Annotated in this window: 84 protein-coding genes and 1 rRNA gene (1 of these 85 only partly in view); 60 read left to right on the top strand and 25 right to left on the bottom strand. The window is 52.0% G+C overall.

Annotated features, from left to right (window positions below; genetic code table 11):
- The first annotated feature begins 253 nt into the window (after positions 1-253).
- Positions 254-369: ribosomal RNA gene (gene rrf, locus BGE37_RS15575) — 5S ribosomal RNA — on the top strand.
- A gap of 332 nt (positions 370-701) precedes the next feature.
- Positions 702-2,000, top strand: coding sequence for an alpha-ketoglutarate permease (kgtP, locus tag BGE37_RS15565; RefSeq protein WP_000841107.1), 1,299 nt, complete (start codon positions 702-704; stop codon positions 1,998-2,000).
- Here kgtP and BGE37_RS15560 read toward each other — a convergent pair.
- The 5 genes from BGE37_RS15560 to trxC form a co-directional block, all read right to left on the bottom strand.
- Positions 1,997-2,320 (bottom strand): YfiM family lipoprotein, encoded by a 324-nt coding sequence (locus tag BGE37_RS15560; RefSeq protein WP_072004035.1) that lies wholly within the window; start codon positions 2,318-2,320, stop codon positions 1,997-1,999. The genes kgtP and BGE37_RS15560 overlap by 4 nt on opposite strands.
- Before the next feature lie 44 nt (positions 2,321-2,364).
- Complete coding sequence (gene pssA, locus BGE37_RS15555; RefSeq protein WP_032184926.1) at positions 2,365-3,720, bottom strand: CDP-diacylglycerol--serine O-phosphatidyltransferase; 1,356 nt, start codon at positions 3,718-3,720, stop codon at positions 2,365-2,367.
- Positions 3,721-3,833: 113 nt separating this feature from the next.
- Positions 3,834-6,494 (bottom strand): peptidyl-lysine N-acetyltransferase PatZ, encoded by a 2,661-nt coding sequence (patZ, locus tag BGE37_RS15550; protein WP_105277567.1) that lies wholly within the window; start codon positions 6,492-6,494, stop codon positions 3,834-3,836.
- A 31-nt stretch (positions 6,495-6,525) separates the two neighbouring features.
- Positions 6,526-7,224, bottom strand: coding sequence for a tRNA-uridine aminocarboxypropyltransferase (tapT, locus tag BGE37_RS15545; RefSeq protein ID WP_032184923.1), 699 nt, complete (start codon positions 7,222-7,224; stop codon positions 6,526-6,528).
- Between the two features lie 68 nt (positions 7,225-7,292).
- Positions 7,293-7,712, bottom strand: coding sequence for a thioredoxin TrxC (trxC, locus tag BGE37_RS15540; protein ID WP_001098726.1), 420 nt, complete (start codon positions 7,710-7,712; stop codon positions 7,293-7,295).
- A 206-nt stretch (positions 7,713-7,918) separates the two neighbouring features.
- Here trxC and BGE37_RS15530 point away from each other — a divergent pair, with 206 nt between their 5' ends.
- Positions 7,919-8,956, top strand: a complete 1,038-nt coding sequence (locus tag BGE37_RS15530) for a tRNA/rRNA methyltransferase (protein WP_000997419.1) — start codon at positions 7,919-7,921, stop codon at positions 8,954-8,956.
- A gap of 47 nt (positions 8,957-9,003) precedes the next feature.
- Here BGE37_RS15530 and ung read toward each other — a convergent pair whose 3' ends face one another.
- Positions 9,004-9,693 carry a uracil-DNA glycosylase gene (gene ung / locus BGE37_RS15525; RefSeq protein WP_032184921.1) on the bottom strand — a complete coding sequence of 230 codons (690 nt, stop codon included), beginning with the start codon at positions 9,691-9,693 and terminating at the stop codon, positions 9,004-9,006.
- Between the two features lie 304 nt (positions 9,694-9,997).
- On the opposite strand from ung, the gene grcA reads away from it, so the two are divergent.
- Positions 9,998-10,381, top strand: coding sequence for an autonomous glycyl radical cofactor GrcA (gene grcA, locus BGE37_RS15520; RefSeq protein WP_000627804.1), 384 nt, complete (start codon positions 9,998-10,000; stop codon positions 10,379-10,381).
- A 55-nt stretch (positions 10,382-10,436) separates the two neighbouring features.
- On the opposite strand, the gene eamB is transcribed toward grcA, so the two are convergent.
- Complete coding sequence (gene eamB, locus BGE37_RS15515; RefSeq protein ID WP_032184919.1) at positions 10,437-11,024, bottom strand: cysteine/O-acetylserine transporter; 588 nt, start codon at positions 11,022-11,024, stop codon at positions 10,437-10,439.
- Between the two features lie 102 nt (positions 11,025-11,126).
- On the opposite strand from eamB, the gene BGE37_RS15510 reads away from it, so the two are divergent.
- Complete coding sequence (locus tag BGE37_RS15510) at positions 11,127-12,008, top strand: LysR family transcriptional regulator (RefSeq protein WP_088541190.1); 882 nt, start codon at positions 11,127-11,129, stop codon at positions 12,006-12,008.
- Positions 12,009-12,216: 208 nt separating this feature from the next.
- Here the strand turns inward: BGE37_RS15510 and srmB are convergent, their stop codons facing one another.
- Entirely contained in the window at positions 12,217-13,551 is a 1,335-nt protein-coding gene (gene srmB, locus BGE37_RS15505; protein ID WP_000219193.1) for an ATP-dependent RNA helicase SrmB, read from the bottom strand.
- A 131-nt stretch (positions 13,552-13,682) separates the two neighbouring features.
- Here srmB and trmN point away from each other — a divergent pair, with 131 nt between their 5' ends.
- Entirely contained in the window at positions 13,683-14,420 is a 738-nt protein-coding gene (gene trmN, locus BGE37_RS15500) for a tRNA(1)(Val) (adenine(37)-N(6))-methyltransferase TrmN (protein WP_105288188.1), read from the top strand.
- On the opposite strand, the gene nadB is transcribed toward trmN, so the two are convergent.
- A complete protein-coding gene (gene nadB / locus BGE37_RS15495) occupies positions 14,405-16,027 on the bottom strand; it encodes an L-aspartate oxidase (protein WP_105288187.1) in 1,623 nt (540 codons plus the stop codon). The genes trmN and nadB overlap by 16 nt on opposite strands.
- A gap of 255 nt (positions 16,028-16,282) precedes the next feature.
- On the opposite strand from nadB, the gene rseD reads away from it, so the two are divergent.
- From rseD to shoB, 13 genes are all read left to right on the top strand, one after another.
- The gene (rseD, locus tag BGE37_RS25185) at positions 16,283-16,438 is read left to right on the top strand and encodes a rpoE leader peptide RseD (RefSeq protein ID WP_001303621.1); all 156 of its coding nucleotides are present in this window, start codon (positions 16,283-16,285) and stop codon (positions 16,436-16,438) included.
- Positions 16,435-17,010, top strand: coding sequence for an RNA polymerase sigma factor RpoE (gene rpoE, locus BGE37_RS15490; protein ID WP_105288186.1), 576 nt, complete (start codon positions 16,435-16,437; stop codon positions 17,008-17,010). Before rseD ends, rpoE begins: the two co-directional genes overlap by 4 nt.
- A 32-nt stretch (positions 17,011-17,042) precedes the next feature.
- Complete coding sequence (gene rseA / locus BGE37_RS15485; protein WP_105288185.1) at positions 17,043-17,693, top strand: anti-sigma-E factor RseA; 651 nt, start codon at positions 17,043-17,045, stop codon at positions 17,691-17,693.
- Entirely contained in the window at positions 17,693-18,649 is a 957-nt protein-coding gene (gene rseB, locus BGE37_RS15480) for a sigma-E factor regulatory protein RseB (RefSeq protein ID WP_000812053.1), read from the top strand. Before rseA ends, rseB begins: the two co-directional genes overlap by 1 nt.
- Entirely contained in the window at positions 18,646-19,125 is a 480-nt protein-coding gene (gene rseC / locus BGE37_RS15475) for a SoxR-reducing system protein RseC (protein ID WP_000589077.1), read from the top strand. The genes rseB and rseC overlap by 4 nt, the downstream gene beginning before the upstream one ends.
- Positions 19,126-19,322: 197 nt before the next feature.
- The gene (gene lepA, locus BGE37_RS15470; protein ID WP_000790168.1) at positions 19,323-21,122 is read left to right on the top strand and encodes a translation elongation factor 4; all 1,800 of its coding nucleotides are present in this window, start codon (positions 19,323-19,325) and stop codon (positions 21,120-21,122) included.
- Between the two features lie 15 nt (positions 21,123-21,137).
- The gene (lepB, locus tag BGE37_RS15465) at positions 21,138-22,112 is read left to right on the top strand and encodes a signal peptidase I (RefSeq protein WP_000002542.1); all 975 of its coding nucleotides are present in this window, start codon (positions 21,138-21,140) and stop codon (positions 22,110-22,112) included.
- Positions 22,113-22,384: 272 nt separating this feature from the next.
- Positions 22,385-23,065, top strand: coding sequence for a ribonuclease III (gene rnc, locus BGE37_RS15455; protein WP_001068343.1), 681 nt, complete (start codon positions 22,385-22,387; stop codon positions 23,063-23,065).
- Positions 23,062-23,967, top strand: a complete 906-nt coding sequence (era, locus tag BGE37_RS15450) for a GTPase Era (protein WP_000063883.1) — start codon at positions 23,062-23,064, stop codon at positions 23,965-23,967. Before rnc ends, era begins: the two co-directional genes overlap by 4 nt.
- Positions 23,968-24,098: 131 nt before the next feature.
- Positions 24,099-24,827 (top strand): DNA repair protein RecO, encoded by a 729-nt coding sequence (gene recO, locus BGE37_RS15445; RefSeq protein ID WP_000399393.1) that lies wholly within the window; start codon positions 24,099-24,101, stop codon positions 24,825-24,827.
- Positions 24,828-24,838: 11 nt separating this feature from the next.
- Positions 24,839-25,570: a pyridoxine 5'-phosphate synthase gene (gene pdxJ, locus BGE37_RS15440; RefSeq protein WP_001354824.1), complete on the top strand. Its 732-nt coding sequence runs from the start codon at positions 24,839-24,841 to the stop codon at positions 25,568-25,570.
- Positions 25,570-25,950: a holo-ACP synthase gene (acpS, locus tag BGE37_RS15435; RefSeq protein WP_000986038.1), complete on the top strand. Its 381-nt coding sequence runs from the start codon at positions 25,570-25,572 to the stop codon at positions 25,948-25,950. Before pdxJ ends, acpS begins: the two co-directional genes overlap by 1 nt.
- A 419-nt stretch (positions 25,951-26,369) precedes the next feature.
- Positions 26,370-26,450: a type I toxin-antitoxin system toxin ShoB gene (gene shoB / locus BGE37_RS15425; RefSeq protein ID WP_000128779.1), complete on the top strand. Its 81-nt coding sequence runs from the start codon at positions 26,370-26,372 to the stop codon at positions 26,448-26,450.
- Between the two features lie 193 nt (positions 26,451-26,643).
- Here shoB and yfhL read toward each other — a convergent pair whose 3' ends face one another.
- Together yfhL and BGE37_RS15415 are read right to left on the bottom strand one after the other, a co-directional pair.
- The gene (gene yfhL, locus BGE37_RS15420; RefSeq protein WP_001196297.1) at positions 26,644-26,904 is read right to left on the bottom strand and encodes a 4Fe-4S dicluster ferredoxin YfhL; all 261 of its coding nucleotides are present in this window, start codon (positions 26,902-26,904) and stop codon (positions 26,644-26,646) included.
- 55 nt (positions 26,905-26,959) lie between these two features.
- Positions 26,960-27,808, bottom strand: coding sequence for a MurR/RpiR family transcriptional regulator (locus BGE37_RS15415; RefSeq protein ID WP_032184911.1), 849 nt, complete (start codon positions 27,806-27,808; stop codon positions 26,960-26,962).
- A gap of 208 nt (positions 27,809-28,016) precedes the next feature.
- Between BGE37_RS15415 and yfhb the strand changes: the two genes are divergently transcribed.
- Positions 28,017-28,652, top strand: a complete 636-nt coding sequence (gene yfhb, locus BGE37_RS15410) for a phosphatidylglycerophosphatase C (RefSeq protein ID WP_032184909.1) — start codon at positions 28,017-28,019, stop codon at positions 28,650-28,652.
- A 57-nt stretch (positions 28,653-28,709) separates the two neighbouring features.
- Entirely contained in the window at positions 28,710-29,213 is a 504-nt protein-coding gene (tadA, locus tag BGE37_RS15405; protein ID WP_001301544.1) for a tRNA adenosine(34) deaminase TadA, read from the top strand.
- On the opposite strand, the gene mltF is transcribed toward tadA, so the two are convergent.
- Complete coding sequence (gene mltF / locus BGE37_RS15400; RefSeq protein ID WP_000734229.1) at positions 29,210-30,766, bottom strand: membrane-bound lytic murein transglycosylase MltF; 1,557 nt, start codon at positions 30,764-30,766, stop codon at positions 29,210-29,212. The genes tadA and mltF overlap by 4 nt on opposite strands.
- Before the next feature lie 257 nt (positions 30,767-31,023).
- Here mltF and purL point away from each other — a divergent pair, with 257 nt between their 5' ends.
- The 5 genes from purL (at position 31,024) to glnB (ending at position 39,516) form a co-directional block, all read left to right on the top strand.
- Entirely contained in the window at positions 31,024-34,911 is a 3,888-nt protein-coding gene (gene purL, locus BGE37_RS15390; protein ID WP_032184908.1) for a phosphoribosylformylglycinamidine synthase, read from the top strand.
- A 576-nt stretch (positions 34,912-35,487) separates the two neighbouring features.
- Positions 35,488-36,915: a two component system sensor histidine kinase QseE/GlrK gene (gene qseE, locus BGE37_RS15385; protein ID WP_105288184.1), complete on the top strand. Its 1,428-nt coding sequence runs from the start codon at positions 35,488-35,490 to the stop codon at positions 36,913-36,915.
- 164 nt (positions 36,916-37,079) lie between these two features.
- Positions 37,080-37,793 carry a two-component system QseEF-associated lipoprotein QseG gene (gene qseG, locus BGE37_RS15380; RefSeq protein WP_032184906.1) on the top strand — a complete coding sequence of 238 codons (714 nt, stop codon included), beginning with the start codon at positions 37,080-37,082 and terminating at the stop codon, positions 37,791-37,793.
- A complete protein-coding gene (gene glrR, locus BGE37_RS15375) occupies positions 37,783-39,117 on the top strand; it encodes a two-component system response regulator GlrR (RefSeq protein WP_001353028.1) in 1,335 nt (444 codons plus the stop codon). The genes qseG and glrR overlap by 11 nt, the downstream gene beginning before the upstream one ends.
- 60 nt (positions 39,118-39,177) lie before the next feature.
- The gene (gene glnB / locus BGE37_RS15370; RefSeq protein WP_000717691.1) at positions 39,178-39,516 is read left to right on the top strand and encodes a nitrogen regulatory protein P-II; all 339 of its coding nucleotides are present in this window, start codon (positions 39,178-39,180) and stop codon (positions 39,514-39,516) included.
- A gap of 43 nt (positions 39,517-39,559) precedes the next feature.
- On the opposite strand, the gene hmpA is transcribed toward glnB, so the two are convergent.
- Positions 39,560-40,750 (bottom strand): NO-inducible flavohemoprotein, encoded by a 1,191-nt coding sequence (hmpA, locus tag BGE37_RS15365; RefSeq protein WP_000883135.1) that lies wholly within the window; start codon positions 40,748-40,750, stop codon positions 39,560-39,562.
- A gap of 327 nt (positions 40,751-41,077) precedes the next feature.
- On the opposite strand from hmpA, the gene glyA reads away from it, so the two are divergent.
- The gene (gene glyA, locus BGE37_RS15360) at positions 41,078-42,331 is read left to right on the top strand and encodes a serine hydroxymethyltransferase (RefSeq protein WP_000919159.1); all 1,254 of its coding nucleotides are present in this window, start codon (positions 41,078-41,080) and stop codon (positions 42,329-42,331) included.
- Positions 42,332-42,528: 197 nt separating this feature from the next.
- On the opposite strand, the gene BGE37_RS15355 is transcribed toward glyA, so the two are convergent.
- Positions 42,529-43,722: an ROK family protein gene (locus BGE37_RS15355; RefSeq protein WP_105288183.1), complete on the bottom strand. Its 1,194-nt coding sequence runs from the start codon at positions 43,720-43,722 to the stop codon at positions 42,529-42,531.
- 117 nt (positions 43,723-43,839) lie between these two features.
- On the opposite strand from BGE37_RS15355, the gene BGE37_RS15350 reads away from it, so the two are divergent.
- The 6 genes from BGE37_RS15350 to BGE37_RS15325 all read left to right on the top strand — a co-directional run bounded on the left by BGE37_RS15350 (position 43,840) and on the right by BGE37_RS15325 (position 52,769).
- The gene (locus tag BGE37_RS15350; protein WP_105288182.1) at positions 43,840-47,121 is read left to right on the top strand and encodes a DUF5107 domain-containing protein; all 3,282 of its coding nucleotides are present in this window, start codon (positions 43,840-43,842) and stop codon (positions 47,119-47,121) included.
- A gap of 96 nt (positions 47,122-47,217) precedes the next feature.
- On the top strand, positions 47,218-48,201 hold the full coding sequence (locus tag BGE37_RS15345) for a substrate-binding domain-containing protein (RefSeq protein ID WP_001124916.1): 984 nt from the start codon (positions 47,218-47,220) through the stop codon (positions 48,199-48,201).
- A gap of 22 nt (positions 48,202-48,223) precedes the next feature.
- The gene (locus tag BGE37_RS15340) at positions 48,224-49,735 is read left to right on the top strand and encodes a sugar ABC transporter ATP-binding protein (protein ID WP_032184900.1); all 1,512 of its coding nucleotides are present in this window, start codon (positions 48,224-48,226) and stop codon (positions 49,733-49,735) included.
- Positions 49,736-49,759: 24 nt separating this feature from the next.
- Positions 49,760-50,758, top strand: coding sequence for an ABC transporter permease (locus BGE37_RS15335; RefSeq protein WP_025238570.1), 999 nt, complete (start codon positions 49,760-49,762; stop codon positions 50,756-50,758).
- Between the two features lie 32 nt (positions 50,759-50,790).
- On the top strand, positions 50,791-51,885 hold the full coding sequence (locus BGE37_RS15330; protein ID WP_000700837.1) for a zinc-dependent alcohol dehydrogenase family protein: 1,095 nt from the start codon (positions 50,791-50,793) through the stop codon (positions 51,883-51,885).
- Between the two features lie 11 nt (positions 51,886-51,896).
- Positions 51,897-52,769 carry an aldose 1-epimerase gene (locus BGE37_RS15325; RefSeq protein WP_032184899.1) on the top strand — a complete coding sequence of 291 codons (873 nt, stop codon included), beginning with the start codon at positions 51,897-51,899 and terminating at the stop codon, positions 52,767-52,769.
- Positions 52,770-52,816: 47 nt separating this feature from the next.
- On the opposite strand, the gene BGE37_RS15320 is transcribed toward BGE37_RS15325, so the two are convergent.
- The 6 genes from BGE37_RS15320 to hcaE all read right to left on the bottom strand — a co-directional run bounded on the left by BGE37_RS15320 (position 52,817) and on the right by hcaE (position 57,553).
- Positions 52,817-53,239 (bottom strand): DoxX family protein, encoded by a 423-nt coding sequence (locus BGE37_RS15320; protein ID WP_032184898.1) that lies wholly within the window; start codon positions 53,237-53,239, stop codon positions 52,817-52,819.
- Positions 53,240-53,335: 96 nt separating this feature from the next.
- Entirely contained in the window at positions 53,336-54,538 is a 1,203-nt protein-coding gene (gene hcaD, locus BGE37_RS15315) for a phenylpropionate dioxygenase ferredoxin reductase subunit (RefSeq protein ID WP_032184896.1), read from the bottom strand.
- Positions 54,539-54,547: 9 nt separating this feature from the next.
- Entirely contained in the window at positions 54,548-55,360 is an 813-nt protein-coding gene (gene hcaB, locus BGE37_RS15310) for a 3-phenylpropionate-dihydrodiol/cinnamic acid-dihydrodiol dehydrogenase (protein WP_105288181.1), read from the bottom strand.
- Positions 55,357-55,677 carry a bifunctional 3-phenylpropionate/cinnamic acid dioxygenase ferredoxin subunit gene (locus BGE37_RS15305; protein WP_001080102.1) on the bottom strand — a complete coding sequence of 107 codons (321 nt, stop codon included), beginning with the start codon at positions 55,675-55,677 and terminating at the stop codon, positions 55,357-55,359. Before BGE37_RS15305 ends, hcaB begins: the two co-directional genes overlap by 4 nt.
- On the bottom strand, positions 55,677-56,195 hold the full coding sequence (hcaF, locus tag BGE37_RS15300) for a 3-phenylpropionate/cinnamic acid dioxygenase subunit beta (protein ID WP_105288180.1): 519 nt from the start codon (positions 56,193-56,195) through the stop codon (positions 55,677-55,679). Before hcaF ends, BGE37_RS15305 begins: the two co-directional genes overlap by 1 nt.
- Positions 56,192-57,553 carry a 3-phenylpropionate/cinnamic acid dioxygenase subunit alpha gene (hcaE, locus tag BGE37_RS15295; RefSeq protein WP_000211172.1) on the bottom strand — a complete coding sequence of 454 codons (1,362 nt, stop codon included), beginning with the start codon at positions 57,551-57,553 and terminating at the stop codon, positions 56,192-56,194. The genes hcaF and hcaE overlap by 4 nt, the downstream gene beginning before the upstream one ends.
- A gap of 135 nt (positions 57,554-57,688) precedes the next feature.
- On the opposite strand from hcaE, the gene hcaR reads away from it, so the two are divergent.
- Both hcaR and BGE37_RS15280 read left to right on the top strand, forming a co-directional pair.
- Positions 57,689-58,579: a DNA-binding transcriptional regulator HcaR gene (hcaR, locus tag BGE37_RS15290; protein WP_000423269.1), complete on the top strand. Its 891-nt coding sequence runs from the start codon at positions 57,689-57,691 to the stop codon at positions 58,577-58,579.
- A 161-nt stretch (positions 58,580-58,740) separates the two neighbouring features.
- Entirely contained in the window at positions 58,741-59,880 is a 1,140-nt protein-coding gene (locus BGE37_RS15280; RefSeq protein WP_105288179.1) for a 3-phenylpropionate MFS transporter, read from the top strand.
- On the opposite strand, the gene csiE is transcribed toward BGE37_RS15280, so the two are convergent.
- The 3 genes from csiE to suhB all read right to left on the bottom strand — a co-directional run bounded on the left by csiE (position 59,872) and on the right by suhB (position 63,145).
- Entirely contained in the window at positions 59,872-61,152 is a 1,281-nt protein-coding gene (csiE, locus tag BGE37_RS15275) for a stationary phase inducible protein CsiE (protein WP_105288178.1), read from the bottom strand. The genes BGE37_RS15280 and csiE overlap by 9 nt on opposite strands.
- Before the next feature lie 190 nt (positions 61,153-61,342).
- On the bottom strand, positions 61,343-62,197 hold the full coding sequence (locus BGE37_RS15270; protein ID WP_105288177.1) for an alpha/beta hydrolase: 855 nt from the start codon (positions 62,195-62,197) through the stop codon (positions 61,343-61,345).
- A gap of 144 nt (positions 62,198-62,341) precedes the next feature.
- Complete coding sequence (gene suhB, locus BGE37_RS15265) at positions 62,342-63,145, bottom strand: inositol-1-monophosphatase (RefSeq protein ID WP_000553451.1); 804 nt, start codon at positions 63,143-63,145, stop codon at positions 62,342-62,344.
- Positions 63,146-63,263: 118 nt separating this feature from the next.
- Here suhB and trmJ point away from each other — a divergent pair, with 118 nt between their 5' ends.
- The 11 genes from trmJ to sseB all read left to right on the top strand — a co-directional run bounded on the left by trmJ (position 63,264) and on the right by sseB (position 72,406).
- On the top strand, positions 63,264-64,001 hold the full coding sequence (gene trmJ / locus BGE37_RS15260) for a tRNA (cytosine(32)/uridine(32)-2'-O)-methyltransferase TrmJ (protein WP_105288176.1): 738 nt from the start codon (positions 63,264-63,266) through the stop codon (positions 63,999-64,001).
- A gap of 300 nt (positions 64,002-64,301) precedes the next feature.
- Complete coding sequence (gene iscR / locus BGE37_RS15255) at positions 64,302-64,790, top strand: Fe-S cluster assembly transcriptional regulator IscR (RefSeq protein WP_001241357.1); 489 nt, start codon at positions 64,302-64,304, stop codon at positions 64,788-64,790.
- A 240-nt stretch (positions 64,791-65,030) separates the two neighbouring features.
- A complete protein-coding gene (iscS, locus tag BGE37_RS15250; RefSeq protein WP_001295373.1) occupies positions 65,031-66,245 on the top strand; it encodes a cysteine desulfurase in 1,215 nt (404 codons plus the stop codon).
- A 27-nt stretch (positions 66,246-66,272) separates the two neighbouring features.
- Positions 66,273-66,659: a Fe-S cluster assembly scaffold IscU gene (gene iscU / locus BGE37_RS15245; RefSeq protein ID WP_000331707.1), complete on the top strand. Its 387-nt coding sequence runs from the start codon at positions 66,273-66,275 to the stop codon at positions 66,657-66,659.
- Positions 66,660-66,675: 16 nt separating this feature from the next.
- Positions 66,676-66,999 (top strand): iron-sulfur cluster assembly protein IscA, encoded by a 324-nt coding sequence (gene iscA, locus BGE37_RS15240; RefSeq protein WP_000028953.1) that lies wholly within the window; start codon positions 66,676-66,678, stop codon positions 66,997-66,999.
- A 95-nt stretch (positions 67,000-67,094) separates the two neighbouring features.
- The gene (hscB, locus tag BGE37_RS15235; protein ID WP_000384413.1) at positions 67,095-67,610 is read left to right on the top strand and encodes a co-chaperone HscB; all 516 of its coding nucleotides are present in this window, start codon (positions 67,095-67,097) and stop codon (positions 67,608-67,610) included.
- Between the two features lie 16 nt (positions 67,611-67,626).
- Positions 67,627-69,477 carry a Fe-S protein assembly chaperone HscA gene (gene hscA / locus BGE37_RS15230; RefSeq protein ID WP_032184890.1) on the top strand — a complete coding sequence of 617 codons (1,851 nt, stop codon included), beginning with the start codon at positions 67,627-67,629 and terminating at the stop codon, positions 69,475-69,477.
- A 1-nt stretch (position 69,478) separates the two neighbouring features.
- Positions 69,479-69,814, top strand: a complete 336-nt coding sequence (gene fdx, locus BGE37_RS15225) for an ISC system 2Fe-2S type ferredoxin (RefSeq protein ID WP_001124471.1) — start codon at positions 69,479-69,481, stop codon at positions 69,812-69,814.
- Positions 69,815-69,825: 11 nt separating this feature from the next.
- Positions 69,826-70,026 (top strand): Fe-S cluster assembly protein IscX, encoded by a 201-nt coding sequence (gene iscX, locus BGE37_RS15220; RefSeq protein ID WP_000523616.1) that lies wholly within the window; start codon positions 69,826-69,828, stop codon positions 70,024-70,026.
- Positions 70,027-70,203: 177 nt separating this feature from the next.
- A complete protein-coding gene (gene pepB, locus BGE37_RS15215) occupies positions 70,204-71,487 on the top strand; it encodes an aminopeptidase PepB (RefSeq protein WP_105288175.1) in 1,284 nt (427 codons plus the stop codon).
- Positions 71,488-71,629: 142 nt separating this feature from the next.
- On the top strand, positions 71,630-72,406 hold the full coding sequence (gene sseB / locus BGE37_RS15210; protein WP_032184888.1) for an enhanced serine sensitivity protein SseB: 777 nt from the start codon (positions 71,630-71,632) through the stop codon (positions 72,404-72,406).
- 30 nt (positions 72,407-72,436) lie between these two features.
- On the opposite strand, the gene timP is transcribed toward sseB, so the two are convergent.
- Entirely contained in the window at positions 72,437-72,562 is a 126-nt protein-coding gene (gene timP, locus BGE37_RS25845; RefSeq protein ID WP_244591678.1) for a small toxic inner membrane protein TimP, read from the bottom strand.
- Positions 72,563-72,904: 342 nt separating this feature from the next.
- Positions 72,905-73,750 carry a 3-mercaptopyruvate sulfurtransferase gene (gene sseA, locus BGE37_RS15205; RefSeq protein WP_032184887.1) on the bottom strand — a complete coding sequence of 282 codons (846 nt, stop codon included), beginning with the start codon at positions 73,748-73,750 and terminating at the stop codon, positions 72,905-72,907.
- A gap of 205 nt (positions 73,751-73,955) precedes the next feature.
- Between sseA and yfhM the strand changes: the two genes are divergently transcribed.
- The 14 genes from yfhM to BGE37_RS15130 all read left to right on the top strand — a co-directional run.
- Entirely contained in the window at positions 73,956-78,923 is a 4,968-nt protein-coding gene (yfhM, locus tag BGE37_RS15200; RefSeq protein ID WP_032184886.1) for an alpha2-macroglobulin, read from the top strand.
- Positions 78,924-81,236, top strand: coding sequence for a peptidoglycan glycosyltransferase PbpC (gene pbpC, locus BGE37_RS15195; RefSeq protein WP_032184884.1), 2,313 nt, complete (start codon positions 78,924-78,926; stop codon positions 81,234-81,236). It abuts the gene before it with no gap.
- Between the two features lie 148 nt (positions 81,237-81,384).
- The gene (gene ndk, locus BGE37_RS15190) at positions 81,385-81,816 is read left to right on the top strand and encodes a nucleoside-diphosphate kinase (RefSeq protein WP_000963837.1); all 432 of its coding nucleotides are present in this window, start codon (positions 81,385-81,387) and stop codon (positions 81,814-81,816) included.
- Between the two features lie 149 nt (positions 81,817-81,965).
- The gene (locus BGE37_RS15185; protein ID WP_000003317.1) at positions 81,966-83,120 is read left to right on the top strand and encodes a bifunctional tRNA (adenosine(37)-C2)-methyltransferase TrmG/ribosomal RNA large subunit methyltransferase RlmN; all 1,155 of its coding nucleotides are present in this window, start codon (positions 81,966-81,968) and stop codon (positions 83,118-83,120) included.
- A 284-nt stretch (positions 83,121-83,404) separates the two neighbouring features.
- Positions 83,405-84,418: a cytoskeleton protein RodZ gene (gene rodZ / locus BGE37_RS15175; protein WP_032184883.1), complete on the top strand. Its 1,014-nt coding sequence runs from the start codon at positions 83,405-83,407 to the stop codon at positions 84,416-84,418.
- A gap of 26 nt (positions 84,419-84,444) precedes the next feature.
- Positions 84,445-85,563 carry a flavodoxin-dependent (E)-4-hydroxy-3-methylbut-2-enyl-diphosphate synthase gene (gene ispG, locus BGE37_RS15170; protein WP_000551807.1) on the top strand — a complete coding sequence of 373 codons (1,119 nt, stop codon included), beginning with the start codon at positions 84,445-84,447 and terminating at the stop codon, positions 85,561-85,563.
- 110 nt (positions 85,564-85,673) lie between these two features.
- Positions 85,674-86,963, top strand: a complete 1,290-nt coding sequence (gene hisS, locus BGE37_RS15165) for a histidine--tRNA ligase (protein ID WP_032184882.1) — start codon at positions 85,674-85,676, stop codon at positions 86,961-86,963.
- A gap of 17 nt (positions 86,964-86,980) precedes the next feature.
- Positions 86,981-87,601 carry an ancillary SecYEG translocon subunit YfgM gene (gene yfgM / locus BGE37_RS15160; protein ID WP_000409211.1) on the top strand — a complete coding sequence of 207 codons (621 nt, stop codon included), beginning with the start codon at positions 86,981-86,983 and terminating at the stop codon, positions 87,599-87,601.
- 10 nt (positions 87,602-87,611) lie between these two features.
- Complete coding sequence (bamB, locus tag BGE37_RS15155) at positions 87,612-88,790, top strand: outer membrane protein assembly factor BamB (RefSeq protein WP_001177040.1); 1,179 nt, start codon at positions 87,612-87,614, stop codon at positions 88,788-88,790.
- A 117-nt stretch (positions 88,791-88,907) separates the two neighbouring features.
- Positions 88,908-90,380, top strand: a complete 1,473-nt coding sequence (gene der / locus BGE37_RS15150) for a ribosome biogenesis GTPase Der (protein ID WP_001353036.1) — start codon at positions 88,908-88,910, stop codon at positions 90,378-90,380.
- Between the two features lie 62 nt (positions 90,381-90,442).
- Positions 90,443-90,658 carry a zinc ribbon domain-containing protein gene (locus tag BGE37_RS15145; RefSeq protein WP_000422357.1) on the top strand — a complete coding sequence of 72 codons (216 nt, stop codon included), beginning with the start codon at positions 90,443-90,445 and terminating at the stop codon, positions 90,656-90,658.
- 209 nt (positions 90,659-90,867) lie between these two features.
- Positions 90,868-93,042, top strand: a complete 2,175-nt coding sequence (gene sinH / locus BGE37_RS15140) for an intimin-like inverse autotransporter SinH (protein WP_032184880.1) — start codon at positions 90,868-90,870, stop codon at positions 93,040-93,042.
- 55 nt (positions 93,043-93,097) lie between these two features.
- Entirely contained in the window at positions 93,098-94,090 is a 993-nt protein-coding gene (locus BGE37_RS15135; protein ID WP_032184879.1) for a SinI family autotransporter-associated protein, read from the top strand.
- Between the two features lie 109 nt (positions 94,091-94,199).
- A protein-coding gene (locus BGE37_RS15130; RefSeq protein ID WP_105288174.1) for an adhesion domain-containing protein crosses the window boundary here: on the top strand, positions 94,200-100,706 show its 5' portion. Its footprint extends 1,578 nt past the window's final position; 6,507 of the gene's 8,085 nt are visible here — the first part of the coding sequence; the start codon lies at positions 94,200-94,202; the stop codon falls past the right edge of the window.

Raw genomic sequence — 100,706 nt, 5'->3', positions numbered from 1 at the left:
CCGGGTGTGTAAGCGCAGCGATGCGTTGAGCTAACCGGTACTAATGAACCGTGAGGCTTAACCTTACAACGCCGAAGGTGTTTTGGCGGATTGAGAGAATTTCAGCTTGGATCCAGAGTCCGAAGGATTTTGCGCTGAGACAAGGCGGCAAATGAAGCGAAGGAAGGAGCATACTGAAGTATGTGACTGATTTTCGCGAATGCAGCCAACGCAGTATTAGCACAAAAGACACAGGACAGAGCACAGGAATTTGCCTGGCGGCCTTAGCGCGGTGGTCCCACCTGACCCCATGCCGAACTCAGAAGTGAAACGCCGTAGCGCCGATGGTAGTGTGGGGTCTCCCCATGCGAGAGTAGGGAACTGCCAGGCATCAAATTAAGCAGAAGGCCATCCGTCAGGATGGCCTTTTTGCGCTGGTGCGGAAAAAATGCCGGATGCGACGCTGGCTGCATCTTATCCGTCCTACGCTCCCACATAAGCCAGATTCAACAGCGAATACGGCTTCCCCAAATTGCCCACTTAAATACTTCCTCCTTACCAGAAATCTATCCTTAAGCTCCTTAATAACCATTTTCCTGCTAACTAAATTCATGGTTAAGGTTGCATAATGATGCGCAACAAATGTATAACATTTTCTTTACCAAAAAAATAAACAACAGCGACCGACAAAAGCATCGGATTACGGCAGGAGACATAATGGCATGGCTGAAAGTACTGTAACGGCAGACAGCAAACTGACAAGTAGTGATACTCGTCGCCGCATCTGGGCAATTGTGGGGGCCTCTTCAGGTAATTTGGTCGAGTGGTTCGATTTCTATGTCTACTCGTTCTGTTCACTCTACTTCGCCCACATCTTCTTCCCTTCCGGGAACACGACGACTCAACTACTGCAAACAGCAGGTGTTTTTGCTGCGGGATTTCTGATGCGCCCAATAGGCGGTTGGCTATTTGGCCGGATAGCCGATAAACATGGTCGCAAAAAATCGATGCTGTTATCGGTGTGTATGATGTGTTTCGGCTCACTGGTTATCGCCTGTTTGCCAGGCTACGAAACAATCGGTACCTGGGCTCCGGCATTATTGCTTCTTGCTCGTTTATTCCAGGGATTATCCGTTGGCGGAGAATATGGCACCAGCGCCACCTATATGAGTGAAGTTGCCGTTGAAGGGCGCAAAGGTTTTTACGCATCATTTCAGTATGTGACGTTGATCGGCGGGCAACTGCTAGCTCTACTGGTTGTCGTGGTTTTACAACACACCATGGAAGACGCTGCACTCAGAGAGTGGGGATGGCGTATTCCTTTCGCGTTAGGAGCTGTGTTAGCTGTTGTGGCGTTGTGGTTACGTCGTCAGTTAGATGAAACTTCACAACAAGAAACACGCGCTTTAAAAGAAGCTGGTTCTCTAAAAGGATTATGGCGCAATCGCCGTGCATTCATCATGGTTCTCGGTTTTACCGCTGCAGGCTCCCTTTGTTTCTATACCTTCACCACTTATATGCAGAAGTATCTGGTAAATACTGCGGGAATGCATGCCAACGTGGCGAGTGGCATTATGACTGCCGCATTGTTTGTATTCATGCTTATTCAACCACTTATTGGCGCGCTGTCGGATAAGATTGGTCGTCGTACCTCAATGTTATGTTTCGGTTCTCTGGCAACCATTTTTACCGTTCCTATTCTCTCAGCATTGCAGAACGTTTCTTCGCCTTATGCCGCTTTTGGTCTAGTGATGTGCGCCCTGCTGATAGTGAGTTTTTATACTTCAATCAGTGGAATACTGAAGGCTGAGATGTTCCCGGCACAGGTTCGCGCATTAGGCGTTGGTCTGTCATATGCGGTCGCCAATGCTATATTTGGTGGTTCGGCGGAGTACGTAGCGTTGTCACTGAAATCAATAGGAATGGAAACAGCCTTCTTCTGGTATGTGACCTTGATGGCCGTGGTGGCGTTTCTGGTTTCACTAACATTGCACCGTAAAGGAAAAGGGATGCGTCTTTAGTGATGCGCCAGTTGCCAGACGGTATAGCCAGTAGTTGCACCGGCGACATCCCAGGTAAAATCTTTCCAGCTCCAGCCGCTCCCCTCGGGGCGGCTATCCCAAAGTTCTTTTGACGCGCCCAGCCCAACAGAGAACATCAGCCCGAAAGTGGCACTGCGATCGCGACTCATCCCCTGATGCTGTGAATATTCATTTCCGGCAGCGGAAAGCATCGCCGAGGCGATAAAGTGTTGAGCTTTATCCTGCCCGCTCCAGCTATCGTTAGCCATATGGCTGCATCCAGAAAGTAACAATAGCGAACAGACAAAAAGAATACGCAAAACGTGGCCTCCAAAAACAAACCCCGTACAGGACGGGGTTGTGATTACAGGATGCGGCTAATTAATCGGTCGATGCGGATACGGCGCAAACGGCGAATGAGTTTACGAACCTTCACCGGATAATCGGCAATACTTTGCAGATCGCGATAGTGCTTAACGATGGTGGTATGCTCGCGGATCAGCTCCAGTTCTTTCTCTCGCTGTGGCGCAAGCTCCAGTTGCGGATCGTGAATCAAAATGGCGTTTTCCAGATCCAGACGCCAGGCGCGTGGGTTCAGGTTATTGCCGGTGAGCAACATCCACTTATCATCAACCCACATCCCTTTCAGGTGATAGGTGTTGTCGTCATCTTTCCATAACCGAACCACTAACTGGTCAGTGTTGACGTAATACTGCAAACGGCTCAGGAAACGACGCAGATTGATCTCATAGAGATAAGGCAGTGCGCCAATTATCTTGAAAGGCTCATCTTCCGGAATGTAGAAGTCATTCGCAGTTTTATCGCCAACAATAATTTCGACCTTTTTCCCTTCGCGCAGTAACTGGATGATATTACGCACAAGGATTGCTGGCAGGTTGAAATATGGTGTGCAAATGGTTAGTTTCTGCTCGGCACAAGGCATAAGATGGAAAATGGTCTTGTTCAACAGACTCGATTTCCCCAGGCCCACCAATGGCGTAACAGAAAGCTGATCGTTATCAGCATCACCCTGGAAATGATAAGCGGCATCACGCAGCTCCTGGCGGAACAGACGAATGTCATTCTTGATTTCCGGGCTTTTTGGGCGATTAACATCATCCAAACGATTAACGCCGCGACCATTCATTATATTCTGTGTAACCCATTCGAACATAATGTCTGACATCTTGCGGTTACGAATCAGATGATAACGGTCGTAGCGGTATTTATCGTGCTGATGCAGATAAACATCGTTCAAGCTGGCACCGCTATAAAGAACGCTATCGTCGATGATAAAGCCTTTAAAGTGCAGAACACCAAGGGCCTCACGGGTATTGATTGGAACGCCATAAACTGGAACATCTACGCCCGGATTTTCCTGCGCCATGCGGCAGTACCAGTCAGCGTTAGTGTTAGATGCCGCAGCGCCAATGCGTCCACGTTGTGCACGATGCCAGTCGACCAGCACCCGCACATCCAGTTCCGGACGCTGCCGTTTAGCCTCATACAACGCGTTCAGAATGCCTTTGCCACCGTCATCCTGTTCGAGATACAGGGCGACAATGCAAATGCGCTGCTTCGCGCTGGCTATTTTTTCCAGCAGCGTCTCCCGGAAGTCGGCGGGAGCGTAAAAGAAATCGACATCATCAACTGATTGAGAAATCTTGGGTAGTTGGGCAAGGTGTTGTTGATGTTTATTACGCTTAAATTTTGACAACATCACAGTGCATTTCTTCTCTGTTCATTGAAGGGTCCTCTGTGCAATGCAGACGACATAAGCGGGCAATAATAACACCAGTCCCGATTAAGTGGTCAACATTTCCAGTACCTTACTCATGATTCCTCGCGCTGGGCAAGATTTAGCGTAAGCCCAACGATCCCCTCTTCGAGCTGGATATCAACGTTAAACCCGAGCTTGCGGGCCAGCGCCACCATGCCACGATTGTTTGGCATCGTAATACCATTCAGACGTTGCAGTCCGTGATCTCGCGTATAGGTAATCAACTTTTCCATTAAGCGTCGACCTAAGCCTAACCCTTTGAGATCCGAGCGAACCAGCACGGCAAATTCGGCATCGATGTTATCAGGGTCGGAGATCGCACGCGTGACGCCGAGGATCTCTTCCGTTTGATCAATACGTCGTACCGCTACAAATGCCATTTCCCGATCGTAGTCGATCTGCGTCATGTTGGCTAAATCTTCATGGGTAAATTCGTTGATCTCGCTAAAGTAGCGGTAATAAAGATCTTCTTTGGTGACTCGCGAAATGAACTGCTGAAGTTGTGGCTCATCTTCTGGCAAAATCGGGCGGAACAAGCAGCGTTCACCGTTTTTCAATTCTACCCATTCTTCCAGCTGATGAGGATAAGGGCGGACTGCCAGGCGACTCTCGTTATCGCCTTCAAACGGAGCGATATCCAGCGTGACATCAAGCGCGGTAAATTCATTGCCGGAAGCCAGCAAAGGATGAATATCCAGCCTCTGAATCTCCGGACAATCGACAATCAAGTTAGAAACCTGCACCAGTAACTGGCTTAATCCCGCCACATCCAGCGGGCGTAGCGCACTACGTGCACGAATCTTTTTACTTTTGATCCCCTGAATGACCAGATAACGTGCCAGGTTCATGTTCAGCGGCGGTAGTGCGACGACGGCTTGATCTTCAGGACGCCACTCCACACCGCCTTCGCCCAGCATGATCAACGGTCCGAAAACCGGATCGTGCTCAACCACTACTCGCAACTCCTGAGCGCCAGCACGGTTAGCCATACTTTGTACCAACAGGCCGTGGATACACGCCTGCGGCCAGGCCATTTTTACGCGATCGAAAATAGCATTTGCGGCTTGCTGGACTTCATTGGCTGTACGCAAGTAGAGCATGACGCCCTGAACTTCTGATTTATGTGGAATATCCGGCGAGCGTAATTTTAGTGCCACCGGATAACCAATCTGTTCGGCAATATGCACAGCCTCGGTGCTGTCAGTGGCAATCCAGGTGGGAAGTGTGTTCATGCCGTACGCTTGCAGGATAGGCTGAACTTCATGGGTATCGAGCGACGTTGCCCCTTCGACAATGGCCTGTTGCAACAGAAGATGCGCTTCTGCGGTATTAGAGGTCAGATTGCTGGGCAACGCCGGCGTTTCGCGTAGTTGCTTCTGATTACGCCGGTACTCCACCATATGCATAAAAGCGGTGATGGTTCCTTCCGGGGTGCGGTAGGTCGGCAGCCCGGCTTCGCTGAATAAACGTCGTGCCTCTTGCGAGGAGTGCTCGCCGCACCAGTTCGTCAGCAGAGAAACATACTTGCTGCGGGGATGATGCTTTACCGCTTCAATTAATGCATGCGCGCTTTCTGTTGCGGGAGCTGCGGCGCTGGGCGAATGAATAACCATCAGCGCATCAAAATCCTGACTGTGGAGCAGAATATCCAGCGTTTTAATATAATGCTCACTGCTGGCGTCATCGCGAAGATCGAGTGGGTTAGAGATTGCCACATGTTCTGGCAGTGCATCGCGCAATTTCTGGCAGGTTTCTTCACTGAGCGTAGCCAGCTTGCCATTGCGTGACCATAAGGCATCCAGCGCCAGTGCGGCAGGTGCTGCACCGTTGCTGATAATCATCAGCCGCTCTCCACGTAGCGGGCGCATATGGCTAAGGGTTTCGACTGCCGAAAACAGCTCGTGGGTATCCTGCACTCGCAACAAACCGGCGCGCTGAATAGCTGCATCCCAAGCAGGATCCATTCCTGCCGTGGTGTTCAGTAGTCGTTGCGCCGCCGGGCTACGTCCGCTTTTAATCACCAGAATCGGTTTATTACGTGAGGCGCTACGTGCAGCCGAAACAAAACGTCGCGCATCACTTAATTGTTCGAGGTAGAGCAGGATTGCACTAGTTTTGCTGTCGCGCGCCAGATAATCGAGCAATTCATCAACGTCGATATCCAGACTGTCGCCGAGAGCAATAAAGTAGGAAAAGCCCATTTCCCGCTGTTGTGCCCAGTCGAGGATGGTATTGGAGACGGCGGCAGACTGCGAAATAAACGCCAGTTTGCCGCGTTTAATCGGTACAGGCGAAAAGCTGGCATTCAGGCCTTGCCAGGGGGCCAGTAATCCCAGACTGTTTGGCCCCAGCAGACGCATGTTATGGCGCAGGGCGCAGGCGCGGAGATCTTCGTGTTGCGATGCCGGGGCGGAAAGAATAATGCAGGTTTTACAGCCTTTCTCGCCGAGCTCTTCCAGAAGAGTAAGATTGCGGCTGGCATTGGTACATAAAACCGCAAGATCGGGTGTAAAGGGCAGGCTGGCAATATCCGGCCAGGCCAACACACCCAACACCGCTTTCCAGGCAGGCGTCACCGGGAGTACCGGCCCGTTAAATCCCCCCGCCAGCAGGTTACGCATCATCAGGTAACCTGCGCGATTGGGTTTCATCGATGCGCCAATTACCGCAATCGATTTTGGTCGCAGTAGTGCTTCCAGTCCTCGCTGACTCATATCGGTCTCCCGCAGAAGTGACCGAATGATTTTAAACGCTTTCTAACTGTTCTGCTGTGATGCTACCCAGATGTTGCGTTTTTCCTGCCAGATAGCGTGTTTTAAAGCGGGTGAAATACTCGCCTAGACCTGCCGCCGCTCCGGTATCGCCGGCCATATCTAACAGTGCGATGGCAACTTCGGCAGTGCAGTATTGGCCTTCAGCCTGGGCTTCACGCAGGCGATAGGCAGAAAGCCGGGAAAGATCGACGGAAATGACGGGAAGATTATCCAGATACGGACTTTTACGAAACATCTTGCGAGCTTCCGGCCAGGTACCATCGAGCATGATAAACAGCGGTGGCTTACCAGCAGGTGGTGTAAAAATCACTTCCCGTTGCTCATCAGCATACGAGGCGGGAAAGACCACCATTGGCTGATAATCCGGGTTTTGTACCAGAGCCAGCAAATCCTGCGAGGGTTCGGTACGGGACCATTGAAACGCGACGGTATTTGGCAAGATATCGGCAATCAGACGCCCGGTGTTACTGGGCTTCATTGGCTCGGTGTCGAACATCAGCAAACAAAAGCGACTTTTAGCTTCCGCTGGAGTAATTGTCGAACAGAGACATAATTTCTCTGGCAAAAGACAGCGTTGGCAGCGACGAACGCGATTACCGCGGGCAAGAAAAGGACGTGTTGCGCGCGCAATACGCTCGGCGCGTAACTGGAGAACAGCGTTTTCGGTCATAAGAGAGCGTCGAAAAAACGCCATTGTCGCAGAGGAGAAAACGGGGCACAAGATGCACCCCGACAAGATTAAAGCGATTCGTTCAGCCAGCTATCGAAAGGTGCTTTTGGTACTGCGCCATTAAGCATGTCGACAACCTGACCGTTTTTGAAAATCATGATTGTCGGAATGCTACGAATACCAAAGCGGCTGCTTAATTCACGTTCAGCTTCGGTATTCACTTTCACAAAGCGCACTTTACCGCTACGTTCTTGCGCAACATCTTCAAAAATTGGTGCGAAATTACGGCAGGGGCCGCACCACGGCGCCCAGAAGTCGATCACCACAGGCAGATCATCTTTCAGCAATTTATCGAGCGTTTCACCGGTCGCATTAATCACCTCTCCGTCAAATAAGTCGTGACCGCAGCGTCCGCATTTTGCCGCATCTTCGATCCGATCGTCGGGAATGCGATTGATGGCCTGACAATGGGTACAAACGGTATTCATAACTAACCTCGGGATGAGTAAGGAGACTTATCGGCAACGACGCCGGTATGTTTCTAATATGTTACATATTATCGGGGACATTGTTCCAGACAACAATCTGTTTTATTCAATAGGTATGATAGTCGCAGGCTTTGGTACGAAATCATGGCGAACCGCGCGCACTTCGGGTAATCTGCGCGCTTCGCGCAGCGCTGGTGGAGAAAAGCATGAACGATGAGATGAAAGGTAAAAGCGGCAAGGTCAAAGTGATGTATGTCCGCAGTGATGATGATTCTGATAAACGTACCCATAACCCGCGTACCGGGAAAGGGGGCGGGCGTCCAGGAAAATCTCGTGCCGACGGTGGCCGTCGCCCCGCCCGCGATGACAAACAAAGTCAGCCCCGTGACCGCAAGTGGGAAGAGTCTCCGTGGCGCACGGTTTCCCGCGCGCCGGGTGATGAGACGCCGGAAAAGGCCGATCACGGTGGCATCAGTGGTAAAAGTTTTATTGATCCGGAAGTGTTGCGTCGTCAGCGTGCGGAAGAAACCCGCGTCTACGGCGAAAACGCCTGTCAGGCACTGTTCCAGAGCCGCCCCGAAGCGATTGTTCGCGCCTGGTTTATTCAGAGCGTAACGCCACGTTTTAAAGAAGCATTGCGCTGGATGGCGGCAAACCGCAAAGCGTATCATGTGGTGGATGAAGCGGAACTGACCAAAGCGTCAGGCACGGAACATCACGGCGGCGTTTGCTTCCTGATCAAAAAGCGTAACGGTACAACCGTGCAGCAGTGGGTAAGTCAGGCAGGTGCGCAGGATTGTGTACTGGCACTGGAAAACGAATCTAACCCGCATAACCTGGGTGGCATGATGCGCAGTTGCGCGCACTTCGGCGTGAAAGGCGTCGTGGTGCAGGATGCGGCGTTGCTGGAATCCGGTGCGGCTATCCGTACCGCAGAAGGCGGTGCAGAGCATGTTCAGCCGATTACTGGCGACAACATTGTTAACGTGCTGGATGACTTCCGCCAGGCGGGTTACACCGTAGTGACCACCTCCAGCGAGCAGGGTAAACCGCTGTTCAAAACCAGTCTGCCAGAGAAAATGGTGCTAGTGCTGGGTCAGGAATATGAAGGGTTACCGGATGCCGCACGCGATCCGAACGATTTGCGCGTGAAGATTGATGGTACGGGCAACGTTGCCGGGCTAAATATCTCTGTTGCAACCGGCGTTTTGCTTGGTGAATGGTGGCGTCAGAATAAAGCCTGATAAATCAGCCGGGTGGCAACGCTGCCATCCGGCGTTTTCCTGCAAATTTACTCACTTTCTGCCGGTAATACTGGCATCCAGTCAATCGGTTTCTCGCCACGTTGTTCCAGCCACTGATTTGCCAGCACAAAATGGTTGCAGCCAAAGAACCCACGATGCGCCGAAAGCGGTGATGGATGCGGCGCTTTCAGTATGTGATGGCGTTGTTTATCAATAATCGCCCCTTTCTTCTGTGCATGTGATCCCCACAACAAAAACACCACGCCTTCGCGATGCTGGTTGATCAGGCTGATGACTTTATCGGTGAAGGTCTCCCAGCCGAGGCTAGCGTGGGAATGCGCCTGACCTGCGCGAACCGTCAACACAGTATTGAGTAGCAGAACGCCCTGACGCGCCCAGCTTTCAAGATAACCATGATTAGGGCGGGTGAAACCGGGAATAGTATTTTCCAGCTCTTTATACATATTCAGCAGTGACGGCGGTGTCGCAATGCCGGGGCGAACGGAAAATGCCAGACCATGCGCCTGTCCCGGTCCGTGATAAGGATCCTGGCCGAGAATCACCACTTTAACGTCACCCAACTCTGTAAAGCGGAACGCGTTAAAGACATCCTTTTGTGGCGGATAGATAGTGACGCCGGCCTGCCGCTCGCTGGCGACGGTCTGTAGGGTATTAAGAAAATAGGGTTGCTGCTTCTCTTCAGCCAGCACGTCATGCCAGGTTAATTCGTTTGCCATCTCGCTCTCCCGCGAATCTTCAATCCGCCTAGCTTAACTGCTTCTTTCTACAGAACAAAATCATGCTCATTTTTTAGACTTAAACGAGTGCAAAAAAATGTAAATTGGTAAAATTTCACACCTGCATAAGTTGATGTAAAACAATAAAATCCATTTGCGACCACACTTGATGTGTGGTTTTTATTGATTTAAATCAAAGAATCAAGGGTGTTTGAGGAGTATATATACACTCAAGCAACAATGGTTTTACCAATTGGCCGCGACAGGCTAATCAAATCAAATAATTTTGCCGGGGAGGCATCACATGATTACAGGTATCCAGATTACTAAAGCTGCTAATGACGATCTGCTGAACTCTTTCTGGCTGCTGGACAGCGAAAAAGGCGAAGCGCGTTGCATCGTTGCGAAAGCAGGTTTTGCAGAAGACGAAGTGGTTGCAGTAAGCAAACTGGGTGACATTGAATACCGTGAAGTTCCAGTAGAAGTTAAACCAGAAGTTCGCGTTGAAGGTGGTCAGCACCTGAACGTAAACGTTCTGCGTCGTGAAACTCTGGAAGATGCAGTTAAGCATCCGGAAAAATATCCGCAGCTGACCATCCGTGTATCCGGTTATGCAGTTCGCTTTAACTCTCTGACTCCGGAACAGCAGCGCGATGTTATCGCTCGTACCTTTACTGAAAGCCTGTAAGGTTTAAGTAGCAAGTTACTAAGCGGAAGAGGGCGACCTCTTCCGCTTTTTTTCATTAACAGAAAATGCGCACCGCGCAATAGACCAGCAACAACGCCAGCACGATATTTAACTGGCGACCATACTGGCGAAACAATCGCTGAAACAGATGCCCCGCCAGCGCCCAGCACACATTGCCAAAGGTCCCAATCATTGCCAGCAAAACGCTGACGCCAATCACCCAGCTTAACGCCTGCGTTTGTGGCAGGATAAATGTCGACAGTGCTGTAATGCCGTACAAAATAATTTTGACGTTCACAAACTGCAAAGCAAAGCTGGCCCAGAAGCTGATCGGTTTGGCCTGAAGTCCGTCTTCCTTGGTTGGACTGGTAGCGATTTTCCACGCCAGCCAGACAATATATGCCGCTCCTGCCCAACTCAAAAGGTGCACCGCTGCTGGGTCAATAACAGCCAGTGAAAATGAAATTCCTGCACACAGTAACATCACAATCAAAAATCCCAGACTCATCCCTGCCAGCACGTGGGTACTCCGACGAAATCCATGCGACGTGGCAGAGCTAAGAGCGAGTATATTGTTTGGTCCTGGCGTCAGGGCGGTAATCAGGGTGTAGGTCCAAAAAGCACTTAAAAGGGTCGGTGTCACTTGTTATCTCCTCTGTTTTGGTAGACAGTACCCGACACAAAACATTTAAAAAAATGAATGTTTTCACATTCTAAATTCGATATTTTCGATAGGTTTGGAGTTATGGATCTGCGCCGTTTTATTACGCTTAAAACCGTGGTGGAAGAGGGTTCCTTTTTGCGAGCTTCGCAAAAATTGTGTTGCACACAATCGACGGTGACTTTTCATATTCAGCAGCTTGAACAGGAGTTCTCAGTACAATTGTTTGAGAAAATTGGCCGACGGATGTGCCTCACTCGCGAAGGCAAAAAGTTGCTGCCGCACATCTATGAACTCACCAGAGTGATGGATACGCTTCGTGAGGCTGCCAAAAAAGAGTCTGATCCGGACGGAGAACTGCGCGTTGTTTCAGGCGAAACGCTGCTCTCTTACCGAATGCCGCAGGTGTTGCAGCGTTTTCGGCAACGTGCACCAAAAGTGCGTTTATCACTGCAGTCGCTGAACTGTTACGTGATCCGTGATGCTCTACTGAATGATGAGGCCGACGTCGGTGTTTTTTATCGCGTAGGAAATGATGATGCTCTGAATCGACGAGAATTGGGTGAACAATCGCTGGTGCTGGTGGCTTCACCGCAAATTGCAGATATCGATTTTACCCAGCCGGGAAGACATAACGCCTGTAGTTTTATTATCAACGAACCGCAATGTGTCTTCCGGCAGATATTTGAGAGCACGCTGCGCCAGCGGCGGATCACGGTGGAAAATACCATTGAGCTTATAAGTATCGAAAGCATAAAGCGTTGTGTCGCGGCGAATATCGGAGTTAGCTATCTGCCGCGTTTTGCGGTGGCAAAAGAGTTGGAGTGCGGAGAATTAATCGAATTGCCTTTTGGCGAACAGTCGCAGACCATTACGGCAATGTGCGCACACCATGCCGGGAAAGCGGTTAGCCCGGCGATGCACACTTTTATTCAGTGTGTTGAAGAGTGTTTTTTGCCGGGATAAAAATAATGCCGGGCTTAAACCCGGCACCCAACTTGTCGACGAAGTGCGTTTTGTTCATGCCGGATGCGGCGTGAACGCCTTATCCGGCCTACAAGATCGTGCAAATTCAATATATTGCATGAGCCATGTAGGCCTGATAAGCGTAGCGCATCAGGCAGTTTTGCGTTTGCCAGCACTTTTAATTCCGGGCTTAAACCCGGAATTAAGATCACTCTTCTGTCGTTTGCGGTGGTACGCCTGTTCCGCTTGGTTTGCGTCGCTTACCAATATTTTTGGTATCGCGATGGCGTTTTTTCACCCGTGGCTTCTCTTTCTCTTTAGCCTTTTTCTTCTCGGCGCGTTTTGCCAGTACTTTCTTCGATGGCTTGCCGGTCTGCTTTTCGCTTGGCGCACGCGTTTTCGGGCGTAACTCATCAATAACGCGAGCTTTAATTGGCTCTTCAATATAGCGGCCTACTTTGCCCAGCAGCAGATGGTCATGAGCTTCAACCAGTGAAATCGCGGTTCCCTTACGACCAGCGCGAGCAGTACGTCCGATACGGTGTAAATAAGTATCGCCACTGCGTGGCATATCGAAGTTAAAGACATGGCTGACATCCGGAATGTCGATACCGCGCGCGGCAACATCGGTGGCAACCAGTACGTTTACGCGACCTTCGGTCAGACGCTTGATCGCTTCGTTACGCTTGCCTTGTACCATCTCACCTTCGAGATAGCAGTTGTTGATGCCCGCTTCGCGCAACCAGTTTGCCAGTTCATGCACACGCTCACGCTTACGCACAAATACAATTGAGCGGGTCGCTTCCGGTTGTTTTAACAGATGCACCAGTAATGCGGTTTTATGTTCCAGGTCATCGGCGCGGTAATACCACTGATGAATTTTTTTGCGCTCACGGGTGGATGGATTCGCAGAAACTTCCACCGGATCTTCAAGCAGACGCTCGGCAAAATCCTGAATGGCATCGCCTTCAAGCGTTGCCGAGAAGAGCAGGGTCTGTTTACGCCAGCGCGTTTCGCCCGCAATATGTTCGATATCCTGAGCAAAACCCATATCCAGCATTCGGTCTGCTTCGTCGAGGATCAGCGTTTCAACCGCGCGGCAATCGAAGTTCTCTTCTTTTATGTATTGCAGCAGACGTCCGGTCGTGGCAACCACGATATCCTGGTTTTCGCTGAATACTTCCGCGTGGTTCATATAGGCTACGCCGCCGGTGATGGTGGCGATATCCAGATGCGTATGTTTCGCCAGTTCGCGGGCATGATCGGCCACCTGCATTGCCAGTTCTCGAGTCGGGGTGAGGATCAAAATACGCGGCGGACCGGATTTCTTTCGGGGGAAATCGAGCAGGTGCTGCAACGCTGGCAGCAGATACGCCGCCGTTTTACCGGTGCCTGTCGGCGCAGAACCGAGTACATCACGGCCATCGAGCGCAGGCGGAATGGCGGCAGCCTGAATGGCGGTCGGGCGAGTGAAACCTTTATCCTGGAGGGCTTCCAGCAGGCTTTCGTCGAGTTCAAGTTCGGAAAAAGTCGTTACAGTCATGTTCTACCTCTGTGTGGGGCGCTGATTATAGACGTTACGGCTGCAATCTTCATCTGTTTGTATGGATATCGCTTCTCGGGTATTGTTCTCACCCGGTGCTATCGCCGTTTTTCCTGCAAGGTTTTATTTTCATGTCACAGTCTACATCCGTGCTTCGTCGTAATGGATTTACTTTTAAACAGTTTTTTGTTGCTCACGATCGCTGTGCAATGAAAGTGGGAACGGATGGCATTTTGCTGGGCGCATGGGCACCGGTGGCTGGGGTAAAACGTTGCCTTGATATCGGCGCGGGTAGCGGGTTGCTGGCATTAATGCTGGCGCAGCGAACCGATGACAGCGTGATGATTGATGCCGTTGAACTGGAAAGTGAAGCTGCGACTCAGGCGCAGGAAAATATCAACCAGTCCCCGTGGGCAGAGCGGATTAATGTCTATCCGGCGGATATTCAGCAGTGGATCACACAGCAGACAGCACGCTTTGATTTAATCATCAGTAACCCGCCTTATTATCAGCAGGGCGTTGAGTGCGCTACGCCGCAGAGGGAACAGGCACGCTATACCACTACGCTTGATCATCAATCGTTGCTAACCTGCGCGGCGGAGTGCATTACTGAAGAGGGATTTTTTTGCGTGGTGTTGCCAGAGCAGATTGGTAATGGTTTTACTGAACTGGCATTAAGAATGGGCTGGCATTTACGTTTGCGGACGGATGTGGCGGAAAACGAAACGCGACAGCCGCATCGGGTGCTGCTGGCATTCTCCCCACAGGCGGGAGAATGCTATAGCGATCGCTTAGTGATTCGTGGGCCAGACCAGAGCTATTCCGAAGCGTACACTGCGCTGACCCAGGCTTTTTATTTGTTTATGTAAAGGTTGTCGGGGGAAAGGATCGATGGGCCAGAGTGAGTGAGCAACTCCGGGTAATCCAGCGTGAAATGCAGCCCCCGGCTCTCCTTGCGCACCATCGCACAGCGAACAATCAACTCGGCAACCTGTACCAGATTACGCAGCTCCAGCAAATTATTTGAGACGCGGAAATGGGCGTAATATTCGTCTATTTCTTGTTGGAGCATGGTTATCCGCCGCAGGGCGCGTTCCAGGCGCTTCGTTGTGCGCACAATGCCAACGTAATCCCACATAAACAGACGTAACTCGTGCCAGTTATGTTGAATCACCACCAGCTCGTCTGGGTTCTCAACGCGGCTTTCATCCCATGGCGGTAACGTACTGACGCCGTGGGCATAAGGCATACGCCTGGTAATATCCTCCGCCGCCGACCAGCCGTAAACCAGACACTCCAGTAATGAATTTGAGGCCATGCGGTTAGCGCCGTGTAAGCCGGTATAACTCACTTCGCCAATGGCGTACAAACCTTCGACGTCCGTACGCCCATGATCATCAACCATTACACCACCGCAGGTATAATGTGCAGCAGGCACAATCGGCACCGGTTCTTTCGTGAGATCTATCCCCAGCCCGAGCAACTTTTCATAGATCATCGGGAAATGCTGGCGAATAAAATCGGCAGGCTTATGGCTGATGTCGAGATACATACAATCCGCACCGAGGCGTTTCATTTCATGATCAATAGCGCGGGCGACAATATCGCGCGGGGCCAGTTCGCCGCGCTCATCGAAATCGGGCATAAAACGCGTGCCATCCGGTCGCTTGAGATAAGCGCCTTCGCCGCGCAGTGCTTCCGTTAACAGAAAATTGCGTGCCTGCGGATGATACAGCGCGGTAGGATGGAACTGATTAAATTCGAGATTGGCGACCCGGCAGCCCGCGCGCCACGCCATAGCAATACCATCGCCAGAAGAAATATCCGGATTGGTAGTGTACTGGTAAACTTTTGACGCACCGCCGGTTGCCAGCACCACTGCTTTTGCGTGGCAGGTTTCCACCGTTTCTTTATTTCGGTTCCATACCCACGCGCCAACAACACGTCGCGTGCCCGGCAGGCCAATTTTGTCAGAAATAATCAGATCAACCGCGTTGCTGCGCTCCAGCACGCGAATATTCGGATGGTTCTGCGCCTTGCTCACTAGTGTGGTTTCTACTTCTTTACCGGTGGCGTCCGCAGCATGAAGAATTCGTCGGTGACTATGTCCACCTTCACGGGTCAAATGGTAACTTTCTTCGCCATTCGATTGAACGTGGGTATCAAACAACACCCCCTGGTCGATTAACCATTGCACACAGGAACGCGCATTGCTGGCGACAAATTCAACTGCATGGCGATCACAAATACCAGCACCGGCTATCATTGTGTCTTCCACATGCGAATCAATGCTGTCAGTTTCATCAAACACGGCGGCAATTCCGCCCTGGGCATAAAATGTTGAACCTTCCGTGACTGGGCCTTTACTTAGAACGATGACATGATGCCGATCAGCCAGACGTAGCGCCAGTGAAAGCCCGGCAGCGCCGCTACCGATAATCAACACGTCACATGAATGTTCAGGGAGAGTATTCATTTTCTTTGTTTAATTTACTAAACATGGTTTGGTCAGCATAGCATCATGTTGTGCAATTAAACACCTGCTATTTTAATTTTTGTTACAGAGGCTAAACAGACCGAATCACGGCGACGAGAAAACGAGAAGTTACTGGCTGGCGAAGGATTAGGTGGTGAAATAAAAAGGCCGTTGGGTTACTCTTCAGGCAGTTAAATGGGCATTTCTACACAGATAATGCGATGTTCAGATTCTGTAGACTTATAATGATAGATAATAATCCGTCTACAGCATGACAAACAAAAACAGATGCGTTACGGAACTTTACAAAAACGAGACACTCTAACCCTTTGCTTGCTCAAATTGCAGCTAATGGAGTGGCGTTTCGATAGCGCGTGGAAATTTGGTTTGGGGAGACTTTACCTCGGATGAGCGAGCAGTTAACGGACCAGGTCCTGGTTGAACGGGTCCAGAAGGGAGATCAGAAATCCTTTAACTTACTGGTAGTGCGCTATCAGCATAAAGTGGCGAGTCTGGTTTCCCGCTATGTGCCGTCGGGTGATGTTCCCGATGTGGTACAAGAAGCTTTTATTAAAGCCTATCGTGCGCTGGATTCGTTCCGGGGAGATAGCGCTTTTTATACATGGCTGTATCGGATTGCTGTAAATACAGCGAAAAATTACCTGGTTGCTCAGGGACGCCGTCCACCTTCCAGTGATGTGGATGCCATTGAAGCTGAAAACTTCGAAAGTGGCGGCGCGTTGAAAGAAATTTCGAACCCTGAGAACTTAATGTTGTCAGAAGAACTGAGACAGATAGTTTTCCGAACTATTGAGTCCCTCCCGGAAGATTTACGCATGGCAATAACCTTGCGGGAGCTGGATGGCCTGAGCTATGAAGAGATAGCCGCTATCATGGATTGTCCGGTAGGTACGGTGCGTTCACGTATCTTCCGAGCGAGGGAAGCTATTGATAACAAAGTTCAACCGCTTATCAGGCGTTGACGATAGCGGGATACTGGATAAGGGTATTAGGCATGCAGAAAGAACAACTTTCCGCTTTAATGGATGGCGAAACGCTGGATAGTGAGCTGCTTAACGAACTGGCTCATAACCCAGAAATGCAGAAAACCTGGGAAAGCTATCACTTAATCCGTGACTCAATGCGGGGTGATACTCCCGAGGTGCTCCATTTCGATATCTCTTCACGCATAATGGCCGCCATTGAAGAAGAGCCAGTACGTCAACCGGCGACACTGATCCCAGAGGCCCAGCCTGCGCCGCATCAATGGCAGAAAATGCCATTCTGGCAGAAAGTACGTCCATGGGCGGCACAGCTTACCCAAATGGGCGTAGCAGCATGCGTATCGCTTGCAGTTATCGTTGGCGTCCAGCACTATAATGGGCAATCTGAAACGTCCCAGCAGCCCGAAACGCCAGTATTTAATACACTGCCGATGATGGGTAAAGCCAGCCCGGTTAGCCTGGGAGTACCTTCTGAAGCGACTGCAAACAATGGTCAACAGCAGCAGGTACAGGAGCAGCGTCGTCGCATTAATGCAATGTTGCAGGATTACGAACTGCAACGTCGACTCCACTCTGAACAGCTTCAGTTTGAGCAGGCCCAAACACAGCAAGCCGCTGTACAGGTGCCAGGAATTCAAACTTTAGGAACGCAATCGCAGTAATGAAGCAACTTTGGTTTGCCATGTCATTAGTGACAGGTAGCCTGTTATTCTCTGCTAACGCCTCGGCCACTCCCGCGTCCGGGGCGTTATTACAGCAGATGAACCTGGCCAGTCAGTCACTGAATTACGAGCTGTCATTCATCAGCATCAATAAACAGGGTGTTGAGTCTCTGCGTTATCGACATGCACGCCTCGATAACCGTCCTCTTGCACAATTGTTGCAAATGGATGGCCCGCGCCGGGAAGTGGTACAGCGCGGCAATGAAATCAGCTACTTTGAACCGGGCCTTGAACCGTTCACGCTTAATGGCGATTACATTGTTGATTCTCTGCCATCGCTCATCTATACCGATTTCAAACGCCTTTCTCCTTACTACGACTTTATCTCCGTGGGACGCACGCGTATTGCTGATCGTCTTTGCGAAGTCATTCGCGTGGTGGCCCGTGATGGCACACGCTACAGCTACATCGTGTGGATGGACACCGAATCGAAATTACCGATGCGGGTTGATCTCCTTGATCGCGATGGTGAAACGCTGGAACAATTTCGCGTGATTGCTTTTAACGTTAATCAGGATATCAGCAGCAGTATGCAGACGCTGGCGAAAGCAAATCTGCCGCCGCTGCTTTCTGTTCCTGTAGGTGAAAAAGCTAAATTCAGCTGGACGCCAACCTGGTTGCCACAGGGGTTTAGTGAGGTTTCCAGCAGCCGACGTCCGTTACCGACGATGGACAACATGCCTATCGAATCACGTCTCTATTCCGACGGATTATTCAGCTTCTCGGTAAACGTTAACCGCGCTACGCCATCGAGCACCGATCAGATGTTGCGTACCGGACGCAGAACCGTCAGTACAAGCGTACGTGATAACGCCGAAATCACCATTGTCGGCGAACTGCCGCCGCAAACGGCGAAACGCATTGCCGAGAATATTAAGTTCGGGGCAGCGCAATGATCAAAGAGTGGGCTACGGTCGTCTCCTGGCAAAACGGGCAGGCGCTGGTCAGTTGTGATGTTAAAGCCTCATGCAGCAGCTGTGCTTCCCGTGTCGGTTGCGGTAGCCGCGTGCTGAATAAACTTGGCCCACAAACCACGCATACCATTGTCGTACCCTGTGATGAACCGTTAGTGCCGGGGCAAAAAGTGGAATTAGGAATCACCGAAGGCAGCCTGCTTAGCTCCGCATTACTGGTTTATATGTCGCCGTTGGTGGGATTATTCCTCATCGCTTCGTTATTTCAGCTACTCTTTGCTTCAGATCTTGCAGCATTATGCGGTGCGATTCTCGGCGGCGTTGGTGGATTCCTGATTGCACGCGGCTACTCGCGAAAGTTTGCTGCCCGGGCGGAATGGCAACCGATCATCTTAAGCGTGGCATTGCCGCCAGGCCTTGTGCGATTTGAAACATCTTCGGAAGACGCGAGCCAGTGATTTCACTGGCTTTGTTGCATTTTGCATAACAAATGCGAGGACGTTTCCAGATACCACAATCCATACGGTATGAACATTTCCTCGCCTCAATGTTGTAGTGTAGAATGCGGCGTTTCTATTAATACAGACGTTAAGCTCAGAACAGCGACTTCTAAAAGCCTGGTTAACCGGGCATTAAGGCACAATAATCATACTTTATGAAGAATATACGTAACTTTTCGATCATAGCTCACATTGACCACGGTAAATCGACGCTGTCTGACCGTATTATCCAGATCTGCGGTGGCCTGTCTGACCGTGAAATGGAGGCGCAGGTTCTCGATTCCATGGATCTTGAGCGTGAGCGTGGCATTACCATCAAAGCGCAAAGCGTGACGCTGGATTACAAAGCGTCTGACGGCGAAACCTATCAGCTTAACTTTATCGACACCCCGGGCCACGTAGACTTCTCCTATGAAGTTTCCCGTTCGCTGGCTGCCTGTGAGGGTGCATTGCTGGTGGTCGACGCCGGGCAGGGCGTAGAAGCGCAAACCCTGGCAAACTGCTACACCGCGATGGAAATGGATCTCGAAGTAGTGCCGGTACTGAACAAGATTGACCTGCCGGCAGCTGATCCTGAACGCGTAGCAGAAGAAATTGAAGATATCGTTGGTATCGACGCCACCGACGCAGTGCGCTGCTCAGCGAAAACCGGCGTTGGTGTGCAGGACGTTCTCGAACGTCTGGTGCGCGATATTCCGCCGCCGGAAGGCGATCCGGAAGGCCCGTTACAGGCGCTAATTATCGACTCCTGGTTCGACAACTACCTGGGCGTTGTTTCACTTATCCGTATTAAAAACGGCACCCTGCGTAAGGGCGACAAAGTGAAAGTCATGAGTACCGGGCAGACCTATAACGCCGACCGTCTGGGTATTTTCACGCCGAAGCAGGTTGACCGCACTGAACTGAAATGCGGTGAAGTTGGCTGGTTGGTATGTGCGATCAAAGACATCCACGGTGCACCGGTAGGTGATACCTTAACATTGGCGCGTAATCCGGCAGAAAAGGCGCTGCCTGGCTTTAAGAAAGTCAAACCGCAGGTTTACGCAGGCTTGTTCCCGGTAAGCTCTGACGACTATGAAGCCTTCCGTGACGCGCTGGGCAAACTCAGCCTGAATGATGCCTCACTGTTCTATGAGCCGGAAAGCTCCAGCGCGCTGGGCTTTGGTTTCCGCTGCGGCTTCCTCGGCCTGCTGCACATGGAGATCATTCAGGAACGTCTGGAACGTGAATACGATCTGGATCTGATCACCACGGCGCCGACCGTAGTGTATGAAGTTGAAACTACGTCAAGAGAAGTTATTTACGTCGACAGCCCATCGAAGCTGCCAGCGGTAAATAACATCTACGAACTGCGCGAGCCGATTGCAGAGTGTCACATGCTATTGCCGCAGGCATATCTCGGTAACGTTATTACGCTGTGCGTAGAAAAACGTGGCGTACAAACCAACATGGTTTACCACGGTAACCAGGTGGCGTTGACCTACGAGATCCCGATGGCTGAAGTGGTGCTCGACTTCTTCGATCGCCTGAAATCTACCTCTCGTGGTTATGCGTCTCTGGATTACAACTTCAAACGCTTCCAGGCGTCCGACATGGTACGTGTAGACGTATTAATCAACGGTGAACGTGTTGATGCGCTGGCGCTGATCACCCACCGTGATAATTCGCAAAACCGTGGTCGCGAGCTGGTGGAAAAGATGAAAGATCTGATCCCACGCCAGCAGTTTGATATCGCCATTCAGGCAGCGATTGGTACGCACATCATTGCGCGCTCCACCGTGAAACAGCTGCGTAAAAACGTACTGGCTAAATGTTATGGTGGCGATATCAGCCGTAAGAAAAAGCTGCTGCAGAAGCAGAAAGAAGGTAAGAAACGCATGAAGCAGATCGGTAACGTCGAGCTGCCGCAGGAAGCGTTCCTCGCCATTCTGCACGTCGGCAAAGACAACAAATAACCCTTAGGAGTTGGCATGGCGAATATGTTTGCCCTCATTCTGGTGATTGCCACACTGGTGACGGGCATTTTATGGTGCGTGGATAAATTCTTTTTCGCACCTAAGCGACGGGAACGTCAGGCAGCGGCTCAAGCGGCTGCTGGTGACTCACTGGATAAAGCAACGCTGAAAAAAGTTGCGCCGAAGCCTGGCTGGCTGGAAACCGGGGCTTCTGTTTTTCCGGTACTGGCTATTGTATTGATTGTGCGTTCGTTTATTTATGAACCGTTCCAGATCCCGTCAGGTTCGATGATGCCGACTCTGTTAATCGGTGACTTTATTCTGGTAGAAAAGTTTGCTTACGGCATTAAAGATCCTATCTACCAGAAAACGCTGATCGAAACCGGTCATCCGAAACGTGGCGATATCGTGGTCTTTAAATACCCGGAAGATCCAAAGCTTGATTACATCAAGCGTGCGGTGGGTTTACCGGGCGATAAAGTCACTTACGATCCGGTTTCAAAAGAGCTGACGATTCAGCCGGGATGCAGTTCCGGTCAGGCGTGTGAAAACGCGCTGCCGGTCACCTACTCAAACGTGGAACCGAGCGATTTCGTTCAGACCTTCTCGCGCCGTAATGGTGGGGAAGCAACCAGCGGATTCTTTGAAGTGCCGAAAAACGAAACCAAAGAAAATGGAATTCGTCTTTCCGAGCGTAAAGAGACTCTGGGTGATGTGACGCACCGTATTCTGACAGTGCCGATTGCGCAGGATCAGGTGGGGATGTATTACCAGCAGCCAGGGCAACAACTGGCAACCTGGATTGTTCCACCGGGCCAATACTTCATGATGGGTGACAACCGTGACAACAGCGCGGACAGCCGTTACTGGGGCTTTGTGCCGGAAGCGAATTTGGTAGGTCGGGCAACGGCTATCTGGATGAGTTTCGATAAGCAAGAAGGCGAATGGCCGACTGGTGTGCGCTTAAGTCGTATTGGCGGCATCCATTAATAGCTTATCTTCGTTCACGTTGTCGCCGTTATGGCGACAACGTGAATTATTTATGAGATAAATCCCCCGTGGCTAACGACATCCCCCGTCGTTGTGTATAGAATATTCCCCCGAAGTTTAAGGTTGGCACCTCCAGGTTGCCACGGCACACGAAACAGCGTTGGTCCCCATATACCGGTAAACTGAAACTGCAGCGAAGCAGTTAGCAGAGCCATGTATATCAGGTCTGTTTCGTGTGCTGAATTGTTGACGCATTTATTTATTGGTATCGCATGAACCCCATCGTAATTAATCGGCTTCAAAGGAAGCTGGGCTACACTTTTAATCATCAGGAACTGTTGCAGCAGGCATTAACTCATCGTAGTGCCAGCAGCAAACATAACGAGCGTTTAGAATTTTTAGGCGACTCTATTCTGAGCTACGTTATCGCCAATGCGCTTTATCACCGTTTCCCTCGCGTGGATGAAGGCGATATGAGCCGGATGCGCGCCACACTGGTCCGTGGCAATACGCTGGCTGAACTGGCGCGCGAATTTGAGTTAGGCGAGTGCTTACGTTTAGGGCCAGGTGAACTTAAAAGCGGTGGATTTCGTCGTGAGTCAATTCTCGCCGACACCGTCGAAGCATTAATTGGTGGCGTATTCCTCGACAGTGATATTCAAACCGTCGAGAAATTAATCCTCAACTGGTATCAAACCCGTCTGGACGAAATTAGCCCGGGCGACAAACAAAAAGATCCGAAAACGCGTCTGCAGGAATATTTGCAGGGTCGCCATCTGCCGCTGCCGACTTATCTGGTAGTTCAGGTACGTGGCGAAGCGCACGATCAGGAATTTACTATCCACTGCCAGGTCAGCGGCCTGAGTGAACCGGTGGTTGGCACAGGTTCAAGCCGTCGTAAGGCTGAGCAGGCTGCCGCCGAACAGGCGTTGAAAAAACTGGAGCTGGAATGAGCAACGATAAAAGTTACTGCGGATTTATTGCTATCGTCGGACGTCCGAACGTTGGCAAATCCACATTGTTGAATAAATTGTTGGGGCAGAAAATCTCCATCACCTCCCGCAAGGCGCAGACAACTCGTCACCGCATTGTGGGGATCCATACTGAAGGCGCGTATCAGGCGATCTACGTCGATACCCCAGGCCTGCATATGGAAGAAAAACGCGCCATTAACCGCCTGATGAACAAAGCGGCGAGCAGTTCCATTGGCGACGTTGAGCTGGTGATTTTTGTCGTTGAAGGCACCCGCTGGACGCCGGACGATGAAATGGTGCTCAACAAACTGCGCGATGGCAAAGCGCCGGTAATCCTCGCGGTGAACAAAGTGGATAACGTGCAGGAAAAAGCCGATCTGCTGCCGCATTTACAGTTCCTGGCAAGCCAGATGAACTTCCTCGATATCGTGCCGATCTCTGCCGAAACCGGGCTGAATGTCGACACTATCGCGGCAATCGTGCGTAAGCATCTGCCTGAAGCGACCCATCACTTCCCGGAAGATTACATCACCGATCGCTCACAGCGTTTTATGGCGTCTGAAATCATCCGCGAAAAACTGATGCGTTTCCTCGGTGCTGAACTGCCATATTCCGTGACCGTGGAGATCGAACGTTTCGTCTCTAACGAACGCGGTGGTTATGATATCAACGGTTTGATTCTCGTTGAGCGTGAAGGGCAGAAGAAGATGGTTATTGGCAACAAAGGGGCCAAGATTAAAACCATCGGAATTGAAGCGCGTAAAGACATGCAGGAAATGTTCGAAGCGCCTGTTCACCTTGAGCTGTGGGTAAAAGTGAAATCCGGTTGGGCCGACGACGAACGCGCACTGCGCAGTCTCGGTTACGTTGACGATCTTTAATTAGCATACTCTATGACTTTCGAGGTGCAGGAAGGCGGCAAGACCGTGAATCCCTGGGAGCTTACTAAAGTAAGTGACCAGGGTGAACGGGTGCAGCCAAGGCACCTGCAACTTGAAAGGCGACGAGTATGATGGAAGGCTGGCAGCGCGCATTCGTATTGCATAGTCGCCCGTGGAGCGAAACCAGCCTGATGCTGGACGTCTTCACGGAGGAATCGGGTCGCGTGCGTCTGGTTGCCAAAGGCGCACGCTCTAAACGCTCTACTCTGAAAGGTGCATTACAGCCCTTCACTCCTCTCTTGCTACGTTTTGGCGGGCGTGGCGAAGTCAAAACGCTGCGCAGTGCTGAAGCTGTCTCGCTGGCGCTGCCATTAAGCGGTATCACCCTTTACAGTGGTTTGTACATTAACGAACTTCTCTCCCGCGTGCTGGAATACGAGACGCGCTTCTCTGAACTCTTTTTCGATTACTTGCACTGCATTCAGTCTCTTGCAGGTGCCACTGGTACGCCAGAACCCGCGCTGCGCCGCTTTGAACTGGCACTGCTCGGGCATCTGGGCTATGGCGTCAATTTTACCCATTGTGCGGGTAGCGGCGAGCCGGTAGATGACACCATGACGTATCGTTATCGCGAAGAAAAAGGGTTTATCGCAAGTGTCGTTATCGATAATAAAACGTTCACCGGAAGGCAGTTAAAAGCGTTAAACGCGCGGGAATTTCCTGACGCAGACACACTGCGCGCCGCGAAACGCTTTACCCGCATGGCGCTAAAGCCGTATCTTGGCGGTAAACCATTAAAGAGCAGGGAACTGTTCCGGCAGTTTATGCCTAAGCGAACGGTGAAAACACATTATGAATGATGAGGATTGTCATGGCTGAATTACTGTTAGGCGTCAACATTGACCATATTGCAACGCTGCGTAACGCACGTGGTACTGCTTACCCGGATCCGGTGCAGGCGGCGTTTATTGCTGAGCAGGCGGGGGCGGATGGCATTACCGTGCATCTACGTGAAGATCGTCGCCACATTACCGACCGCGACGTGCGCATCCTGCGTCAGACGCTGGATACCCGCATGAATCTGGAGATGGCGGTGACCGAAGAGATGCTGGCGATCGCCGTTGAAATAAAGCCGCATTTTTGCTGCCTGGTACCTGAAAAGCGCCAGGAAGTCACAACCGAAGGTGGCCTGGACGTCGCAGGGCAGCGTGACAAAATGCGCGATGCCTGTAAACGTCTGGCGGATGCCGGGATTCAGGTTTCTCTGTTTATCGACGCCGATGAAGAGCAGATCAAAGCCGCGGCAGAGGTTGGCGCACCGTTTATTGAGATCCACACCGGTTGCTATGCCGATGCCAAAACTGACGCCGAACAGGCGCAAGAGCTGGCGCGCATTACGAAAGCCGCGACCTTTGCGGCAAGCCTCGGTCTGAAAGTTAACGCCGGACACGGTCTGACCTATCACAACGTGAAAGCCATTGCCGCCATTCCTGAGATGCACGAACTGAATATCGGTCATGCCATTATTGGTCGTGCAGTGATGACCGGACTGAAAGATGCGGTGGCAGAAATGAAGCGTTTGATGCTGGAAGCGCGTGGCTAATGGCAATATTAGGTTTAGGCACGGATATCGTGGAGATCGCTCGCATAGAAGCGGTGATCGCCCGATCCGGTGAGCGCCTGGCACGTCGCGTATTAAGCGATAACGAATGGGAAATCTGGAAAACGCACCACCAGCCGGTGCGTTTTCTGGCGAAACGCTTTGCCGTAAAAGAAGCCGCAGCAAAAGCGTTTGGCACCGGGATCCGCAATGGTCTGGCGTTTAATCAGTTTGAAGTATTTAACGATGAGCTTGGTAAGCCACGGCTGCGACTGTGGGGCGAGGCATTAAAACTGGCGGAAAAGCTCGGCGTTGTAAATATGCATGTAACGCTGGCAGATGAGCGCCACTATGCTTGTGCCACGGTAATTATCGAAAGTTAAAATAATATCGTTCTCTTTAAAAAGTAAAACCCCCGAACTGGTAAGGAACGGGGGTTTTACTTTACAACTTTAATTTTGTGCAGCACACGATTCCAACAAAAATGATTATGGATCAATTTAGTTATCCTGTACAAGCAACTTGCAATCTTTAGCATAAAAACTCGAGCCTTTACGAAGAAATCGATATTGATGAAAAGATTAACGTGACCGCTTTTTGATAAGTACATTAGAATCGGCGTCGTTATTGGATATTTTGCTGTGTTCTACGCCATGCCACTGAATTCCCCCATTGAAACGAGTGGTGTCGTCAAAGCTCTGGTGTGGAGTGCGGCACTCGATTCCAATAACTCGCACGTTCAGTTTTGGGGAGATGTAAGGGCTAATCTGAACGGCTGCATTCCTTGTTTAAGGAAAAACGAATGACTGATTGCCGATACCTGATTAAACGGGTCATTAAAGTCGTCATTGCTGTTTTACAGCTGATCCTTCTGTTCTTGTAACACCAGGAAACGTACTTAAGGCGCGTCAGGTTAACCAGCCAGGCGCGCCTTTAATAATTAGACGTAAGTGTCGGCGTATATATTATCGGAATTCATTTAATGAATATATTCATTAATGACATCATGGAAATGAATATGTAACTTTCGCTTTTATACGAGCAAATAAGCAATATCCTGCTCATAGAGCAAAATATTAAATCTTATCCGCGTGGTGCATTAGCACAAATTTATCCCACAACTGTTCTTCCGTCTCGACATGTTGTGGATCCTTCACAATGGTATTGGGGATCGGGCACACCTTCTGGCAGGTGGGCGTCTCGTAGTGGCCTACGCATTCGGTACACTTATCGCTGTTAATCTCGTAGATATGTTCACCCATCGAAATCGCCTCATTCGGGCATTCGGGTTCACACATATCACAATTGATGCATTTTTTAGTGATTAACAGCGCCATAAGGAAACTCTCAAAACAACACAAACCGGGCGGGCATTATACGCGCATTCTTTACTCAAACCAGTTTTTTCACCAGCGCTTCACTATGACGAATACGTTCTGGTGCCAGTTCCAGATCCTGCTGAATCAGCGCAATGAACAGTAAATCCGTTAACATTCCCTGAGCGTGACAAGCAGAGATTGCAGCACTGTTTGTCGCTTGTTCTTCGGCAATGGTATACAGGCAGTGAGAAGCGCGTTGTTGCAGGGCATTGGGAGTAAAGCCGGTAATTGCCATCACTTTTCCGCCCACTCGCAGCATCTCATCTGCCGCCAGGTTTAACTCGCGTCGTACACCAGTGTAGGAAATGGCTAATAACAGATCGTCAGGGGACGACGCCTGGACTGTGGCGAGTAGCGCATGCATATCGCGCACTGCGGCGGCATTGAAGCCAATCTTCATCAGCTTCCAGGCAAAGTTTTGCGCCACCAGACCCGAAGCGCCAATACCGGTCAGAATTATCCGCCGCGCAGAGCGCAACATTGCCACGCCTTCATGCAGTTTCTCTTCACTATTAACGTTTAGCGTTGCGTACATGGCGGCAGTATTTTCTTTAATCAGTTTTTCGCCGACCAGCCGTAACGGATCATCACCACGGATTTGGTTATGAATGGGCACAGAAGGGGATTCCGGCTGGCTTGCCAGCGCTTCACTCAACGCCAACTTCAATGCCGGAAAACCTTTATAGCCGAGTTTTTGCGCGAACTTCACGACGCTGGACTGACTGACTCCGGCTTCGTTGGCCAGTTGCTGAGAGCTTAAATGGCGCGCCGTATCAGGTTGTAGTAGCAAATAGTCCGCCAGTTTTTTATCACTCTGGGCAAGCCCCTGGTAACGCTGACGGATACGAAGTAAGCCGTTCATATCTTTCCTCGCGATGAAATTATGGCGACAACAGGCAATATGAAACACACGCGAGTGAATTTTATATTCCATTGCTGCTAATTGCCATGAATTAAAAATTCCAGATAGCCATGATGCAGTCGATTGTTGCCGGAAAAGTGATGATCTATCTGTTAGGCTATGTAGTAGCGAAGATTAATCAGGATGTTTCAGTCCAGAGGAGTATGGTTTGGCAACTCACGAGCGTCGTGTGGTGTTTTTTGACTTAGATGGAACATTGCATCAGCAGGATATGTTCGGCAGTTTTATGCGTTATTTACTGCGTCGCCAACCGCTGAATGCATTACTTGTCCTGCCGTTGTTGCCGGTCATTGCCATCGCGTTATTGATAAAAGGTCGTGCAGCACGCTGGCCGATGAGTCTGCTTCTTTGGGGATGCACTTTTGGTCACAGTGAAGCGCGTTTACAGGCGTTGCAGGCCGATTTTGTGCACTGGTTTCGCGACAATGTTACAGCTTTTCCGCTTGTCCAGGAGCGTTTGACTACCTACCTGTTAAGTTCCGATGCGGATATTTGGTTGATCACAGGCTCTCCGCAGCCGCTGGTTGAAGCGGTTTATTATGATACGCCCTGGTTGCCGCGGGTTAATCTTATTGCCAGTAAGATCCAGCGGGGTTATGGCGGTTGGATATTGACGATGCGTTGTCTGGGACATGAAAAGGTCGCACAACTGGAGCGCAAAATTGGCACGCCGCTGCGGCTGTACAGTGGCTATAGCGACAGTAATCAGGACAACCCGCTGCTTTATTTCTGCCAGCATCGCTGGCGGGTAACCCCGCGTGGTGAACTCCAGCAACTGGAATAGAGTAAAGCATAGCGTACGTGTATAATGCGCCGCGCTTTTATAACCGGAGTTTTCTTTTTGTCTGAAGTCGAATTTAGCCACGAATACTGGATGCGTCATGCAATGACGCTGGCGAAGCGTGCCTGGGATGAGCGGGAAGTACCGGTCGGCGCGGTATTAGTGCATAACAATCGGGTAATCGGCGAAGGCTGGAACCGTCCGATTGGTCGACATGATCCCACCGCACATGCAGAAATCATGGCCCTGCGGCAGGGCGGTCTGGTGATGCAAAATTATCGTCTGATCGACGCCACGTTGTATGTCACGCTTGAGCCATGTGTGATGTGTGCCGGAGCAATGATCCACAGTCGAATTGGTCGCGTGGTCTTTGGTGCGCGTGATGCGAAAACGGGCGCTGCGGGATCTTTAATGGATGTGCTGCACCATCCGGGTATGAATCACCGAGTGGAAATTACAGAAGGAATACTGGCGGATGAGTGCGCGGCGTTGCTCAGTGACTTCTTTCGCATGCGCCGACAGGAAATTAAAGCGCAGAAAAAAGCGCAATCCTCGACGGATTAATTTTGTTTCTCTTCACTCCCTTTCCTGGAAAACAGCAGAGAGGGAGAGTGGGTCAAATAGTTTGATGACGACTGGGAAAGAAACGAGAGAAAAGGAAATTTCTCTTTGCCCAGCTCCGTTGGCGATACTGCCGGATAATCCTGCGCCAGTTGTATCGCCGCTTCTGTAGCCTGCTTCTCTTTCTCTTGCAGATACCCCACCAGGCTAATCTGATACTTACGAATATTTTCGACATAAGCGTAGGCTTCATGCCCACGTGCGTAGCCGTAAGTCAGCTTGCTGTAATAGGGTTTCTGGCTAAGTAAAGGCAGGCGCTGTTTCACGTCAGCCCAACTGTCAGGATTACCTTTAGTTTTTGCCGTCAGGGCGCGGGCATCCAGCATATGCGCATAGCCCATATTGTACGCGGCGAGGGCAAACCAGATCCGTTCGTTCTCCGGCACACTTTCCGGCACTTTACTCATCATATCCTGCAAATAACGCACACCGCCGCTGATGCTCTGTTCGGCATCGGTACGATCCGTAATGCCGAGGCTTTGCGCGGTATTTTTGGTTAACATCATCATGCCACGCACACCCGTCGGGGAAGTGGCCTGTGCATCCCAGTGCGATTCCTGATAAGCAATAGCGGCCAGCAAACGCCAGTCAATTTCTTCGGCGTACTTCTCAAACAGCGGTTTCAACTGCGGCAGTACGGTATCGACGGCGCGTAAAAACGTGCGCGTATCGACGTAATCAAAATCATCGCCATGCCCCAGGTATTTCTCTTCAATGCGTGCCAGCGTACCGTCTTCATTCATTTCGTTGAAGAAGTCGAGCAGAGCGGCAGAAAGGGTATTATCGCCATCTAATCGGCTAAACCAGGTCACCGGCTGTTCGTCGGTGATATCAAGCGCTACAGCGAGTTCCGGGTGAACGCGCTGAAACAGGCTGATGGCGACAGAATCAGCAATGGTGTAATCGAGTTTTCCTTCGATGACATCTTCCATTAATTCTGCTGAGCCTTTTTTGTCGTCTACCTTCCAGCTTAATTCCGGGAATTTTGTTTCTTTCAGGGTCTGGAGATCGTTAACCACCACATGGCCTGGTGCGATGGTAAGTTGCTCCGCTGTCAGATTGCCCAGCGTACGCGGGCGATACTGACCCACTTTATAAACCAGTTGTTGTGACACGGAATAGTAGGTAGGGCCAGGCTGATAATTTTTTACCCGCTCACTGTTATAAACCAGTCCTGCAGCCAGCAGATCGGCGTTGCCGTTATCGAGGTCGTCAAACAGCTGGCTGATATTCTGCCGCACGGTCACTTTCAGTTTTACGCCGAGGTACTCGGCAAACTGTTTCGCCAGTTCGTAATCCAGGCCAAAAGGTTTCCCGTTGATTTCGTTATAAGTCAGTGGGGTATGAATAGTGCTCACACGCAACTCTCCCCGCGCTTGAATGGCGGCGATACGGTTGTCGGCTTTACCAAACCAGGGAATGGATGGCCAGAGAGCGACCGCGAGCAGCAGTGCCAGAATGCCGATGAACAGATAATTAATCTTTAATTTTTTCAATTAGTTAATTCTCTGTGTCGTGCGCATCCTAGCTTGAAAAAACGTAATAATAGTGAAAGGTTTACTCATAAATGAGCGGCATTTTGCGTAAACCAGCGCCAGTTGGCAACTTATTACAGCCATTGGCGGCACGCGTTGCTAATTCACGATGGTGATTTTATTTCCACGCAAACGGTTTCGTCAGCGCATCAGATTCTTTATAATGACGCCCGTTTCCCCCCCTTGGGTACACCGAAAGCTTAGAAGACGAGAGACTTATGATGGAAATTCTGCGTGGTTCGCCTGCATTGTCGGCATTCCGAATCAACAAACTGCTGGCACGTTTTCAGGCTGCCAGGCTCCCGGTTCACAATATTTACGCCGAGTATGTCCATTTTGCTGACCTCAATGCGCCGTTAAACGATGATGAGCACGCACAACTTGAACGCCTGCTGAAATATGGCCCGGCACTCGCCAGCCACGCCCCGCAAGGCAAACTCCTGCTGGTGACTCCGCGTCCTGGTACCATCTCTCCCTGGTCTTCGAAAGCGACCGATATCGCCCATAACTGCGGGCTGCAACAGGTAAACCGCCTTGAGCGCGGCGTTGCTTACTATATAGAAGCCGGTACGCTGACCCATCAACAATGGCAGCAGGTGACCGCTGAACTGCACGACCGCATGATGGAAACAGTCTTTTCTGCTTTAGATGATGCAGAGCAGCTGTTTGCACACCATCAACCGACTCCGGTCACCAGCGTTGATTTGCTGGGGCAGGGCCGTCAGGCGCTAATCGACGCTAACCTGCGTCTTGGCCTGGCACTGGCGGAAGATGAAATTGACTATCTGCAGGATGCGTTCACAAAGCTGGGTCGTAACCCGAACGACATCGAGCTGTATATGTTCGCCCAGGCGAATTCTGAGCACTGCCGCCACAAAATTTTTAACGCCGACTGGATTATCGACGGAGAACAACAGCCGAAATCGCTGTTCAAGATGATCAAAAACACCTTCGAAACCACGCCGGATCACGTTCTTTCTGCTTATAAAGATAACGCCGCCGTAATGGAAGGTTCTGAAGTGGGCCGCTACTTTGCTGACCACGAAACGGGCCGCTACGATTTCCATCAGGAACCGGCGCACATTCTGATGAAAGTCGAAACCCACAACCACCCAACGGCGATTTCTCCGTGGCCGGGCGCAGCTACCGGTTCCGGCGGTGAAATCCGCGATGAAGGTGCCACCGGCCGCGGCGCGAAGCCGAAAGCTGGCCTGGTCGGTTTCTCCGTATCCAACCTGCGTATTCCTGGCTTTGAACAACCGTGGGAAGAAGATTTCGGTAAGCCTGAGCGCATTGTCACCGCGCTGGACATCATGACAGAAGGTCCGCTGGGCGGCGCGGCATTTAACAACGAATTTGGTCGTCCGGCACTGAACGGCTACTTCCGTACCTATGAAGAAAAAGTGAACAGCCACAACGGCGAAGAGCTGCGCGGGTATCACAAACCGATCATGCTGGCGGGTGGGATCGGCAACATTCGCGCCGATCACGTACAAAAAGGTGAGATCAACGTCGGTGCGAAACTGGTCGTTCTCGGCGGCCCGGCAATGAACATCGGTCTTGGCGGCGGCGCGGCGTCTTCCATGGCGTCTGGTCAGTCTGATGCCGACCTCGACTTTGCTTCCGTACAGCGCGATAACCCGGAGATGGAGCGTCGCTGTCAGGAAGTGATCGACCGTTGCTGGCAGCTTGGTGATGCTAACCCAATTCTGTTTATCCACGACGTCGGCGCAGGCGGTCTTTCTAATGCCATGCCGGAGCTGGTGAGCGACGGCGGACGCGGCGGTAAATTCGAACTGCGCGATATTCTGAGCGACGAACCGGGCATGAGCCCGCTGGAAATCTGGTGTAACGAATCCCAGGAACGCTACGTGCTGGCGGTTGCTGCCGATCAGTTACCGCTGTTTGACGAACTGTGTAAGCGTGAACGCGCGCCCTACGCGGTGATTGGTGAAGCGACCGAAGAACTGCATCTTTCTCTGCACGATCGTCATTTTGATAATCAGCCGATCGATCTGCCGCTGGACGTCCTGCTTGGTAAAACGCCGAAGATGACCCGCGATGTGCAAACGCTGAAAGCGAAAGGCGACGCGCTGGCCCGTGAAGGGATCACCATTGCAGACGCGGTGAAACGTGTGCTGCATCTGCCGACTGTGGCGGAAAAAACCTTCCTGGTGACCATTGGCGACCGCAGCGTAACCGGTATGGTGGCGCGCGATCAGATGGTGGGGCCGTGGCAGGTGCCGGTCGCTAACTGCGCGGTCACTACCGCCAGCCTCGACAGCTACTACGGCGAAGCGATGGCAATTGGCGAACGTGCGCCGGTTGCACTGCTGGATTTCGCCGCCTCTGCCCGTCTGGCGGTCGGTGAAGCGTTAACCAATATTGCCGCAACGCAGATTGGCGATATCAAACGCATTAAACTTTCCGCCAACTGGATGGCGGCGGCAGGCCACCCTGGTGAAGATGCAGGCCTGTATGAAGCCGTTAAAGCGGTGGGCGAAGAGCTTTGTCCGGCGCTGGGCCTGACGATTCCGGTGGGTAAAGACTCCATGTCGATGAAAACCCGCTGGCAGGAAGGTAGCGAAGAGCGCGAAATGACCTCGCCGCTTTCGCTGGTGATTTCTGCATTTGCCCGCGTGGAAGATGTACGTCACACCATCACGCCGCAGCTTTCTACCGAAGATAACGCACTGCTGCTGATTGATTTAGGCAAAGGCAATAACGCGCTGGGCGCAACGGCGCTGGCGCAGGTTTATCGTCAGCTTGGCGACAAGCCTGCTGATGTGCGCGACTTCGCGCAACTGAAAGGTTTCTATGACGCGATTCAGGCACTGGTTGCACAGCGTAAGCTGCTCGCGTACCACGACCGCTCTGACGGTGGCCTGCTGGTGACGCTGGCGGAAATGGCGTTTGCCGGTCATTGCGGTATTGAAGCGGATATCGCCACTCTGGGTGACGATCGCCTGGCGGCGTTGTTTAACGAAGAACTGGGTGCGGTGATTCAGGTTCGAGCCGCTGACCGTGAAGCAGTTGAAGCGGTACTGGCACAGCATGGGCTTGCTGATTGCGTCCATTATGTTGGGCAGGCGGTTTCCGGTGACCGTTTTGTAATTACCGCCAACGGGCAGACTGTATTCAGCGAAAGCCGCACCACGTTGCGTGTCTGGTGGGCAGAAACTACCTGGCAGATGCAGCGCCTGCGTGACAATCCGGAGTGTGCCGATCAGGAACATCAGGCGAAATCTAACGACGCCGATCCGGGCCTGAATGTGAAACTGTCGTTTGATATCAACGAAGATGTGGCAGCACCGTATATTGCCACCGGTGCGCGTCCGAAAGTTGCCGTGCTGCGTGAGCAGGGGGTGAACTCGCATGTTGAAATGGCGGCAGCTTTCCACCGTGCAGGCTTCGATGCAATCGATGTGCATATGAGCGACCTGCTGGCTGGACGCACGGGCCTGGAGGATTTCCACGCTCTGGTAGCGTGCGGCGGATTCTCCTACGGTGACGTGCTGGGGGCTGGTGAAGGTTGGGCGAAGTCTATCCTGTTCAATGACCGTGTACACGATGAGTTTGCAACCTTCTTCCACCGTCCGCAAACGCTGGCGCTGGGGGTATGTAACGGTTGCCAGATGATGTCTAACCTACGCGAACTGATCCCAGGTAGCGAGTTGTGGCCACGTTTCGTGCGTAACACCTCCGATCGCTTTGAAGCGCGTTTCAGCCTGGTAGAAGTGACCCAAAGCCCGTCTCTGCTGTTGCAAGGGATGGTGGGTTCGCAGATGCCGATTGCTGTCTCTCACGGCGAAGGGCGCGTGGAAGTGCGCGATGCGGCGCATCTGGCGGCACTGGAAAGCAAAGGGCTGGTGGCACTGCGCTATGTCGATAACTTTGGTAAAGTCACCGAAACCTACCCGGCTAACCCGAACGGTTCTCCGAATGGTATTACGGCGGTCACGACTGAAAGTGGTCGAGTCACCATTATGATGCCGCACCCGGAACGTGTTTTCCGTACTGTCAGTAACTCCTGGTATCCGGAAAACTGGGGCGAGGATGGCCCATGGATGCGTATTTTCCGCAATGCGCGTAAGCAGTTGGGGTAAGTCGTAAAACTATTGGTTTTGCTGCCCGGATGTGGCATTCACGCCGCATCCGGCATTAAACGCCGACCACTATCATAAGCTCCCAGCTCCGGGAGCTTTTTTTGTGTCTGTAAATCACGACAATGGGTGGTTTACCGTGTCGCTTTTTGGCGACATTTAATTGATTGATTTTATTTGGATCTAATAAATTTATCTTAAGGTGTCTCTTTTTAGCGACACAATGGCTGATTTACAGCCAAATAGCGAAGAAGTCATAAATCCATCAAAACAACGTATAATCAGTACGTTACCAAACTATTTTATTTATTGGCACAGTTACTGCATAATAGTCATCAGTGGCTCATTCACCGACTTATGTCAGCCCCTTCGGGACGTGCTACATAAAATTCGAATGACGCACAACAAGGTGCCTGCCGTCCAACTTCTGATATCAGCTTAGCTATATCAACCCTCGGGCGAAACGTCGAGTTAGGCACCGCCTTATTCCATAACAAAGCCGGGTCATTCCCGGCTTTGTTGTATCTGAACTTCCCCTCGGTTAGCATCAGGCTATTCGCGTCTGACGAGAGTAACACCTTGAAACGCTGGCCCGTTTTTCCCCGCTCATTACGACAACTGGTAATGCTGGCATTTTTGCTGATTCTGCTACCCCTGTTGGCGCTGGCATGGCAAGCCTGGCAAAGCCTGAATGCGCTTAGCGATCAGGCGGCGCTGGTTAACCGTACTACGCTTATTGATGCCCGGCGCAGTGAAGCGATGACCAACGCGGCGCTGGAGATGGAGCGTAGCTACCGTCAGTATTGCGTGCTGGATGACCCAACCCTGGCGAAGGTTTATCAAAGCCAGCGCAAGCGTTATAGCGAAATGCTCGATGCCCACGCAGGCGTACTGCCGGACGATAAACTTTACCAGGCATTGCGTCAGGACTTGAACAATCTGGCTCAACTTCAGTGTAACAACAGCGGTCCCGATGCTGCCGCCGCCGCGCGTCTGGAAGCCTTTGCCAGCGCCAATACCGAAATGGTACAGGCCACGCGCACAGTGGTGTTCTCTCGTGGGCAGCAGCTTCAGCGTGAAATCGCCGAACGTGGGCAATATTTTGGTTGGCAATCGCTGGTGTTATTTCTGGTAAGTCTGGTGATGGTACTGCTCTTCACGCGGATGATTATCGGCCCGGTAAAAAATATTGAACGGATGATCAACCGTCTGGGGGAAGGGCGTTCTCTGGGCAATAGCGTTTCGTTCAGTGGCCCGAGTGAGTTACGCTCGGTTGGGCAACGTATTCTTTGGTTAAGTGAGCGCCTGTCATGGCTGGAATCCCAGCGCCATCAATTCTTAAGACATTTATCTCATGAATTAAAAACCCCGCTGGCGAGTATGCGCGAGGGCACTGAATTACTGGCTGACCAGGTTGTCGGGCCGCTTACGCCCGAGCAAAAAGAGGTGGTGAGCATCCTTGATAGCAGCAGCCGCAATTTGCAAAAACTGATCGAACAACTGCTTGATTACAACCGTAAACAGGCGGACGGCGCGGTGGAACTGGAGAGTGTAGAGTTGGCACCGCTGGTGGAAATGGTGGTTTCTGCTCATAGCCTGCCCGCACGGGCTAAAATGATGCATACCGACGTCGATCTCAAAGCAACTGCTTGCCTGGCGGAGCCAATGCTGCTGATGAGCGTACTGGATAATCTTTACTCCAATGCGGTGCACTACGGGGCTGAATCCGGTAACATTTGCCTTCGCAGCAGTTTACATGGCGCGCGGGTTTATATTGATGTCATCAATACAGGCACACCCATTCCGCAAGAGGAACGCGCCATGATCTTCGAACCCTTTTTTCAGGGAAGCCACCAGCGAAAAGGGGCGGTGAAGGGCAGCGGTCTGGGATTAAGCATTGCCAGGGATTGTATTCGCCGTATGCAGGGGGAACTGTATCTGGTCGACGAGAGCGGGCAAGAGGTTTGCTTCCGCATTGAATTACCGTCGTCGAAAAACACGAAATAATGTTAAGAGCCTATCCCATCAGGCTATTTTATTTGCCAGTTTGGCCTCGTGCAGTGCTCGAAATCCTTACGTACTACGTGTACGCTCCGGTTTCTCCGCGCTGTCCATGTCCAAACTGCCTGCAACAATTACGCCCACTGGGATAGGTTTTAAGTCTGGTGAATATGCGACACATTTTTCAACGATTATTGCCCCGACGGCTATGGCTGGCAGGGCTGCCATGTCTGGCATTGCTGGGTTGCGTGCAGAGTCACAATAAGCCAGCTATTGATGCGCCAGCAGAAGAAAAAATTCCGGTTTATCAACTGGCTGACTATCTTTCTACTGAATGCAGCGACATCTGGGCACTGCAAGGTAAGTCAACCGAAACCAATCCGCTTTACTGGCTGCGGGCGATGGATTGTGCTGAACGTTTAATGCCTGCGCAGTCGCGTCAGCAAGCCCGCCAATATGACGACGGCAGCTGGCAAAATATCTTCAAACAAGGGATTTTGCTCGCTGACGCCAAAATTACGCCTTATGAGCGCCGCCAGCTGGTCGCGCGCATTGATGCGTTAAGTACCGAGATCCCGGCACAGGTTCGCCCACTGTATCAACTCTGGCGCGAAGGTCAGGCGCTGCAACTGCAACTGGCGGAAGAGCGCCAACGCTACAGCAAACTCCAGCAGTCCAGCGACAGCGAACTGGATACTTTACGCCAGCAACATCACGTTCTACAGCAGCAACTGGAACTCACTACCCGCAAGCTGGAAAACCTGACCGATATTGAACGCCAGCTCTCGACTCGCAAACCGGCTGGCAATTTCTCGCCGGATACGCCGCACGAGAGTGAAAAGCCCGCGCCATCTACCCATGAGGTCACTCCTGATGAGCCATAAACCTGCGCATTTATTACTGGTCGATGACGATCCAGGATTGCTGAAACTGCTTGGTCTGCGTCTGACCAGCGAAGGTTATAGCGTGGTTACGGCGGAAAGTGGAGCTGAAGGATTGCGGATACTGAATCGTGAAAAAGTAGATTTAGTCATCAGCGACCTGCGGATGGATGAAATGGATGGTATGCAACTGTTTGCTGAAATCCAGAAAGTGCAGCCAGGTATGCCAGTAATCATCCTCACCGCGCATGGCTCCATTCCCGATGCGGTTGCCGCGACACAGCAGGGCGTGTTCAGTTTCCTCACCAAGCCCGTCGATAAAGACGCGCTGTATCAGGCAATTGATGATGCGCTGGAACAATCCGCGCCAACCACCGACGAACGCTGGCGCGAGGCGATTGTCACCCGCAGCCCGCTGATGCTGCGTTTGCTGGAACAGGCGAGGCTGGTGGCGCAGTCAGATGTTAGCGTTTTGATTAACGGTCAGAGCGGTACCGGGAAAGAGATTTTTGCCCAGGCGATCCACAACGCCAGCCCGCGCAACAGCAAGCCGTTTATTGCTATTAACTGTGGCGCATTGCCCGAGCAATTACTGGAGTCCGAGCTGTTTGGTCATGCGCGCGGTGCGTTTACTGGCGCTGTCAGCAATCGCGAAGGTTTATTCCAGGCGGCGGAAGGCGGTACGCTGTTTCTCGATGAGATTGGCGACATGCCCGCACCGTTGCAGGTCAAACTGCTACGCGTGTTGCAGGAGCGCAAAGTGCGCCCGCTGGGCAGCAACCGCGATATTGATATCGACGTGCGGATTATTTCCGCCACTCACCGTGACCTGCCAAAGGCGATGGCGCGCGGGGAATTCCGTGAAGATCTCTACTATCGCCTCAACGTTGTCAGTCTGAAAATTCCGGCATTGGCGGAGCGCACAGAAGACATTCCGCTACTGGCAAACCACTTATTGCGCCAGGCGGCAGAGCGACATAAACCGTTTGTCCGCGCATTCTCCACCGATGCAATGAAACGCCTGATGACCGCGAGCTGGCCGGGCAACGTGCGCCAGTTGGTCAACGTGATTGAACAGTGCGTGGCGCTAACATCATCTCCGGTGATTAGTGATGCGTTAGTCGAGCAGGCGCTGGAGGGCGAAAATACGGCTCTGCCAACCTTTGTTGAGGCGCGTAATCAGTTTGAACTCAACTACTTGCGTAAGCTGCTGCAAATCACCAAAGGTAATGTCACCCACGCGGCGAGAATGGCGGGGCGCAACCGGACAGAATTTTATAAACTGCTTTCCCGACACGAGCTGGATGCAAACGATTTCAAGGAATGAATTGGCGTTATGTGTTACGTTTAGCAGATCAAAAGACAGGCGACCTTTTCAAGGAATAGCATGAAAAAGATTGATGCGATTATTAAACCCTTCAAGCTGGACGATGTCCGCGAAGCACTGGCTGAAGTCGGCATTACCGGCATGACGGTCACCGAGGTGAAAGGTTTTGGCCGCCAGAAAGGCCATACCGAGCTGTATCGCGGCGCGGAGTATATGGTGGATTTTCTGCCGAAAGTGAAAATTGAGATTGTCGTGCCGGACGACATTGTCGATATCTGCGTAGATACGATTATTCGCACGGCGCAAACCGGCAAAATCGGTGACGGTAAAATTTTCGTCTTTGACGTGGCACGGGTCATTCGTATCCGTACTGGCGAAGAGGACGACGCGGCAATTTAAACCGCGTCAGGGTTGCCGGATGTCTCCATCCGGCAACCTCAAATCACAGCACTTTATGCGGGCCAAAGCATTCGTAATGAATGTTTTCCTGTTTCACACCCAGGTCCACTAACTGTTTCGCGGCAAACTGCATGAAGCCAACCGGGCCGCAGAGATAGAACTGCATTGTCGGATCGCTGAACGCACCTTCCAGTTTGCTCAAATCCATCAGACCTTCACTATCAAACTGACCTTTAGCGCGATCGGCTTCGCTCGGCTGACGATACCAGGTGTGCGCGGTAAAGCGTGGCAGTGCTTGCCCCAGTTCCTTAACTTCATCGGCAAAGGCATGAACATCGCCATTTTCTGCCGCATGGAACCAGTTTACCTGAGCGCTATGACCTGCTTTTGCCAGCGTGTCGAGCATTGCCAGCATTGGTGTTTGACCGACACCGGCAGAGATTAACGTCACCGGCGTGTCATCTGCGATAGCCATAAAGAAATCACCTGCCGGAGCGACCAGTTTCACGACATCGCCAACGTTGGCGTGATTGTGTAACCAGTTTGATACCTGCCCACCCTCTTCGCGTTTCACTGCAATACGATAGCCTTTGCCATCCGGTTTGCGCGTCAAAGAGTACTGACGAATTTCCTGATGTGGGAAACCTTCCGGTTTCAGCCAGACGCCGAGATATTGCCCTGGACGGTATTCCGCCACTGCGCCGCCGTCCACCGGCTCAAGTTCGAAACTGGTGATAAGCGTGCTGCGCGGTGTTTTAGCTACAATGCGGAAATCGCGAGTACCTTCCCAGCCACCGGCTTTGCTGGCGTTTTCGTTATAGATTTCCGCCTCGCGATTAATAAATACATTAGCCAGTACGCCATAGGCTTTACCCCACGCGTCCAGTACTTCCTGGCCCGGGCTGAACATTTCGTCCAGCGTCGCCAACAGGTGTTCACCGACGATATTGTATTGTTCCGGTTTGATCTGGAAGCTGGTGTGTTTCTGAGCGATTTTTTCTACCGCTGGTAACAGCGCAGGCAGGTTTTCAATATTGCTGGCGTAGGCGGCAATAGCGTTAAACAGGGCTTCACGTTGATCGCCATTACGCTGGTTACTCATGTTAAAAATTTCTTTGAGTTCTGGGTTATGAGTAAACATACGGTCGTAGAAATGGGCGGTTAACTTTGGCCCTGTTTCCACCAGTAAAGGGATGGTGGCTTTTACTGTAGCGATGGTTTGAGCGTCAAGCATATGGTCTTCCTTTTTTTGCATCTTAATTGATGTATCTCAAATGCATCTTATAAAAAATAGCCCTGCAATGTAAATGGTTCTTTGGTGTTTTTCATGAAGAATGTGATGAAGTGAAAAATTTGCATCACAAACCTGAAAAGAAATCCGTTTACGGTTGCAAGCTCTTTATTCTCCAAAGCCTTGCGCAGACTGAAGGTAATCGTTTGCGTAAATTCCTTTGTCAAGACCTGTTATCGCACAATGATTCGGTTATACTGTTCGCCGTTGTCCAACAGGACCGCCTATAAAGGCCGAAAATTTTATTGTTAGCTGAGTCAGGAGATGCGGATGTTAAAGCGTGAAATGAACATTGCCGATTATGATGCCGAACTGTGGCAGGCTATGGAGCAGGAAAAAGTACGTCAGGAAGAGCACATCGAACTGATCGCCTCCGAAAACTACACTAGCCCGCGCGTAATGCAGGCGCAGGGTTCTCAGCTGACCAACAAATATGCTGAAGGTTATCCGGGCAAACGCTACTACGGCGGTTGCGAGTATGTTGATATCGTTGAACAACTGGCGATCGATCGCGCGAAAGAACTGTTCGGCGCTGACTACGCTAACGTCCAGCCGCACTCCGGCTCCCAGGCGAACTTTGCGGTCTACACCGCGCTGCTGGAACCCGGCGACACCGTTCTGGGTATGAACCTGGCGCATGGCGGTCACCTGACTCACGGTTCTCCGGTTAACTTCTCCGGTAAACTGTACAACATCGTTCCTTACGGTATCGATGCTACCGGTCATATCGACTACGCCGATCTGGAAAAACAAGCCAAAGAACACAAGCCGAAAATGATCATCGGTGGCTTCTCTGCATATTCCGGCGTGGTTGACTGGGCGAAAATGCGTGAAATCGCTGACAGCATCGGTGCTTACCTGTTCGTTGATATGGCGCACGTTGCGGGACTGGTCGCTGCTGGCGTCTACCCGAACCCGGTTCCTCATGCTCACGTAGTGACTACCACCACTCACAAAACCCTGGCGGGTCCGCGCGGCGGCCTGATCCTGGCGAAAGGCGGTAGCGAAGAACTGTACAAAAAACTGAACTCTGCCGTTTTCCCTGGTGGTCAGGGCGGCCCGTTGATGCACGTAATCGCTGGTAAAGCGGTTGCTCTGAAAGAAGCGATGGAGCCTGAGTTCAAAACTTACCAACAGCAGGTCGCGAAAAACGCTAAAGCGATGGTAGAAGTATTCCTGGAGCGCGGTTACAAAGTGGTTTCCGGCGGTACTGATAACCACCTGTTCCTGGTTGATCTGGTTGATAAAAACCTGACCGGTAAAGAAGCTGACGCCGCTCTGGGCCGTGCTAACATCACCGTCAACAAAAACAGCGTACCGAACGATCCGAAGAGCCCGTTTGTAACCTCCGGTATTCGCGTGGGTACTCCGGCGATTACACGTCGTGGCTTTAAAGAAGCCGAAGCGAAAGAACTGGCTGGCTGGATGTGTGACGTGCTGGACAGCATCAATGATGAAGCCGTTATCGAGCGCATCAAAGGTAAAGTTCTCGACATCTGCGCACGTTATCCGGTTTACGCATAAGCGAAACGGTGATTTGCTGACAATGTGCTCGTTGTTCATGCCGAATGCGGCGTGAACGCCTTATCCGGCCTACAAATTATTGCAAATTCAAGATATTGCAATCTCCGTGTAGACCTGATAAGCGTAGCGCATCAGGTAATTTTTCGTTTGTGATCATCAAGGCTTCCTTAGGGAAGCCTTGTTACGTTATCGCGTCATCAAATCTGTCGTAACTGCGCCTCAACATACAAATAGCCAATCCCCAGCACCTGCTGTGCGCGGCTTAATTGCCCAAAGCCAATTTGCGTCGCTTTCACGCTCGGTCCTTCGTCACGGTCGAACGGGTTAAATCCTGTCTGGCGAATAATGGAATTAAGCCAGTTCTCACCAAAGGCGCAGCTGCGACCATACAGCCAAATCTGATTAATATTGAGGATATTGAGGAAGTTATACAGACTCAAACCAATGGCGTTGGCACTGCGGTCAACCCAGCTGGTGATCCACGGTTCTCCACTCTGCCAGGCAGCGATTAACTGCGCGGTAGTCAGTTTTTCAGGATCAAGCTGAGTATTAACCGGTTGTGATTTTAGCCATACCCGCGCCTGTTTTTTTAATGCGCTTAACGAGGCGACGGTTTCCAGGCAGCCATAACGTCCACAGTCGCAGGCGACGCCATCCGGATTAACGATGGTGTGACCAATCTGTCCGCTACCATACAAACTGCCGCGATAAATTTGCTCGTTAATCACGAACGACGAGCCAATACCGTAATCAACGTTGATCACGCAGAAATCCCGTCCTTGCGAATTATTTTGCCATTTCTCCGCCAGCGCCAGCATCACGCAGTCATTATCGACCATCACCCGAATGCCCAGCTTCTCTTCCAGCAGATACTTCACCTCAACCGGTGTTGTCCACGGCGCTTGCGGCATGGTTTGCGACACGCCAGTCACTGGATCAACCTGACCGTGGATAGCCAGCGCCAGGTTGATGGTACGGTCTGACCACAGTTTACGATGGCGATGCCAGCATTTTTCGATTTCGGACAACAGAGCCTGCGGTGTCGGTGCATCAATCTGAAAATACTCAAATTCGCCTTTCGGACTTAAACAGGCATTAGCGACCTGACACTCAATGCTGGTGGGCGTTACGTTCAGGCACAGCGTCCAGTCACCTTCCGGCGCGATCAGCCATGTACCGCTACTGTGCCCGCGCGTCTGGCTTTCATCGTCGATATTCACCACCCGCTTTTCGCTTTCCAGTTCCTGCAAAATATTACTGACTGCCGGAATTGAAATTTGCGCCAGCCGGGCCAGCGTTGATTTATTGGCGCGCTTTTGCCGGTACAGCAGTTCCAGAATCACGCATTTGTTATGGTGGCGGATCTGTTGATTGTTAATGCAGGCTCTCATATTCACTAAACCTTGTTTAGTTAATTGCGTGATTATTCCGCGAAAACATTGCCAGATTGTTCAATACACTGCCACAAATCTTTTAATTCAGTATGTCTTGTTAATATTGAGGGCACCATGACTCCAGTAAAAGTGTGGCAAGAGCGCGTTGAGATCCCGACTTATGAAACAGGTCCGCAGGATATACACCCTATGTTCCTGGAAAATCGCGTTTATCAGGGATCGTCCGGTGCGGTTTATCCCTACGGCGTGACCGATACGCTGAGCGAGCAGAAAGTCCTGAAATCCTGGCAAGCGGTGTGGCTGGCAAACGACTATATCAAAGTGATGATCCTGCCGGAGTTGGGCGGTCGGGTGCATCGCGCTTGGGATAAAGTGAAACAGCGCGATTTTGTCTATCACAATGAGGTGATTAAACCGGCGCTGGTAGGGCTATTGGGGCCGTGGATTTCGGGCGGGATTGAGTTTAACTGGCCACAACACCATCGCCCGACTACCTTTATGCCCGTTGATTTCACCATCGAAGCCCATGAAGACGGCGCACAAACTGTGTGGGTTGGCGAAACGGAGCCGATGCACGGTTTACAGGTGATGACCGGTTTCACACTACGCCCTGACCGGGCGGCGCTGGAGATTGCCAGCCGCGTCTATAACGGCAATGCCACGCCGCGTCATTTCTTGTGGTGGGCCAACCCGGCAGTGAAAGGTGGCGAAGGGCATCAGAGCGTTTTCCCGCCGGATGTAACGGCGGTGTTTGATCACGGCAAACGGGCTGTTTCAGCTTTCCCTATCGCTACCGGCACTTACTACAAAGTGGACTACTCCGCCGGAGTGGATATTTCTCGCTATAAAAATGTGCCAGTGCCGACTTCGTATATGGCCGAAAAATCGCAGTACGATTTTGTTGGCGCATGGTGTCACGATGAAGATGGCGGTTTGCTACACGTTGCCAACCACCACATCGCGCCAGGTAAAAAACAGTGGAGCTGGGGACACAGTGAATTCGGCCAGGCGTGGGATAAGAGCCTGACCGACAATAACGGCCCGTATATCGAACTGATGACGGGTATTTTTGCCGATAACCAGCCCGATTTTACCTGGCTTGATGCTTACGAAGAGAAGCGTTTCGAGCAGTATTTCCTGCCTTATCATTCTCTGGGCATGGTGCAAAACGCCTCCCGCGATGCGGTGATTAAACTCCAGCGTAGTGAGCGGGGGATTGAGTGGGGGCTGTATGCCATCTCCCCGTTGAACGGATACCGGCTGGCGATCCGCGAAATCGGCAGATGCAACGCGTTACTCGACGATGCCGTGGCTCTGACACCAGCGAACGCCATTCAGGGCGTGTTGCATGGTATCAATCCTGACAGACTAACCATTGAACTCTCCGATACTGACGGCAATATCGTACTGAGTTATCAGGAACATCAGCCACAAGAGTTGCCGTTGCCGGACGTCGCCAAAGCGCCACTGGCAGCACAAGACATTACTAGTACAGATGAAGCCTGGTTTATCGGTCAGCATCTGGAGCAATATCATCATGCCAGCCGTTCACCGTTCGATTACTACCTGCGCGGTGTGGCGCTGGATCAGCTGGATTATCGCTGTAACCTGGCGTTGGCAATGCTGGAATATAACCGCGCCGATTACCCACAAGCGGTGTCGTATGCCACTCAGGCGCTGAAACGCGCACATGTGCTGAACAAAAACCCGCAGTGCGGACAGGCGAGTTTGATTCGCGCCAGTGCTTACGAACGTCAGGGGCAATATCAACAAGCCGAAGAGGATTTCTGGCGTGCGGTCTGGAGCGGAAACAGTAAAGCCGGTGGCTATTATGGTCTGGCACGGCTGGCGGCGCGTAATGGTCACTTCGACGCGGGTCTGGATTTTTGCCAACAAAGTCTTCGCGCCTGCCCAACCAATCAGGAAGTGCTTTGCCTGCATAACCTGCTGCTGGTGTTAAGTGGTCGTCAGGACAACGCGCGTTTACAGCGAGAGAAGTTGCTGCGCGATTATCCGCTGAACGCCACCTTTTGGTGGCTGAACTGGTTCGATGGTTGTAGCGAATCTGCCCTCGTACAGTGGCGAGGTCTGTGTCAGGGACGCGACGTTAACGCCCTGATGACCGCCGGGCAACTGATTAACTGGGGCATGCCCGCTCTGGCGGCAGAGATGCTGAACGCACTGGACTGTCAGCGCACGCTACCGCTTTACCTGCAAGCCAGTTTGCTGCCAAAAGCTGAACGCGGAGAACTGGTCGCAAAAGCTATTGATGTCTTCCCGCAGTTTGTCCGTTTCCCTAATACGCTGGAAGAAGTGGCGGCGCTGGAGAGTATCGAAGAGTGCTGGTTTGCCCGGCATTTACTGGCCTGTTTCTACTACAACAAGCGCAGCTACGGCAAAGCAATTGCCTTATGGCAACGTTGCGTTGAGATGTCGCCGGAGTTTGCCGACGGCTGGCGTGGGCTGGCAATCCATGCATGGAATAAGCAGCATGATTATGAACTGGCCGCGCGTTATCTTGATAGTGCTTATCAGCTTGCGCCGCAGGATGCTCGTCTGCTTTTTGAACGGGATTTGCTGGATAAGCTAACCGGAGCCGCACCGGAGAAACGACTGGCTCGTCTGGAAAATAATCTGGAAATTGCTCTGAAACGCGACGACATGACCGCAGAACTGCTCAATTTGTGGCATCTCACTGGTCAGGCAGACAAAGCGGCGGACATTCTCGCCAAGCGCAAATTCCACCCGTGGGAAGGTGGGGAAGGGAAGGTCACCAGCCAGTTTATCCTCAACCAGTTATTACGCGCCTGGCAGCATCTTGATGCCAGAGAGCCGCAGCAGGCCAGCGAACTGCTTCATGCCGCGTTGCATTATCCGGAGAATTTAAGCGAAGGCCGTTTACCGGGGCAAACTGACAACGACATCTGGTTCTGGCAGGCGATATGCGCCAAGGCGCAGGGCGATGAAACTGAAGCGACGCGTTGTTTACGTCTGGCGGCGACCGGCGATCGCACCATTAACATCCACAGTTATTACAACGATCAGCCGGTTGATTATCTCTTCTGGCAAGGGATGGCGCTGCGATTACTGGGCGAACAACAAACCGCACAGCAACTGTTTAGTGAAATGAAACAGTGGGCACAAGAGATGGCAAAAACCAGTATCGAAGCGGATTTCTTTGCCGTCTCGCAACCTGACTTGTTATCGCTGTATGGCGATTTACAACAGCAACATAAAGAAAAATGTCTGATGGTGGCGATGCTGGCGGCTGCGGGATTAGGCGAGATTGCGCAATACGAATCTGCTCGCGCTGAATTGACGGCGATTAATCCAGCCTGGCCGAAAGCGGCATTATTCACCACCGTGATGCCTTTTATTTTTAGCTACGTTCACTAAACACTATTAACTGTAATATTTGAGCGGCACGCGCTGCCGCTCACGCTCAAATAATTAAAATAAGCCGTTGTAAATAAAAACCCTACAGGAGGCACTATGCCTAAAAAAATGAGAACAACCCGTAATCTATTATTAATGGCTACGCTATTAGGTAGCACACTATTTGCCAACGCTGCGGAAAAAGAAATGACCATTGGTGCAATATACCTTGATACCCAGGGATATTACGCCGGAGTGCGCCAGGGCGTTCAGGATGCGGCAAAAGATTCTTCAGTACAGGTACAGTTAATTGAAACTAACGCCCAGGGCGATATTTCGAAAGAAAGTACCTTTGTTGATACCCTCGTGGCGCGTAATGTCGATGCCATTATTTTGTCGGCAGTGTCCGAAAATGGCAGTAGCCGCACCGTTCGCCGCGCCAGTGAGGCGGGTATTCCGGTGATTTGCTACAACACCTGTATTAATCAAAAGGGTGTCGATAAATATGTCTCGGCATATCTGGTTGGCGATCCGCTGGAATTTGGTAAAAAACTGGGTAACGCTGCCGCAGATTATTTTATTGCCAACAAAATTGACCAGCCGAAAATTGCTGTCATCAATTGCGAAGCCTTTGAAGTTTGTGTGCAACGACGTAAAGGGTTTGAAGAAGTATTAAAAGCCCGCGTTCCCGGCGCGAAAATTGTCGCTAATCAGGAAGGGACTGTTTTAGATAAAGCGATTTCTGTTGGTGAAAAACTGATTATCTCCACGCCAGATCTCAACGCCATTATGGGGGAATCGGGTGGAGCGACACTCGGCGCGGTAAAAGCGGTACGTAATCAAAATCAGGCTGGAAAAATTGCCGTTTTCGGTTCAGATATGACCACTGAAATTGCTCAGGAACTGGAAAATAACCAGGTGCTGAAAGCGGTAGTGGATATTTCCGGTAAGAAAATGGGCAATGCTGTTTTCGCGCAAACATTGAAGGTTATCAATAAACAAGCCGACGGTGAAAAAGTGATTCAGGTACCAATCGATCTCTATACCAAAACGGAAGACGGTAAACAGTGGCTGGCAACGCACGTTGATGGTCTGCCCTAATCGCTGATTCGCAGAGGTCCCTATGTTCACGGCAACAGAGGCAGTTCCGGTAGCAAAAGTGGTGGCAGGAAATAAGCGTTACCCCGGCGTCGTTGCGCTGGATAACGTTAACTTTACGCTCAATAAAGGCGAAGTTCGCGCGCTGTTAGGCAAAAACGGTGCGGGAAAATCGACCCTCATTCGAATGCTTACCGGTAGCGAACGTCCGGATAGCGGTGATATCTGGATTGGCGAGACGCGACTGGAAGGCGACGAAGCTACGCTGACTCGCCGTGCCGCTGAACTGGGGGTACGCGCGGTTTATCAGGAATTAAGTCTGGTGGAGGGGCTGACGGTGGCGGAAAATCTCTGCCTCGGTCAGTGGCCCCGCCGCAACGGCATGATTGATTACCTGCAAATGGCGCAGGATGCCCAACGTTGCTTACAGGCGCTGGGCGTCGATGTTAGCCCTGAACAACTTGTTTCGACACTAAGCCCGGCGCAAAAGCAACTGGTGGAAATTGCGCGGGTGATGAAAGGCGAGCCGCGCGTGGTCATTCTTGATGAACCTACCAGTTCGCTTGCCAGTACGGAAGTTGAACTGGTGATCAGCGCCGTGAAAAAGATGTCGGCACTGGGCGTGGCGGTGATTTATGTCAGCCACCGAATGGAAGAAATCCGCCGCATTGCCTCCTGTGCCACCGTCATGCGCGATGGTCAGGTGGCGGGCGATGTGATGCTCGAAAACACCTCAACCCGTCATATTGTGTCGCTGATGCTCGGGCGCGATCACGTTGATCTTGCACCGGTTGTAGCTCAGGAGATTGCGGACCAGACCGTACTGGAAGTTCGCGCGTTACGCCACAGACCAAAACTTACGGAGATCAGTTTTTCCCTGCGTCGTGGCGAAGTGCTCGGCATTGCTGGCCTGCTGGGGGCAGGGCGCAGTGAATTGCTGAAGGCGATTGTTGGACTGGAGACGTATGAACAGGGCGAAATTGTTATCAACGGCGAGAAAATCACGCGCCCCGATTACGGCGACATGCTGAAACGCGGCATTGGCTATACGCCAGAAAACCGCAAAGAAGCGGGGATCATTCCCTGGCTGGGCGTTGACGAAAATACGGTACTGACCAATCGGCAAAAAATCAGCGCCAACGGTGTGCTGCAATGGTCCACCATCCGCCGCCTGACCGAAGAGGTGATGCAGCGGATGACGGTCAAGGCCGCCAGTAGCGAAACGCCCATCGGCACGCTTTCTGGCGGCAATCAGCAAAAAGTGGTGATCGGTCGTTGGGTCTATGCCGCCAGCCAGATTTTATTGCTCGACGAGCCAACGCGCGGCGTCGATATCGAAGCCAAACAGCAGATTTACCGTATTGTCCGCGAGCTGGCTGCCGAAGGGAAAAGCGTGGTGTTTATCTCCAGTGAAGTGGAGGAGTTGCCGCTGGTGTGCGACCGCATCCTGTTATTACAGCACGGTACGTTCTCGCAGGAGTTTCACTCGCCGGTCAATGTGGATGAGCTGATGTCCGCCATTCTGTCTGTGCACTGATGAATTTTACCGAGGAACCTGAAGATGTCTGCTTCGTCATTACCATTGCCGCAGGGCAAGAGCGTCTCGCTCAAACAATTTGTCAGTCGCCATATTAATGAGATCGGTTTGCTGGTGGTAATCGCCATTCTTTATCTGGTCTTCTCCCTGAATGCGCCTGGCTTTATCTCATTGAATAACCAAATGAACGTGCTGCGCGATGCTGCCACCATCGGGATCGCCGCCTGGGCGATGACGCTGATTATTATCTCCGGTGAAATTGATGTCAGCGTTGGACCGATGGTGGCTTTTGTCTCGGTGTGCCTGGCATTTTTGCTGCAATTTGACGTTCCGCTGGCGATTGCTTGTCTGCTGGTGTTGCTGTTAGGCGCGCTGATGGGGACGCTGGCCGGCGTGCTGCGCGGCGTGTTTAACGTGCCCAGTTTCGTTGCCACGCTGGGGCTGTGGAGCGCCCTGCGCGGAATGGGGCTGTTTATGACTAACGCCCTGCCAGTGCCGATTGACGAAAACGAGGTACTGGACTGGCTGGGGGGACAATTTCTCGGTGTGCCAGTATCCGCGCTGATCATGATGGTGTTGTTTGCGCTGTTTGTGTTCATCAGCCGCAAAACCGCCTTCGGGCGCTCGGTTTTTGCTGTTGGCGGTAATGCGACGGCAGCGCAGTTGTGCGGTATCAACGTTCGTCGGGTGCGCATTCTTATTTTTACCCTTTCGGGATTATTAGCGGCGGTGACCGGCATTTTGCTGGCAGCTCGCCTCGGTTCTGGTAACGCAGGTGCGGCAAACGGTCTGGAGTTTGACGTCATCGCTGCGGTCGTGGTCGGCGGTACGGCACTTTCCGGCGGTCGCGGTTCCTTGTTCGGTACGTTGCTTGGTGTGCTGGTGATTACGCTAATCGGTAACGGTCTGGTGTTGCTCGGGATTAACTCTTTTTTCCAGCAGGTGGTGCGCGGCGTCATCATCGTGGTGGCGGTTCTGGCGAATATCTTGCTGACCCAGCGAAGCAGTAAAGCGAAACGCTAAACCTTAACGCCCCTGGCGCGGGTGCGGCAGGGATGAAAATTAATCGTATTGTTAATGAGGGAATTATGAAAACGATGCTGGCAGCTTATTTACCAGGAAATTCGACCGTCGATCTGCGGGAAGTTGCGGTGCCGACACCGGGGATTAACCAGGTACTGATTAAAATGAAATCCTCCGGGATTTGCGGAAGCGATGTCCACTATATCTATCATCAACACCGCGCCACAGCGGCGGCTCCCGATAAACCGTTATACCAGGGATTTATCAACGGTCATGAACCGTGCGGGCAAATTGTGGCGATGGGGCAAGGTTGTCGCCATTTTAAAGAGGGCGACCGCGTGCTGGTGTATCACATTTCTGGCTGTGGTTTTTGCCCGAACTGCCGTCGCGGTTTTCCTATCTCTTGTACTGGCGAAGGAAAAGCTGCTTACGGCTGGCAGCGTGACGGCGGTCATGCTGAATATCTGCTGGCGGAAGAAAAAGATCTGATCCTCCTGCCGGATGCGTTGAGCTACGAAGATGGTGCGTTTATCAGTTGTGGCGTTGGCACAGCGTATGAAGGGATTTTGCGTGGCGAAGTTTCCGGCAGTGATAACGTGCTGGTGGTCGGTCTGGGGCCGGTCGGCATGATGGCGATGATGCTGGCGAAAGGTCGCGGTGCAAAAAGGATCATCGGCGTTGATATGCTGCCGGAACGTCTGGCGATGGCGAAACAGTTAGGGGTGATGGATCATGGTTATTTAGCAACCACTGAAGGTCTGCCGCAGATTATCGCCGAACTTACCCACGGCGGCGCGGATGTTGCGCTCGATTGTTCCGGTAATGCCGCAGGTCGCTTACTGGCTTTGCAATCCACCGCTGACTGGGGACGCGTGGTTTACATCGGAGAAACCGGAAAAGTCGAGTTCGAGGTTAGCGCCGACCTGATGCACCATCAACGGCGGATTATTGGCTCCTGGGTGACCAGTTTGTTCCATATGGAAAAATGTGCCCATGATTTGACTGACTGGAAACTGTGGCCGCGTAACGCCATTACCCACCGCTTCACGCTGGAACAGGCAGGTGATGCCTATGCGCTGATGGCGAGCGGCAAATGCGGGAAAGTTGTGATTAACTTCCCGGATTAAGGAGTCAGCGGATGACCATCTATACCTTATCTCACGGGCCGCTAAAGCTGGACGTTTCTGACCGGGGCGGCGTCATCGAAGGCTTCTGGCGTGACGTGACGCCGCTCTTACGTCTCGGTAAAAAAAGCGGTGTGGCAACCGATGCCTCTTGTTTTCCGCTGGTGCCGTTTGCAAACCGGGTGAGCGGCAACCATTTTGTCTGGCAGGGGCGTGAGTATCAACTGCAACCGAATATTGAATGGGATGCGCACTATCTGCACGGCGACGGCTGGCTGGGCGAGTGGCAATGTGTCTCGCGCAGCGATGATAGCTTGTGTCTGGTGTATGAACATCGCAGCGGTGTTTATCACTATCGGGTAAGTCAGGCGTTTCATTTAACGGCAGATACGCTGACGGTGACGCTCTCTGTCACCAACCAAGGGACAGAGACGCTGCCATTTGGTACCGGCTGGCATCCTTATTTTCCGTTGTCACCACAAACGCGGATTCAGGCGCAGGCGAGCGGTTACTGGCTGGAGCGGGAGCAGTGGCTGGCGGGGGAGTTTTGCAAGCAGCTACCGCAGCAGCTGGATTTCAACCAGCTCGCGCCGTTGCCGCGCCAGTGGGTAAACAATGGCTTTGCCGGATGGAATGGTCAGGCCCGCATCGAGCAGCCGCAGGAGGGTTATGCCATCATCATGGAAACGACGCCGCCGGCACCGTGTTATTTCATCTTTGTTTCCGATCCGGCGTTTGATAAAGGATATGCGTTTGATTTCTTCTGTCTGGAACCGATGAGTCATGCGCCGGATGACCATCATCGCCCGGAAGGAGGTGACCTCATTGCGCTTGCGCCGGGGGAATCAACAACGTCAGAGATGTCGTTGCGGGTTGCGTTACTGTAATTTATAAAATGCCGGATAAGGCGTTCACGCCGCATCCGGCATCTTTCCTAACGCCGATCGAGAGAAATTGCCCCCGGCCCGGTAATTGCCAACAGCAGGAATGCGCCAGCGATACTGACATTCTTCCAGAAATTAATCATATTTGGCCCAACCGCATCGCCGGTCATATCCCAGTAATGGTGACCAATCACCGCCGTACCCAGCGTGTAGAAAATAAACAGCACCGCCAGCGGACGGGTGAAAAAGCCAAGCACGATTAAAATCGCGGCGGGCACTTCCATAACTACCGCAATAATCGCTGCCAGCATCGGCATTGGCGCGCCCAGCGAGGCCATATATTGGACCGTACCGTCAAAGCCCATCATTTTGGGAAAACCAAAAATAATGAAAATTAAGACCACGGCGATACGGGCAATTAATAACAAAACGGGGCGTGCAACACCAAAATCAAAATAACGTAGTGAGTTCATAACCAATCCCTTTGCAAGATAATGTGATTTAAACGTAATACACACTCTGGCACCTCGCCACGCCCCAGGAGTTGAGATATTCGCTAATTATCCTGGTTACAATGATTTAAGCGCGATGTCCTCATCTATCAGCAGTTTCGCATCAAACGTTTTGCCGCTCTGGATCCATTTGCGGATTGGGCGAATCTCACGGCCCTGATTCAGTGTTACCGCACCGATAAGCACGCCGTTTTGCAGATTAAACCAAATCGCCTTCTGAGTTTCCGGGTTGCCACGACAAATCCAGTCATCGCCACGCATATCGCCAATAAACTGTAAGTTATCACTGTACTGATCGCTCCAGAACCACGGCGGCGGCAGTCGCGGAAGCGGTAGCCCCAACATTGCGGAAGCGGCAATTTGCGCCTGGTTGTTGGCGTTTTCCCAACTTTCGCAGCGGTGCAGTGCACCATTATCAAGACGGGTGATTGCCACATCGCCACCGGCAAAGATCGCGGGATCGCAGGTGCGGCAAGCTTCATCAATGACAATACCATTGGCAGTATCAAGGTTGGCCTCGCGAGCCAGTTGGTCGTTGGCGCTGATACCAATACCGTAAATCACCACATCGGCCTGAAGCGTTTCGCCACTTTGCAGCGTCAGTTCTACTTTTTCACCATCGACCACATGTTCAATGGCATTATTGAGCAGAATGCTCACACCAGCCTGCTGATGGCGCTGTAAAAGATAGTGTTGCACGGGCGGTGGTGCATTACGGCCCATGACGGTTGCCGCCAGTTCAATCACTGTCACCTTACATCCACGCTGCGTGGCGCTGGCAGCCAGTTCCAGACCAATAGTTCCGGCACCGACAATTACGACTGACCGTTCGGGCTGCAGAACTTCTCGCAGTCTGGCGGCATCGCCGGCATGCCGCAGGGTAAAGCAGCGTTCTCCCAGTGCATCAAGCAACGGCAGCGGTCGGGCTGCCGCGCCGGTTGCTATAAAAAGCTGATCCCAGTGCCAGCTTTCGCCGTTGGTTAACACTAACTCTCGTGTGTCGCGACCCAGCGTTTTGATGGTTACGCCAGAATGCAGATGAACATTGTTTTCCTGCCACCAGTTAGCGGGTAACACCGACTGCAACTGTGGGGAATCCTCCAGCAACATGGCTTTCGAGAGCGGTGGACGTTCATATGGAAGATGTTGCTCATCGGAAAACAGATGCAGCTCACCGGTGAACCCTTGCTGGCGTAGCGAGGCCGCAGCCATTGCCGCCGCTTGCCCGCCCCCGACAATAATGATCGTTTTTTCTTTCATCGTACTTCCTTAAAGATCCAGCCCAGCCGCTACGTGGCGAATGCCGCGAATCGCTAAACCCGCATCAGCGTTGATCATCACACCGCTTAATGCGCGATTATTGCGCCGCGATGCCAACATCACATACGGACCCGTAAAATCCGCCGGTTGCGGGAAAAATTGCAGCGGTAATATGGCGGCAATTTTCTCCGGCGTCAGAGACTGCATTATCGAGGTTTCACTTTGCCCGAGCGCCTGTGGGCCGCGCAGGTCGCTGGCCATACCACACGGGCCGACGCCATTCACCCGCACTTTCGGTGCCAGTTCATAAGCCAGTTGGCGAATAAGTCCGGTTGCGGCATGTTTACTGGCGGTGTACAGCGGGCCACCGCCGCCGGGATACCAGGCGGCATTTGACAGTGTGAAAATCATGCTGCCTTCACTGGCGATTAACGCCGGAGCGCTGGCTTTTGCGCCCAGCAGGTAACCGAGTACGTTGACGTTAAACAGCTCGTGGAAGCCGGTTTCGAGCGTCTCTGCGGGAGTATTAACCAGTGAGGCATTGTGATCCCAGATGCCCGCATTGCCGATAAAACAATCCAGCTTGCCGGAACGAGTCAGGATCTGATCGATCGCGCGTTGATAATCGGCATAACAGGTCACGTTGCCTTCCACCGCCAGAATATGTTCACCAAATCGCTGACGCAGACTGGCGACTTTCGCCGCCGACAGTTCCAGCGTGGCAACCTGCGCGCCTTCTTCGATAAATCGCTCGACCAGCGCCAGGCCTAATCCCGATCCGCCGCCGGTAATAAAGATGGACTCGTTATGCAGATCGCTCATGGCTGCGCCTCCGGTAAGTCGATGAAGATGTCACCACCTTCAACGTGTACTGGATAAGTGGTTAGCGGATCGGTGGCGGGCAGGCATAATGCTTTCCCCGTTTTCAGGCAAAAACTGGCGGCGTGCAGCGGGCACTCCACCGTGGCGTCATCTTCCAGATACCCTTCTGACATCGACGCATTACCATGGCTGCAACGATCGTTAATGGCATAAAACTCGCCGCCCACGTTGAACAAGGCGATGACGGGCGAGGTATCTATCCGGAGAGCCTCACCCTCCGGCACATCCGCAACGGGACACGCATAAATTCGATTCATCAGAACAGTACACTCAGGTTATGGGAAGTGATCACCGCTTGATCCAGGACGATATCCCGTTCCAGCAAGCGCCAGTTGTCATCTTCCAGACGGCGAACTTTGTCGAAACGCGTTCCAACATAGAATGTTTCATCGCGCTCTTTTTGTGCCCGATAAAGTAGATAATTCACCCTTACGGCAAATACGTTTGGGATGTCGGTTTCGCTTACCTGGCAGTTGCTGATTAAGTGACGGGTGCGCGACGGCGGCTCTTCTGCCCAGGCCATGCCCGTTTCCAGACGCGCGATTCGCCGCTCCAGCTGGTCTTTGGTGTCATTAAAAATCCAGGTTGTCGGTGGCTGAACGCCTTTGCGGCGGTCACGCGTTTGCGCGTTAACCGTGGTGCGCATGGTGTAACGAATCTCTTTGTCGAGCTGCGCCAGCCAGTCACGAAATTTCCAGTCATCCAGCAGACTGGCTTCGTGATAGAGAAACTGGCTAATGCGGTGATGTAACTCCAGTGAAACCTGCGCACTCATTTCATCACCTCCTGCTGGTATGCGGCGGTTTTATCGAGCACTTCCTGCCAGCTTTCGCTGCTCAGGAGATCGGCCCAGCGTTGATACATTCCACGGGCGGCCGTTTCTGAGAAGATATAGTTTGTAATGCCTGGAATGCCGTCGTCGCGACGTTTTTCCTGACCAAGCCCCATTTCCAGACACAGTTTGCTGTTGCGGGCGCGGTGACCTTTCAGCAATTTCTGGATTTCACACCAGTTCTCCGAGTCATCCTGCTCGAGAAAACCAGCAGGACCAAAAGCACGAGTGGCGCTGTTTTCAAAAGCGGCTTTAACTTCATCGGAGGCTGCTTTATCAGTAATACAGAACGCCCACACTTCAACTTGATCAGGGCCGCGCGGATGCCAGACGCGGAGTGTGGCAGTGCCGTTGAGCCAGGAAAGCGTGGGGAAAATATTGTTATGACCCGCCAGGCGCAGGGCGCGAACTTCACCTAAACGTTGTTCTGCTTCGGCATAGGTTTCGCGGTAATAGCTGGAAACCGCGCCATCGACCCAGACATTAGCATCCGGTTTTTCAGTAAAGAAGAAACCGCTACCGTGACCGTCCTGACCAAATTGCAGCGCATCTTTGGCGGTTTCCCACACCGGGCGGGCGGTTTGTCCATCACCGAGACGCTTATCGCTGCCATCATCTTTCGCTCCTAATACCTGAACGGCAGAAGCATGGCTGAACAGAGCATGATACTGGTCACTGGCGAACTGCTCTGCCGGGAATTTCCAGTTGCAGTTGATCACCCACTTTTGTACGCCGCCGACAATTTCGGTGCCGCCTTCGCGACGATCCAGCATGCCATCCAGATACCAGGCAATGTCACCCAGGTAATCACGCAGGCCCGGCGCGGAGGTATCCCAGTTGCCAAAAATCAGCCCCTTATAACTCTCCACACAGGGAACTTCGTTTAACCCCCAGTGGGATTTACACAGCCCTTGTGGGTAGGCGCGAGGTTCCAGCGGTACATCAATCAACTCGCCGTTAATACCATAAGACCAGCCATGATACGGGCAGGTAAAGGCGCGAGTGTTGCCGCAATCGGCATAACTCACACGCATGGCTCGATGGCGGCATTGGTTGAGAAACGCCTTGATGCTGCCGTCTTTCTGGCGCACCACGACAACCGCATCTTCTCCCATGTAGGTGTTAAAAAAATCACCGGGTTTAGGGATCTGGCTTTCATGAGCGAGAAACAGCCAGCAACGACCGAAAATGCGCTCAAGCTCCAGTTGGTAAATATCCGGGTCGGTATAAATACGCGGAGTAACCCGACCGTTTTGGGTGTCAATCAGTTGGTAAATGTTCAAATCTGAGGGTGTGGTCATATTTTTTAATCCTGAAAGATAAGATGTATTGACCTTCTATTTTTGTGCCATAAGGATGTTGCTGGTTGGTTGCTGATATGTGAAATAGTTAATTTCTACCAACTGAGACGTTTTTTCGATAACAAGGGGAAGGTGATGGAACTACGGCATTTACGCTATTTCGTCGCAGTGGCGCAGGCACTGAACTTTACCCGTGCGGCGGAAAAACTGCATACCTCACAGCCTTCGTTAAGCAGCCAGATCCGCGATCTCGAAAACTGTGTTGGTGTTCCGCTACTGGTACGTGATAAACGTAAAGTCGCGTTGACGGCGGCGGGAGAATGTTTTCTCCAGGACGCGCAGGCAATCCTGGAACAAGCGGAAAATGCCAAACAACGGGCGCGGAAAATTGTTCAGGAAGATAAGCATTTAATCATCGGTTTTGTGCCATCGGCGGAAGTGAATTTACTGCCAAAAGTATTGCCCATGTTCCGACTGAAACAGCCAGAAACTTTGATCGAATTGGTGAGTTTAATTACCACGGAACAGGAAGAAAAAATTCGCCGTGGTGAACTGGATGTCGGCTTAATGCGTCATCCTGTCTATAGCCCGGAGATTGATTATCTGGAACTTTTTGACGAACCATTAGTGGTGGTGTTGCCGGTTGATCATCCTTTAGCACAAGAAAAAGAGATCACCGCCGCGCAGCTGGATGGCGTGAATTTCGTTAGTACCGATCCGGCGTATTCCGGTTCGCTTGCGCCGATCGTTAAGGAGTGGTTTGCGCAAGAAAACAGCCAGCCGAATATCGTCCAGGTGGCAACCAATATTCTGGTAACGATGAATTTGGTGGGGATGGGGCTTGGCGTAACTTTGATACCCGGTTATATGAATAATTTTAATACCGGGCAGGTGGTATTTCGGCCAATTGCCGGAAATGTGCCTTCCATTGCCCTACTAATGGCGTGGAAGAAAGGCGAAATGAAACCGGCATTACGCGATTTCATCGCCATTGTGCAGGAACGTTTGGCAAGCGTAACGGCATAAATACGCAATAATTTTGCAAGGTGCGTTGTGGGGCGCAGCTTTTTTAGTGCTTGCGAACAGGCGTTACAGACATCGGGAAGCAGGCTCGAATATTCTTATTTTTTCAACTTGCACCAACATTCGATTAACCCCAGACTAACGCCTCCTGACGGGAGGGACTCATGGTTTTGCAATCCACGCGCTGGTTGGCGCTCGGTTATTTCACATACTTTTTTAGTTACGGCATTTTTCTACCTTTCTGGAGCGTCTGGCTTAAGGGGATTGGCTTAACGCCAGAAACTATCGGCCTGTTATTGGGGGCTGGTCTGGTTGCCCGTTTTCTCGGGAGTTTGCTCATCGCGCCACGCGTTAGCGATCCTTCCCGCCTGATTTCCGCCTTGCGCGTACTGGCACTGTTGACACTTCTCTTTGCTGTCGCCTTCTGGGCGGGGGCGCATGTAGCGTGGTTGATGGTGGTGATGATTGGCTTTAACCTCTTTTTCTCACCGCTGGTACCGTTGACCGATGCACTGGCGAATACATGGCAAAAACAGTTCCCGCTTGATTACGGCAAAGTGCGACTGTGGGGCTCGGTGGCGTTTGTCATTGGCTCGGCGCTGACAGGCAAACTGGTCAGTATGTTGGATTATCGGGTGATCCTCGCGCTGTTGACGTTGGGCGTGGCGTCCATGCTGCTCGGATTTCTCATTCGTCCAACGATTCAGCCACAAGGGGCTAGCCGTCAGCAGGAGAGCACGGGAGGGCCAGCCTGGCTGACACTGGTCCGCCAGAACTGGCGCTTTCTGGCCTGCGTTTGTTTATTACAGGGAGCGCATGCAGCCTATTACGGTTTTAGCGCTATTTACTGGCAGGCAGCTGGGTATTCTGCTTCAGCGGTGGGCTATTTGTGGTCGCTGGGCGTGGTGGCAGAAGTCATTATTTTTGCGCTGAGTAATAAACTTTTCCGCCGTTGTAGTGCACGCGATATGCTGCTGATCTCGGCGATTAGCGGCGTAATGCGCTGGGGAATTATGGGAGCAACGACGGCGTTGTCGTGGTTGATAGTAGTGCAAATTCTGCATTGCGGCACCTTCACGGTCTGCCACCTGGCGGCCATGCGTTATATTGCCGCCCGCCAGGGTAGCGAAGTCATTCGTTTGCAGGCGGTTTACTCTGCCGTTGCAATGGGCGGTAGTATCGCCATCATGACCGTCTTCGCCGGTTTCCTGTATCAATATCTGGGCCACGGCGTGTTCTGGGTGATGGCGCTGGTGGCGCTTCCGGCAATGTTCTTGCGCCCGAAAGTTGTTCCCTCATGCTGATTCGAGCATTTTGCGGATCTGATCCTGTTGGTGTGTTGTCAGCGTCAGATCTGTGTAGATCAGCGGTGGTGAAAAGAGCGGTAACGGCGTGGTGTAAGGCGCAATAATCAGTGCCGCGCCGCGTGGAGCACCTCTCTGCAAAAATGCTTTTACCGACATATGCTTAATGTTGAGCGGCAGTAACGTTAGTTCACGTAACTGCTGCTCAATCTGCGCTTCACGCTCGCTATCATTCCCGGTCAGTAGAATAATCTGTTTTTCATGCAGGTCGTTTTCCTGCATTAGCCAGGCACCGAAAATCACCGCGACCAGACCGCTTTCCTCATCAGAAAGATGGACGCTGTATTCACTTTCAAATCCGGTCAGCGCCGCGCGGGTGGTGCGCACCAGGCGTGGGTACAGTCTGGAGAACTCTTCTGGCAGGGTGTTATCAATACCGATGGCAAACAAACTGCGATTTAACGCCTGGGCGAGGTGAGTATAAAGCTGATCGCATAACCCCTGTTCATCATAAAAACGAACATTTCCCAGCTCACGAAAATGGTTTACCAGATGTTTGATAGACTGACGCAATTGTCTATCCCGCTGATGCGCATCCCGAATTGGATCGGGAACTCGCAACATGGAAAAAAGTAATGCCATAAATAGTGGCTCATCAGGCGGTACAGGCTGAAGCGCCCGACGCTGCCAGTGGCGTCCAATTTCCTGCGCTACCTGAAATTCCAGGCAGGATTCTGCCCAGCGACGTTGGAGCGGATTAAACTGAGGCGTAATGCCAGCGTGGTGTTGCAGCAAGCAATATTGCAGATACAGACACAGGAAATGAATATCGCGCGATTCAAAGCGTTTTTGTAGCCGTCGAGAGCAGAGATTCACTAACGCTTGTAGATTGGTATCGTCGTAAAAGTTACGCGAAATTCCGCGCCGCTTTAGTTCACTCTTCAGAGCAGGTGTGAATTGGCTGGTAATAAATGACGGACACAGACGGAAACCACGTCGTAGCCAATGAAATAAACACAAACGTTGGTTAAGCACTGTGCCTTCAACCCGATAGCTACCGTCATAACCAGTAGTCAGTGTGAGTTGATGATAGCGCAGGATCTCCCGTCCTGTTTCGCTGATATCAAGACTGGCAATATCATCATCCACACCATTAAGCTTGCTGAAGGTTGCCGTGGTGGCGGTCAACCCCGGCTGAAAGAGTGTCAGCAAGATCTGGCAGCGGCGCTGGGGAGCCGAAAGGACAGATGGTGAAGCAAGCGTAGGCATCATCTGTAGATCTCCCATAAGCATAATTGATAAGAATAGCTAAAGTTTGCTCAGGGAAATGGCGAAGGGAATGCTAATCATCAGAAATGTTGGCAAGCGTCACAGAATTTTTCTCATCTTAAACTGTTCTGACCAGTGGATTAGCTCGTCTAAAGGTGGATTTGTGAATGATTATCGCGCTAGCGATCATGGGTTAGTTCTGCGGATTCAACGCGCTAAGGATAAAATCCACTATTTGTTCGCGATAAACATCACCGTGACGATCGGAAAAAGCATCAATGTGTTCGCCGTCAGGGATTAAGATTAAACGTTTTGGCTCTTTTGCCAGATCATACAACTTTTGGCTGTGCTGCCATGGGATAACGTGATCGGCCTTACCGTGAATGAGTAAAACTGGGATCGGGCTGACGCTGGCGATGTAATTTTCGCCGCTGTAACTCTCATCAAGTAAGTAGCCACTGCCGGGGATCATCTGGTTGGCAATGGTTGCATAAGAGGCAAATGTGGAGTCGAGGATCACTGCACGTATGCCCTCACGATCACCCTGACCAACGACATCAAGAATATTCGCCCCGCCAATACTCTGCCCGAACAGCACCAGTCGTTGTTGGTTTACATCACTGCGATGGCGCACCACATTGATGGCACTTAGCGTATCGTCCAGCAATCCGGCCTGAGACGGTGTGCCTTTTGATTTACCAAACCCGCGATAATCAAACATAAAAACGTTGAAATTACGCTCGGGTAACCAACTGACCAGCGGCCAGTGGGCGGACATATTTCCGGCATTGCCGTGAGCATGAATGATGGTTGCGATGGCGTTGTCAGCGGGGCCTGTCGAAGAAGGGATAAACCAGCCTTGCAGACGAGTACCGTCCTTAGCTGTAAATTCGACGGATTCCGCCGACCAGGGGTCGGGACCGTAAATTTTGTCGTCGGGATAATAGAAGAAGTTGATGGCAACGCGCGGCACTAAATAAACGCAGAAGACAACAACAAAGAGAATAAACAGAATTTTGAGAACGCGTGTGTTCACTGGCAGTGCCATAACCTTTCCTTGCGACTTCTTTATCATCCATTAATCGGGGAAAGATGGTGGGAGAGTGACGAAAGAAAGTAAAGCAGAGCGGAAGCATTTCGGAATAGCGCCTGAAAGGCGAGGGCGGGTGAGAGAAATCACCCGCCAGAGAAATTAACGCTTCAGGGCGTCGCTTAACTCGTCACGCATGTTCGCCAGCATGGCTTTAACAACGCGCGGGTTACCGGCAACGATGTTACCGGTCAGCATGTAGTTATGACCACCGGTGAAGTCGCTGACGATACCGCCCGCTTCACGAACCAGCAGCTCACCTGCGGCGAAATCCCACGGACGCAGACCGATTTCAAAGAAACCGTCAACACGACCTGCGGCAACGTAAGCCAGATCCAGCGCCGCAGAACCAGTACGACGGAAGTCTGCACATTCGTTGAACAGTTTGCCGACGATGTTGATGTAAGTGGTAGCGTACTGTTTTGCTTTGAACGGGAAGCCGGTCGCCAGAATAGTACCGTCGAGATCGCGAGCGGTGCTGCCGCGCAGACGGTAGCCGTTCAGCTGTGCGCCCTGACCGCGAGTCGCGGTGAACAGTTCGTTACGCATAGGATCATAAACCACAGCAACTTCAGTGCGGCCTTTGATACGAACGGCAATAGATACCGCGAAGTGCGGCAGGCGTTTGATAAAGTTGGTAGTGCCATCCAGTGGATCGATAACCCATTGAACATCCTGATCGGTACCTTCAAGTTCACCGCTTTCTTCGGTGATGATGGTGTGCTGTGGGTAAGATTTACGAATCGTGTCGATAATCACCGCTTCGGCAGCTTTATCTACGTTGGTCACGAAATCGTTACTGCCTTTCTGGCTCGCTTCTACAGCGTCCGGGGTTTCATAGTTTTTGGCAATTAAATTACCCGCCTTGCGCGCTGCGCGCACGGCGATGTTCAGCATCGGATGCATCGGTCTCTCTCACTGGATGTTAAAGAACGGGAAAACGGCGCAGAGTATAGCAGCGAGATCGGCATCTGTCTTCGTTTTATGATAAGATGCGTGAATAATCTTTAGATGAAGAAAGACAATGCTGCAAAATATTCGAATTGTGCTGGTGGAGACGTCACACACCGGTAATATGGGTTCTGTTGCCCGTGCCATGAAAACAATGGGCTTAACCAATCTGTGGCTGGTTAATCCACTAGTGAAACCTGACTCCCAGGCGATTGCTCTGGCAGCAGGGGCCAGCGATGTGATTGGTAATGCTCACATTGTCGATACACTCGACGAAGCGTTAGCCGGTTGTAGCCTGGTGGTTGGCACCAGTGCACGCTCGCGCACGCTGCCGTGGCCGATGCTCGACCCGCGCGAATGCGGTTTGAAAAGCGTCGCTGAAGCGGCAAATACGCCGGTGGCACTGGTTTTTGGTCGTGAGCGTGTCGGCTTGACCAATGAAGAGTTGCAAAAGTGCCATTATCATGTCGCCATTGCCGCTAACCCGGAATACAGTTCGCTGAACCTGGCGATGGCTGTTCAGGTTATTGCCTATGAAGTGCGCATGGCCTGGCTGGCGACTCAGGAGAACAGCGAGCAGGTTGAACATGACGAGACGCCGTATCCGCTGGTCGATGATCTGGAACGTTTTTACGGTCATCTTGAACAAACGCTGCTGGCAACCGGTTTTATCCGTGAAAACCATCCGGGGCAGGTGATGAATAAGCTGCGTCGTCTGTTTACCCGTGCGCGCCCGGAAAGCCAGGAGTTGAATATCCTGCGCGGGATTCTGGCTTCTATTGAGCAGCAGAATAAAGGTAATAAGGCCTGAGGGCTAAGCCAGATAAGTGCACGGACGGTCCCCTCGCCCCTTCGGGGAGAGGGTTAGGGTGAGGGGAACAGGCCAGCGCTAATGCGAATAATTGCCCTCAACCCGCTCATGGTCTGGAAGGACAACAGGTACAAACGCCACGATAAAAAAATGGCACTGAAGGTTAAATACCCGACTAAATCAGTCAAGTAAATAGTTGACCAATTTACTCGGGAATGTCAGACTTGACCCTGCTATGCAATACCCCCACTTTTACAATAAAAAACCCCGGGCAGGGGCGAGTTTGAGGTGAAGTAAGACATGAGACTGACATCTAAAGGGCGCTATGCCGTGACCGCAATGCTTGACGTTGCGCTCAACTCTGAAGCGGGCCCGGTACCGTTGGCTGATATTTCCGAACGTCAGGGAATTTCCCTTTCTTATCTGGAACAACTGTTTTCCCGTCTGCGTAAAAATGGTCTGGTTTCCAGCGTACGCGGGCCAGGCGGTGGTTATTTGTTAGGCAAAGATGCCAGCAGCATCGCCGTTGGCGAAGTAATTAGCGCCGTTGATGAATCTGTAGATGCTACCCGTTGTCAGGGTAAAGGCGGCTGCCAGGGGGGCGATAAATGCCTGACCCACGCGCTGTGGCGTGATTTGAGCGACCGTCTCACCGGTTTTCTCAACAACATTACTTTAGGCGAACTGGTTAATAACCAGGAAGTGCTGGATGTATCTGGTCGTCAGCATACTCACGACGCGCCACGCACCCGCACACAAGACGCGATCGACGTTAAGTTACGCGCTTAATTTAACCGTCCTGTTTCGTGTTGCATCTGCGTTGACTGCACATACTCACTCCGGTCACTTACTTATGTAAGCTCCCGGAGATTCGTAAGTTTGTCAACTTGCTGAAACCCGAAACAGTTAGGTTAAAGATAACAAGATATTAGAATCAGGCCGGGGCGTATCGCGCTCCGTAAACACGGTCGTACATCCAGCCGGTAGCCTGGTTCCTTGCATTGAGTGATGTACGGAGTTTATAGAGCAATGAAATTACCGATTTATCTCGACTACTCCGCAACCACGCCGGTGGACCCGCGTGTTGCCGAGAAAATGATGCAGTTTATGACGATGGACGGAACCTTTGGTAACCCGGCCTCCCGTTCTCACCGTTTCGGCTGGCAGGCTGAAGAAGCGGTAGATATCGCTCGTAATCAGATTGCCGATCTGGTTGGCGCTGATCCGCGTGAAATCGTCTTTACCTCTGGTGCTACCGAATCTGACAACCTGGCGATCAAAGGTGCTGCTAACTTTTATCAGAAAAAAGGCAAGCACATCATCACCAGCAAAACCGAACACAAAGCGGTACTGGATACCTGCCGTCAGCTGGAGCGCGAAGGTTTTGAAGTCACTTACCTGGCACCGCAGCGTAACGGTATTATCGACCTGAAAGAACTCGAAGCAGCGATGCGTGACGACACCATCCTTGTTTCCATCATGCACGTAAATAACGAAATCGGCGTGGTGCAGGATATCGCGGCTATCGGTGAAATGTGCCGTGCTCGTGGCATTATCTATCACGTTGATGCAACCCAGAGCGTGGGCAAACTGCCTATCGACCTGAGCCAGTTGAAAGTTGACCTGATGTCTTTCTCCGGTCACAAAATCTACGGCCCGAAAGGTATCGGTGCGCTGTATGTGCGTCGTAAACCGCGCGTACGTATCGAAGCACAAATGCACGGCGGCGGTCACGAGCGCGGTATGCGTTCCGGTACTCTGCCTGTTCACCAGATCGTCGGGATGGGCGAAGCCTATCGCATCGCAAAAGAAGAGATGGCGACCGAGATGGAACGCCTGCGCGGCCTGCGTAACCGTCTGTGGAACGGCATCAAAGATATCGAAGAAGTTTACCTGAACGGTGACCTGGAACACGGTGCGCCGAACATTCTCAACGTCAGCTTTAACTACGTTGAAGGTGAGTCGCTGATTATGGCGCTGAAAGACCTTGCGGTTTCTTCCGGTTCTGCCTGTACGTCAGCAAGCCTCGAACCGTCCTACGTGCTGCGCGCGCTGGGGCTGAACGACGAGCTGGCACATAGCTCTATCCGTTTCTCTTTAGGTCGTTTTACTACTGAAGAAGAGATCGACTACACCATCGAGTTAGTTCGTAAATCCATCGGTCGTCTGCGTGACCTTTCTCCGCTGTGGGAAATGTACAAGCAGGGCGTGGATCTGAACAGCATCGAATGGGCACATCATTAATCGGTATCGGAATCAGGAGAATTTATAATGGCTTACAGCGAAAAAGTTATCGATCATTACGAGAATCCGCGTAACGTGGGTTCCTTCGACAACAACGACGAGAACGTGGGCAGTGGCATGGTGGGTGCACCGGCCTGTGGCGACGTGATGAAGTTGCAGATTAAAGTCAACGATGAAGGTATCATTGAAGACGCGCGTTTTAAAACTTACGGCTGCGGTTCCGCTATCGCTTCCAGCTCCCTGGTCACCGAATGGGTGAAAGGGAAGTCTCTCGACGAAGCACAGGCGATCAAAAACACCGATATTGCTGAAGAACTTGAACTGCCGCCGGTGAAAATTCACTGTTCTATTCTGGCAGAAGACGCGATCAAAGCCGCCATTGCGGACTATAAAAGCAAACGTGAAGCAAAATAAGAGTTGAGGTTTGGTTATGTCGATTACACTGAGCGACAGTGCAGCAGCGCGAGTAAATACCTTTCTGGCTAACCGCGGCAAAGGGTTTGGCCTGCGTCTGGGTGTGAGAACCTCCGGATGTTCAGGTATGGCTTATGTACTGGAATTTGTTGACGAACCGACGCCGGAAGACATCGTGTTTGAAGACAAAGGCGTGAAAGTCGTGGTCGATGGCAAAAGCCTGCAATTTCTGGACGGTACGCAACTGGATTTCGTAAAAGAAGGCCTGAACGAAGGGTTTAAATTTACCAACCCGAACGTCAAAGATGAGTGTGGTTGCGGCGAAAGCTTCCACGTTTGATGCGCATACCGATAACCCCACCGTGGTCAGCTGCGCGTGGGGTTTGTTTTACCTGATTCGTCGTTATTGCGGCGGATCGCAGCCCTGAGAATGTTATGGATTACTTCACCCTCTTTGGCTTGCCTGCCCGTTATCAACTCGATACCCAGGCACTGAGCCTGCGTTTTCAGGATCTACAACGTCAGTATCATCCTGATAAATTCGCCAGCGGAAGCCAGGCGGAACAACTCGCCGCCGTACAGCAATCTGCAACCATTAACCAGGCCTGGCAAACGCTGCGTCATCCGTTAATGCGCGCGGAATATTTACTTTCTTTGCACGGTTTTGATCTCGCCAGCGAGCAGCATACTGTGCGCGACACCGCGTTCCTGATGGAACAGCTGGAGCTTCGCGAAGAACTGGACGAGATCGAACAGGCGAAAGATGAAGCACGGCTGGAAAGCTTTATCAAACGTGTGAAAAAGATGTTTGATACCCGCCATCAGTTGATGGTTGAACAGTTAGACAACGAGACGTGGGACGCGGCGGCGGATACCGTGCGTAAGCTGCGTTTTCTCGATAAACTGCGAAGCAGTGCCGAACAACTCGAAGAAAAACTGCTCGATTTTTAATTTCTGGAAGCTAAACATGGCCTTATTACAAATTAGTGAACCTGGTTTGAGTGCTGCGCCGCATCAGCGTCGTCTGGCGGCCGGTATTGACCTGGGCACAACCAACTCGCTGGTGGCGACAGTACGCAGCGGTCAGGCCGAAACGTTAGCCGACCATGAAGGCCGTCACCTGCTGCCCTCTGTTGTTCACTATCAACAGCAGGGGCATTCGGTGGGTTATGACGCGCGCACTAACGCAGCGCTTGACACCGCCAACACCATTAGTTCTGTTAAACGCCTGATGGGGCGCTCGCTGGCTGATATCCAGCAACGCTACCCGCATTTGCCTTATCAATTCCAGGCCAGCGAAAACGGCTTGCCGATGATTGAAACAGCAGCGGGATTGCTGAATCCGGTGCGCGTTTCTGCGGACATCCTCAAAGCACTGGCGGCGCGGGCAACTGAAGCCCTGGCAGGCGACTTGGATGGTGTCGTTATCACCGTTCCGGCGTACTTTGACGATGCCCAGCGTCAGGGCACCAAAGACGCGGCGCGTTTGGCTGGGCTGCATGTTCTGCGCTTGCTTAACGAACCGACCGCTGCGGCTATCGCCTACGGACTGGACTCCGGTCAGGAAGGCGTGATCGCTGTTTATGACCTCGGTGGCGGGACGTTTGATATTTCCATTCTTCGCTTAAGTCGCGGCGTGTTCGAAGTGCTGGCGACCGGCGGTGATTCCGCGCTCGGCGGCGATGACTTTGACCATCTGTTAGCAGATTACATTCGCGAACAGGCGGGCATTCCTGACCGTAGCGATAACCGCGTTCAGCGTGAACTGCTGGATGCCGCCATTGCGGCCAAAATCGCGCTGAGCGATGCGGACTCTGTGACCGTGAATGTTGCGGGCTGGCAGGGTGAAATCAGCCGTGAACAATTCAATGAACTGATCGCGCCATTGGTAAAACGAACCTTACTGGCTTGTCGTCGTGCGCTGAAAGACGCGGGCGTTGAGGCTGACGACGTACTGGAAGTGGTGATGGTTGGTGGTTCTACCCGCGTGCCGCTGGTGCGTGAACGGGTGGGTGAATTTTTCGGTCGTCCACCGCTGACTTCCATCGACCCGGATAAAGTCGTCGCTATTGGCGCGGCGATTCAGGCGGATATTCTGGTGGGTAATAAGCCGGACAGCGAAATGCTGTTGCTTGATGTGATCCCGCTGTCGCTGGGCCTGGAAACCATGGGCGGCCTGGTGGAGAAAGTGATCCCGCGTAACACCACAATTCCGGTGGCGCGCGCCCAGGATTTCACCACCTTTAAAGATGGTCAGACGGCGATGTCTATCCATGTAATGCAGGGTGAGCGTGAGCTGGTGCAGGACTGCCGCTCGCTGGCGCGTTTTGCGCTGCGTGGTATTCCGGCGCTACCGGCTGGCGGCGCGCATATTCGCGTAACGTTTCAGGTCGATGCTGATGGTCTTTTGAGCGTGACGGCGATGGAGAAATCCACCGGCGTTGAGGCGTCTATTCAGGTTAAACCGTCTTATGGTCTGACCGACAGTGAAATCGCTTCGATGATCAAAGACTCAATGAGCTATGCCGAGCAGGACGTAAAAGCCCGTATGCTGGCTGAACAAAAAGTAGAAGCAGCGCGTGTACTGGAAAGTTTGCACGGCGCGCTGGCTGCTGATGCCGCGCTGTTAAGCGCCGCAGAACGTCAGGTCATTGACGATGCTGCCGCTCACCTGAGTGAAGTGGCGCAGGGCGATGATGTTGACGCCATCGAACAAGCGATTAAAAACGTAGACAAACAAACCCAGGATTTCGCCGCTCGCCGCATGGACCAGTCGGTTCGTCGTGCGCTGAAGGGCCATTCCGTGGACGAGGTTTAATATGCCAAAGATTGTTATTTTACCTCATCAGGATCTCTGTCCTGATGGCGCTGTTCTGGAAGCGAATAGCGGTGAAACCATTCTCGACGTTGCGCTGCGTAACGGCATCGAGATTGAACACGCCTGTGAAAAATCCTGTGCTTGCACCACCTGCCACTGCATCGTTCGTGAAGGTTTTGATTCGCTGCCGGAAAGCTCAGAGCAGGAAGACGACATGCTGGACAAAGCCTGGGGGCTGGAGCCGGAAAGCCGTTTAAGCTGCCAGGCGCGCGTTACCGACGAAGATTTAGTGGTCGAAATTCCGCGTTACACTATCAACCATGCGCGTGAGCATTAACAGAGGTTAGTATGGGACTTAAGTGGACCGATAGCCGCGAAATTGGCGAAGCACTGTACGATGCATATCCCGATCTTGATCCGAAAACGGTTCGATTCACTGATATGCATCAGTGGATTTGCGATCTGGAAGATTTCGACGACGACCCGCAGGCGTCCAACGAGAAAATCCTCGAAGCGATTTTATTAGTCTGGCTGGACGAAGCCGAGTGATTTCCGCGTCATGCTTCACGCCGCAGATGCGTTGGCTGCGCTCGTTCACCCCAGTCACATAGTTATCTATGTTCCTGAGGCTTCACTCACTTGCCGCCTTCCTGCAACGCGAATCATTTAGCGGAAAAATCCTGGGGCTGCCAACTGGTGGCCCTTTTACAAATAAGGATAACTAAAATGACAGAAGCGATGAAGATTACCCTCTCGACCCAACCTGCCGACGCGCGCTGGGGAGAAAAAGCAACTTACAGCATTAATAATGACGGCATTACCCTGCATTTGAACGGGGCAGACGATCTGGGGCTGATCCAGCGTGCGGCGCGCAAGATTGATGGTCTGGGCATCAAGCATGTTCAGTTAAGCGGTGAAGGCTGGGATGCGGATCGTTGCTGGGCATTCTGGCAAGGTTACAAAGCCCCGAAAGGCACGCGTAAAGTGGAGTGGCCGGATCTGGACGATGCCCAGCGTCAGGAACTGGATAACCGCCTGATGATCATCGACTGGGTGCGTGACACCATCAACGCACCAGCAGAAGAACTGGGGCCATCGCAACTGGCACAGCGTGCTGTTGATCTGATCAGCAACGTCGCAGGCGATCGTGTGACTTACCGGATCACCAAAGGTGAAGATCTGCGCGATCAAGATTATATGGGGCTGCACACTGTCGGGCGTGGTTCAGAACGTTCCCCGGTATTGCTGGCGCTGGATTACAACCCAACTGGCGATAAAGAAGCGCCGGTGTACGCGTGCCTGGTAGGTAAAGGCATCACCTTTGATTCCGGCGGCTACAGCATCAAACAGACCGCGTTTATGGACTCAATGAAGTCTGACATGGGCGGTGCGGCAACGGTTACCGGGGCGCTGGCATTTGCCATTACGCGCGGTCTGAACAAGCGTGTGAAGCTGTTCCTCTGCTGTGCGGATAACCTGATTAGCGGCAACGCGTTCAAACTGGGCGATATCATTACCTATCGCAACGGTAAAAAAGTCGAAGTCATGAACACCGATGCGGAAGGGCGTCTGGTTCTGGCAGATGGCCTGATTGACGCCAGTGCGCAGAAACCGGAACTGATTATCGATGCCGCGACACTCACCGGGGCGGCGAAAACCGCGCTGGGTAATGATTATCACGCATTGTTCAGTTTTGACGATGCGCTTGCCGGTCGCTTGCTGGCGAGTGCTACACAAGAGAACGAACCGTTCTGGCGTCTGCCGCTGGCTGAATTCCACCGCAGCCAGCTGCCATCTAACTTTGCGGAACTGAACAATACCGGAAGCGCGGCGTATCCGGCGGGTGCAAGTACGGCGGCGGGCTTCCTGTCGCACTTTGTTGAGAACTATAAACAAGGTTGGCTGCATATCGACTGTTCGGCGACTTACCGTAAAGCACCAGTTGAACAGTGGTCTGCGGGTGCGACCGGGCTGGGTGTGCGCACGATTGCTAATCTGTTAACGGCGTAAACTAATATGCCGGATGCGGCGTAAACGCCTTATCCGGCCTACAAAGTATTGTGAATTCAAAAAATTGCGATTCCCTTGTAGGCCTGATAAGCGTAGCGCATCAGGCACTTGTGCCCCGAACGTTGAATGAATTGTGGTTCTTATGTCCGAAACAAAAAACGAACTTGAAGACCTGCTGGAAAAAGCAGCAACCGAACCGGCGCACCGCCCGGCCTTTTTCCGTACTCTACTGGAATCCACTGTCTGGGTACCAGGTACGGCGGCGCAGGGCGAGGCAGTGGCTGAAGATAGCGCGCTTGATTTACAGCACTGGGAAAAAGAAGATGGCACCAGCGTTATTCCTTTTTTTACCTCGTTAGAAGCACTTCAACAGGCGGTTGAAGACGAACAGGCATTTGTCGTAATGCCCGTTCGCACATTGTTTGAGATGACCCTTGGCGAAACGCTCTTCCTTAATGCCAAACTGCCAACCGGTAAAGAATTTATGCCGCGTGAAATCAGTTTGCTGATTGGTGAAGAAGGGAATCCGCTGAGCAGTCAGGAAGTACTGGAAGGCGGTGAATCGCTGATATTATCGGAGGTCGCAGAGCCGCCAGCACAAATGATTGATTCACTTACCACCTTATTTAAAACCATTAAGCCGGTGAAGCGTGCTTTTATTTGTTCAATTAAAGAGAACGAAGAGGCACAGCCTAATTTACTTATTGGCATTGAAGCTGATGGCGATATCGAAGAAATTATTCAGGCGGCGGGAAGTGTAGCGACCGATACATTACCTGGTGATGAACCAATCGATATTTGCCAGGTGAAAAAAGGGGAAAAAGGAATTAGCCACTTTATTACCGAACATATTGCGCCATTCTATGAACGTCGCTGGGGTGGATTCCTGCGTGATTTTAAACAAAATCGGATAATTTAAAATATGCCGCCCAAAGGGCGGCATTCGGGCTTACTTGCTGTTCTGAAGGTTGTTAACCATCAGTAAATTGTTGCCGGAGGGACTCCGGTTATTATTTACCTCGGTTAACAGCGCACCAGAAACAATAAGTACGATACAGAAGTACCGTATCTTCATTGTGCGGTCCATGCGAAGACCGCATCACGACAGCACCACTGGCGATATTGCCGCGATAGCAAGCGCTGTGGGGTGCCTGCATTTACGGTCATGGAACATCCTTTCCTAAAGCCAGCGCCCGTTTGCGAGACGGCGAAAAGGGCCGTCACGAATAATACTCTCATATTTGAATAATTACTCTATTTATTATCTTGACTTGGCCAGGCATAAAAGAGAGTATTTCAACACTGTGGGGTGCCTGCGTTGCTCCGGCAACACAAGTCAACCTGCTGGAAAGGCCGCGAACCAGACCAGCAATAAAAAACCGCCAAATTCGGCGGTTTTTTATTGCCTGTAAAAAGCTTATTTCAATGGCTCAACCGGTAAATCTGCCCGTGCGCCCCATTCACTCCATGCGCCGTCGTACAGTTTCACGTTTGGCACATCCAGCGTCGCGAGTGCCAACAAAACCACGGCTGCCGTTACACCAGAACCGCAGCTGACGATAATTGGTTTGTCGTAGCTGACACCGCGACCAAAAAATATCGCATCCAGTTCATCGGTCGTTTTTAGTTCGCCTTCACGGACCAGTTCCGTCCACGGAACGTTCAATGCACCGGGAATATGTCCGCGACGTAAACCTGGGCGAGGTTCATCAACTTCTGCGTTAAAACGTGTAGCCGGGCGGGCATCAATAATTTGCGCCGTATTTTCATGGCTTGCCAATAATACATCGGTTACTTTCACCACGGCTTCAGGATTAAACGCGGCGTTAAACTCTCCTTCCGGCAGCTCTACTGCGCCTTCTTCTAATAGCAGATCATCACGCTGCCAGCCTGCAAGTCCACCACCCAGAATCGACACTTTCTCTACACCAAAGGTGCGCAGCATCCACCATGCGCGTGGGGCTGAGAAAAGATTACCTTCGTCATAGACAATCAGGTGCTTATCCTGGTTAACGCCTAACTCACGCATCGCCACGGCGAACGTTTCCGGGCGCGGCAGCATGTGCGGAAGCGGGGAAGTGTGATCAGAAAGCGCTTCGATATCGAAAAACACTGCGCCGGGAATATGTCCATTCAGATACTCCTGGGCAACGTTACGATCTTCCTGTCCAGGCGGTGCCATGCGGGCATCGATAATCTGAATTTCCGGGTCATCAATATGTTCGGCGAGCCAGTCGGCTCCTACAAACCATGTCGTGGACATAGGCATCTCCATTTTTGCCGGGTTAGGCTAAATTGTCGGATGTTTAGTGAAAAGCGACAAGCAAAAGAGGCTGATTTGGCTGTCTGAGCCACAATTCTCACTAAAATTCGGATTCCATGGGCGCGATACTGAATTACATAACGTAAATTCTCACGCATAATAATTATTCGACGTTGCTAACGGGCCATTGTGGCAGGGATGAAAAATGAAAAAGTTACGCGTAGCCGCCTGCATGCTAATGCTGGCGCTGGCAGGGTGCGACAACGACAACAACGATAACGCGCCAACAGCGGTGAAAAAAGATGCACCTTCTGAAGTTACTAAAGCGGCATCTTCAGAAAACGCGAGTTCAGCAAAACTCTCTGCACCGGAGCGACAAAAACTGGCACAACAGAGTGCCGGTAAGGCGCTGACATTGCTGGATCTCTCTGAAGTCCAACTCGATGGCGCAGCCACGCTGGTGCTGACCTTCTCTATCCCTCTCGACCCGGATCAGGATTTCTCGCGCGTTATTCACGTCGTTGATAAAAAAAGCGGCAAAGTGGATGGGGCCTGGGAGCTGTCAGATAATCTTAAAGAGCTGCGTTTACGCCACCTCGAGCCGAAACGTGATTTGATCGTTACTATTGGCAAGGAGGTCAAGGCACTCAACAACGCAACCTTCAGTAAAGATTACGAAAAAACTATAACTACCCGCGATATCCAGCCCAGCGTCGGTTTTGCCAGCCGTGGTTCGCTGCTGCCTGGAAAAGTCATTGAAGGGCTGCCGGTAATGGCGCTCAATGTTAACAATGTCGATGTTAACTTCTTCCGTGTTAAGCCAGAATCTCTGCCAGCATTTATTAGCCAATGGGAATACCGAAATTCGCTGGCGAACTGGCAGTCAGACAAACTGCTGCAAATGGCGGATCTGGTTTATACCGGACGTTTTGATCTCAATCCTGCGCGTAACACCCGTGAAAAATTATTGCTGCCGCTGGGTGATATCAAACCGCTTCAGCAGGCGGGTGTGTATCTGGCTGTGATGAATCAGGCTGGACGTTACGATTACAGTAATCCCGCGACGCTGTTTACATTAAGTGATATCGGCGTATCGGCCCACCGTTATCACAATCGTCTGGATATCTTTACCCAAAGCCTGGAAAACGGCGCGGCCCAGCAAGGAGTTGAAGTCTCATTATTAAATGAGAAAGGGCAGACTCTGACTCAGGCAACCAGTGATGCCCAGGGGCATGTGCAGCTGGAAAATGATAAAAACGCGGCATTACTGTTGGCGCGTAAAGACGGTCAGACAACGCTACTCGATTTAAAACTTCCGGCGCTGGACTTAGCAGAATTTAACATTGCTGGCGCGCCAGGCTATAACAAACAGTTTTTCATGTTTGGCCCGCGCGATCTTTATCGCCCGGGTGAAACAGTCATCCTTAATGGTTTATTGCGTGATGCAGACGGTAAAGCGTTGCCCGATCAACCCATCAAGCTGGACGTAATTAAACCCGACGGGCAGGTACTCAGGAGCGTCGTTAGTCAGCCGGAGAATGGCCTCTATCACTTTACGTGGCCACTCGATAGTAATGCGGCCACCGGCATGTGGCATATCCGAGCCAATACGGGCGATAACCAGTATCGGATGTGGGATTTCCACGTCGAAGATTTTATGCCAGAGCGCATGGCGCTGAATCTGACCGGTGAGAAAACCCCGCTAACGCCGAAAGATGAAGTGAAATTCTCCGTGGTGGGTTACTACCTGTACGGGGCGCCTGCTAATGGTAATACTTTGCAAGGGCAACTTTTCCTGCGCCCACTGCGTGAAGCTGTGTCAGCCTTACCTGGTTTCGAATTCGGCGATATAGCTGCTGAAAACCTTTCGCGCACGCTGGATGAAGTTCAGTTGACGCTGGATGATAAAGGGCGCGGCGAAGTTTCTACAGAAAGCCAGTGGAAGGAAACGCATTCCCCATTACAGGTTATTTTCCAGGGCAGTTTGCTGGAGTCTGGCGGTCGCCCGGTGACGCGCCGTGCTGAGCAGGCTATCTGGCCTGCCGATGCATTGCCGGGGATCCGTCCGCAATTCGCCTCGAAATCGGTTTACGATTATCGCACTGACAGTACGGTAAAACAGCCCATTGTTGATGAAGGCAGTAACGCCGCTTTCGACATCGTTTATAGCGATGCACAGGGCGTCAAAAAAGCTGTGTCTGGCTTACAAGTGCGCCTGATTCGCGAACGCCGCGATTACTACTGGAACTGGTCAGAAGATGAAGGCTGGCAGTCACAGTTTGATCAAAAAGATCTGATCGAAAATGAACAAACACTGGATCTTCAGGCTGATGAAACCGGTAAAGTCAGTTTCCCGGTAGAGTGGGGCGCTTATCGTCTGGAAGTCAAAGCGCCGAATGAAGCGGTCAGTAGTGTGCGTTTCTGGGCTGGCTATAGCTGGCAGGACAATAGCGACGGTAGCGGTGCTGTGCGACCAGACCGTGTCACGCTGAAACTGGATAAAGCCAGTTATCGCCCTGGTGATACCATTAAGTTGCACATTGCCGCACCAACGGCGGGTAAAGGCTATGCGATGGTCGAGTCCAGTGAAGGGCCGCTGTGGTGGCAGGAGATTGATGTTCCGGCACAAGGGCTGGATCTGACGATTCCGGTCGATAAAACCTGGAATCGTCATGATCTTTATTTAAGTACGCTGGTGGTACGTCCTGGCGATAAATCTCGCTCCGCGACGCCAAAACGCGCAGTTGGCGTGTTGCATTTGCCGCTTGGCGATGAAAACCGTCGTCTCGATCTGGCGCTGGAAACTCCAGCGAAAATACGCCCCAATCAGCCATTAACCGTGAAAATTAAAGCCAGCAATAAAAATGGTGAGATGCCAAAACAGGTGAATGTGCTGGTGTCTGCGGTTGATAGCGGTGTGTTGAATATTACTGATTATGTCACGCCAGATCCGTGGCAGGCATTCTTTGGTCAGAAACGCTATGGCGCAGATATTTACGATATTTACGGTCAGGTCATTGAAGGTCAGGGGCGTCTGGCAGCTCTGCGTTTTGGTGGCGATGGTGATGAACTGAAACGCGGTGGTAAACCGCCAGTAAATCACGTCAATATTGTTGCGCAACAGGCGCTACCGGTAACACTCAACGAACAGGGCGAAGGCACGGTTACATTGCCGATTGGTGATTTTAACGGTGAATTGCGCGTCATGGCACAAGCATGGACGGCAGATGATTTCGGTAGCAACGAAAGCAAAGTGGTTGTTGCCGCACCGGTGATAGCAGAACTGAATATGCCGCGCTTTATGGCCAGCGGTGACACCTCACGTCTGACGCTGGATATCACTAATCTTACCGATAAACCGCAAAAACTGAACGTTGCTCTGACCGCCAGTGGCTTGCTTGAACTGGTTAGCGATTCACCCGCAGCCGTTGAATTAGCGCCGGGCGTGCGAACCACGCTGTTTATCCCGGTGCGAGCATTGCCGGGTTATGGTGATGGTGAAATTCAGGCCACTATTAGCGGGTTAGCGTTACCGGGCGAAACCGCTGCCGATCAGCATAAGCAGTGGAAAATGGGTGTCCGTCCGGCATTTCCGGCACAAACCGTCAATTACGGTACGGCGTTGCAGCCTGGTGAGACATGGGCGATTCCAGCTGATGGATTGCAAAACTTCTCGCCTGTTACGCTGGAAGGGCAATTGTTGTTGAGCGGCAAACCACCGTTGAATATTGCACGTTATATCAAAGAGTTAAAAGCGTATCCGTACGGTTGTCTGGAGCAAACCGCCAGCGGCCTGTTCCCGTCACTTTACACCAACGCAGCCCAACTGCAGGCGTTGGGAATCAAAGGCGACAGTGATGAGAAGCGCCGTACGGCAGTCGATATCGGCATTTCTCGTTTACTGCAAATGCAACGTGATAACGGTGGCTTTGCGCTGTGGGATAAAAACGGTGATGAAGAGTACTGGCTGACGGCTTACGTGATGGATTTTCTGGTCCGCGCAGGTGAGCAGGGTTACAGCGTGCCGACAGAAGCCATTAACCGGGGGAATGAGCGTCTACTGCGCTATTTACAAGATCCGGGCATGATGTCGATTCCGTATGCGGATAATCTCAAAGCCAGTAAATTCGCCGTACAGTCTTACGCTGCGCTGGTGCTGGCCCGTCAGCAAAAGGCACCGCTGGGTGCGCTGCGTGAAATCTGGGAGCATCGTGCCGATGCTGCGTCTGGATTACCGCTGCTGCAACTTGGCGTTGCGCTGAAAACCATGGGCGATGCAACGCGTGGTGAAGAAGCGATTGTGCTGGCGCTGAAAACGCCGCGCAATAGTGATGAGCGGATATGGCTGGGTGATTACGGAAGTCCACTGCGCGACAACGCATTGATGCTCTCCTTGCTGGAAGAGAACAAATTGCTACCCGATGAGCAGTACCCTCTGCTGAACACACTTTCGCAGCAGGCGTTCGGTGAACGCTGGTTATCAACTCAGGAAAGTAACGCGCTGTTCCTGGCTGCCCGTACGATTCAGGATTTACCGGGCAAATGGCAGGCGCAAACGTCTTTCTCTGCTGAGCTGCTGACAGGTGAGAAAGCGCAAACCAGCAATCTGAATAGCGATCAACTTGCCACCTTACAGGTGACCAACAGTGGCGATCAGCCGTTATGGCTGCGTGTGGATGCCAGCGGATATCCGCAATCCGCCCCTTTACCGGCGAGCAATGTGCTGCAAATCGAGCGCCATATTCTTGGCACTGACGGTAAGAGCAAATCGCTGGATTCGTTACGTAGCGGCGATCTGGTACTGGTCTGGTTGCAGGTCAAAGCCAGTAACAGCGTGCCGGATGCTTTGGTCGTTGATTTACTGCCTGCTGGCCTGGAACTGGAAAACCAGAACCTGGCTAACGGCAGCGCCAGCCTGGAGCAAAGTGGTAGCGAAGTGCAAAACCTACTCAGTCAAATGCAACAAGCGAACATTAAGCATATTGAGTTTCGTGACGATCGCTTTGTGGCGGCGGTTGCCGTTGATGAATATCAACCAGTCACGCTGGTGTATCTGGCGCGGGCGGTAACGCCGGGAACATACAATGTTCCGCAACCAATGGTGGAATCGATGTATGTTCCCCACTGGCGGGCGACTGGCGCGGCTGAAGATCTGTTGATTGTCAGACCGTAAATGCCTCGCCTGTTAACCAAACGCGGCTGCTGGATAGCGCTGGCAGCTGCGCCTTTTCTCCTTTTTTTTGCCGCGTGGGGAGCAGATAAACTCTGGCCCCTGCCATTGCATGAAGTCAATCCCGCACGCGTAGTCGTGGCGCAGGATGGTACGCCACTCTGGCGTTTCGCCGATGCTGAGGGCATCTGGCGCTATCCGGTAACCATCGAAGATGTCTCTCCGCGTTACCTTGAAGCACTGATCAATTATGAAGATCGCTGGTTCTGGAAGCATCCGGGGGTGAATCCATTCTCGGTGGCGCGCGCAGCATGGCAAGATCTCACTTCGGGACGGGTTATTTCCGGCGGCAGCACACTCACCATGCAGGTTGCTCGTCTGCTTGATCCTCACCCCAAAACTTTTGGCGGCAAAATTCGCCAGCTCTGGCGCGCGTTTCAACTGGAATGGCACTTGTCTAAACGTGACATTCTGACCTTGTATCTTAATCGCGCTCCGTTTGGTGGTACGTTGCAGGGGATCGGTGCGGCAAGTTGGGCATATCTCGGAAAATCGCCTGCGAATTTAAGCTATTCCGAGGCGGCAATGCTGGCGGTGTTACCACAAGCGCCCAGCCGACTGCGTCCGGATCGCTGGCCGGAACGTGCCGAGGCCGCACGTAATAAAGTGCTCAATCGGATGGCTGCGCAAGGTGTGTGGTCCCGTGAGCAGGTAAAAGAATCTAGTGAAGAGCCCATCTGGTTGGCACCCAGACAAATGCCGCAACTGGCACCGCTGTTTTCGCGCATGATGCTCGGTAAAAGCAAAAGCGACAAAATCGTTACTACGCTGGATGCTGGTTTACAGCGTCGTCTGGAAGAACTGGCGCAAAACTGGAAAGGACGATTGCCACCGCGCAGTTCGTTGGCAATGATCGTTGTTGATCATACTGATATGAGTGTGCGCGGCTGGATAGGATCGGTTGATCTTAATGATGATTCCCGCTTTGGGCATGTCGATATGGTCAATGCGATCCGATCGCCGGGATCGGTACTCAAACCGTTTGTTTATGGTCTGGCGCTGGATGAAGGCTTGATCCACCCTGCATCGCTGTTGCAAGACGTTCCCCGGCGCACTGGTGATTATCGACCAGGCAACTTTGACAGCGGTTTTCATGGCCCGATCAGCATGAGTGAGGCGCTGGTGCGCTCGCTGAATTTACCTGCTGTGCAGGTGCTGGAAGCCTATGGACCGAAACGGTTTGCGGCAAAGTTACGCAATGTTGGATTGCCGTTATATTTGCCCAACGGTGCTGCACCGAATCTTTCGCTCATTCTCGGCGGCGCAGGTGCAAAACTGGAGGATATGGCTGCAGCGTATACCGCATTTGCTCGCCACGGTAAGGCGGGTAAGTTGCGCTTACAGCCGGGGGACCCATTACTTGAGCGACCGTTAATGTCGCCGGGGGCCGCGTGGATTATCCGCCGTATTATGGCAGATGAAGCGCAGCCGCTTCCGGATGGCGCTTTGCCACGCGTCGTACCACTGGCGTGGAAAACAGGAACCAGTTATGGCTATCGCGATGCATGGGCTATTGGCGTTAACGCTCGTTACGTAATTGGGATCTGGACTGGCAGACCGGACGGTACGCCCGTTGTCGGTCAGTTTGGCTTTGCCAGCGCCGTACCGCTGTTGAATCAGGTCAATAATATCTTACTGTCGCGCAGTGCGAATCTGCCGGAAGACCCGCGTCCTGATTCTGTAAGCCGTGGCGTTATCTGCTGGCCTGGTGGGCAATCATTGCCAGAAGGCGATAGCAATTGCCGCCGTCGTCTTGCCACCTGGCTGCTCGAAGATAGCCAGCCACCAACATTACTTTTACCGGAGCAAGAAGGAATAAGTGGGATTCGTTTCCCCATCTGGCTTGATGAGCAAGGCAAACGTGTTGCCGCTGATTGTCCTCAGGCTCGACAAGAAATGATTAATGTCTGGCCATTACCACTTGAACCCTGGCTACCTGCTGCTGAACGACGAGCAGCGCGCTTACCTGGGGCATCAACAAATTGCCCGCCGTATGGTCGTGATGCTCAGGTACCTTTACAGTTGATTGGTGTGCGTGATGGCGTAATTATCAAACGTCTGCCAGGAGCTACTGATGCGTCATTACCAGTACAATTAAGCGGAGGAACAGGCGAACGCTGGTGGTTTCTTAATGGTGAACCGTTAGCTGAACGCGGGCGTAACGTGACTCTGCATTTGACAGAGAAAGGCGATTATCAATTGCTGGTAATGGACGAAATGGGGCAGGTGGCGACAGTGAGATTTGTCATGCAGTAGTCTGTTTTGCTCATATTTGTTGCTTAAACTCGTTTTATTTTAAAAAAATGTTACCTTCATCAATAGTCAACGGCCCTGTTGCTCATTATAATCCGCGCCATCTCGTACGCTGGTACAGACAACAACAGAATAATTTACAGAGGTAAAAATGGCTATTGAACGTACTTTTTCCATCATCAAACCGAACGCGGTAGCAAAAAACGTCATTGGCAATATCTTTGCGCGCTTTGAAGCTGCAGGGTTCAAAATTGTCGGCACCAAAATGCTGCACCTGACCGTTGAACAGGCTCGTGGCTTTTATGCTGAACACGATGGAAAACCGTTCTTTGATGGTCTGGTTGAATTCATGACCTCTGGCCCGATCGTGGTTTCCGTGCTGGAGGGTGAAAACGCCGTTCAGCGTCACCGCGATCTGCTGGGCGCGACCAATCCGGCAAACGCACTGGCCGGTACTCTGCGTGCTGATTACGCTGACAGCCTGACCGAAAATGGTACCCACGGTTCTGATTCCGTCGAATCTGCCGCTCGCGAAATCGCTTATTTCTTCGGCGAAGGCGAAGTGTGCCCGCGCACCCGTTAATAATTTCGTAAATGCCGCGTGCAAACGTGGCATCCATGCGCCAGAATTTGTACAATGCAGCGCCCCCGGACGAGCAGCCGCTCACCGGGGCGTTTCTTTTTTCAACCCTCCAGGGGCCATAACGTGTAATAACGAGGCCGGAATAGCATATGTCTGAACAATTAGTCACACCTGAAAACGTCACCACGAAAGATGGAAAAATCAACCTGCTGGATCTCAACCGTCAGCAGATGCGGGAGTTTTTTAAAGATTTAGGTGAAAAACCCTTCCGCGCCGATCAGGTGATGAAGTGGATGTATCACTATTGCTGCGACAACTTTGATGAGATGACCGACATCAACAAAGTGTTGCGCGGTAAACTAAAAGAGGTGGCGGAAATCCGCGCACCGGAAGTGGTTGAAGAACAGCGTTCATCTGACGGCACCATTAAATGGGCGATTGCCGTTGGCGATCAGCGCGTCGAAACGGTGTATATCCCGGAAGACGACCGTGCCACGCTTTGCGTTTCCTCGCAGGTGGGGTGTGCGCTGGAGTGTAAATTCTGTTCCACCGCCCAGCAGGGCTTTAACCGCAATCTGCGGGTGTCGGAAATTATCGGCCAGGTGTGGCGTGCAGCGAAAATCGTTGGCGCAGCAAAAGTCACCGGTCAGCGCCCAATCACTAACGTAGTGATGATGGGTATGGGCGAGCCGCTGCTCAACCTGAACAACGTCGTTCCGGCGATGGAAATCATGCTCGATGATTTCGGTTTTGGTCTGTCTAAACGTCGCGTTACGCTCTCTACATCAGGCGTTGTTCCGGCGCTGGATAAACTGGGCGATATGATCGACGTAGCGCTGGCAATTTCCCTGCATGCGCCGAACGACGAAATTCGTGACGAAATTGTGCCGATCAACAAAAAGTACAATATCGAAACGTTCCTTGCTGCGGTGCGCCGCTATCTGGAGAAATCTAACGCCAATCAGGGCCGAGTCACTATTGAATACGTGATGCTTGATCACGTTAACGACGGCACTGAACACGCGCACCAACTGGCGGAGCTGCTGAAAGATACGCCGTGTAAGATCAACCTGATCCCGTGGAACCCGTTCCCTGGCGCGCCGTATGGACGCAGCTCAAACAGTCGTATCGACCGTTTCTCTAAAGTGCTGATGAGCTACGGTTTCACCACTATTGTGCGTAAAACTCGTGGTGATGATATCGATGCTGCCTGTGGTCAGTTGGCGGGCGATGTTATCGACCGTACGAAACGTACCCTGCGTAAACGAATGCAGGGTGAGGCCATCGACATTAAAGCGGTCTGATAGCCATTACGCCACGGTTACTTTATGTACCGTGGCGTAATCTTTTATGAATGAAGTATTAAGTTGCAATTGTCTGGTCAATATTAACGGTGCGTTTTTGCTGACTTTAAGGCAGTATGTAACGATGCAACAGTAAGTTAGCCTTAGTGAATGTGGGCTTTGTCACGAGCACACAGACGGTCTTATACTGTATGATAACGGTTAACTTAACGGATGTTTCGCGGTGTGGGTGAGCATGATGGTTCACCGGCATCTCAATTCTCATTTAAACGTACCTGCAGCGAATGAATACTGAAGCCACGCACGACCAAAATGAAGCACTTACTACCGGCGCTCGCCTGCGTAATGCTCGCGAACAACTAGGACTTAGTCAGCAGGCCGTTGCTGAGCGACTTTGCCTGAAGGTTTCCACGGTACGCGACATTGAAGAAGATAAGGCACCTGCCGATCTTGCTTCAACATTCCTGCGCGGATATATCCGCTCTTATGCGCGTCTGGTACATATTCCAGAAGAAGAACTGCTACCGGGGCTGGAAAAACAGGCTCCACTACGAGCTGCAAAAGTTGCGCCGATGCAGAGTTTTTCCCTCGGTAAACGCCGCAAAAAACGTGACGGCTGGCTGATGACCTTCACCTGGCTGGTGTTGTTTGTGGTTATTGGCCTGAGCGGTGCCTGGTGGTGGCAAGACCACAAAGCTCAGCAGGAAGAGATCACTACTATGGCCGATCAATCTTCTGCGGAACTGAGCAGTAATAACGAACAGGGGCAGAGTGTTCCGTTAGATACGTCGACAACCACAGACCCGACTACGACGTCCACGCCGCCAGCGTCTGTGGATACTACCGCAACTAACACGCAAACACCTGCCATAACTTCGCCAGCACCAGCTGTTGATTCACAACAGAATGCAGTTGTTTCACCTTCGCAGGCAAATGTTGATACCGCTGCGACCCCGGCACCAACGGCAACAACAACGCCAGATGGTGCTGCGCCGTTGCCAACCGATCAGGCTGGCGTGACCACGCCGGCGGCTGACCCGAATGCGTTGGTGATGAACTTTACTGCCGATTGCTGGCTGGAAGTCACTGACGCTACCGGTAAAAAACTGTTTAGCGGTATGCAGCGTAAAGACGGTAATTTGAACTTAACCGGCCAGGCTCCGTACAAACTGAAAATTGGTGCGCCAGCCGCAGTACAGATCCAGTATCAAGGGAAACCTGTCGATCTGAGTCGTTTTATCAGAACTAACCAGGTTGCGCGTCTGACCCTAAATGCCGAACAATCACCGGCGCAGTAACAGACGGGTAACGCGGGAGATTTTTCATGCATAACCAGGCTCCAATTCAACGTAGAAAATCAACACGTATTTACGTTGGGAATGTGCCGATTGGCGATGGTGCCCCCATCGCCGTACAGTCCATGACCAATACGCGTACGACAGACGTCGAAGCTACGGTCAATCAAATTAAGGCGCTGGAACGTGTTGGCGCTGATATCGTCCGTGTCTCCGTACCGACGATGGACGCGGCAGAAGCGTTCAAGCTCATCAAACAACAGGTTAACGTGCCGCTGGTGGCTGACATCCACTTCGACTATCGCATTGCGCTGAAAGTAGCGGAATACGGCGTCGATTGTCTGCGTATTAACCCTGGCAATATCGGCAATGAAGAACGCATCCGCATGGTGGTTGACTGTGCGCGCGATAAAAACATTCCGATCCGTATTGGCGTTAACGCTGGATCGCTGGAAAAAGATCTGCAAGAAAAGTATGGCGAACCGACGCCGCAGGCGTTGCTGGAATCTGCCATGCGTCATGTTGATCATCTCGATCGCCTGAACTTCGATCAGTTCAAAGTCAGCGTGAAAGCGTCTGACGTCTTCCTCGCTGTTGAGTCTTATCGTTTGCTGGCAAAACAGATCGATCAACCGCTGCATCTTGGGATCACCGAAGCGGGTGGCGCACGTAGTGGGGCAGTAAAATCTGCCATTGGTTTAGGCCTGCTGCTGTCTGAAGGCATCGGCGACACGCTGCGCGTATCGCTGGCGGCCGATCCGGTCGAAGAGATCAAAGTCGGTTTCGATATTTTGAAATCGCTGCGTATCCGTTCGCGCGGGATCAACTTCATCGCCTGCCCGACCTGTTCGCGTCAGGAGTTTGACGTTATCGGTACGGTTAACGCCCTGGAGCAACGCCTGGAAGATATCATCACCCCGATGGACGTTTCGATTATCGGCTGCGTGGTGAATGGACCAGGTGAGGCGCTGGTTTCTACACTCGGCGTCACCGGCGGCAACAAGAAAAGCGGCCTCTATGAAGATGGCGTGCGCAAAGACCGTCTGGACAACAACGATATGATCGACCAGCTGGAAGCGCGCATTCGTGCGAAAGCCAGCCAACTGGATGAAGCGCGTCGAATTGACGTTCAGCAGGTTGAAAAATAATAACGTGATGGGAAGCGCCTCGCTTCCCGTGTATGATTGAACCCGCATGGCTCCCGAAATATTGAGGGGCGCGTTGAGGGTTCATTTTTATATTCAGAAAGAGAATAAACGTGTCGAAGAAAATTCAGTCTGTACGCGGTATGAATGATTATTTGCCAGTGGAAACCGCTGTATGGCAACGCGTTGAGCGCATAATTAAAAGCGTTGTTGAGTCTTACGGATACAGTGAGATTCGCACACCTATTCTTGAGCAAACGCCACTGTTTAAGCGCGCTATCGGTGAAGTTACCGATGTTGTTGAAAAGGAGATGTACACCTTCAACGATCGTGAGCGTGATGCAAAAGAGGTTGTCTCGTTAACTCTTCGCCCTGAAGGTACAGCAGGATGTGTACGCGCCGGTATAGAGCATGGCCTTCTGTACAATCAGGAACAGCGTTTGTGGTATATGGGGCCGATGTTCCGTCACGAACGCCCGCAAAAAGGTCGTTATCGACAGTTCCACCAAATCGGTCTCGAAGTTTTTGGCCTACAGGGTCCAGATATCGACGCCGAACTCATTATGCTTACTGCTCGTTGGTGGCGTGAACTGGGTATCTCTGAACACGTAACTCTTGAGCTGAACTCTATCGGTTCGCTGGAAGCACGCGCCAATTATCGCGATGCGCTGGTTGCATTCCTTGAGCAGCATAAAGAAAAGCTGGACGAAGACTGCAAACGCCGCATGTACACTAACCCGCTGCGCGTGCTGGATTCCAAAAATCCGGAAGTGCAGGCCCTTCTCAACGACGCCCCAGCATTAGGTGACTATCTTGACGAGGAATCTCGTGAGCACTTTGCTGGTCTGTGCAAACTGCTGGAGAGCGCGGGTATCGCTTACACCGTAAACCAGCGTCTGGTGCGTGGTCTGGATTACTATAACCGTACTGTTTTTGAGTGGGTGACTAACAGCCTCGGTTCCCAGGGCACCGTGTGCGCAGGCGGTCGTTATGACGGTCTGGTGGAACAACTGGGTGGTCGTGCAACACCGGCAGTCGGTTTCGCGATGGGCCTCGAACGTCTTGTATTGTTAGTTCAGGCCGTTAATCCGGAATTTAAAGCCGATCCTGTTGTCGATATATATCTGGTGGCTTCAGGTGCTGACACACAATCTGCGGCTATGGCATTAGCAGAGCGTCTGCGTGATGAATTACCGGGCGTGAAACTGATGACCAACCACGGCGGCGGCAACTTTAAGAAGCAGTTTGCCCGTGCTGATAAATGGGGCGCCCGCGTTGCTGTGGTGCTGGGTGAGTCTGAAGTGGCTAACGGCACAGCAGTAGTGAAGGATTTGCGCTCTGGTGAGCAAACGGCAGTTGCGCAGGATAGCGTAGCCGCGCATTTGCGCACGTTACTGGGTTAAGGAAGGAGAAGGACAGCGTGGAAATTTACGAGAACGAAAACGACCAGGTTGAAGCGGTTAAACGCTTTTTTGCTGAAAATGGCAAAGCACTGGCTGTTGGGGTGATTTTGGGCGTTGGCGCATTGATTGGCTGGCGCTACTGGAACAGCCATCAGGTTGATTCTACACGCTCCGCTTCTCTTGCCTATCAAAATGCGGTTACCGCAGTGAGCGAAGGCAAACCGGATAGCATCCCGGCGGCGGAAAAATTTGCTGCTGAAAATAAAAATACCTATGGTGCGCTGGCTTCTTTGGAACTTGCGCAGCAATTTGTTGACAAAAATGAACTAGAGAAAGCTGCCACCCAGTTACAACAGGGATTGGCAGACACGAGCGATGAAAATCTCAAAGCCGTGATAAATCTGCGTCTTGCCCGCGTTCAGGTACAGCTCAAGCAGGCTGATGCCGCGCTGAAAACCCTCGATACCATCAAAGGTGAAGGGTGGGCTGCCATTGTTGCCGACCTGCGTGGCGAAGCATTGCTGAGCAAAGGTGATAAGCAAGGTGCGCGTAGTGCATGGGAAGCTGGCGTGAAAAGCGATGTTACCCCGGCACTGAGCGAAATGATGCAGATGAAAATTAATAATTTGTCCATCTGAGAGGGACCCGATGCAATTGCGTAAATTACTGCTGCCAGGACTGCTTTCCGTTACCCTTTTAAGCGGCTGTTCGCTGTTTAACAGCGAAGAAGATGTGGTAAAGATGTCCCCATTGCCGACCGTTGAAAACCAGTTTACGCCGACCACGGCGTGGAGCACTTCCGTGGGTAGCGGCATTGGCAACTTCTATTCCAATCTTCATCCGGCACTGGCGGACAACGTTGTCTATGCAGCAGACCGCGCTGGTTTAGTAAAAGCGCTGAATGCGGATGATGGCAAAGAAATCTGGTCTGTCAGTCTGGCCGAGAAAGATGGCTGGTTCTCTAAAGAGCCTGCATTACTTTCTGGCGGCGTGACCGTGTCTGGCGGACATGTCTACATTGGTAGCGAAAAGGCGCAGGTTTACGCGCTGAATACCAGTGATGGTACTGTGGCATGGCAGACTAAAGTCGCGGGTGAAGCGCTTTCTCGCCCGGTGGTCAGCGACGGTCTGGTGTTAATCCACACCAGTAATGGTCAGTTGCAAGCCCTGAACGAAGCTGACGGCGCTGTCAAATGGACAGTTAACCTCGATATGCCTTCACTCTCTTTGCGTGGCGAGTCTGCGCCAGCAACGGCTTTTGGTGCGGCCGTCGTGGGTGGCGATAATGGTCGCGTCAGCGCAGTGCTAATGGAACAGGGCCAGATGATTTGGCAGCAGCGTATTTCCCAGGCGACCGGTTCTACCGAAATTGACCGCCTGAGCGATGTTGACACGACTCCCGTCATTGTTAACGGCGTTGTTTTCGCGCTGGCCTATAATGGTAACCTGACGGCGCTTGATCTGCGCAGCGGTCAGATTATGTGGAAGCGCGAACTGGGTTCGGTGAATGATTTCATCGTCGACGGCAACCGCATCTATCTGGTCGATCAAAATGACCGGGTGATGGCGTTGACCATTGATGGCGGCGTTACGCTGTGGACACAAAGCGATCTGCTGCATCGCCTGTTGACTTCTCCGGTGCTGTATAATGGCAACCTGGTGGTAGGTGACAGTGAAGGTTATCTGCACTGGATCAACGTCGAAGATGGTCGTTTCGTTGCCCAGCAAAAAGTTGATAGCTCCGGTTTCCAGACTGAACCGGTTGCCGCTGACGGCAAACTGCTGATCCAGGCAAAAGACGGGACTGTGTACTCTATTACACGTTAATCGTCTCTGTCGTTCACTTTGAAAACGGCTCCTGGACAGGGGCCGTTTTCCTGTTTTTAACAACGACACGAATATAGCGTGCGTTGTCTGATGATTTATAAAAATGAGGCTTTAAACATGGTACCTGTGGTCGCGCTTGTCGGGCGCCCTAACGTAGGAAAATCCACGTTATTTAACCGTCTAACTCGCACCCGAGATGCGCTGGTTGCGGATTTCCCGGGTCTGACTCGTGACCGTAAGTACGGTCGTGCGGAAATTGAAGGCCGCGAGTTTATCTGTATTGATACCGGCGGGATTGACGGAACAGAAGACGGTGTAGAAACCCGCATGGCGGAACAGTCGCTGCTGGCGATTGAAGAAGCGGACGTCGTACTGTTTATGGTGGATGCGCGCGCGGGCCTGATGCCTGCGGATGAAGCGATTGCTAAACATCTGCGCTCCCGCGAAAAACCGACCTTCCTGGTGGCAAACAAAACCGATGGTCTGGATCCGGATCAGGCCGTTGTTGATTTCTATTCGCTCGGTTTAGGTGAAATCTATCCTATCGCCGCGTCTCACGGTCGTGGCGTATTAAGTCTGCTGGAGCACGTGCTGTTGCCGTGGATGGAAGATATCGCACCACAAGAAGAAGTGGATGAAGACGCTGAATACTGGGCGCAATTTGAAGCAGAAGAAAACGGCGAAGAAGAAGAGGAAGATGACTTTGACCCGCAAAGTCTGCCAATCAAACTGGCGATAGTGGGTCGTCCTAACGTCGGTAAGTCGACACTCACTAACCGTATCCTTGGCGAAGAACGCGTCGTGGTTTACGACATGCCGGGCACTACGCGTGACAGTATCTACATTCCAATGGAACGCGATGGGCGTGAGTATGTACTCATTGACACTGCGGGCGTACGTAAACGCGGCAAAATCACCGATGCGGTAGAGAAATTCTCCGTAATCAAAACATTGCAGGCGATTGAAGATGCCAACGTGGTGATGTTGGTGATTGATGCTCGCGAGGGTATTTCCGATCAGGATCTCTCCTTACTGGGCTTTATTCTCAATAGTGGGCGCTCACTTGTGATTGTAGTGAACAAGTGGGACGGCCTGAGCCAGGAAGTGAAAGAGCAAGTAAAAGAGACGCTGGACTTCCGTCTGGGCTTTATCGACTTCGCCCGTGTGCATTTTATCTCTGCATTACACGGCAGCGGCGTTGGTAACCTGTTTGAGTCAGTACGTGAAGCGTATGACAGCTCCACCCGTCGCGTGGGTACGTCAATGCTGACGCGTATCATGACCATGGCGGTTGAAGATCACCAGCCGCCGCTGGTTCGCGGGCGTCGTGTGAAGCTGAAATATGCCCACGCCGGGGGTTATAACCCGCCAATTGTGGTGATTCATGGCAACCAGGTGAAAGACCTGCCTGATTCCTATAAGCGTTATCTGATGAACTACTTCCGCAAGTCTCTGGACGTGATGGGTACGCCGATTCGTATTCAGTTCAAAGAAGGGGAAAACCCATATGCGAACAAGCGTAACACCCTGACGCCGACCCAGATGCGCAAGCGTAAGCGTTTGATGAAGCATATTAAGAAAAGTAAGTAATCACTTATCTGGTTTCCCTTTCCAAACGGAGAGGGAAACTGAACAACAGGCGAGGAGTATTTATGGAACTCAACTGCCCAACCTGCCATAACCCTCTCGAACGCAACGGTGAAACTGCCCACTGTGCAACTTGTGCCAAAGATTTCACCATTCAGGCGCTTTGTCCTGACTGCCATCAGCCATTACAGGTGTTAAAAGCTTGTGGTGCAGTAGATTATTTCTGCCAGCATGGGCACGGTTTAATATCCAAAAAGCGCGTTGAATTTATTGTTGCTTAATATTATTTAAATATATGGTGTAATCATTTGTATTCATAATATAAATGATTGCATCCTATTTTATTTGTTGAAACGCAAATGTAAGTGAGCGAAATCACTGTGTTATAAATTTAAGATTATATTTAGTTTTCCTGGCGTGCCTTTCTGAATAATCTGGAATAGAATATTAGAGCTAATTTTAAGCATTATTAATGTCACAGGGGATGTGCATGCTGCGATGGAAACGCTGTATTATGCTAACATTTATCTCTGGAGCTGCTTTTGCGGCTCCAGAGATAAATGTTGAGCATAAAGAATCGTTACCTGATTTAGGTAGTCAGGCCGCACAACAGGAAGAGCAAACTAACAAGGGTAAATCGCTAAAAGAGCGTGGTGCCGATTACGTCATTAACTCTGCCACGCAAGGGTTTGAAAACCTCACACCCGAGGCGCTGGAGTCCCAGGCCAGAAGCTATCTGCAAAGTCAAATTACCTCTACGACACAATCTTATATTGAGGATACACTCTCCCCCTACGGTAAGGTCCGAACGAATCTTTCTCTTGGTCAGGGCGGCGATCTGGATGGCAGTTCCATCGACTATTTTGTTCCCTGGTATGATAATCAAACTACTGTTTATTTCAGCCAATTTTCTGCACAACGAAAAGAAGATCGTACGATCGGGAATATTGGGCTTGGTGTAAGACATAATTTTGATAGATGGTTATTGGGTGGAAATATATTTTATGATTATGATTTTACCCGTGGGCATCGCCGTTTAGGTTTAGGTGCCGAAGCCTGGACTGATTATTTAAAATTCTCTGGCAACTATTATCATCCGCTTTCTGACTGGAAAGACTCCGAAGATTTCGATTTTTATGAGGAGCGTCCTGCGCGCGGTTGGGATATTCGCGCCGAAGCCTGGCTACCTGCTTACCCGCAGCTTGGCGGTAAAATCGTTTTCGAACAGTATTACGGTGATGAAGTCGCGCTTTTTGGCACCGATAATCTGGAGAAAGATCCCTTCGCCGTCACGCTGGGTGTGAAATACCAGCCCGTACCGCTCATTGCCGTAGGAACGGATTTCAAAGCCGGCACTGGCGATAATACCGATCTTTCTGTTAACGCAACGCTGAACTACCAGTTTGGCGTCTCGCTCAAAGACCAGCTTGATCCTGACAAAGTAAGCGCGGCTCACTCGCTCATGGGCAGCCGTCACGACTTTGTTGAACGTAACAACTTTATTGTTCTGGAATACAAAGAGAAAGATCCCCTCGATGTCACTTTGTGGCTGAAAGCTGATGCGACGAATGAACATCCCGAGTGCGTGATTAAAGATACGCCAGAAGCAGCCATCGGGCTGGAAAAATGTAAGTGGACCATTAACGCGCTCATTAATCATCATTACAAAATCGTTGCTGCCTCCTGGCAGGCGAAAAACAATGCTGCACGTACGCTGGTGATGCCGGTTATCAAAGAAAATACGCTTACCGAAGGGAACAACAATCACTGGAATCTGGTGCTGCCTGCCTGGCAGTACAGCTCTGATAAAGCCGACCAGGAAAAACTCAATACCTGGCGGGTACGCCTGGCGCTGGAAGATGAAAAAGGCAATCGGCAGAACTCCGGCGTGGTGGAAATTACCGTTCAGCAGGACCGTAAAATTGAGCTCATTGTTAACAACATCGCCAATGTACCGGATGAGAACAATCACAGCCACGAAGCCAGCGCGCAAGCGGATGGTGTAGATGGTGTCGTCATGGATCTCGACGTTACCGATAGCTTTGGCGACAACACTGACCGTAACGGTAATGTCTTGCCGCAGGATAATCTCAGCCCGCAGCTGTTTGATGCCAACGATAAAAAAGTGACGCTGACGAATAAACCCTGCACCACCGAAGTGCCGTGCGTTTTTATCGTCAAACAAGATAAAGAAAAGGGGACCGTTACGCTCTCCAGTACGTTGCCCGGCACTTTCCGCTGGAAGGCGAAAGCCGCCCCTTATGATGACAGTAACTATGTTGACGTAACGTTCCTGGGTTCTGACATCGGCGGGCTGAATGCTTTTATCTACCGCGTTGGTGCAGCTAAGCCCGTCAATCTTATCGGCAACAAAGAACCGTTGCCTCTCAATAGCCGCTATCGCTTTGTGCTGTGGCGCGACGCTAACAAAGACGGCGTGTTCCAGCTTTCTGAGAAGCTCACTGACGATGAGATGAAACAGTATGACTATCAGTGGGAATTCACGGGGCATAGCGTAAATGGCAATACCGGTGCGCAAACCAATACCACGAACGTCGATATAGAGATCCCGGCAACCAACAAGGAAGCGGCAGCAAAGTTTAGTGCCCAGGTAACCGATGGCGTGCAGGGATACGGTTTGCAGGTCAATTACAGCAAGAAATAGGGTCGGCGCCATGGCTGATCGGGCCACCGCTGAATATTAATCAAGGAGAGTGTTTATGAAACCTGATATGAAACGTGGCCTGACAAAAGTCGCGCTCGCGTTGATGCTGGCTGGATACTGTGCCGTACCAGCCGCTATGGCGGAAGATGCCGCCTGGGTCGCCAGTGGAGCGACCGCTGAATTCGAAGGGACTATACCCTGGCTCTATCGCGAAGGGGGGAATGCCACGATTAACTCGGAAGATGCGGATCACATTAAAGTGACGTCTGATGGTAAAGGGACCCGCCCTGCAGGTAGCGAGACGGATAAACGCCTTTACTCAGGGGATACCATCACGCTGGGATGGGATATCGGCGATACCGAAGGGGATGTTGATGATGGTCCCGCAGGCATTGATGCGAAAACGACGGCCACTATCAAATGGTACAGCTACAGCAATAATGCGGGTGGCGATAAAACGGAGCTGACCGCAGCGGCAGGCAAGACGAGTTATAAACTCACTGATGACGATCGTGGGCGTTATATCGGTGTTGAAATCCAGCCCATCACCCAGACCGGTAATCCCTTCGAGGGAACGTCGCTGACTCTGCTGGATATTTCAACGGCCAGCGGTGGCGGCAGCGATACGGACAATGTCGATCCCGGCCCGGTTGTGAACCAGAATCTGAAAGTTGCCATCTTCGAGAAAGGCACCACTACCAACCTTATCGGTGGTAACACGGCCATTGCGCTTAATAAAACGTATGTGGCCAAACTGTACTCGGATGAAAACCAGAACGATAAATACGACGCAGGTACGGATATGGACGTTACCGCTAACTATGACTTTGCATGGGTCTTTAACGGTAACAGTAAACAACTTGCTGCGGCGGGCGGTATTGCTAATGCCAGCTTCGATAACAATGACATTGTTATCCCGCAAACTAACGAAGAAGCAAGAACCAGCCTTAATGGTAGTGACCGTAATGGTAAGAGTGGTCTTGCGATCCCGGCAAACGGCGACGGCGTTCAGGGCTATACGCTGTCTATCATTTACAAACACCACTAATGCGCACAACAGCATTCCCATATGGGAATGCTGTTTTCCGCCTGTTTTGCTTAGCGACGCGTTAAGCAAAACAGGTTGATGTTTTGTTTATCATGCTGGAGTTTTCTACATGTCGGTATGTCTGAAACCAGGGAAAATCATTATGCTTCTGGGCATGTTGGCAGCTTTTATGCTGTCTGACTTTGCACGGGCAGGGGCGGAATGGCAGACATATCCTGATTCTACAGGCGAGTTTAACGGAACCGTTCCTTTTGCCGACAGCGCCAGCGTACCCGTCTATCAGGGCAGTGTTCAGCTTAATCCTGCTGAATCTCATGATGTCGGGTTTTCTGCTAAACCGAATGAATTTAGTGTTGACGATGACGCTGCTAACCTGATTGTTGCTAATCCTCAGGACAATGAAGGCGACCAGTTTTCCACACCACCTGCGCTGCGCTGGGAAAATCAAACACCCCCTACCGTCAGCCTGGTGTGGGCCGATGCCGCCACGCCCGATGTGCCCCTTAACCCACAACCCATTGCTAACCGTAGCTTTTGCGCTCAGGGGCTCGCCGGACGCTCGCTGGTGGCCTGGCCGCAGATTGATGCGCAGCAAACCCTCCCACTACTCTACCTGCTGACCTCGACCGGGTATCCCTATGCGGGGACGGTGGCGCTGGTGGACCAGAAAGTGACCCTGAACATCGCGCCCGCGCAGGGCGATTTAATCTCGGTGAGCGCCAGCGGTTATAACGAAACGATCGCGGCGGCAAAAACCACCGTTGGCGACACCATCACGCTCACCGTCACCACTAAAGATTGTCAGGGCAACGTCGCGGGTAATATTCCGTTTATTATCAAACGTAAAGATGCTGAAAATCGCCAGGGGGCAGTGAATAATAGTGCGCCAGTGGTACTGGATAGCACCGAGTTAACGACGACGGCTACCGAATACCATGGCACCTCTGATTCCAACGGCACGGCCACCATCACGGTGAGCCAACCGAACGGCCCTGGTGTCAAAACGCCACTGGTGGTCAGCATTTCCGGCATTGCGCAAACCAGCGAAACCGCAGTGATTTTTACCGTACTCACCAGCCCGGACGTGGCGCAGGCTACGATGTGGGGCCATATGGCGGAGACGGTAGAAGCCCACGGTTACACCTTCAGTCGACCAAAGCTGGCGGCAGAAGTCAGCAATGAAAGCGCCACGGTTGTCGATCATAACGAAACCTGGTCCACCTTCACCTGGAGCGGCGCAGATAGCCACTGCACCGTGCTGCCCGGCATGCGCCACTTCGGCGCGCTGGCGACCGTTATCCCCACGTCGGTGCAGACAGCCCTTGGCTGGCCGATGCAGGGGGATTATTACTGGTCATCGCTGGCGGGCACCACCGGGCAGCACCATGCGGCGGATGTCTCTAACCGTAGTGAAACGCAAAAGCCGGATAGCACCCCGTTTCTTGTGAGCTGCGTGGATAAACCCGCGCCTGATGTCGAACCGAAAATCGTCCTTACGCCCGAAAACTATGATGATACGGCACAGGCGATGAAATCGCAGGTGGGCGAAGACGCCACGATGCGTCTGACGATCACCGACAATAAAAATAACGATCAACCACTGGCGTATTACTACTTCTCGCTGCATCTGGATGACGGCGTTAACCGCAAAAATCAAACCGATTCCGCCTGGGAAGCCCATCCGGTGCAGATTACTGGTGGTTCGAATTTACAACAGGTTGATGCTCACACCTATGAAGGCATGACCGATGTCAACGGTCAGGCTTCGCTAACCCTGAGTCAGCCCGACGGCGCAGGCGTGAAAACCCATATCACGGCGAAAATGCGCAGCAATTTTACGGCTACAGATGCCAAAGACGTGATTTTTACTGTGATCACCAGCCCGGACAGCGACAAGGCGCGGATGTGGGGCCATATGCGCGGCATTGTTGTATCTGGCAGTCTGTTCAAACGCCCAGTGCTGGCGGATGAAACTGAGCATGAACTGGGATCGGTGCGGGAAAATGACGAAGACTGGGCGCTGTTCGATCAAGACACCAGTATGCAGGCTGAATGCGGCGTCGGCCATACGCCACGTCAGAGTGGGCTGGAAAGCCTGTTTTCAGCCCATCCCGGTAACGCGATTGGCACTGAGTATGGCTGGCCCACCGCCCAACAGAGCTACTTAAGCGCGGTGGAGCAAGCCACGCATTCATCGGTGAATCTGGGGAACGGAAACGTCGACAGCTACTCCGGCTTTAAGCAGAATTACCTCTCCTGTTCGGGCAATGAGATGGTAGCGAAGGTTGAAGTCAGCACCGATCACGATATCACCCCTGGCAGCAAAGCGCAGGCCAAAGTAGGTGACACCATCGTGATGACCGTGCGTACGATTAACGCGCTCAATAATACCCCGGTACCCTTTACTGCATTCACCATTACCAAAGGCATGGGGTATAACCGAGCGGGGCTGGTGAGCGGGTTTGATGACCCGAGCAGCGGCGCAATCTCGATGAATGGCACGCAATACGGCACATCACAGCCGTCGATGGTCTACACAGGTACGACAGATGCACAAGGCGTGGCAACGGTCGAAATAGAGCAACCCCAGGGGGTGGGGTTAAGAACCGTGCTGAGCATTACGCCGGTCAATTCCCATCTACCAAATGCCATTAATTACAATGTTATTTTTACCACCCCAACCAGCCCGGATGTTAGTGGGGCGCAGATGTGGGGCCATATGGATGAAACGATTACCGTTGATTCATTAACCTTTACCCGGCCTAAGCTGGCAGCAGAAATCGCCAGTCCGGATGGCACACTAACGGAAAAAAACGAAGTCTGGGCGCGCGTTAGCCAGGCCAGTACGGCCATTACCAGTAAAGGCGGTTGCGGAACCAATATGCTGCCGCGCCGCTCCCAGCTCAGTGCGCTTTATGACGCTAATAACGGTAATGCGGTGCAAGCCACACACGGCTGGCCGACGCAGCGTCAGCCCTACTGGAGCAGTTCCCCCGCGGATTTAACGCCGCACAATTACACCATTGCCCTGGATAACGGCGCACAGGCCATCGGCGGCGATACGCCGGTTTACGTCAGTTGCCTGACGACGGCGAACAAACCTGCCAGCAGCATTACGCTGGATGTGGTTGATAACGCACAGTGGGCTGCCGGAAATAACGCGGCGAAGCTGAAAAAAGGCGAAACGCTACGGGTTAAGGTAACGGTAAAAGATGCGCAGGGTAATCCGCTCACGGATATGCCATTTAAACTGAGTCGCGGAGACGGTTATACCCGCACGGGCGAAAAACATATTGCCGGTAGTGGCGATGCGCTGGTGGCACCGGTGGTGATTAACAGTGGGCTGGCGGATGAAACGACGTTGAACGACACCGCGGGATTTTATACTGCCATGACCGGTAGCGACGGCAGCAAAATCCTCAATATTACCCGCCCGGATACTCACGGCACCAAAACGGCGCTGACGGCGACGTTGTATTCCGATCCAACAAAAAAAGACAGCCTGGATACAATCTTTACTGTGGTCACCAGCCCGGATAGTAGCAAAGCGAAAATGTGGGGGCATATGCCGGAAACGGTGACGGCTGCGGACGGTACGGTATTTAAACGCCCGCTGTTGTTGAAGGAACTGGCCTATCAGACTGGGCGAACATCGACGTCTGAAGACAATGAAAACTGGGCGTTGTTTAACATTAATTATGCGAGTTCTTCCACGACGTATAGTGGCTGTGGAACCAACTATATTCCGACTCAAGCCGGTCTGACGTCACTGTTTGCTAATAATGCGGGCAACACCATGAAAACCGTGCAGGGCTGGCCGGTGGCAACACGCTATTTGTCCAACACGTCCGACAACGGCAGCATGGAGCAGCGTAACTACAAGGCGGTAGATCTCAGCAATGGCACGAGTGCGGCAGTGTCATCAACGGCGCTGCAACTGCTGACCTGCCAGACCACGCCGGTAACCACGGTGGGCCAAATTCTGCTGGAAGCGGCAGATCCGGCGACGCTGGATACCACCTATAACGTGGTAAAAGCGAAAAAAGGCGAAGAATCCGTGGTGCGCGTCACCACCAAAGATACGCAAGGCAACCTGGTGGGCAATACGGCATTTATCCTGACGCGTGCCAACAGCGTGAGTCGGGCTAACGCATCAGCAACCGCGAGCGTGGGCGCGCTGACGGTGACGGATGCTTGGGGAAATACGCGAAATAATTTCCAGTCGACGAGTGAAACGATTTACGGCGTGACTGGTGCAGACGGGTCAACGACATTTACCCTGAAACAGGATAACAGTACCGGGTTAAGAACCGATCTCACGGCAAAACTGGATACGTCCAGCAGCGTCAAGGCGACGCTACCGGTGGTCTTTACTGTCGTGACCAGCCCGGATTCGCCAAAAGCGAATTTTTGGGGACATATGGCCGAAACGGTGATGGCCTCCGACGGTACAATCTATAAACGACCACTGTTGTTGAAAGAGCTGAGTAACACCAGTGGTCGAAATTCTACGGCTGAAAACGGTGAAGATTGGGCAAGATTCACCTGGACTCAGTCGGCTGACACCAGCATGAATGGGTGTGGTACAGATTATATGCCGACGCTGGATGGACTGAAGTCTTTGTATGACGCCAATAGCGGTAATGTGATGAGTACGGTGCAGGGATGGCCGGTAAAAACGACCTATCTCACCAATACCCCGAGTGATACGCAAACAGGGAGCCGTTACTACAATGTGGTGCAACTGAATACTGGTGCAGTCTCACAAATCTCGACGAACACAGTCGTGCAACAAACCTGCCGCACAACGCCGTTGACGGCTGCTAGCCAGATTACGCTGGAGGCCTCAGACCCCTCGCAATTTGTCAGCATTGACAGTACGCTTAGCGCGATCAAAGTGCAGAAAGGCGATAGCGTGTCGATCCGCATTTCGACTAAAGATGCACAGGGGAATTTAGTCGGCAATACGCCGTTTGCCCTGAAACACGCTAACCCGGTCAATCGCCAAAATGTGGCGTCAACATCGCAGAAAGTGTCGGTCACGACTGCGTCGGGTACGACGGTGGATACCACTGCATCGACCATTCTGTATGGCGTGACCGGGCCAGACGGAACCACCACGATGACACTCCGACAGGATGTGTCTACTGGACTCAAAACCGACTTTTATGCTCTGTTGAACGATACCGGCGTGTCGTCGAACACCTTGCCAGTGATCTTCACCGTCGTCACCAGCCCGGATACACCGCTGGCGGCCAACTGGGGGCATATGGCGGAAACCTTTACCAGCAGCAAGGGCGTCACCTTCAAACGGCCTTTCCTCAAAGCTGAACTTTCTGGTGGTACGGCGGTAACGACCAATAATGAAGTCTGGTCGCGCCTGACAGCAACGGAGAAAACGGATGCCAGCAAGGCTGGGTGTGATGAGAGTTATCAACCGCTGATGACTGACATGCAGGGGTTGTATGCGGATTACCCTAACAACCAGTTGGGCACGGTGCTCGGCTTGCCGACTTCCGCCGGGTATATGTGGGCCTACGACATGATGACGGTTTCTGGCAGCAGCTGGAGCAACCAGGCATATTCGCTCGTTAATGGTCAGACAGTTCAGGCATCGTCCAGTTATACGGCGGTAGTGATGTGCCTGGTGGAACCGCATACCGTTCCGGCGATGATAGAGATCACTTCAACAGCACAGGATGCGGCAAAAACGGTCAGCAATGGTGGTCGACCGAGCGCCGTAGCGAAGAAAGGTGAGACGATTCCGCTGACGGTGACCGTACGTGATAGCACCGGGAATCCGGTACCCTACGCCGACTTTACCCTCACGCGTGGAACGACGCTGGATCGCTCGAAAGCAACCGTTAACTCGAGTGCGGACGATCTTACCGTGAAGTCATTGATACCCGCGAACAGCGACGCTGGGCTGACGGCAAATGGGGCAAAAGTGCTCAGAACAACGGGCAGTGATGGCACAGCCACCTTTGAAGTGAGCCAGAATGCCACGACAGGTCTGGCGACACCGATAACCGTCACGCTGGCGCGCGATACAACCAAAACCGCCACGCTGGATGTTATCTACACGGTGATAACCAGCCCGGACTCACCGAGCGCGAAATTCTGGGGATACATGCCGGACACCTTTACCAGTTCGGCAGGCGTCACCTTCAGACGACCGCTCCTGAAAGCCGAAGCGACTTCAGGGTCATCGATTAGCACTAACGGCAATGGTGAAGTGTGGTCGTATATGAGCAACGTTCAAAATTTAACATCGACAGATTGTCCGCTGGAGAATCAACCGCGCAGTAATGAATTGTTGGATTTGTATAATGATCATCCCAACGGCGCGATAATGACTGACCTGGGGCTGCCGATATATGCAGGCAAGTGGTGGGCTTATGATATGGTCATGCCGGATTTATATACGTGGCAGTATCAGACTGTCAGCCTGAGCGCAGGAGATATCGCGAAGAGCTCGGCAAACAACGCGCTGATGCTTTGCCTGGCGAAGCCGCATCCGGCAGGCGTCAGCGTAATGTTGACGTCATCCGCAATGGATAACGCCAGAACCCTCAGTAATGGCGGGCGACCCAGCGCGTCAGTGAAAAAAGGTAAC

Source organism: Escherichia sp. MOD1-EC6300, assembly GCF_002965045.1.
Lineage (GTDB): Bacteria > Pseudomonadota > Gammaproteobacteria > Enterobacterales > Enterobacteriaceae > Escherichia > Escherichia coli_F.
Note: the sequence above shows the minus strand (reverse complement) of the source record. Positions and strands in the feature narration are given on the sequence as shown.

What these genes read in the sequence shown, in the direction of transcription:
- BGE37_RS15415 (WP_032184911.1), bottom strand. Translation starts at nt 27,808, where the DNA reads ATGAACGGCTTACTTCGTATCCGTCAGCGTTACCAGGGGCTTGCCCAG.
- ndk (WP_000963837.1), top strand. Translation starts at nt 81,385, where the DNA reads ATGGCTATTGAACGTACTTTTTCCATCATCAAACCGAACGCGGTAGCA.
- BGE37_RS15325 (WP_032184899.1), top strand. Translation starts at nt 51,897, where the DNA reads ATGACCATCTATACCTTATCTCACGGGCCGCTAAAGCTGGACGTTTCT.
- tapT (WP_032184923.1), bottom strand. Translation starts at nt 7,224, where the DNA reads ATGACCGAAAACGCTGTTCTCCAGTTACGCGCCGAGCGTATTGCGCGC.
- der (WP_001353036.1), top strand. Translation starts at nt 88,908, where the DNA reads ATGGTACCTGTGGTCGCGCTTGTCGGGCGCCCTAACGTAGGAAAATCC.
- hmpA (WP_000883135.1), bottom strand. Translation starts at nt 40,750, where the DNA reads ATGCTTGACGCTCAAACCATCGCTACAGTAAAAGCCACCATCCCTTTA.
- trxC (WP_001098726.1), bottom strand. Translation starts at nt 7,712, where the DNA reads ATGAATACCGTTTGTACCCATTGTCAGGCCATCAATCGCATTCCCGAC.
- rseC (WP_000589077.1), top strand. Translation starts at nt 18,646, where the DNA reads ATGATCAAAGAGTGGGCTACGGTCGTCTCCTGGCAAAACGGGCAGGCG.
- glrR (WP_001353028.1), top strand. Translation starts at nt 37,783, where the DNA reads ATGAGCCATAAACCTGCGCATTTATTACTGGTCGATGACGATCCAGGA.
- BGE37_RS15355 (WP_105288183.1), bottom strand. Translation starts at nt 43,722, where the DNA reads ATGAGAGCCTGCATTAACAATCAACAGATCCGCCACCATAACAAATGC.
- rseB (WP_000812053.1), top strand. Translation starts at nt 17,693, where the DNA reads ATGAAGCAACTTTGGTTTGCCATGTCATTAGTGACAGGTAGCCTGTTA.
- acpS (WP_000986038.1), top strand. Translation starts at nt 25,570, where the DNA reads ATGGCAATATTAGGTTTAGGCACGGATATCGTGGAGATCGCTCGCATA.
- sinH (WP_032184880.1), top strand. Translation starts at nt 90,868, where the DNA reads ATGCTGCGATGGAAACGCTGTATTATGCTAACATTTATCTCTGGAGCT.
- csiE (WP_105288178.1), bottom strand. Translation starts at nt 61,152, where the DNA reads ATGATGCCTACGCTTGCTTCACCATCTGTCCTTTCGGCTCCCCAGCGC.
- trmJ (WP_105288176.1), top strand. Translation starts at nt 63,264, where the DNA reads ATGCTGCAAAATATTCGAATTGTGCTGGTGGAGACGTCACACACCGGT.
- glnB (WP_000717691.1), top strand. Translation starts at nt 39,178, where the DNA reads ATGAAAAAGATTGATGCGATTATTAAACCCTTCAAGCTGGACGATGTC.
- hscA (WP_032184890.1), top strand. Translation starts at nt 67,627, where the DNA reads ATGGCCTTATTACAAATTAGTGAACCTGGTTTGAGTGCTGCGCCGCAT.
- timP (WP_244591678.1), bottom strand. Translation starts at nt 72,562, where the DNA reads ATGAAGATACGGTACTTCTGTATCGTACTTATTGTTTCTGGTGCGCTG.
- hcaR (WP_000423269.1), top strand. Translation starts at nt 57,689, where the DNA reads ATGGAACTACGGCATTTACGCTATTTCGTCGCAGTGGCGCAGGCACTG.
- pbpC (WP_032184884.1), top strand. Translation starts at nt 78,924, where the DNA reads ATGCCTCGCCTGTTAACCAAACGCGGCTGCTGGATAGCGCTGGCAGCT.
- fdx (WP_001124471.1), top strand. Translation starts at nt 69,479, where the DNA reads ATGCCAAAGATTGTTATTTTACCTCATCAGGATCTCTGTCCTGATGGC.
- patZ (WP_105277567.1), bottom strand. Translation starts at nt 6,494, where the DNA reads ATGAGTCAGCGAGGACTGGAAGCACTACTGCGACCAAAATCGATTGCG.
- BGE37_RS15510 (WP_088541190.1), top strand. Translation starts at nt 11,127, where the DNA reads ATGGATCTGCGCCGTTTTATTACGCTTAAAACCGTGGTGGAAGAGGGT.
- BGE37_RS15530 (WP_000997419.1), top strand. Translation starts at nt 7,919, where the DNA reads ATGAACGATGAGATGAAAGGTAAAAGCGGCAAGGTCAAAGTGATGTAT.
- BGE37_RS15335 (WP_025238570.1), top strand. Translation starts at nt 49,760, where the DNA reads ATGTCTGCTTCGTCATTACCATTGCCGCAGGGCAAGAGCGTCTCGCTC.
- yfhM (WP_032184886.1), top strand. Translation starts at nt 73,956, where the DNA reads ATGAAAAAGTTACGCGTAGCCGCCTGCATGCTAATGCTGGCGCTGGCA.
- trmN (WP_105288188.1), top strand. Translation starts at nt 13,683, where the DNA reads ATGTCACAGTCTACATCCGTGCTTCGTCGTAATGGATTTACTTTTAAA.
- grcA (WP_000627804.1), top strand. Translation starts at nt 9,998, where the DNA reads ATGATTACAGGTATCCAGATTACTAAAGCTGCTAATGACGATCTGCTG.
- sseA (WP_032184887.1), bottom strand. Translation starts at nt 73,750, where the DNA reads ATGTCCACGACATGGTTTGTAGGAGCCGACTGGCTCGCCGAACATATT.
- qseG (WP_032184906.1), top strand. Translation starts at nt 37,080, where the DNA reads ATGCGACACATTTTTCAACGATTATTGCCCCGACGGCTATGGCTGGCA.
- recO (WP_000399393.1), top strand. Translation starts at nt 24,099, where the DNA reads ATGGAAGGCTGGCAGCGCGCATTCGTATTGCATAGTCGCCCGTGGAGC.
- shoB (WP_000128779.1), top strand. Translation starts at nt 26,370, where the DNA reads ATGACTGATTGCCGATACCTGATTAAACGGGTCATTAAAGTCGTCATT.
- srmB (WP_000219193.1), bottom strand. Translation starts at nt 13,551, where the DNA reads ATGACTGTAACGACTTTTTCCGAACTTGAACTCGACGAAAGCCTGCTG.
- kgtP (WP_000841107.1), top strand. Translation starts at nt 702, where the DNA reads ATGGCTGAAAGTACTGTAACGGCAGACAGCAAACTGACAAGTAGTGAT.
- pepB (WP_105288175.1), top strand. Translation starts at nt 70,204, where the DNA reads ATGACAGAAGCGATGAAGATTACCCTCTCGACCCAACCTGCCGACGCG.
- BGE37_RS15185 (WP_000003317.1), top strand. Translation starts at nt 81,966, where the DNA reads ATGTCTGAACAATTAGTCACACCTGAAAACGTCACCACGAAAGATGGA.
- purL (WP_032184908.1), top strand. Translation starts at nt 31,024, where the DNA reads ATGATGGAAATTCTGCGTGGTTCGCCTGCATTGTCGGCATTCCGAATC.
- lepB (WP_000002542.1), top strand. Translation starts at nt 21,138, where the DNA reads ATGGCGAATATGTTTGCCCTCATTCTGGTGATTGCCACACTGGTGACG.
- BGE37_RS15345 (WP_001124916.1), top strand. Translation starts at nt 47,218, where the DNA reads ATGCCTAAAAAAATGAGAACAACCCGTAATCTATTATTAATGGCTACG.
- pssA (WP_032184926.1), bottom strand. Translation starts at nt 3,720, where the DNA reads ATGTTGTCAAAATTTAAGCGTAATAAACATCAACAACACCTTGCCCAA.
- hcaE (WP_000211172.1), bottom strand. Translation starts at nt 57,553, where the DNA reads ATGACCACACCCTCAGATTTGAACATTTACCAACTGATTGACACCCAA.
- ispG (WP_000551807.1), top strand. Translation starts at nt 84,445, where the DNA reads ATGCATAACCAGGCTCCAATTCAACGTAGAAAATCAACACGTATTTAC.
- hcaD (WP_032184896.1), bottom strand. Translation starts at nt 54,538, where the DNA reads ATGAAAGAAAAAACGATCATTATTGTCGGGGGCGGGCAAGCGGCGGCA.
- rnc (WP_001068343.1), top strand. Translation starts at nt 22,385, where the DNA reads ATGAACCCCATCGTAATTAATCGGCTTCAAAGGAAGCTGGGCTACACT.
- BGE37_RS15340 (WP_032184900.1), top strand. Translation starts at nt 48,224, where the DNA reads ATGTTCACGGCAACAGAGGCAGTTCCGGTAGCAAAAGTGGTGGCAGGA.
- rseA (WP_105288185.1), top strand. Translation starts at nt 17,043, where the DNA reads ATGCAGAAAGAACAACTTTCCGCTTTAATGGATGGCGAAACGCTGGAT.
- iscA (WP_000028953.1), top strand. Translation starts at nt 66,676, where the DNA reads ATGTCGATTACACTGAGCGACAGTGCAGCAGCGCGAGTAAATACCTTT.
- BGE37_RS15135 (WP_032184879.1), top strand. Translation starts at nt 93,098, where the DNA reads ATGAAACCTGATATGAAACGTGGCCTGACAAAAGTCGCGCTCGCGTTG.
- BGE37_RS15350 (WP_105288182.1), top strand. Translation starts at nt 43,840, where the DNA reads ATGACTCCAGTAAAAGTGTGGCAAGAGCGCGTTGAGATCCCGACTTAT.
- iscX (WP_000523616.1), top strand. Translation starts at nt 69,826, where the DNA reads ATGGGACTTAAGTGGACCGATAGCCGCGAAATTGGCGAAGCACTGTAC.
- rodZ (WP_032184883.1), top strand. Translation starts at nt 83,405, where the DNA reads ATGAATACTGAAGCCACGCACGACCAAAATGAAGCACTTACTACCGGC.
- iscU (WP_000331707.1), top strand. Translation starts at nt 66,273, where the DNA reads ATGGCTTACAGCGAAAAAGTTATCGATCATTACGAGAATCCGCGTAAC.
- pdxJ (WP_001354824.1), top strand. Translation starts at nt 24,839, where the DNA reads ATGGCTGAATTACTGTTAGGCGTCAACATTGACCATATTGCAACGCTG.
- iscR (WP_001241357.1), top strand. Translation starts at nt 64,302, where the DNA reads ATGAGACTGACATCTAAAGGGCGCTATGCCGTGACCGCAATGCTTGAC.
- ung (WP_032184921.1), bottom strand. Translation starts at nt 9,693, where the DNA reads ATGGCAAACGAATTAACCTGGCATGACGTGCTGGCTGAAGAGAAGCAG.
- yfhL (WP_001196297.1), bottom strand. Translation starts at nt 26,904, where the DNA reads ATGGCGCTGTTAATCACTAAAAAATGCATCAATTGTGATATGTGTGAA.
- suhB (WP_000553451.1), bottom strand. Translation starts at nt 63,145, where the DNA reads ATGCATCCGATGCTGAACATCGCCGTGCGCGCAGCGCGCAAGGCGGGT.
- BGE37_RS15320 (WP_032184898.1), bottom strand. Translation starts at nt 53,239, where the DNA reads ATGAACTCACTACGTTATTTTGATTTTGGTGTTGCACGCCCCGTTTTG.
- era (WP_000063883.1), top strand. Translation starts at nt 23,062, where the DNA reads ATGAGCAACGATAAAAGTTACTGCGGATTTATTGCTATCGTCGGACGT.
- BGE37_RS15305 (WP_001080102.1), bottom strand. Translation starts at nt 55,677, where the DNA reads ATGAATCGAATTTATGCGTGTCCCGTTGCGGATGTGCCGGAGGGTGAG.
- hcaF (WP_105288180.1), bottom strand. Translation starts at nt 56,195, where the DNA reads ATGAGTGCGCAGGTTTCACTGGAGTTACATCACCGCATTAGCCAGTTT.
- hscB (WP_000384413.1), top strand. Translation starts at nt 67,095, where the DNA reads ATGGATTACTTCACCCTCTTTGGCTTGCCTGCCCGTTATCAACTCGAT.
- BGE37_RS15270 (WP_105288177.1), bottom strand. Translation starts at nt 62,197, where the DNA reads ATGGCACTGCCAGTGAACACACGCGTTCTCAAAATTCTGTTTATTCTC.
- nadB (WP_105288187.1), bottom strand. Translation starts at nt 16,027, where the DNA reads ATGAATACTCTCCCTGAACATTCATGTGACGTGTTGATTATCGGTAGC.
- hcaB (WP_105288181.1), bottom strand. Translation starts at nt 55,360, where the DNA reads ATGAGCGATCTGCATAACGAGTCCATCTTTATTACCGGCGGCGGATCG.
- BGE37_RS15145 (WP_000422357.1), top strand. Translation starts at nt 90,443, where the DNA reads ATGGAACTCAACTGCCCAACCTGCCATAACCCTCTCGAACGCAACGGT.
- iscS (WP_001295373.1), top strand. Translation starts at nt 65,031, where the DNA reads ATGAAATTACCGATTTATCTCGACTACTCCGCAACCACGCCGGTGGAC.
- sseB (WP_032184888.1), top strand. Translation starts at nt 71,630, where the DNA reads ATGTCCGAAACAAAAAACGAACTTGAAGACCTGCTGGAAAAAGCAGCA.
- bamB (WP_001177040.1), top strand. Translation starts at nt 87,612, where the DNA reads ATGCAATTGCGTAAATTACTGCTGCCAGGACTGCTTTCCGTTACCCTT.
- BGE37_RS15330 (WP_000700837.1), top strand. Translation starts at nt 50,791, where the DNA reads ATGAAAATTAATCGTATTGTTAATGAGGGAATTATGAAAACGATGCTG.
- BGE37_RS15280 (WP_105288179.1), top strand. Translation starts at nt 58,741, where the DNA reads ATGGTTTTGCAATCCACGCGCTGGTTGGCGCTCGGTTATTTCACATAC.
- glyA (WP_000919159.1), top strand. Translation starts at nt 41,078, where the DNA reads ATGTTAAAGCGTGAAATGAACATTGCCGATTATGATGCCGAACTGTGG.
- lepA (WP_000790168.1), top strand. Translation starts at nt 19,323, where the DNA reads ATGAAGAATATACGTAACTTTTCGATCATAGCTCACATTGACCACGGT.
- rpoE (WP_105288186.1), top strand. Translation starts at nt 16,435, where the DNA reads ATGAGCGAGCAGTTAACGGACCAGGTCCTGGTTGAACGGGTCCAGAAG.